Here is a 112,578-nt window from a genome sequence, read left to right as displayed (position 1 = left end):
GCTTTGCCCGCGCGCTTGCCGGGCTGATCAAGCCCGACGACATGATCTGGATCCATGATTACCACCTGATCCCGCTGGCGGCGGAACTGCGCCGGCGCGGCGTCACCAACCGCATCGGCTATTTCCACCATATCCCCTGGCCGGCGGCCGAGATCATGGGCGTCTTGCCGTTCAGCGCGACGCTGATCCGCACCATGGCAGCTTACGACCTTGTCGGGATGCAGACCGAGGTCGATGCGCGCAACCTGATCGACGGACTCGTCTCCCTTTGCGGCGCCCGCTCCGACGGCAGGCGCGTGCGGCTGGGCCCGCGCGAGACCACGGTGCGGGCCTTCCCGATCGGGATCGATGTGGAGGGCTTCCGCCGGCTCGCCGCCGCCTCCGCCCGCCAGGCGACGACGCCGCTGCGCGCCACGCGTGAATCCCTCGGTCAGCGCAAGCTCGTCATCGGGGTCGACCGGCTCGACTACTCCAAGGGCATCGTCCAGCGGCTGGAGGCGTTCGGCGAGTTCCTGCGCGACCATCCGGAGGAGCGCGGGCGGGTCAGCCTGCTGCAGATTGCCCCGCCCTCGCGCAGCGACGTGCCCGAATATGCGGATCTGGATCGCCAGTCCGACGAAGTTGCCGGCCGTCTCAACGCCCAGCTCGGCGAATTCGACTGGACGCCGATCCGTGTGGTCAAGAAGGCCTATTCGCGCAAGGCGCTGGCCGGCTTCTACCGCCGCGCCCAGGTCGGCCTGGTCACGCCGATGCGCGACGGCATGAATCTCGTCGCCAAGGAATATATCGCGGCGCAGGACCCGGCCGATCCGGGCGTGCTCGTGCTCTCGCGCTTCGCCGGCGCGGCCCAGCAGATGAGCGAGGCGCTGATCGTCAATCCCTTCGATTCCCATGAGGTGGCGGAAGCGATCCGTACCGCGCTCGCCATGCCGAAGACCGAGCGCATCCGCCGCTTCGAGAAGCTCTACGCCATCATCGCGGCTACCGATATCGACTGGTGGACGCGGCAATACCTGCTGGCCCTGTCCGGTGAGGCCGGGGCGGCCGAGGCATTGGCCGTGGGTAAAGAGCGCAAGGAACCACGTGCCGGTGCGCGGCGGACGGGCCGGGGCGAGACATCGGCCGCGGCATCGGCTGCCCCGGAAGCCGGTGTCCGCAAGATGTCGGCAGGATCGCGCCGGAAGCGGAGTGCCGCCGAGGCCTCTCATCTCGTTTTGGTGCGGCCCTGAGACTTGGGCCTCGAGCCCAAAAACGACGGAAATCTTGGGGTGATGCTACGGACCCTGTTCGCGGCCCTTGCCGAATAAGGTCTTTGGTCGCTAGAAGGCAGCATGACCGGAGTGGGCGACTCAGGTCTGGACAGGCATCGTATCGTCGATGGCTGAGGAGGCGGGCGGAGGGCTGAGATCGATGCGAGGCGCTCTCGGAGGACCGGGCGTTCTGTTGCGCCGTCTCCGCGAGGTCATGGCGGCATCGATCAGCCCGCAGGAGCGGCTGGACCGTCTCGTCGTCCTGATCGCTGGCAATCTCGTCGCCGAAGTCTGCTCCGTCTACGTCCTGCGCGAGGACGGCTCGCTTGAACTCTACGCGACCGAAGGCCTCAACCGCGAGGCGGTCCACCTCACCACCATGCGGGCGGGCGAGGGCCTCGTCGGCCTGATCGCGAGCGAGGCCGAGCCGCTGGCGCTGTCGGACGCGCAGGCTCACCCTTCCTTCTCCTACCGTCCGGAGACGGGCGAAGAGGTCTACCGCTCCTTCCTCGGCGTGCCGATTCTGCGCGGCGGCGCCGTGATGGGCGTGCTCGTCATCCAGAATCGGGCCTCGCGGCTCTATTCCGAGGACGAGATCGAGACCCTTCAGACCACCGCCATGCTGATGGCGGAGATGATCGCGGCCGGCGGCCTCAAGTCGCTGGCGGCGCCCGGCGCCTCGATTGGCCTCGATCGTCCGATCCATGGCGTCGGCGTGGCGCTGGCCGATGGCGTCGGCCTCGGCCATGTCGTGCTGCACGAGCCGCGCGTCGCGATCACCAATCTCATCGCCGAGAATCCGGCTGCCGAGGTCGGCCGGCTCGAAGCGGCAATCGGCGAGATGCGGGCCTCGATCGACGAACTGGTCGAGCGCGGCGACGTCGCCCATACCGGCGAGCATCGCGACGTTCTCGAGACCTTCCGCATGTTCGCCCATGACCAGGGCTGGCTGCGCCGCATGCGCGAGGTCGTGCTGACCGGACTCACAGCCGAGGCGGCGGTCGAGCGCGTCCAGTCCGACACCCGCGCCAAGATGCTGCGCCAGACAGACCCCTATCTGCGCGAGCGGCTGCACGATCTCGACGATCTCGCCAACCGGCTGCTGCGCACGCTGGTCGGCAAGGCGAACGGCGTCGCCCGCGAGAACCTGCCGGAGAATGCCATCCTCGTCGCCCGCTCGATGGGCCCGGCGGCGCTGCTGGACTACGATCGCGCCCATCTGCGCGGGCTCGTGCTGGAGGAGGGTGGGCCGACCAGCCATATCGCGATCGTCGCCCGCGCGCTCGGCATCCCCGCCGTCGGCGAGGTCGTCAATGCGACCGCGCTGGTCGAGGCGGGTGATGCCATCATCGTCGATGGTCAGGCGGGCGAGGTGCAGATCCGCCCGCAGCCCGACGTCGAGAACGCCTACAAGGACAAGGCGCGGCTGCGCGCCCGCAAGCAGAAGCAGTACCAGAAGCTCAAGGAGCTTCCGGCCGTCACCCGCGACGGGGTCGACATCACCCTGCAGATCAATGCCGGCCTGATCGTCGACATGCCGAACATCGAGGCGACGGCCGCCTCCGGCATCGGCCTGTTCCGCACCGAATTGCAGTTCATGGTGGCGCAGCACATGCCGACCACCGCCGAGCAGCAGGCGCTCTATGCGGCCGTGCTGGAGGCTGCGGCGGAATTGCCGGTCACCTTCCGCACCCTCGATATCGGCGGCGACAAGGTGCTGCCCTATATGGAGCGGGTCGAGGAGGAGAACCCGGCGCTCGGCTGGCGCGCGATCCGCATCGGCCTCGACAAGCCGCGGCTGCTCCGGGCGCAGGTGCGCGCGATGCTGCGGGCCGGGGCGGGGCGGGATCTCAAGATCATGCTGCCGATGGTCGCGACCACCGAGGAGTTCCGCCGCGCCCGCATGATCATCCGTCGCGAGCAGGCCATGCTGGAGAAGCAGGGCGTTGCCCCGCCGCGCGATCTCAGGGTCGGCGTCATGGTCGAGGTGCCGTCGCTGTTGTTCGAGCTGCGGGAGATCGCGCGCGAGGCGGATTTCCTGTCGATCGGCACCAACGACCTCATGCAGTTCCTCTTCGCTGCCGATCGTGAGAACAAGCGTGTCGCCGACCGCTTCGATCCGCTCGGCGTCGGCGCCCTCAGGGCTCTCAGGCGTATCATCGAGGCTGCTGCCGAGACCGGCTGCCCCGTCACCGTCTGTGGCGAGATGGGCGGCAAGCCGCTGGAAACCATGGCCCTGATCGGCCTGGGCTATCGCGGCTTCTCGATGTCGGCCGCCTCGATCGGACCGGTCAAGGCGATGTTGCGCGCGCTCGACGCCGGCAAACTGCGCGAGCGCATGGACTGGATGCTGGCCTCTCCGGAAGGCGCCACCAATCTGCGCCCGCAACTGGCCGCCTTCGCGACCGAGTTCAAGGTCCCGGTCTAGCGACGCTGCTTTTGCAGCCGCTGCCGCTTTTCCCTTTTGTTTCACGAGTTCATTTGATGTCCCTCCAGCTCCCTCAGGATCGTCTCGACGTCATCGTGGCGCGCCATGCCGCCGCGACCGACGAGATCAATCATGCCACCGAGGCGGCGCGCACCGTCGAGCTCGCGAAGGAACTGGCCGAGCTCGATCCCGTGGTCGCGGCGATCGCCTCCTGGCGGCAGGCGCAGATCTCGCTGGACGAGGCGGAGGCGCTGATCGCCGATCCCGCGACCGATTCCGAGTTCCGCGATCTCGCCTATGAGGAGCGCGACATCGCCCGCGCCGAGATCGAGGCGCGCGCCCGCGAGATCCTCGTCGCCCTGCTGCCGAAGGATGCCGCCGACGAGCGCGGCGTCATTCTCGAGATCAGGGCGGGCACCGGCGGCGACGAGGCCGCGCTCTTCGCCGGTGACCTCCTGCGCATGTATCAGCGCCACGCCGCCCAGAAGGGCTGGAGCCTCGATGTCCTCTCCGAGAGCGAGGGCACGGCCGGCGGTTACAAGGAGGTCATCGCCGAGATCAACGGCCGCGGCGTCTATGCCCGTCTCAAGTTCGAATCCGGCGTCCACCGCGTTCAGCGCGTGCCGGATACCGAGGCGAGCGGGCGCATCCACACCTCGGCTGCGACGGTGGCGACGCTGCCGCTCGCCACCGATGTCGATGTCACCCTCAACGAGACCGACATCCGCACCGACACGCTGCGCTCCGGCGGCGCCGGCGGCCAGCACGTCAACAAGACCGAATCGGCGGTGCGCCTGACCCATATCCCGACCAACACCGTCGTTCTGGTCCAGGACGAGCGCTCCCAGCACAAGAACAAGGCGCGGGCCTATGAATTGCTGCGCGCCAAGCTCTTCGACATGGAGCGCCTGCGCATCGATGCCGAGCGCTCGGCGGACCGACGTTCGCAGGTCGGTTCGGGCGATCGCTCGGAACGCATCCGCACCTATAATTTCCCGCAGGGGCGCGTGACCGACCACCGCATCAACCTGACGCTCTACAAGCTCGACGAGATGATGCAGGGGCTGGTGCTCGACGAGATCATCGATGCACTCACGGCCGAGCATCAGGCGAAGCTTCTCGCGGCCGAGGGCATGGCGTGAGGCCCGCGCGATGAAACCAAAGCGCCCGTCCCGCGTTGTTGATGCATCGACACCAGCAAAGGGGGGACCCTCTCATGATCAAGATGTTCTCGACGATAGCGGTGACCGGGCTGATGGCGCTGGCGATGAGCGGCGTCTCGCAGGCTCAGGAGCGCACCTTCCGCAAGATGACGTCGGGCCAGCCGGCGGCTCTGCAGGGCGCGATGACGCAGTCGCAGGCGCGCAAGGCGTGCCGGACGGAGATGCGCGGCACGCGCGAAAGCAAGGCCTCGCTGAACAAGAAGATGATAACCTGCGTCAATCTGAAGATGCAGGGCAACTGACCTCCATTCGGGGAGGTGCGGAACCCGAAGCGGGTTCTGCGGGAAGCGTTCGAGGGGAGGGCGCCGTGCCGACCGTCTGGGAGGCGCGGCGCCATCTTGCGCAGAGCCTCCTGCGCGCGGGCTCGGCGAGCCCCGGGCTCGATGCGCGGCTGCTGGTCGAAGGCAGCCTGGGCGCCGACAATGCCGATCCGGATACGCTCCTGCCGGCGGAAGCACGCGCGCGGCTTGACGATTTCGCGGTTCGTCGCCTCGCGGGGGAGCCGGTCTGGCGCATTCTCGGCGAGCGTGAGTTCTGGGGGCTGCCGTTCCGTCTGTCGCCGGCGACGCTGGAGCCGCGCCCGGATAGCGAGACGATCGTCGAGGCGGCACTCGCGCAGCTTGCCGGCCGGCGCGGCGAGGAGCTGGCGCTGCTCGATCTCGGAACCGGCACCGGTTGCCTGCTGATCGCCCTGCTCAGCGAGTTGCAACAGGCGCACGGCCTCGGCATTGACCTGTCCGAGGAGGCCTGCCGGACCGCGGCTGGCAATGCCGCGCTCAACGGCGTCGAAGGCCGCGCCGCGTTCCAGCAAGGCAGCTGGACCGAAGGTCTCGCTGGCAGCTTCGATCTCATCGTCTCGAACCCGCCCTATATTCCCTCGGGCGAGATTGCGACGCTCTCCGTTGAGGTGCGCGAGCACGATCCGCTGCTCGCTCTCGACGGGGGCGCAGACGGGCTTGGGCCCTATCGTCTCTTGGCTTCATCCCTGCCGCCCTTGCTCGCGCCCGGCGGCATCGTCGTTTTCGAGATCGGAGCCGGGCAGGGGCCGGATGTCGTTGCGCTGATGCGGGCCGGCGGGCTTGAATTCAGTGGCAGCCGGAACGATCTGGGAGGGCATGAGCGGGCGTTGATCTTCACGCTCGCTTGATAATGCACAGGCTTTTGGTCGATTTCGCTTGGAGAAGCAGCCAAAACGAGCTAAGCAGCATCCAGCCGAAGCTGGTGGCGTCAGAGCCGAGCCTCTGGGCAGTTCCCGATCGTACAGGATTTGCTCGAGTACGGCATCGTTTGAGGGCGTGTTCCCGCAGCGATGCAACTGACAAGCCGGATGGAGCCCCGAAGGCGCGTGGCGCCGATCGGCTCATGGGGTTGAAACCCCCTTTTTGGAAAAGAGCGCGTGAAGACCAGGAACGGCGGATCGCCCCTTCAGGTCACCTTCGTCCGACACAGCGTCGCAACCCGCTGTGCATCGCAACGCGCATGACGGCACCACGGTTGCTTTGAACACAGAAGCGCGAGACAGACGCGAATGAGACCAGGTCAGAACCGGCGTATGCGCGGCCGCAACAATAGCGGTGGCGGCAACAATAACGGCAATCGCAAATCTCCCAATCCGTTGCAGCGTAGCTACGAATCCAACGGACCGGACGTAAAGGTTCGCGGCACGGCGCAGAATGTCGCCGAGAAATATCTCCAGCTTGCGCGCGATGCCCAGTCTTCGGGCGATACCGTTGCTGCCGAGAGCTATTTCCAGTTCGCCGAGCATTACTACCGCATCCTGCTCGCGGCGCAGGAGCAGATGGCTCAGCAATTTGGCCATTCCTTCCCGCCGAATCGCGCCTTCGTCGAAGACGCGGACGAGGGCGAGGAAGAGGGCGACGATGAGAGCCAGTCCTTCCAGCCTGGCGCCGGCCCGCAGCCGGAGATGCGCTCGAACGGCTATGCCAACGCCAATGGCTATAACGGCCATGGCGGTGGCCAGCGCAATGAGGGCGAGGGCGGCGAGGGTCAGCAGCAGGGCGGCCAGCGTTTCGACCGCAACAACCGCCGCGAGCGTTTCAACAACGACCGCAATAACAGCAACAACAACGAGCGTCGCTTCGATCGTCCGGATCGCGGCGAGCGTCGTTTCGACCGCAATGCCGAAGGCCAGGGGGCTCCCGGCGGTTACGCCCCGCGTCCCGATGCGCCGCGTTCCGACATCCCGGTCAGCGAGGGCGGTGCCGTCGAGACTGCTTCCGAGCAGGCTCAGGGCGAACAGCGCCGTTTCGAGCGTCCCGAGCGGGCCGAGCGCCCTCAGCGGGAGCGTCGCCCGCGCCGCGAGCGCGAGGTCGAGGCCGATGCGGGTGATGATGTCGCCGCCGCGCTGCCGTCCTTCCTGACCACTCCGGTGCGTGTCCCCGCGCCGGAGCCGGTCGAGGCCCCGGCCGTCGAGCCCGCTGCCGCGCCGGCAGAACCGGCTGCGGATGAGGCTGCGCCCAAGCGCACTCGCCGCCGCCGTTCGCCGCGCGAGGTCATGGATGCGCTGGGTTCGGAGACGGATGGTTCGAGCGAGTAAGCTGCTCCGGCATCATCGATCGAATATGGAAAAGGGCCCGTTCGGGCCCTTTTTCTTGTCTGGAATCTGCCGATGTTCCGAGAATGACGGCAGGCGGTATCAGGCGATGCCGAGCCGCGCCGGTGCCTCCGCGACCACCAGCCCGTCTCCTTCGCCGAGCGCGCCATCGGCGAGGACGCGGCAATAGATGCCGCAATCGACATGGCCGTAATTCTTCATCAGCGCCTTCGGGATCTGCATGTCGCGCGCGCCGGTCTCTGGGTCGACATTGGTCGCGGCGCAGCGCTCGATCCGCTTGATCACCTGCAGGCGCAGCCCGCCGGGGCCAGTCAACTCGCGGTCGACGAGATCGTTCTCCGCCCAGGGTGCAAGCCCGCTGACCATCAGGTTGCCGCGGAAGCGCAAGGGGTCGACCGGCTGCCCGAGGCGCTGTTCCAGGTCGGCGACGCTGGCGAGGTTGATGATCGAGACGAAACCCGAGCGCGAATCGGTGAAGCGATAGGTCGGCGGCGCCGTCAGCAGCTTCGGCTCGCCGCGCAGTTCCTCGGGCATGAAGCCGGAGAAGAAGCGGGCGATCGCGGCGTGGCCCTCGCCATTGGCGGTCGCCGCGCGCAGCACCTCCTGCCCGCCCTCGTGGATGACGAGATCGCCGCTGGCATCGTCGTAGCGAGTCTTCAGCCGGGCGAGCGACTCGTTACGCATCAGCATCAGGTACTTGATCTTGGGCTGGTGCACGGGCTCGGCCGCATCGAAGCCGGAAGGGCCGTTCTCGATGGCGAAGAGCCGGTCGCCGGGGAAATACCCGCCGGCCGAGAGCGCGGCGCGCTTGAGTCGTTCAGGCGAGAGGCCCTTCACGGGATAGCGATAGAGCGTTTCGATGCGCATGGTCGGGTCCCGTTCAGGCAAGGTCGCGGACCATAGCCTCGTCGGCCGGCCCTGACAGATCAAATCTTGTATCCGTTTCGATCAGCCGCCTGCATCGGCACATGGCAGGGAGATCGCGTCATTCGTCCTCGCCCTCGCTGACCGAACGCAGGCAACCCCAGCCGGCAAGGACGGCGTCGGTCTCCTCGGCGACGAAGAAACGGGCGGCGTCGCGATCGTAGCCCTCGCCGAGCAGGCGTTCGTAGTCGGTGTGGACGTGGCGGACATGGCTGCCGAGGGCGAGCCAGAGCGCTGTCGAGGGCGGCAGGTCCTTCATGTGGCGCCGCTCCGCCAGCGTCACGACGGCCTCGGCATCCGACAGCGGAATGCCGGGCGCCAGCGCCCTCAAGGCTTTCCGAATCGCCTGCTGTCGCTTGGTCCCGGCCATGCCCGATCTGCGCCTGCCGCTTGCGCCAGGTCAATTCTGGTACGGGCCTCTTCCGTTGCGCCAATGTCACACTATCTTGGAGGGCGAGGGGCGGCCCATCGCGGCGCCCCATCCTGATGAAAGGGCAGCAGGTTCACGTCGCTACGGGGCGCGGCCTGCGGGCGGAGATAGCTGAATGAATATCGAGAAATATACGGATCGGGCGAAGGGTTTCCTCCAGGCGGCGCAGACGATCGCCCTGCGCGAGGGCAACCAGCAGTTCACGCCGGAGCATCTGCTGAAGGCGCTGCTTGACGATAACGAAGGCATGGCGGCTGGTCTGATCGACCGGGCCGGCGGCCAGTCGCGTGTCGCGCTGCAATCCGTCGATCAGGCCTTGGCCAAGCTGCCGAAGGTTTCGGGCGGCTCGGGCGGTCTCAACCTGACGCCGGGCCTCGCCCGCGTCTTCGATACCGCCGAGAAGGCAGCCGAGAAGGCCGGCGACTCGTTCGTCACAGTCGAGCGGCTCCTGCTCGCGCTGGCGATCGAGAAGGACAGCGATGCCGGCAAGGCCCTGTCGAAGGCAGGCGTGACGCCGCAGGCGCTCAACGCCGCGATCGAAGCCATCCGCAAGGGCCGCACCGCCGATTCCGCGTCGGCCGAGCAGGCCTATGACGCGCTGAAGAAATATGCCCGCGACCTCACCGCCGCGGCGCGCGAGGGCAAGCTCGACCCGGTGATCGGCCGCGACGAGGAGATCCGCCGCACCATTCAGGTGCTGTCGCGCCGGACCAAGAACAATCCCGTCCTGATCGGCGAGCCCGGCGTCGGCAAGACTGCCATCGCCGAGGGCCTCGCGCTGCGCATTGTCAATGGCGACGTGCCCGAGAGCCTGAAGGACAAGGAACTGCTCGCGCTCGACATGGGCTCGCTCATCGCCGGCGCGAAATATCGCGGTGAGTTCGAGGAGCGGCTGAAGGCCGTGCTGACCGAGGTCTCGTCCTCGGATGGCGGCGTCATCCTGTTCATCGACGAGATGCATACCCTCGTCGGCGCCGGCAAGACCGATGGCGCCATGGACGCGTCCAACCTGCTGAAGCCCGCTCTGGCGCGCGGCGAACTGCATTGCGTCGGCGCGACCACGCTCGACGAGTACCGCAAGTACGTCGAAAAGGATGCTGCCTTGGCGCGGCGTTTTCAGCCCGTCTTCGTCGACGAGCCGACGGTCGAGGACACCATCTCGATCCTGCGCGGCCTGAAGGAGAAATACGAGCAGCATCACCGTGTCCGCATCACGGATTCGGCGCTGGTCTCGGCTGCGACGCTGTCGAACCGCTACATCACCGACCGATTCCTGCCGGACAAGGCGATCGACTTGGTCGACGAGGCCGGAGCACGGTTGCGCATGCAGGTCGACTCCAAGCCGGAAGAGCTGGATTCGATCGATCGCGAGATCGTCCGTCTCAAGATCGAGCAGGAAGCGCTCAAGAAGGAGAGCGATGCCGGCTCGAAGGAGCGGCTGAAGCGGCTCGAATCCGAACTGGCTGATCTGGAGACGCGCTCCGACACCATCACCACCAGGTGGAAGGCGGAGAAGGACAAGCTCGGCCACGCCGCGGAGATCAAGACCAGGCTCGACAATGCTCGCAACGAGCTCGCCCAGGCGCAGCGCAAGGGCGAGTATCAGCGGGCCGGCGAGCTCGCCTATGGCGAGATTCCGCAGCTCGAGAAGACCTTGGCCGAGGTCGAGGAAAAGGGCGACGATGCCGGCATGGTCGAGGAGGCCGTGACGCCGGACCATGTCGCGCAGGTCGTCAGCCGCTGGACCGGCGTGCCGGTCGATCGGATGCTCGAAGGCGAGAAGGAGAAGCTGCTCCGCATGGAGGAGGTTCTCGGCGCACGCGTCGTCGGGCAGCGCGAGGCTGTGGAAGCGGTCTCGACCGCGGTCCGCCGCGCGCGCGCCGGTCTGCAGGACCCCAACCGCCCGATCGGTTCCTTCATGTTCCTCGGCCCCACCGGCGTCGGCAAGACCGAATTGACCAAGGCGCTGGCCTCGTTCCTGTTCGACGACGACACCGCGCTCGTGCGCATCGACATGTCCGAATACATGGAGAAGCACTCGGTCGCCCGGCTGATCGGCGCGCCTCCCGGCTATGTCGGCTACGAGGAGGGCGGCGCTCTGACGGAAGCGGTGCGCCGCCGGCCCTATCAGGTCGTGCTGTTCGACGAGGTCGAGAAGGCGCATCCGGACGTGTTCAACGTCCTGCTGCAGGTGCTCGACGACGGCCGCCTGACCGATGGCCAGGGCCGCACCGTCGACTTCCGCAACGTGCTGATCATCATGACCTCGAATCTCGGCTCGGAGTTCCTGGTGAACCAGCCGGAAGGCCAGGACAGCGACGCGGTTCGCGACGAGGTCATGGGCGTGGTCCGCCACGCCTTCCGGCCCGAGTTCCTGAACCGGATCGACGATATCATCCTGTTCCACCGCCTGCGGCGGCAGGACATGGGTGCGATCGTCGACATCCAGATGGCCCGGCTCGCGAAGCTGCTGACCGACCGCAAGATCACGCTCGAGCTCTCGAAGGAGGCGCGCGACTGGCTGGCGGAGAAGGGCTACGACCCGGCCTATGGCGCCCGCCCGCTGAAGCGCGTGATCCAGAAGTCGGTGCAGGACCCGTTGGCGGAAGCGATCCTCGCGGGCGAGATCGTCGACGGCGAGGATGTGCCGATCACCGTCGGGCCGGGCTCGCTGATGCTGGGTTCGGTCGCGGCCGTGAAGGAGAAGCGGCCGGCCGGCGTCGCGCTGAACTGATCTGGTGGAGCGTCGCCTTCGGGCGGCGCTCTTTCGTCATGGTCGGGCTTGTCCCGACCATCCACGTCTTCCTGCGGGCAATGCGATGTTCAAGACGTGGATGTTCGCCACAGGGGCGAGCATGACGGCTGCGCCCTTCAGCCCCGCTTCAGCAGGAACACGGCCTGTGCGCCGAACAGGTTCCAGAACCACCAGGGCGCGTTGACGCCGACCTTGCCGCCGGCGGCGTCGAGCGCGACGGCGCGCTCCTTCTTGGCGCCGATCTGGTCGCAGAGCGTGACGAAGTCGCGGATCGTGCAGAAATGGATGTTGGGCGTGTCCCACCAGGCATAGGGCAGGGAGTCGGTCACCGGCATCCGCCCCTGGAAGAACACTTGGCTGCGCATCCGCCAATGCCCGAAATTCGGGAAGGAGACGATGGCGTGCCGGCCGATGCGCAGCATCTGCTCCAGCACGAGGCGCGGATTGCGCGTCGCCTGGATCGTCTGGGAGAGGATGACATAGTCGAACGAGTCGTCCGGGTAGTCGCCGAGATCGGTATCGGCGTCGCCCTGGATCACCGAAAGCCCGCGCGCCACGCAACCGGCCACGCCCTCGCGCGATAATTCGATGCCGCGCGCATCGACCTGCCGGCTTTCGGCGAGCAGCGCGAGCAGGGCGCCGTCACCGCAACCGACATCGAGAACGCGCGTGCCGGACTGCACCATCTCGGCGACGAGCTTGAGGTCGATGCGGTTGGTCTGGTTCGTGTCGCTGAAGGCCATGGTCTAGAGTCCGCGTGCCCGCGCCGCCGCGCCGATGAAGCCGCGCGTCGTGGCGAAGAGATTGGGCTCTTCCAGCAGAAAGGCGTCGTGCCCCTTGTCGCTTTCCAGCTCGACGAAGGAGACCGAGGCGCCGGCCGCATTGAGCGCATGCACGATCGCGCGCGAATCCGCCGTCGGGAACAGCCAGTCCGAGGTGAAGGAGGCCACGCAGAAGCGCGTCTTCGTGCCCGTGAAGGCCCGTGCCAGCACGCCGTCATGGTCGGCGGCGAGGTCGAAATAATCCATCGCGCGCGTCACATAGAGATAGGAATTGGCGTCGAAGCGTTCGACGAAGCTGAGCCCCTGATGGCGCAGATAGCTCTCGACCTGGAAATCCGCGTCGAAGGAGAAAGTCGGCGCCTCCCGGTCCTGCAATTTGCGGCCGAACTTGCGGTGCAGCGCCTGTTCCGAGAGATAGGTGATATGCGCGCCCATCCGTGCGACCGAGAGCCCCTTGGCCGGGCGCGTGCCCTCTTCGAGATAGCGCCCGCGCCGCCATTCGGGATCGGCCATCACCGCCTGCCGGCCGACCTCGTGAAAGGCGATGTTCTGGGCGGAATGCTTGGCGCCGGTGGCGAGCGGCAGTGCCGCGAACACACGGTTCGGATAGCTCGCCGCCCATTGCAGAACCTGCATGCCGCCCATCGAGCCGCCGGCGACACAGAACAGCGTCTCGATGCCCAGCGAGTCGACGAGCGCGGCCTGCGCCCGCACCATGTCGCGGATGGTGACGACCGGGAAGGACAGGCCCCAGGGCTTGCCCGTTGCCGGGTCGGTTGAGGCCGGTCCAGTCGTGCCGGTGCAGCCGCCGATGACGTTGGCACAGATCACGAAGAAACGGTCGGTATCGATCGGTTTGCCCGGCCCGATCATCGCCGTCCACCAGCCGCCCTTGCCGGTGATCGGGTTGCGGCTCGCAACATATTGGTCGCCGGTCAGGGCGTGGCAGACGAGGATCGCGTTCGATTTCTCGGCATTCAACGTGCCGTAGGTCTGGTAGGCGATCTGCCAATGATCCAGCACGACCCCGCAATCCATCAAGAGCGGTGTGTCGGGCCCGAAGCGCGCGACCGGGCTGGAGGGCTCGTTCGCCTCCTTCTGCGGATCGGCCAGGCTGGGGGAGAGGTCGCTCATGTCGTCCGCTTCGGCAGTAGGATTTGTCTTGCCGGTCCAGGCGTTCGGAAAATCGAACTCTAGCGATGCCGCGCCAAAGCGGTTCTGTCAACGCGGGACTGCGTGGCCGGCTTTGCCAAGGCGCGGCGGGAGCGCTAAGGAGCGAGGCCTTGCCGGAAAGCGCGTTGCCATGACCGAAGCCGCTCCTACGTCCCTCGCCGATCTCCGCGGTGAAATCGATCGCATCGACAGCGCGATGCATGCGCTGCTGATGGAGCGCTCGCAGGTCATCGAGACGCTGATCTCGATCAAGAAGACGCAGGCCTCCGGCTCCGCCTTCCGTCCCGGCCGCGAGGCCGACATCATGAAGCGGCTCGCGCTCAGCCATAAGGGACTGCTCCCGCTCGACACGGTCGAGAGCGTCTGGCGCATCATCATCGCGACCTTCACCTATGTGCAGGCAAACTACTCCGTTCATGCCGACATCTCCGGTGGCGATGCGGCGATGCGCGATTCCGCCCGCTTCCATTTCGGCTTCACCGTGCCGTTCATCACGCATGAGGATGCGCGCTCCGTCATCCGCGCTGTCGCTGAATCGGCGGGCGATCTCGGCATCTTCCGCATGGACCAGGGCGCCAGCGCCGGCATCTGGTGGAGCGACCTGATCGGGGCGGATGCGCCGAAGATCATCGCGCGGTTGCCCTTCGTCGAGCGGCCGAACCATCCCGCGGGAACGCCGGTCTATTGCATCGCCAAGCCATTGGCGGATGCCGCCGTGCGCGAGATCGTGCTCTATGCTGCTCGCGTCGAGCGCTGGTCTGAAAGCTTGCGACATGGCCTCGCCGAGCATCTGGCCGAAGTCTCGGCCTCGGCCGCCGACGGCTCGCATCTGTCGCTGCTCGTCGCTGCGTCCGGCGAGGTCGATCAGGCGGCGATCCGCCAGGCCCTCGTGCCGGCAGGCTTGAGCGACTTCGCCGAGATCGGCAGCCACGCCGCCCGCTTCTCCGTCAAATCCGCCCGCTGAACGGGCTGGCTTCCTGCTGCAAGGTCAATCGTCATGGCGACCCGTCCCACCCCGCGTCCCGGCGTCCTCGATATCGAGGCCTATGTCCCCGGCAAATCCGCCGCGCCCGCCGGCGTGAAGCTGCACAAGCTCTCCTCCAACGAAACCCCGCTCGGCCCGAGCCCGAAGGCGATCGCCGCCTTCGAGGGCCTCGCTGCCAAGCTGGAGCTCTATCCCGACGGCACCTCAACCAAGCTCAAGCAGGCGATTGCCGGCCGCTACGGCCTCGACCCCCAGCGGATCATCTGCGGCAACGGCTCGGATGAACTGCTGGAGCTCGTCACCAAGGCCTATCTCGGCGCGGGCGACGAGGGCATCTACAGCCAGTACGGCTTCCTGGTTTACCGCATCGCCATCCTTGCGATGGGCGGCAAGCCGGTCATCGTGCCCGAGAAGAACTATACGGCCGATGTCGACGGCATCCTCGCGGCGGTGACGCCGAAGACGAAGATCGTCTTCCTCGCCAACCCCAACAACCCGACCGGCACCTATCTGCCCTTCGACGAGGTCAAGCGCCTGCAGGCCGGCCTGCCGCCGCATGTCCTGCTCGTGCTCGACGCGGCCTATGCCGAATATGTCCGCCGCAACGACTACGCCTCCGGCATCGAACTCGTCGCCGAGAGCGAGAATGTCGTGATGACCCGCACCTTCTCGAAGATCTACGGTCTCGCCAATCTGCGCATCGGCTGGATGTACGCGCCGGCACACATCATCGACGCGCTCGAGCGTATCCGCGGGCCGTTCAACGTGAACGGCGCCGCAATCGAGGCCGGTGCCGCCGCTGTCGCGGACGAGGCGCATGTCTCCGCCGCCCTTGAACACAACGAGACATGGCTCGCCTGGACGACGGCAGAGCTGGAGAAGCTCGGCCTGACCGTCACGCCTTCAGTCGGCAATTTCGTGCTGATCCATTTCACGAAGACGGCCGGCAAGACCGCCAAGGACGCCGACGCCTTCCTGACCCAGCGCGGCCTCATCCTGCGCGCGGTCGGCGGCTATGGCCTGCCGGACGCGCTGCGCATGACCATCGGCTCCGAGGAGGCCAACCGCCTCGTCGTCGCCGCGCTCGCCGATTTCATCAAGGCGTGACCGAGATGGCGGAAAGCTTCGCGCCGCGCCGCTCCGAGCCGGTCTTCGCCCGCCTCGCCATCATCGGCATCGGGCTGATCGGCTCTTCGATCGCGCGCGCCGCGAAGGAATTGAACGTCGCCGGCACGATCGTGCTGGCCGATCGCGACGAGGCCGTCCGCAAGCGGGCGCGCGAACTTGGCCTCGGCCATATGGTGGCGGAGACGGCGGCGGAAGCGGCTCGCGATGCCGATCATATCATCTTCTGCGTGCCGGTCGGCGCCTGCGGGCCGGTCGCGGCCGAGATCGCATCCTCGCTGAAGCAGGGTGCGATCGTCTCCGATGTCGGCTCGGTCAAGGGCTCGGTCGTCGACGCCGTCTCGCCGCATCTGCCCGAGGGCGTCGCCTTCGTACCGGCCCATCCGGTCGCGGGCACTGAGAATTCCGGCCCCGATGCCGGCTTCCCGAGCCTCTTCCTCAACCGCTGGTGCATCCTGACGCCGCCCGAGGGTACGGACGCGGCGGCCATCGCGAAAACCCGCCAGTTCTGGGAAGGCATGGGCGCGCTGGTCGAGGTGATGAGCGCCCATCATCATGACCTCGTGCTGGCCGTCACCAGCCACCTGCCGCATCTGATCGCCTACAACATCGTCGGCACCGCCGAGGATCTGGAGGCGGTGACGCAGTCCGAGGTGATCAAGTTCTCGGCCGGCGGCTTCCGCGACTTCACCCGCATCGCGGCTTCCGACCCGACGATGTGGCGCGACGTCTTCCTGCACAACAAGGAAGCGGTGCTGGAAATGCTCGGCCGCTTCAACGAGGACCTCGCGCTGCTGACCCGCGCCATCCGCTATGGCGATGGCGAGACGCTGCACAAGCACTTCACCCGTACCCGCACGATCCGCCGCGGCATCGTCGCGCTCGGCCAGGAGAAGCCAGAGACGGAGAAGCTGCGTAAGGATTGACGGCTGCCGCACAGCGCCGTGTCAGGGTGATGTGCATGACGTCGAGATTGGCTTGCCAAGCCCGGCGCCTGCTGGTACAGCGCCACCCGTTGCCGCAATAGCTCAGCTGGTAGAGCACCTCATTCGTAATGAGGGGGTCGGGGGTTCGAATCCCTCTTGCGGCACCACTCTCCCCGACATCGCAGCGCGTCATCGCCATCGCTTCTGGTGGATGCCCGTCTCCGCACGCAGCCGAAGCGATGCGGCGCGCGCCGCCACAGCCGAACTCACTTCAATTGGCTGTCCTTGCTGCCGCGCCGGTTATAGCTGGATTGCGCCGCCGAACGATCCTGCCCGGACTGGCAGGAGACGCAGAGCCGGGCGCCTGGCATGGCGAGGCGCCGCGCTTCGGGAATCTCCTCGCCGCATTCCTGGCAGTAGATCTCGCCTGGGCCGTTTGGCAGCCGCGAGCGCGCCAGGCGAACTGCGTCCGTGATCGAGCCGTCGATCTGGTCCTGAACCGCTCCGTCCGGAGCCCATCCGCTTGCCATCACGCAACCTCCATCGCCACAAGATGGCCTTGGATGGCGGGAATTCCAAGAGTTGGGGGCGGGCTCAGGCGAAGCGCTTCGCCCCGGCAACGCAGAGCACGACCACGGCGGTCGCGGCGATCATCGTCCAGGCGATCGGCTCGCCGAGCAGCCAACCTGCGAGCATCAGCCCGAAGAACGGCTGCAAGAGCTGGAGCTGGCCGACGCTGGCGATGCCGCCGAGCGCGAGGCCGCGATACCAGAAGACGAAGCCGACGAGCATGCTGAAGACCGAGACGTAAGCAAGGCCGATCCAGGCCGGCGTGCCGATGCCTTGCCAGCTCGACGGCCAGAACAGCAGGGCGAGCACGGCCATCGCCGGTAGCGACAGCAGCAGCGCCCAGGAGATCACCTGCCAGCCGCCCAGACGGCGCGAGAGCGTCGCGCCTTCGGCATAGCCAAGCCCGCAGAGCAGGACGGCGCCGATCATCAGCAGATCGCCCGCCAGCGAGCCGCTGTCGCTGTTGGCAAGTGCGAAGCCTGCGACGGTCGCGCTGCCGATCCCCGAGAACAGCCAGAATACCGGCTTCGGCCGCTCGCCGCCGCGCAGCACGCCGAACAGCGCGGTCGCGAGCGGCAGCAGGCCGATGAAGACGATCGAGCGCGCCGAGGGGATATGCTGCAGGGCGAGTGCCGTCAGCAGCGGAAAGCCAAGGACGACGCCGAGCGCGACGATCGCGAGCGGGCGGATATCCGCGCGGCTAGGCCATTTCTGGCGCAAAAGCATCAGGCAGATCGCGCCCAGCAGGGCCGCGATCGCGGCGCGGGCTCCGGTCAGGAACAGCGGCGAGAAGCCCGCCACCGCGACGCGCGTCGCCGGCAGCGAACCGCTGAAGATCACCACGCCGATGAGCCCGCTGCCCCAACCCTTGCCACCCCAATCCCTGAACATCTGATCCGCTCTGCTGCTGTGCCGGAAGCCGTGCTCTATGCGTCCGCCCTCCAGAGCACCAGCGACAGACCGATACATTCATGGCAAACTGTATGGCTATGGATGGCCATACAATCAGCAAGGACGAAGACGGGGCGACTCGCACGGCAGTCGTGATGGCGGCGATCCGGAGCCGGCTGGCTGCACGGACTCTGGCGCCGGGCGACCGCTTGCCCTCGATCCGGCGCTTTGCCGCGACGATGAAGGTTTCACCCTCCACCGTCGTCGAGGCCTATGATCGCCTCGCGGCGGAAGGCCTGATCCGCGCAAGGCAGGGTTCCGGTTTCTATGTGACAGGCGGCGGCCTGCCGCCCCTGGCGCTGACGCAGGCCGCCTCGCCGCAGGAGCTTGTGGTCGATCCGTTCTGGGTCTCGCGCCAGTCGCTTGATGCCGAACCGGGTGCGTTGAAGCCGGGCTGCGGCTGGCTGCCGGCCGACTGGATGCCGGATGAGGCTCTGCGCCGCGGCTTCCGGGCTTTGGCGCGGGCCGATGGCGCCATCCTCACCGACTACGGCGGCACGCGCGGCGCCTCCGTCCTGCGCCGGCTCCTGCTCGGGCGCTTCGCCGAGGCCGGGCTTGCGGTCTCGGCCGAGCAGCTGACGCTGACCGGCTCCGGCACGCAGGCGCTCGACCTGATCTGCCGCTTCCTGCTGCGGCCGGGCGATGCGGTCCTCGTCGACGACCCCTGCTATTTCAACTTCCAGGCGCTGCTGCGGGCGCATCAGGTGCGGATCCTGAGCGTGCCCTATACCCCGTCGGGGCCGGATATTGCGGCGTTTGAGGCGGTCGTCGCGGCCGAACGCCCGCGCCTCTACCTGACCAATTCCGGCCTGCACAATCCGACTGGCGCCAGCCTGTCGCCGCAGGCCGCCTATCGCGTGCTGAGCGCTGCCACAGCCAACGACATGATCATCGTCGAGGACGACATCTTCGCCGATTTCGAACCGGAACCATCGGCACGGCTGGCTGCGCTCGACGGGCTGGAGCGCGTCATCCGGATCGGCAGCTTTTCGAAGACGCTCTCGGCCGCGGTCCGCTGCGGCTATATCGCCGCGCGGGCGGATTGGATCGACGGGCTCGTCGATCTGCAGGTCGCGACCAGTTTCGGAGGCCCCGGCCCGGTCTCGACGGAGCTGCTGGCGGGTGTCCTCGCCGGTGGCAGCTACCGCAAGCATATGGAGGAGCTGCACAGGCGCCTGGCTCAGGCGCGGCGCGAGGTTGCAGCCCGCCTGGAGCCGCTCGGGATTCGGCCCTGGCTGATGCCACGCGGCGGCTTCTATCTCTGGTGCCGTTTGCCGGAGGACGTGGATTCCGCCGAGCTTGCCCGCCTTGCCGTGATGCAGGGCGTCGTGCTGGCGCCGGGCAATGTCTTCAGCGTCGCCCAGATGGCCGGCAACTTCATGCGTTTCAACGTCGCCCAGTCGCGCGATCCGCGCGTGATCGAGGAGCTTGGGCAGGCGATGGCCGCCATGCGGCAGCAGGGCGGGGCTGCCGCCCACGATTGATCCAGAGCAGTATGGGCATGTGCCGCACTCGTCAGCCCGGCGCCCCCCTGATATAGACCGCGGCAATAACCGGCCCGGCCGGACAGGACCGAAAGTTTTGAGATCATGCATCTGAGGATCGGCACGCGCCGCAGCCCGTTGGCGATGGCCCAGACCAACCACGTCATGGGCCTGATCCGGGAGAAATTCCCGCAAGCGGAATTCACCCTCTGCCAGATCGCCACCATCGCCGACCGCGACCGCGTCTCCGAGTTCCACCAGTTCGGCATGGTCGGCGTCTTCGCCGTCGAGCATGAGCAGCAACTTGTGAAGCGCGAGGTCGATTTCGTCGTCCATTCGCTGAAGGACCTGCCGACCACCTTGCATGAAGGCCTCGTTCTCGCCTCGGTGCCGCCGCGTGAGGACCCGCGCGATGCGCTCTGCGGCGCGACCATGGCCACGCTGCGCCAGGGCGCTCGCGTCGGCACGGGCTCGCTTCGCCGCCGCGCCCAGATCCTGAACCTCCGGCCTGACGTCACCGTCGTGCCGATCCGCGGCAATGTCGGCCCTCGCCTGGCCAAGATCGGCGGCGAGGATGCGCTCGACGCGGTCATCCTGGCGCAAGCCGGACTGCGCCGGCTGGGCATGGACGAAGCCTCTTCGGAGGCGCTTGCGCCGTCCCTGTTCCCCTATGCGGTCGGCCAGGGCGCGCTCGGGCTCGAGGCCCGCGCCGAGGATGCGGCGGTGATCGAGGTGCTGAAGGCGATCGAGTGTCCGCAGGCCCGTGCCGAGGCCGAGGCCGAGCGCGAGATGATGCATGCGCTCGGGGCCGGCTGCAGCCTGCCGGTCGGCGCCTGCGTGACATGGCAGGACGGCCGCCTGACGCTGCATGCGCAGGTGACTTCGATCGAAGGCACGGAGCGCGTCGTCGCCGATCAGAGCGCGGCACCGGAACAGGCACGGGAACTCGGCCTCGCTGTTGCGCAGATCCTGAAGGAGCGGGGCGGCGTCGCGATCCTCGAGAAGAGCTACCGCGGGCACTATCCGAGCTTCAAGTCGTTGTAGGCGCCGCTATCCTGAGCGTGGCACCTCGGTTCGAGGGGCTCGCTAGATTGGATCGCGCGGGTCGTCGACGCTGGGCTTGCCCAGCATCGCCTCCCCAGGGCCGCGCGAGCGCGCCCAGAAGGTTGCAAGGACAATCCCGATCGGCACGGCGATCAGGACAATCCAGATGAGAAAGCTCCAATCGCCGGTCATGGGTTTGTCCTCCCCGGCTCAGGCCTTGGGCGGAAGCGAGCCGCGATCGAAGACCGGGATCGCCTCGGTCTTGCCGCGTAGCGGCCTGCCGACGGGCACGTCCTCCGCCGCCTGCCGCACGGCCTCTTCCGCTTCCGTCAGCCCATCCGGCGTGTCGTTGGCATCGCTCCCCGCATCATGGATGTTGGTGCGGTCGCTGACACGCTGGCTCTCGCTGGGGTCGGTCTCGGCGGCGGCCTGACCGGCGTTCGCGGGCTTGCGTTCGTCCTCGAGCAGGGCGGGATTCTCGCGCTTCCTGTCGGGCTGGGCCATGGCGGTCTCCTCTGAAAAGGCTTTCAGGACCAAGCTCTGAAGGGTGGCATTGTTCCCCCGAGCTTCAGGCGGCGAGCAGCCCCAGAGCGCGTTCGATCCGCGAGCAGCCGGCCTTGGCGCGCGCCTTCGCGTAGCTCTTCTGCAAGCGGCCGCTGGCATAGGCATCGATGACGATCGCGTGGACATAGCTCTTGCGCACGACCGCCGGCGTGTTGACCAGCTTCTCCGAGATGGCGCGCATGATGTCCGCGAGCTGGCGCTTGCGGCCAGCCTCGCTCGCCACCGCCTCACCAGCCAAGAGAAGTTCGGCCGCGGCGGCATTGGCGGCGAGCATGCGCAGATCCTTGCTGCTGACGGGCAGGCCGCAGGCGCGCTTGAGATAGGTGTTGATCTCGGCCGCGTGGATCGATGCGACGGAGCCGTCTTCGCCGCGATACTGCAGCAGCCGGCGGCCGGGCAGGGTGGTGATCCGGGTGATTGCGCGGGCCAGTGGCGCATCGTCGATGGCGCAGGAGATGTCCTTGCCGCTCTTGCCACGGAAATGCAGCGCGACCCGAGTGCCCGTCAGCGTGACGTGTCGCTTGAGCAGCGTCGATGTGCCGTGGCTGCCGTTTTCCTTGGCGTAGGTCTCGTTACCGACGCGCAGATGGCAGCGATCGATGATCGCGGCCGCGCAGGCCAGTGCCTTGTCGCGCGACAGAGTCCGCGCCTTGACATCGGTTGCGATGCGCGCCCGCAGCTTCGGCAGCGCCTCGATCAGCCGGGCGAGCCGCTTGAGCTTGCGCCGTTCCCGCACCTTCTCCCAGTCCGGATGGTAGCGATGCTGGATGCGGCCGGCCTCGTCATGGCCGATCGCCTGGAGATGGGCGCGCGGATCGGCCGCGATGCGGACATCCTCATAAGCCGGGGGAATGGCCAGTGAGCGGATGCGGGCGAGGGTGGCCTCGTCGCTGACCTTGCCGCCCTCCGCGTCCCGGTAGCCGAAGGAGCGGCCGTGGCGAACGCGACGGATCGTGAGTTCATCTGACGAAACGCGCCGCAGTCGTGTCACGGCGGAAAGGCGTTTAGCCTGCGGGGAAACCGGCATGGGCGGGCGCTCGCGGGGGGCCGCTGCGAAAACGGCGCCATTGGCCAGTTGGTTCCGCTCAGTCGAGCATATTCACCACATTTCGACAAGCGCGCAGGTTTCTGGGGATGCATGCGCGAAAAACAGTGGCAAATCCCGAGTTGGCTCGCCAAGACTGTCAAAAAAATTGAACGATATGTTTGGGGAGATGACGGTGCCGCGCGTTTTGATCGCCGAGTTCATGCATGAGACGAACACCTTCAGTGTTCAGCTCACGGACGAAGCCACCTTCAGGGCGCATGGCGCCTATCGCGACAATGAAATCCCGGGCGCCTTCCGCGGCACACGCACTTCGATGGGCGCGGCCTTCGAGGCGGCCGACAAGTTCGGCTGGAGCCTGGTCCACCCGCTGGTGACCGGCGCCAATCCATCCGGCCGCGTCACCGATGCCGCCTTCGATCTGTTCGCCGGCCAGATCTGCGATGCCGCTCCGGGCGTTGACGGCGTGCTGCTGCATCTGCACGGCGCGATGTCGACCGAAAGCTCGGATGACGGCGAGGGCGAGTTGCTGGCGCGGCTGCGCAAGCGCATCGGCCCGGACATTCCGGTCGTCGCCGTGCTCGACCTGCATGCGACGGTGACGCAAGCTATGGCCGACAACGCCAATGCGCTGATCTCCTACCGCACCTATCCGCATATCGACCAATACGAGCGGACCTGGCAGGCGGCGGAGCTGCTGCAGCGCGCGCTGAAGGGCAAGATCAAGCCCAAGGTCGCGCTCGCCCGGCGTCCGATCCTTTACGCGCTCGACGGCGGGCGCACTACTTCGCCGCCTTTCCTCGAACTGCTGCGCCGTGGCGACGCGCTGGAAGCCTCGGGCGATGCGCTCGTCGTCAGCGTCCAGGCCGGCTTCTCCTCGGCGGATGTCCACGATATCGGCCCCTCGATCGCGGTCACGGCCGATGATCGCGGCAAGGCGCAAACCATCGCCGAAGAATTGATGGATTACGCCTGGGAGCAGCGCCGCTTCTCCTCGATCCATTTCACGCCCTTGGCCGAGGCCATGGCCCGCGCCAAGGCCGGCGAGGCCGATACCGGAAAGCCCGGCTACAAGCCTGTGGTGATCTCGGATTACTCGGACAATCCCGGCTCCGGCGCCTATGGCGACGCCACCAACCTGCTGCGCGCGGTCCTCGATGCCGGGCTGAAGAATGTCGGCTTCCATGCGATCAACGACCCCGAGGCTGTGCTCGCCGCCCAGGCGATCGGCGTCGGCAAGCGCGGCCGGATCAAGCTCGGCGGCAAGGTCGATCCGACCATGGGCGGCGCGCCGCTCGATCTCGACGCTCACGTGGTCGCGATCACCGACGGCTATTTCCTCTGCCATGGCCCGATGGCCGGCGGCGTCTGGCGTAATTACGGGCTCTCGGCCCTGCTGCGCGTCGACGATGTCGAGATCATCGTCATCACCCATAACGGCCAGGCGACCGATCTCGCGCAGTTCACCTCGCTCGGCGTCGATCCGACCCGGAAATCGACGGTGATCGTCAAGTCGATGCAGCATTTCCGCGCCGCCTTCCAGCCGATCGCGCGCGAAGTGCTGGAGGTCGATACCGGCGCACTCTCGACGCGCAACTTCAAGGAGCGGCCCTACAAGAAGGTCCGCCGTCCGATCTTCCCGCTCGACGATATCTGACCGCCGCGCGCAGGCGTCGGCGACGACTTGATTTGAGGAGAACACCATGGCGATTCAGGCCGATATCGTATTGCGCAACGGGCCGATCTGGTGCGGGCGCGAGGAAGGCGTCGTCGAGGCGCTGGCGATCTTCCGCGACAAGGTCCTGGCCGCCGGCAGCGATGCCGAGATCAAGCCGCTGATCGGGCCGAAGACCCGCGTCATCGACCTTAAGGGCCGGCTCGCGACGCCGGGTCTGAACGACTCGCACCTGCATCTGGTCTCGCTCGGCATGACCATGGGCTGGGTCGATTCCAAGCCGGAGAGCGCGCCGACGCTCGATGCCCTTCTCGGCGCCATCGCGGCCCGTGCCGCACAGTCGAAGCCCGGCGAATGGATCCTCTCGCGCGGCTATGACCAGACCAAGCTCGACACCGGCCGTCACCCCTATCGCGAAGAACTCGACCGCGCCGCGCCGAACAATCCGGTGATGCTGGTGCGCGCCTGCGGCCATATCGCGATCTGCAACTCGGAAGCGCTGCGCCTCGGCGGCATCGACGAGACGTCGCCGACGCCGCAGGGCGGCCTGATCGAGCAGCAGAACGGCCGCCTGACCGGCCTGCTCGCCGAGAACGCCCGCGCTCCGGTCCAGGCCGCGATTCCGGCAGCCACCGAAGAGGACATCATCGCCGGTATCGAGCGCGGCGGGCAGTATCTGCTCTCGCTCGGCATCACCAGCTGCATGGATGCCGCCGTCGGCCAGAAGGGCGGCTTCCGCGAGATCGCGGCCTATCACCGCGCCAAGCGCGACGGCCGCCTGCCGGTCCGCACCTGGCTGACCCTGCTCGGCGATGACGGCCGCTCGATCGTGCCTGATTGCTACGACGCCGGGCTGATCTCCGGGACCGGCGACGAGATGCTGATGATCGGCGCGGTCAAGCTCTTCCTCGACGGTTCGGCCGGCGGCCGCACCGCCTGGATGACCGAGCCCTATCTCGGCGAGGACAAGACCACCGGCGTCTGGATGTGGGAGGATGCCGAGCTCGAACGCATGGTGCTCGATGCCCACAAGAAGGGTTACCAGCTCGCCTGCCACGCCATCGGCGATGCCGCGATCGAGCAGCTCATCACCGCCTATGAGAAGGCGCTCGCCGCCTACCCCGACCCGGACCGTCGCCACCGTATCGAGCATTGCGGCTTCTCGACCCCCGAGCAGCACGAGCGCATGGTCAAGGCCGGCATCTATCCCTGTCCGCAGCAGGTCTTCATCCATGATTTCGGCGATGCCTATGTGAAGGTGCTCGGGCCGGAGCGGGCGCTGCCGAGCTATCCCTTCCGGACCTGGTTCGATCTCGGCCTGAAGCCGGCGACGGGCAGCGACGCGCCGGTCTGCGACCCCAACCCCTTCCCGAATTTCCACACCATGCTGACCCGCCAGACCTGGAAGGGCACGGTGATGGACGAGCGTCAGCGCGTGTCGATCGAGGAGGCCTTGCAGGCCTATACCGAGTTTGGCGCCTTCTCGCAGAAGCAGGAGAACGTGAAGGGTCGTCTCGCGCCGGGTTTCCTGGCCGATGTCGCGGTGTTCTCGCGCGATCTGCTGACAGCCGATCCGGCCGCTATCCTGGGCGACACGCGCTGCGATCTCACCATTCTCGGCGGCGAGGTCGTCTACGAGCGTTGAGCGCATTTTCGAGCGAAAAGGACCGGTTCGCGAGAAGAAAATGCGAAAGAGAATCCCGAAAAGCCCCGCGACACCGTGAATCGCGGAGCTGTTCGGGGAATTTGACCGCGCGGGGGAAGACAAGCGCGGCAAAGCCGTTATGGTTCCACTTGAAACAAACAACTCCGGATCAGCCGGAGCAGATGGGAAACGGGAGGAAAAATCGTGTTGTTGAAGAAATTTGCCTTCGCCACCGCGCTGACGCTGGCAGCCTTTACGATCTCGGCGCAGGCTCAGGAGCCGCGCCGCGGCGGAACGATTCGCTTCACGGCGCCCTATGGCGCCTCCTTCGTCAGCAATGACAGCCATGTCTCGAACCAGATCCAGGACGAGATCTACGGCTACGCCCTGCACAGCATGCTGTTCCGCTGGGATTCGAAGGCCGGCAAGCCCGAGCCCGAGCTCGTCAAGAGCATGACCACCTCGGCGGACGGGCTGACGCATACGCTGAAGCTGCGCGACGACGCGTTCTTCCACAATGGCCGCAAGATGACGGCCGACGATGTGATCTGGTCGTTCACGCGTCTTGTCGATGGTTCCAAGAACTATCCGGGTGCGAGCCGCGTCGTGCGCATCAAGGGCGCCGAGGCCGTCCGCAAGGGCGAGGCCAAGGAGATTTCCGGCCTCAAGAAGATCGATGATTTCACCATCGAGATGACGCTGACCGATCCGGCCGATCCCAGCTTCCTGTTCTATGCTGCCACCACGGCGATCATGCCGGCCAAGGAAGCGCAGCAGCCGGACTTCTTCAACAAGCCGATCGGCCTCGGCCCGTTCAAGTTCGTCGAGCATGTGCCCGGTTCGCGCATGGTCTTCGAGCGCTGGGAGAAATACTACAAGCCCGGCAAGCCCTATGCCGACAAGCTGGTGATCTCGCCGATGGGCGAGGCGGCTGCGCGCGACGTCGCCTTCCGCAACAAGGAGATCGACGTCTCGATCCTCGGCTCGACCCAATACGTTGCCTACAAGGCCGATCCGAACCTTTCAAAGGGCATCCTGGAAGTTGCGGAGGTCTTCACCCGCAACATGGGCATGAACCCGGAGTTCAAGCCGTTCTCCGACAAGCGGGTGCGCCAGGCGATCAACTACGCGATCGACAGCGACCTGATCATCAAGCGCCTCGTTCGCGACAAGGCCTATCGCGCGGTGAGCTGGCTGCCGAGCTCGGTCCCGGCCTTCGACAAGAACGCCAAGCCTTATGCCTTTGACCCGGAGAAGGCCAAGAAGCTCCTGGCCGAGGCCGGTTATCCCGATGGCTTCGAGTTCGAATGGACGGCGACGCCGAACGAGAGCTGGGGCATTCCGATCGTCGAGGCGACGATTCCCATGCTCGCCAAGGTCGGCATCAAGGTGAAGGTCAAGCCGGTCGAGACCTCGGCGCTCGGTGGCGTCATCGCGAAGGGCGACTTCCAGGCCTATATCTGGTCGAACACCTCCGGCCCCGATCCGTTGACCGCGCTGAAGTGCTTCCACTCGGCGACGCCGCGCTCGTCGTGCAACTACACCACCTTCAAGAGCGCCGCTTTTGACAAGTTGTTCGAGGAGGCCGCGGCCGAGAGGGACGCCGGCAAGAAAATCGAGCTCATGAAGAAGGCCAATGCGCTGCTGCAGGACGAGGCTCCCGTCTGGTTCTTCAACTACAACAAGGCGGTGATGGCCTATCAGCCCTGGCTGCATGGCCTGCAGGCGAACGCTACGGAGCTCGCGCTCCAGCGTTACGAGGATCTCTGGGTCGACGCGTCTTCGCCCGCAGCGAAGTAAGCGCGCCTCCGCGGAGGTTTCCGCCAGCTCGAAGACATCCGTCATCCCGGATCGGTGCGGCCATGCCGCCCGTCCGGGGTGACGGAGACATTCGGGCCTTGACCTGAGTCCGCCCTGCGGCGGCGATCAGGAGTTGACCATGCTGCCCTATGTCTTCCGCCGTCTGCTGCAGGCCATCCCGATCCTGCTTGCGGTCGCTGGGCTCGTCTTCGTGATGTTCAGCGTCATTCCCGGCGACTTCGCCTCGACCCAGATGTCGGATGGCCGCTCGGTTGTCGATGCCGAGCAGGTCGCGCGCATGAACAAGCAGTTCGGCCTCGACGAGCCCGTCTATGTGCGCTTCGTGAAATATGCCGGGAAGCTTGCGACGCTCGATCTCGGCACCTCGTTCCGCACCCGCCAGCCGGTGATCAATTCCCTGCTTGAGCGGATCTGGCCCAGTCTTCAGCTGGCCATCGCCGCGATGGCCTTCGCCATCGCGCTGGGCATTCCGCTTGGCTTCCTGGCCGCGCTGAAGCCGGGTGGCTGGCTCGACATGCAATCGATGTTTGTTGCCGTGTCGGGCCTGTCCCTGCCGCAGTTCTGGCTTGGGCTGATGCTGATGTATGCCTTCGCGCTGGTTCTCGGCTGGTTTCCGAGCTTCGGCTATGGCGACGGCAATCCGCGCTACATCGTACTGCCGGCGGTCGCACTCGGCGTGGCGCCGCTCGCATTGCTGGCCCGCACGACGCGCGCTGCCGTGCTCGAGGTCATGAACGCGGACTTCGTTCGCACCGCTCGCGCCAAGGGCAACAGCGAGGTCCGGGTGATGCGCTGGCATGTGGCGCGCAACGCCATGGTCATCGTGCTGACGACGCTGGGGCTGCAATTCGGCTCGATCATGGGCGGCGCTGTCGTGATCGAGAAGCTTTTCGCCTGGCCGGGCATCGGCTCGCTCTTGGTCGACAGTGTGTCGCTGCGCGACATTCCCGTCGTCCAGGCCTGCATCCTGCTGCTCGTGCTCTTCTTCCTCGTCGTGAACATCATCGTGGACGTGCTCTGCGCTCTGATCGATCCGCGCATCAAATACACCTAGGGGCGGGGCAGCAGATGAAATTCCGGGCTAATCTCTGGATCGGCGGCGCGCTCTTCGCTGCCGTCGTGATCGGCGGGACGCTGGCACCCTGGCTGGCACATACCGACCCCGTCATGGACGCCAATCTGATGAATGCCGAGGTTCCGCCCGGCGCCGAGTTCTGGTTCGGCACGGATGCGCAGGGCCGCGACATCTACAGCCGGGTGCTCTACGGCGCGCGCATCTCGCTGACGGTCGGCATCGTCTCGCAGCTGATCAACACCGTGATCGGCGTGGCGCTGGGCATGTCGGCGGGGTATTTCGGCGGCTGGTGGGACGATTTCGTCAACGGCCTGACCAACCTCATGCTGTCGATCCCCTCGCTGGTCTTTGCGCTCGCCATCATGGCGATTCTCCAGCCGGGCCTGACCAGCCTGCTGATCGCGCTCGGCCTGACCAACTGGTCCTATACCTGCCGGCTGTCGCGCGCCGCGACGCTGTCGATCAAGCAGCAGGGCTATGTCGAGGCGGCGCTCTCCTTCGGCTCGAGCAATCTGCGCATCATGCTGCTGCAGATCCTGCCGAACATCGCGGGCCCGATCATCGTCATCGGCACGCTCGGCATGGGCGGCGCGGTGCTGGCGGAGGCGGCGCTCTCCTTCCTGGGTCTCGGCATCCGCCCGCCCTTCCCGAGCTGGGGCTCGATGCTCTCCGACGCGCGCGACCAGATCACCACCGCGCCCTGGATCTCGATCTTCCCGGGCCTCGCCATCTTCATGACCGTGCTCGGCCTCAACCTGCTGGGTGACGGCCTGCGCGACATCCTCGACCCCCACTCACAGCTACGCAAAGCCTGACAGTAGAGCCTATGACCACGCCAGACCTGATCGACCCGCCGCTCGAGACCATCCGCTTCCATGGGCTGAAGGCGGGGCCGAAACTCCTCGTCTTCGGCGCCGTCCACGGCAACGAGACCTGCGGGCCGAATGCCATTGCCCGCGTGATCGAGGATTGTCGCGCCGGCCGGGTCGCGATCCAGCGCGGCGAGGTCACCTTCCTGCCCGTCGCCAATCCGAAGGCTTATCGGCAGAACACCCGCGAGGGCGACCGCAACCTCAACCGCGACCTGCGCGAGCGGCCACAGCCCGATGACAACGAGGACCGGATCGGCAACCGCCTCTCCGCCATCCTGCGCCAGCACGACATGCTGCTCGACGTCCATTCCTTCACCGGGGAGGGCGTCCCGTTCGTCTTCTTCGGGCCGGACGACAATCGCGGCGCGCTCGAACCCTTCCGCCATGGTGCGGCCGAGGCTGCCTTCGCCGCCTGCCTCGGCGTCGACCTGATGATTCATGGCTGGCTCGACATCTATGTCCGGCTGATCGCGGCGCGCGAGCGCCTGAACCTGCCGCGCCTCGCTGTCACCGAGGGCTTCGGCACGACGGAGTTCATGCGCTTCGCCGGTGGCTATGGCGTCACGCTCGAATGCGGGCGTCACGACGACCCGGCTTCGGTCGATGTCGGCTACAAGGCGATCCGCAACGTACTCGTCCATCTCGGCCTGACCGACGAGGCGCCGCCGGTTCGAGCCGAGCGCACCGTCGTTCACATGGACGATCTTGTCATCTGCGAGGCCGAGGGCGACCGGGTCGAAGGTTCGTGGAAGACCGGTGACCGCGTCGCCAAGGGCACGCCGATCGCCCGCCGCGCAGACGGCACCGTCGTGACGATGCCGCGCGACGGCTTCATCATCTTCCCCAACCCCAAGGCCAAGCCCGGCGAGGGCATCTGCTATCTCGGGACGGAGAGCCGGCGCCGGCCCTGAACGTGGCCGGCGCGGCTTTACTGCACGATGCCGCGCTTGCTGCCGAAGCCGGGGATGCTGCAGCCGCAGCTTGAGCCATAGGGCAGGGGTGGCGTCGGGCAATCGCCCCGGCTGGTCACGCACATATTCCCATAGCGCGGCTGCCTGTAATATGGGCGCTCATAGCCGTAATCGCGACGGTCATAGCGCCGCCGCGGACGATCATCGTCATCGTCGTCATCATCGTTATAGGACGGTCCGCCGCGATAAGGCCCGCCGTAATACTGGGCCTGGGTCGGGATTGCGCTGAGCAGGACGGCGCAGGCGAGGGCCGAAACCGTGAGCTGGCGACGCAGCATGGTTCTTCCTTTCCGTTTCCTCGCCGGCGAGTGGGCCTGGCGAGACGTTTCACTGTCTCCTAGCGGGTTCATGATGAACGCAGGCTGAGGCGGCCAGGAGGCAAGGGAAAGGAACGGCGAAGCTGGTCGATGGATCCCGCTACGCGCCCGGTGTGACAGTGCTGGCTTTGTGAAAGGCAGCGACCCTACCCGTCGCTCTTGTCCGTCTTGCCACTGCGGCCGAGGTCGATCTGCTTTTGCAGGCCGAGCATCACGCTGAACGAGGTCACGGGGGTGAGGCCGGTCTCCTTGGTCTTGCGCCAGGCGCCGGTAACGGTGCCGATCAAGCCCTTGCCCAGGTTGTGCTGGTAGTCGATGCCGACACCCTTCTGGTCCGAGCGGGCATCGAGGCCGACATAATCGTCGGTCTTGCGCCGGGCCGACAGGCTGACGGCATTGTCGTCGTCGATCCGGGCCGTCAGTTTCGCCTCATGCGCCGTCACCAGGTTGATGACGGAGAAGGGCAGGGTGGTGTCTTCCACTGTGCGCAGCGAGCCGAGGTCGAGCGTGAACCGCTCATAGGGCAGGCGCAGCTTCGCCGTATAGAGCAGGCTCTCGACCGCATCGAACTCCTTCTCCGGGAAATAGGCGCGGAACGGCGAGAGCGAGGCCTCGATCGCGGCACCCTTCAGCTCCGTCGAGAAGAACAGGTTGGGTTGCAGCCGGTTATGGTCGCGTCGGAACCCGAGATAGTCGACGCCCTCGATATAATGGATGCGTGCGGCGCTGAAGGAGAGGCCGATTTCGGTCTCGCCCGATCGCCAGGCAGCACCCGTCGTCAGCCCCAGCGTGCCGAAATTCTCGTCGCGCGGCAGGAAATCGCCGAGATTGAAGACGTTGCGCTCGTTCAGCGCCGTCATCCGCGCTTCCCCGCTGGCGAAGAGGCGGAAAGCGCCGATGCTGTGATCGAGCCGCTCGCGCCAGGACAGGCTGCTTTTCCGGCGTGACCAGCTCTGTTCGCTGCTTGCCGTCAGGGAGGATTGCAGCGCGCTGGCCTCGCCAAGGCTGAAGCCGTGCTTCAGCGTCAGCGAATGGGCGCGGGCGGAAGCGAGCGCCCGCGGATCGTAATGCGTCTCGACGAGCGACAGGTTCAGCCCATAGCCGTCCTGCACTGTGCCGTGCAGGTAATCCCAGGTTGCATAGGTTGTGGCGACAGGAGTGCCGTTCGCACCCTGGACACCAGCGGGATTGCTGTCGAAGCCGCCCCGAAGCCCGATAACGGCGATCGAACTTTCCTTATCTTCGGCCGGCTTCTCAGTTGCGAGCGCAAGGGAAGCGTGAAAGACCAATGCGAGAATGATGATTTTCTGCATCGACGTCGCCGTGATCTGAAAATTTATTTCGCAATCATGGTTTATAACGGTTAATTGATCGTAAATTATACCGGTTTTGCTCTTATATGTATTCGGATAGATTTAGATATAGCGCGAATGATTTGAGGTTTAGTTTCAAAGTGTACCTTCCGGTTGTAAATTAACTTTACTCGGTATGGTTAATTTTGAGAGAAGGTTGCTTGAAGAGGTTGTTGCAACCTATACGTGTTTCGTCGCTTCCGGCCCGGAGGCGAAACAGGGAGAAGCAAGATGAAATACGCGTTTGTTCTCGCTACGGTTGCAGCTTTCGCCGTGTCCCCCGCTATGGCCGGTGGGCGAGGCGGTTCGCTTCTCGGCGGCATCATCGCCCCGGTGACGACGGCCGTGTCGGGCGTCAAGATCAATGCGCTCAACAATGTCAGCGTGCTCAGCGGCAACGGCATCGCCAACGGCAACAAGGTCGGCGTCGTCGCCCCGGTGAAGGCGATCGTCTCCCGCAACGGACTCGTCGGCGGCCTGCTCGGGGGCTTCGGTCACGGCTGCGGCTGCAACTGATCGCAGCGTCCGCCCTCCGATGCGGAGCCTGGAACGGGGCTGGCATCTGCCAGCCCCTTTTCGTTTCTGCCCGATATCGAGCAAGCGATGCGATCCCTAAAATGCCCGGGATCGGGCTGACGGGTTCTTAGAGCCTCGCGCGTAGAGGCATCGCCATGCATCTGCTGATGAGGCCCCGTAGACGCGCCGCGCAGCTTCCCGCGGATATCGAGATCGAGATCATCTCGCGTCTCTTCGCGGCCCTGCCTCAGATCCTCTGCATTGCGGCCGGGCTGATCGTCGGCTCTGCGATCATGGCCGTGCAGACCGGCGAGACGATCTTCTGGTGGCTGACGGCAGCAGGCGTCGTGACGACCCTGCGGCGCATCGCCAACATCGTCAGCTTCAAGCGGCGCGATCCGGCGCGCAAGCTATCCCTGGCGGAAGCGCGGCGCTGGGAGGCAGGCTACGCCTATTCCGCCTTCGCCTTCACGCTCGTCATCGCGGCATTGACGCTGGCCGCCGCCGCGACCGACCATGCCGGCGGCTTCGTGCTCAGCCTCGGGCTCACCATGGCGCTGACGGCAGGGTCCTACTTGCGTACGCTCCGCTACTGGATCTGCGCCGTGCTCTCGACCATCGCGATCGGCACGCTGGTCGTCGCCTTCCTGGCTTCCGGCGATCCGCTCTATCAGGCGCTGAGTGTGCTGCTCCTCGTCTATCTCTATTCGATCTATGAGAGTTCGGATTACATCATCGGCCAGTTCGAGGAATTGCTGATGGTGCGCCGCGAACTCGACTTCGCCGCCAGTCACGACTCCCTGACCGGGCTCATGAATCGCCGCGGGCTCGATCGTGTGCTGCGCGAGGCCGGCGAAAGCGGCGAGGCGCTCGGCCTGCTGCTGCTCGATCTCGACGGATTCAAGCTGATCAACGACCGCCACGGCCATCACGCCGGCGACGATCTGCTCAAGCAGGTCGCGATGCGCCTGAAGGGTGTCGTCCGGCCGGGTGACAGCGTGGCGCGGCTGGGCGGCGACGAATTCGCCCTCGTCGTGCGCAGCGTCGAGGATGCGGCTGCGCTGTCCGAGATCGCCGACCGGGCCGTGTCGGTCGTCATGGCGCCGTTCATGCTGATGGGGCAGCTTGTCACCGTCGGCGCGAGCGTCGGGGTATCCGTCAAGTCGGAGCAGGATACCACGCCCTGGACGGCCGAGGTCCTGACGCGTGCGGCCGATCAGGCCCTTTACGGCGCCAAGCGCGCCGGCAAGGGCCGCAGCATGGTCGCCCACTGGGACGACGTCGCCTGACATCGCCATAGAGGGAAGGTAGCTTGATCTCGGCGCGGTGTTCACCTACCGTCCGGCAGGTAGCTCGCTGGTGGCGCTGCAGAAAACGGGAGAAGGCGATGTCGGCTGTCGGGAAGCCTGCTGTGGAGGGCGCTCGCCGCTCGCCTTACTTCACGGAAGAACATGAGGCGTTGCGCGACCAGGTCCGCCGCTTCGTCGAGGCCGAGATCAAGCCGCATGCCCTGCAATGGGAGGAGGACGGCTTCGTCCCGCGTGCGGTGCTGCGCAAGATGGGCGAGCTCGGCTTCTTCGGCATCCGCTATCCCGGCGAGTATGGCGGCTCCGAGATGGACACGATGGCGACCGTGGTTCTGGCCGAGGAACTGGGGCGCTCGACCTTCTCCGGCGTCGCCATCACCGCGCTGGTCCATACCGACATGGCCTCGGTCCATATCGCCAATGCCGGCAGCCCGGCGCAGAAGGACAAGTATCTGCCCGGCATCATCGCCGGCGAAAAGATCGTCGCGGTCGCCGTGACCGAGCCCGATGCCGGCTCCGACGTGAAGGGCATCCGCACCACGGCGCGGCGCGAGGGCGACCATTACGTCCTCAACGGCGCCAAGATGTTCATCACCAACGGCGTCCATGCCGATCTCTATTGCGTCGCCGCCAAGACGGACCCGCAAGCGCGGCCGTCGCAATCGGTCTCGATCTTCCTCGTCGAGAAGGGCACGCCGGGCTTCTCCGTCTCGCGCGCCCTCGACAAGCATGGCTGGCGCTCGTCCGACACTGCCGAGCTCTCCTTCGTCGATTGCAAGGTGCCGGCCGAGAACCTGCTCGGGCAGGAGGGCCGCGGCTTCTACGCGATCATGAGCAATTTCCAGAACGAGCGCACCGTGATCGGTGCCATGGCGATGGGCGAGGCGCAGGCCGCCATCGACCTGACACTGGACTACGTGAAGACGCGAAAAGCCTTCGGCGCACCGCTTTGGGAGAAGCAGGCGATCCGCCAGCGCCTGGCCGAGCTCGCGGGCAAGGTCGAGGCCGGGCGCCAGCTCGTCTACCACGCCGCCTGGCTTGACGCGCAGGGCTTCGATGCCACCCGCGAGGTCTCGATGGCGAAGGCCTATTGCGGCGAGCTGGTCAACGAAGTGATGTACGATTGCCTGCAGTTCCATGGCGGCATGGGCTACATGCGCGAAAGCGCGATCGAGCGCATGACCCGTGATGCCCGCGTCCAGGCGATCGGCGGCGGCGCGACCGAAGTCATGCTCGAGGAAGTGGCGAAGCGGCTGTGAGGGCTGAGCGTCATCCCGCACGCGCCGCAGCACTGCGCGCGCAGCGCACATGGGATGACACCCTATGAGTGAAGCCGCGCACACCCGGCCGCCGACCGAAGGCGGCTCGCGCCGGCTGATCCTTGACCATGCAGCGCGCCTGCTGCGTGGCGGCGGCTACCATCAGACCACCTTGCGCGAGATCGCCGAGGCTGTCGGCATCCGCAAGGCCAGCCTCTATTACCATTTCGGCTCGAAGGAGGAGATCGTCGAGGCGGTCGTCAATGACGGCGTGCACTTCGTCCATGAGGCGGTCGTCGCGGCGCTCGCGGCGGAGGAGGGGGCCTCGCCGCGCGTGCGGCTGGAGGCTGCAGTCCGGGCGCATCTCGCTGCCCTGCACGGTCATGGCGACTATACCTCAGCCAGCATCAAGGTCTTCACCTTCGGCGCGGCGGCTGTGCCCGAGAGCGTACGCGCGGTACGCCGCGCCTACGAGGATGTCTGGCGGGGGCTGATCGCCGAATGGCAGCAGGCCGGCGGCATGCCCGCAGGCAACTCGCCTGACGTGCTGCGCCTGTTCCTGCTGGGCGCGCTCAACGGCTCGACCGATTGGTATCGGCCGGAGCGCCATGCGATCGACGCCTTGGCACGTGAGTTCGTGGCGTTGCTCTCGCCGCATTGAGTGGCTGCCCCGCCTCCCATGCAGGGGCGGGCGGCATCGTCATGGCTGACCAAGGCGTCGGCGGTTGCTAGCATCCCCATGCGGGGCCGTCGGTCGCCTCGCGATCTGACGAGGATTCTTCGCCTGATGCGCGCCTTCTATCACCCCGACCAAGCCCTCCACGATCCCCAGCAATATATGCGCTTCGGCAAGGTCGTGGCTCCCAAGGACCTGCCGGAACGGACGGAGCGCCTGCTCGGCGCGCTCAGGAAACATGGCATCACGCCGGAGAAGCCCGCAGCGCATGGCACGGACCCGGTCCTCGCGATCCATGATGCCGGCTTCGTCAAGTTCCTGGAGACCGCCTGGGCGCGCTGGCAGGACCTGCCCGCCGAACGCGGCCCGGAAGTCTGGCCGAGCACCTTCCCCTATTGGAGCGGCCGCCCGGACGAGGATGTCCGCCCGCCCTGCCGCCCGACCGGTTTCATCGGCCAGCTCGGCTGGTATCTCGGCGATCTCTCGGTGCCGATCGGCGAGCATTGCTGGCATTCGACGCTGCGCTCATCCGAGACCGCGGTGTCCGCCGCCGATGCGATCCTCGCCGGCGAGCGCGCCGTCTATTCGCTCTGCCGCCCGTCCGGCCACCATGCCCGTGCCGACCGCGCCACCGGTTTCTGCTATCTCAACAACACCGCGATCGCGGCCCAGCGCCTGCGCTCGAAATTCGGCAAGGTCGCGATCCTCGATGTCGACGCCCATCACGGCGACGGCACGCAGCAGATCTTCTATCGCCGCAACGATGTGCTGACGATTTCGGTCCATGCCGATCCGACAAACTACTACCCCTTCTTCACCGGCTATGCCGACGAGCGCGGCAACGGCCCGGGCGAGGGCTTCAACCTCAACCTGCCGCTGGCGCATGGTGCGGGCGGGGCCGCGATGGAGGCTGCGGTTGAGCAGGCCGGCAAGGCGATCCGCGATTTCGGCGCGGAGGTCGTGGTGATCGCGCTCGGCTACGACGCCCATAAGGACGATCCGATCGGCGTGCTGAAGCTGGAAGCCAGTGATTTCGGCACGATCGGCCGGCAGGTGAAGGGTTTCGGCCTGCCGACGCTGGTGGTGCAGGAGGGCGGCTACGCCATCGAGGCGATCGGCGACTGCCTCGACGCGTTCCTGGGCGGGTTCAAGTAGCGCCTGTCTTCGTAGCCACACGTGTCATCCCGTGCGCGCTGCAGCGTGTAACGCTGCTGTGCAGACACGGGACCGCGTGACGAGAAGGTGCCTCTTCTTGAGAACGATCCCGCCTCTGCGCCGCAGCACTGACGTGCCGCAGCGCGTGCGGGATGACACTCTTCAGTGCCGCCTGAAACGCCTCAGATCGCCGCCTCGATCAGGAACGGCCCCTTGCGGCTGAGCGCGGCCTTGAACAGGCTCGTGAACTCCTCGGCCGTCGTGGCCCGCGCCGCTTCGACGCCCATGCCCTTGGCCATCATCACCCAGTCCAGCGCCGGCTCGTCGATGTTCAGCATCAGCGTGGCGTTGCGGCCGAAATCATTGACGCCGACGGCGCGCATCTCGCCATGCAGGATCTGGTAGGTCCGGTTGGCGAAGACGACGGTGACGATGTCGAGATTCTCGCGCGCCTGCGTCCACAACCCCTGCACCGTGTACATGCCCGAGCCGTCGGCCTGCATCCCGATGACCTTGCGGTCAGGGCAGGCGACGGCCGCGCCGACAGCGAGCGGGATGCCCTCGCCGATCGCGCCGCCGGTGAGCTGGATATAGTCGTGCTGCGGCGCGCTGTGGCAGTCGTAATAGAAGCTGCGGCCGGACGAGACCGACTCGTCGCAGACGATGCAGTTCTCCGGCAGCAGCGCCGAGACGATGGCGCAGGCCTTGTCGGCATCGAGCTTGCCGGTCGGCAGGCCGGGCTGCTCCTTGCGCGGCGGGGCGATGTAGAGCGGGGCCGTCTTGGTCGCGCCCATCTCCTCGGCGAGCCCGGTGATCGCCGCCGGCAGGTCGTCGCCGGGGATCGCGAGCTTGGCGACCTCGCAGCCGTCATGGATCAGGCGGCCGGGCTTGCCGGGATAGGCGAAGAAGCCGACCGGGACCTGCGCGCCGACGAGCACGAGATAGTCGACATCCTTGAGCTGATCGAGCGCCTTGTCGATCGGGTAGAACACCTTGGGCATGGCGACGCGGCCAGCACCGCGCTGGATGCGCCCGTTCGACATCTGGCTGAAGATCTGGGCGCCGGTCACCGCGCAGATGCGCGCGGCCATCTCCATCGGCTTCTCGCGGAGCGCGAGGCCCGTCAGCATGATCGCGGCGCGCTTGCCATGCTTGCGCAGGCCGGCCGCGACCTCGCGGATCGTCGCGTCATCGACGCTCTTCAGCGCCGGCAGCTCGGTCGGCTTCAGAGTGGCGGGTTCGACGCTGCCCCAGGCGCAATCAGCCGGCAGGATCACGGTGGTGACGCCGGGCAGCGTCAGCGAGGCGACATAGGCTTCCCCGATCGCCGGGCCGACATCCTCCGGCGTCGCGATGCGGCGGACGAAATGCGACATCGGCTCGGCCAGGCTCTCGATATCGCTGGTCAGCGGCGCGTCGTGCTGGAGATGGTAGGTCGCATGGTCGCCGACGACGTTGATCATCGGCGTGCGGGCGCGCCTCGCGTTGTGCATGTTGGCGAGCGCGTTGGCCATGCCCGGCCCGCAATGCAGCAGCGTCGCCGCCGGCTTGTCGGCCATGCGGGCATAGCCGTCGGCCGCACCGGTCACCACGCCCTCGAACAGGCCGAGCACGCAGCGCATTTCCGGCTTGCGGTCGAGCGCCGCGACGAAATGCATCTCGGAGGTGCCGGGATTGGCGAAGCAGGTATCGACGCCGTTGATCAGAAGCGTGTCGCAAAGGCGGTCGGCGCCGTTCATTGGGAAACCTCGACTCACAGAAAATAAGGGCGCCCCTCGCGCCGGCGGGCGGAAGAGGAGGAAATTCCCTCTGCCCTGTCAAACGAGAGAATGTCATGACTTCCCCAAGCGGCGCTGATCGGCGGCTTGACCTGTTTGCATATGCAATTAGGCTGTTTTGGAACGAAGGTTGCTTTGCGCCGCAAATGACGCTCCACGCGTCAGCGTGGTGCATCGGCCGAAAAACCGGGGAAGGGTTTCAATCATGGCAGTTTTCAAGCGCATCGGTGCGACTGTCGGCTTCGGCCTCGCGGCGCTTCTCGCGGCGGGTGGCGCCCAGGCACAGACCAAGGTCAGTATCGGCATTTCCGGCTGGACTGGCTTCGCGCCGCTCGTGCTCGCCAAGGAGGCCGGCATCTTCGCGAAGAACGGCCTCGACGTCACCATCAAGAAGATCCCGCAGAAGGACCGCCACCTCGCCATCGCCTCCGGCGACATCCAGTGCGCCGCGACCACGGTCGAGACCTGGATCGTCTGGGATGCGGCCGGCATCAAGACCAAGCAGATCTTCCAGCTCGACAAGAGCTACGGCGCCGACGGCATGGCCGTGCGCAAGGATGTCGCCGCGATCAAGGATTTGAAGGGCAAGACGGTCGCGGCTTCCGCGCCCGGTACCTCGCCTTATTTCGCGCTGGCTTGGATGCTCAAGGAGAACGGCCTCTCGGTGAAGGACGTCAAGGTCGTCAACATGGAGCCCGGCCCCGCCGCTCAGGCCTTCATCGCCGGCCAGAACGACGCCGCCATGACCTATGAGCCCTATCTCTCCACCGTCCGTGACAAGCCCGATGCCGGCAAGATCATCGCCACCACCCTCGACTATCCGATGGTGATGGACACCTTCGGCTGCACGCCCGCCTTCCTCGTCAACGACAAGGCCGCGGCCGCGCTGACCCAGAGCTATTTCGAGGCCCTGGAGATGATCAAGAAGGACCAGGCCAAGGCCTATGAGATCATGGGCGCCGACGTGAAGCAGACCGGCGAGCAGTTCGGCAAATCGGCGGCGTTCCTGCGCTGGTCGGATGCCGAGGGCAACAAGAAATTCTTCGCGGGCGACTGGCAGGCCTTCTCGGCCAAGGCCGCCGACCTGCTGCTCGAGATCGGCCTGCTCAAGGCGAAGCCCGATCTCGCCTCGCTGGTCGATACGCGGTTCGTCGCCGGCAAGTAACCGTCGGCGCATGACCGGCGACATCCTTCCGGATATTCTGGAACCCGGCCTGCGTGTCGTCTTCTGCGGTACGCAGGCCGGCGCCGTCTCGGCCAGGCGCGGCGCCTATTATGCCGGGCCAGGCAACAAGTTCTGGCCGGTGCTTCATGAGATCGGGCTCGTCCCGATGAGGCTCCAGCCGGAGGAATTCGCGACCCTGCCACGCTACGGCATCGGCCTGACCGATGTCGCCAAGCGCAGCTCGGGTCCGGATTCCGCGCTGCGCGGCGGCCATTTCGACGTGGCCGGCTTCACGGCGCGGATCGCTGCGAACCGGCCCCGCATCCTCGCTTTCAACGGCAAGCGCGCGGCCCAAGTCGCCCTCGGGATCAGGGAGGGCGGGCTCGCCTACGGGCCGCAGACGCACAGACTGGCCGATGCCGAAACCTACATCCTCCCTTCGACCTCCGGCGCCGCCGCCGGCTTCTGGTCGATCGAACCCTGGAAGCAACTGGCCATGGCCGTGACCGGAACCCAATCGCGATGAGACCTTTGCAACCCGTCTCGGCCCCGGCCCGCATCGGCTACGGCCTGGCCTTCTTCGCGCTTTTCGTCGCGCTCTGGTCGGTCGCGACCTTCGGCGGCTATGTCCAGCGCCTGTTCCTCGCCGATCCGCTGACCATGGTCGGCGAGGGCTACAACCTGATGGTCCGCTACGGCTTCGGCTTCGACATCATGATGACGATCTGGCGCGTCCTCGGCGGCTTCATCCTCGCCGTCATCGTCGCCTTGCCGATCGGCATTCTGATGGGCGCCTACAAGCCGATCGAGGCTTTCCTCGAACCTTTCGTCTCCTTCGCGCGCTATCTGCCGGCCTCGGCCTTCATCCCGCTCCTGATCCTCTGGGCCGGCATCGGGGAGACGCAGAAGCTATTGGTCATCTTCATCGGCTCGGTCTTCCAGCTCATCCTGATGATCGCGGTTTCGGTCGGTTCGATCCGGCGCGATCTCGTCGATGCCGCCTATACGCTGGGCGCGACCGACCGCTCGGTGGTGCGCCGCGTCATGCTGCCCAATGCCGCGCCGGAGATCGCCGAGATCTTCCGGCTCGTGCTGGGCTGGGCCTGGACCTATGTCATCGTCGCCGAGCTGATCGGTTCCTCTTCCGGCATCGGCCACATGATCACCGACAGCCAGGCCTTGCTGAATACCGGGCAGATCATCTTCGGCATCATCGTGATCGGCCTGATCGGCCTCATCTCGGATTTCCTCTTCAAGGCGATCAACCAGCGCCTGTTCCCGTGGGCGCGCGCATGAGCAAGCTTGTCATCGAGAATCTCGGCAAGGTCTTCGCCGGCCAGCGTGGGGCCGAGCCGACCCGCGCCCTGATGCCGACCTCGCTCAGCGTCGCCGACAACGACTTCATCACCATCCTCGGCCCCTCCGGCTGCGGCAAGTCGACCTTGCTGCGCATCATCGGCGGGCTGGAGACGGCGAGCGAGGGCCGCGTCCTGCTCGACGGCTCAGCCGTTTCCGGGCCGGGTGCCGATCGCGGCTTCGTCTTCCAGAGCTATACGCTCTTTCCCTGGCTGAGCGTGCAGCAGAACATCGCCTTCGGCCTCCGGGAAAAAGGCATGCCGGAAGCCGAGCGCCTGAAGATCGCCCGTGACTGGGCGGTGCGCGTCGGGCTCGGCCAGTTCGTCGACCATTTCCCGAAACAGCTCTCCGGCGGCATGCAGCAGCGAACGGCGATTGCCCGCGCGCTTGCCAACGACCCGAAGATCCTGCTGCTCGACGAGCCCTTCGGCGCGCTCGACAACCAGACCCGCGCCCTGATGCAGGAAATGCTGCTCGGCATCTGGGAGCGCGAGCAGAAGACCGTGCTCTTCGTCACCCATGATATCGAGGAGGCGATCTTCGTCGGCTCCCGCGTCGTGGTGATGAGTGCGCGCCCGGGGCGGATCAAGGCCGATATCGCGGTCGATCTGCCGCATCCGCGGCCCTACACCATCAAGACGACCCCGGAATTCGTCGCCCTGAAGGAGCGGCTGGTCGAGGAGATCCGCGCAGAGGTCATCGCGGCGGATCATTAGCCGGCAGGTCGGCTATGCTTCCCTAGCGGAACCGAACGGTCTCACCTGCGTTGTCATGTCGCAGGCGTGGGACTGCCTTGCACCAAAGGGCGGTTACGGCGGTGCTCCGAATTGCCATCTTCAGCGAAAGGGGCGCTGCCGAAGGTGGGGCCAATGCACTCGCTGATTGCCAGAATGTTGTCTCGGCTCGCGATCGAGCCACGTATCGATGTCGTTTTCCCCGATGGCACGTTGCAGTCGATCGGGCAGGGCACTGCGCCGCGATTGCGCATGCGCATCGTCGATTCCCCGACGGAACTGAAACTCGCGCTCAATCCCGAGCTCGCCTTGGGCGAAGCCGTGATGGATGGGCGTGTCGTGGTCGAGCAGGGCTCGCTCTACGACCTGCTCGATGCGCTGGTCGCTGCCGTGCATCGCGCACGCCCCAAGGGCTGGGGCAAGGTCCTGGAGGGTCTGCGCACGGCGGTGCGGCGCTTCCATCAGCACAACACGCCGGCGCTCGCCCGGCGCAATGTGGCGCATCACTACGACCTCAAAAGCGACTTCTTCCGGCTCTTCCTCGATCCGGACATGCAGTATTCCTGCGCCTATTTCGCTGAGCCCGGCATGACGCTGGCGCAGGCGCAGTTGGCCAAGAAGCGTCACATCATGGGCAAGCTCGATCTCAAGCCCGGCCAGCGTGTGCTCGATATCGGCTGCGGCTGGGGCGGCATGGCGTTGTCCATTGCCGGAGGGACGGGTGCCTCGGTGACGGGCATCACGCTCTCCGAGGAGCAACTCGCCATCGCGCAGCAGCGCGGCGCCGAATCCGGCCTGCCGGTCGAGTTCCGGCTGCAGGACTATCGCCATCTCGCCGAGCCGTTCGACCGCATCGTCTCGGTCGGCATGTTCGAGCATGTCGGCGTCGGCTATTACCGCGACTATTTCCGCAAGATCCGCGAATTGCTGAGTGATGACGGCGTGGCACTCGTCCACACCATCGGCCGCTCGACGCCGCCCGGCGCGACCAATCCCTTCATCGCCAAGTACATCTTCCCCGGCGGCTATATCCCCGCCATGTCGGAGGTGGCGGCAGCGGTCGAGCAGGAGGGGCTGATCATCACCGATGTCGAGGTGCTGCGCCTGCACTATGCCGAGACGCTGAAGGTCTGGCGCGAGAACTTCCTCGCCCGGCGCGACGAGGCGGTGGCGATGTACGACGAGCGCTTCGCCCGGATGTGGGAGTTCTATCTCGCCGCCTGCGAGGCGAGCTTCCGGCATGATGATCTCGTGGTGTTCCAGTTCCAGCTCGCCAAGAAGCTCGACGGCCTGCCGATCACGCGCGGCTATATCGAAGAGCGCGAGGGCGAGCTTGCGGGGAAGTCGACGCCGATGAAGGTTACCGAGCCGGCCTAGGCTGGCTCCGGCCCGACATAGCGGGCGCGAGGCCGGATCAGGCGTCCGGTCTCGCCCTGCTCCAGCGCATGCGCGATCCAGCCGGCGCAGCGCGCGGCGGCAAAAATCTGGAACGAGATATCCGGCGCCAACCCGAGTTCGCTTACGATCGCCGTCAGCACGAAATCGATATTCGGCTCCTCGCCGGTCAACGCGGTGACGGCCCGGCGCGTCGCCGCATAGGCTGGCGGCAGCGTGAATGCAGTGAGCAGCGCGCGAGCCCGCGGATCGCCATCCGGATAGAGCGGATGGCCGAAGCCGGGCAGGGGCATGCCCGTCGCAAGCCGCGCCGGGACCGCCACCTCGACGCCCTCGCTTGCGATCTCGCGCATCAGCCCGAGCACACGCGGCGTCATCCCGCCATGCAGCGGCCCCGACAATGTCGCGAGCCCGGCCAGGATGCAGGCGGCGAGCGAGGCGCGCGTCGAGGCTGCCACCCGGACCGCGAAGGTCGAGGCGTTGAGCTCATGATCGGCCAACAGCACCAGCGCGCGGCGGATCAGGTCGGCTCCATCAGCGTCGCAGCCCCAGGCCTGCGCCAGCCGGTGGTGGATCGGCCCCTGGCCCGGCCGCCCGGCGATGGCATCGACGAGCGAGTCGATGACGGAGGCCGCTTCCAGATAGAGCGCCTTCTTGGTGCGGCCGGCCATGGCGGGATCGCTGGCGGCGCGCGCGGCGATCACCGCGAACATCCGCTGCCGGGCCGGCGCCTCCGGCACGATCGTGAACAACGGCGGGAAGCGCTGCGAGCCGCAATCCCAGAGCAGCCTTGCGACATCCTCCAGCTTCGCCGTCTCGGAAAGCTTTTCGGCATCCTGTCCGCGATACCAGAGCTTGCCGCGCTGGATCGTGGCGATGCCCGAGGCCAGGATCGGCTCGCCGAAGGCGATCGCATCCTCGGCGATGGCGGCGGGCTTGCGCCCCCGTGCCTTGCGATGCTCCAGCCGCGCCACGTCCTCGGCCCGGTAGAGTCGCCGCCGCGAGTCGTCCGCGTCGCCGCGCGCCTCGATCAGCCCGCGGCTGACATAGGCGTAGAGCGTCTGCGGCTTCAGCCCGAGCCGCTGCATCACCTGTTGCGCCGTCAGCCAGTCGGTCATGGGAAAATACATTGATTATATTGTTCAAGATTGATTCTACTGATGAAGCTATCAATCTTCAAGGCCTCAGATGTTGAGGAGAACAGCCATGTCCGATGGCCTTGAAGATGTCGTTGCCGCCCATACCGTGCTCTCCGAAGTCGATGGAGCGGCCGGGCGGCTGGTGATGCGCGGCCACAGCCTCGATGAGCTCGCGGGCCATACCTCCTTCGAGGAGATGGCCGCATTGATGCTCGACGGCTTCGTGCCGGACCTGCCGGCCATGAAGGATTTGCCGGCGGCGCTCGGCGCGGCGCGACAGGAGTTGTTCGAGACGGTGGTCAGGAAGGCCGTTATCCCCGTGACGCTCGGGCCGGTCGAGATGATCCGCGCGATGACGGCGTTGATCCCGGATGGCGAGGATGCCGGCACGGTGCTGCGGCTTCTGGCGGCGCCGGCCGTCTTCACCGCCGCCTCGCTGCGCCTGCGTCAGGGCCTCGCGCCGGTCGCGCCCGATGCATCCCTGTCGCAGGCGGCCGACACGCTGCGCATGCTGACCGGCAAGGCGCCGACGAAGCAGCAGGCCGCCGCGCTCGACACCTATCTTGTCACGGTGGCCGATCACGGCCTTAACGCCTCGACCTTTGCGTCGCGCGTCGTCGCTTCGACCCGCGCCGGATTGGTTTCGGCCGTGCTCGCCGGTATCGGTGCGTTGAAAGGACCGCTCCACGGCGGCGCACCCGGCCCGGTCATCGAGATGCTCGATGCGATCGGTGCGCCCACCAATGCCCGCGCCTGGCTGGAGACCGCGCTCGATCGTGGCGACCGACTGATGGGCTTCGGCCACCGCATCTATCGCGTGCGCGATCCGCGCGCCGATGCGCTGAAGGGCGCGATCCGCCGGCTCGGCGCCGATAGCGGGCGCCTCGCCTTGGCCGAGGCGGTCGAGCAGGCGGCGCTCGCCATCCTGCGCGAGCGCAAGCCCAACCGCACGCTGGAGACCAATGTCGAGTTCTACACGGCGCTGCTGCTGGAGGCGCTCGGCTTCACGCCGGATTCCTTCACCTGCGTCTTTGCGCTGGGGCGGACGACGGGCTGGCTCGCCCATGCCAAGGAGCAGATCGCCGGCGGCCGCCTGATCCGCCCGCAATCGGTCTATGTCGGCCCGCAGCCGCGTCAGGCGGCTTGAGGTGGCACAACAGGCGTCATGCTCGGGCTTGACCCGAGCATCTCGGAAACCAGTGCCTTCTAGTCATGAGGTTCTCGGGTCGGAGCTGCGCTCCGCCCGAGAATGACGGCAGCTCAGACCGGTTGCAGCCGGATCGCGAACAGCTCGCCGCCATCCCCGGTGGCGAGTTTTGCTGTGATGGGGGCTTCGAGCACGGCGCTGTCCCCGGCGGCGAGCGTCGTGCCGTTCGCCTGCCAATCGCCCCGGCGCGCGACTAGAACCAGCAATCCACGCTCGGCTGCGATCTCATGCGATCCGCCGGTCAGCCGCTCGACGCTGTGGCTCCAAGCCCCGCGCCGGCTCATCACGTTGAGGTCGTCGATCGCCCCGTCGACCAGCACGCCTGCCACCGCCCGGTCGGCGGCGAAGAAGAACGGTGCGGTCGCGCGGTCGAGCGCGACCGTCTCGCCGTCGCCGAAAGCGAGGCGGATGCCGTTTCCGGTCAGCACCGACAGCGTCCGGTCGATGCCAGGGAAGGACGAGAACGGCCCGTTTGTGCCTACATGGGCCATCGAGATGCGCCAGTCGAAATCGCCGAGCGAGGCGCCTTCCGGCGCCACCGCGATTTCGGTCGTGGTGCCGCCGCCGTTCTTCCACGGCATGACCTTGCAATCAGCGGCGCGGATGATGCGCATGGAAGGCTCCTTCGAGTTCATAACCAGTCATTCCGGGTTCACCCTTCGGGCGTTCCCGGAATGACAGTAGAACGGCTCAGCCCAGGATACCCGGCAGGTTAAGTCCCTTCTCGCGGGCGCAGTCCAGCGCGATGTCGTAGCCGGCATCGGCATGGCGCATCACGCCGGTGGCCGGGTCGTTCCAGAGCACGCGCGACAGGCGGGCGGCCGCGTCATCCGTGCCATCGGCGCAGATCACGACGCCCGAATGCTGCGAGAAGCCCATGCCGACGCCGCCGCCATGATGCAGCGAGACCCAGGTCGCGCCCGACGCCGTGTTGAGCAGGGCATTGAGCAGCGGCCAGTCGGAGACTGCGTCCGAGCCGTCCTTCATCGCTTCCGTCTCGCGGTTCGGCGAGGCGACCGAGCCGGAATCGAGATGGTCGCGGCCGATCACGACCGGCGCCTTGAGCTCGCCGTTCCGGACCATCTCGTTGAAGGCGAGGCCGAGGCGGTGGCGGTCGCCGAGGCCGACCCAGCAGATGCGCGCCGGCACGCCCTGGAACGCGATGCGCTCGCGCGCCATGTCGAGCCAGTTATGCAGATGCGTGTTGCCGGGCGTGAGTTCCTTTACTTTGGCGTCGGTCTTGTAGATATCCTCCGGATCGCCCGAGAGGGCGGCCCAGCGGAACGGGCCGATGCCGCGGCAGAACAGCGGGCGGATATAGGCCGGCACGAAGCCCGGGAAGGCGAAGGCGTTCTCCAGCCCCTCGTCCTTGGCGACCTGGCGGATGTTGTTGCCGTAGTCGAAGGTCGGGATGCCCATGTCCTGGAAGGCGATCATCGCCTCGACATGCTCGCGCATCGAGGCGCGGGCCGCGGTCTCGACCGACTTCGGGTTGGCTTCGCGCGCCTGCTTCCACTGGCCCATGGTCCAGCCCTTCGGCAGGTAGCCGTTGATCGGGTCATGCGCCGAGGTCTGGTCGGTGACCATGTCGGGGCGGATACCGCGGCGGACCATCTCGGGCAGGATCTCGGCGCAGTTGCCGAGCAGGCCGACCGACTTCGCCTCGCCGTTCTTCGTCCAGCGGGCGATCATCTCCAGCGCCTCGTCGAGCGTCTCCGCCTTCTCGTCGAGATAGCGGGTGCGCAGGCGGAAATCGATCGAGTCGGGATTGCACTCGACGGCAAGGCAGGAAGCGCCGGCCATCACCGCGGCCAGCGGCTGGGCGCCGCCCATGCCGCCGAGGCCGCCGGTCAGGACCCATTTGCCCTTGAGGTTGCCGCCATAATGCTGGCGTCCGGCCTCGACGAAGGTCTCGTAGGTGCCCTGCACGATGCCTTGCGTGCCGATATAGATCCAGGAACCGGCCGTCATCTGGCCGTACATCGCGAGCCCCTTCTTATCGAGCTCGTTGAAATGGTCCCAGTTCGCCCAGTGCGGCACGAGGTTGGAGTTCGCGATCAGAACGCGCGGCGCATCCTTGTGCGTGCGGAACACGCCGACCGGCTTGCCGGACTGGACGAGCAGGGTCTCGTCGGCCTCGAGCTGGCGCAGCGCCGCGACGATGCGGTCGAAATCCTCCCAGGAGCGGGCGGCGCGGCCGATGCCGCCATAGACCACGAGTTCCTGCGGGTTCTCGGCGACGTCCGGATGCAGGTTGTTCATCAGCATGCGCAGCGGCGCCTCGGTCAGCCAGCTCTTGGCGCTGAGCTCGGTGCCGGTGGCGGGGCGGATGACGCGGGTGTTGTCCAGGCGGGTCATGAGCTGCTCCGTTCGAGGGTCCTGGCCGCGTCGAGGGCGGCGGCGATGATGGCGGACAAGGCGGTTTGCAAGGCAGCGGCCTTCGTCGCGTCGAAGGTCCAGGGCGCGGTCTCCTCGGAGAGATAGGCCGAGAGCGCGATCTCCATCTGGAGCGCGTGCACGCTCTCGGAGGGGCGCCCGTAATGGCGCGTGATCCAGCCGCCCTTGAAGCGGCCATTGGCGATCTGGGTGACCGGCTGGCCGGCCATCGCGGTGACGGCGGCGGCCTCGACGCTCGCAGCGCAGCTCTGGCCGGAATTGGTGCCGAGATTGAGCGTCGGCAGCGTGCCCTCGAACAGGCGCGGGATCACCGACTTGATCGAGTGGCAATCCCACAGCACGCAATAGCCGTGCTCGGCCTTCACCCGTTCGATCTCGGCAGCGAGCGCCGTGTGATAGGGCTGGAAATAGGCCGCCTTGCGCCGCTCGATTTCGTTCGCGTCCGGCGCGGTTTGCCAGATCGGCGCGCCGTCGAAGGTCGTGGTCGGCACGAGTTCCGTCGTCGCCTGGCCCGGATAGAGCGAGACGCCGGCCGGATCGCGGTTGAGGTCGATCACGAAGCGCGAGAGCTGCGCTTCGACGATGCTCGGCGCGAACGGCGAGGCGAAGCTGTAGAGCTGGCGCATATGCCAGTCGGTATCCTCGACCAGCTTTCCACGCTCGTTGAGCTGCGCCGCGACTTCCGTCGGAACGCCGGTGCCAGGATGCGGCATGGAGAGGATCAGCGGGGAGGAACCCCGCGTGACCGTAACGATCTCGGCGCTCATGCGCTGCACTCGGCGAAGCTGTCGAGGCCCGCCGCCTTGCCGACGGCGCCGGAGAGCACGAACTCGGTCGCGGCCGCGAGATCGGGGGCGAGATAGCGGTCCTCGGTCAGCGGAGTGATCTTGCTGCGCAGCAGGGCGAGCACGGGCTCCAGTCGCGCGCTGGTCTTGAGCGGGCGGTGATGCTCGATCGCCTCCGCCGCCGCCATCAGTTCGACGCCGATGATGCTGGCGGCATTCTTCGCCATGTCGATCAGGCGGAAGGCGCCATGCGTCGCCATCGAGACGTGGTCTTCCTGGTTAGCCGAGGTCGGGATGGTGTCGACCGAAGCCGGATAGGCCTTCTGCTTGTTCTCGGAAGCGAGCGCGGCGGCCGTGACCTGCGCGATCATGAAGCCGGAGTTCAGGCCGGCATCGCGGGCGAGGAAGGGCGGCAGGCCGCTCATGACGGGATCGACCAGCAGCGCCATGCGGCGCTCGGAGAGGTTGCCGATCTCGCAGACGGCCATCGCCAGGATGTCGGCGGCGAAGGCGACCGGCTCGGCGTGGAAATTGCCGCCCGAGACGATCTCGCCGGGGCCGAGCACCAGCGGGTTGTCAGTGACGGCATTGGCCTCGATCGAGAGCGTCGCGGCGACATTCGCCAGCAACCCATGAACCGCACCCATCACCTGCGGCTGGCAGCGCAGCGAATAGGGGTCCTGCACCTTGCTGTCGCCATGGCGGTGGCTCTCGCGGATGGCGCTGCCGGCGATCAGGTCGAGCAGGATTTTCGCGACCTTGATCTGGCCGGGCTGGCCGCGCAGCGTCTGGATGCGCGGATCAAACGGGGTGTCGGAACCCTTGAGCGCATCGACCGAGAGCGCGCCGGCGACAAGCGCGGCGTCGAAGACGCGGGCGATGGCGGCAAGGCCGGTCAGCGCCAGCGTGGTCGAGACCTGCGTGCCGTTGATCAGCGCGAGGCCTTCCTTGGCACCCAGCGCGAGGGTGCTGAGGCCGGCGCGCTTCAGCGCCTCGGCCGCCGGCAAGGTCTCGCCTTTCAGGCGGATCTCGCCGAAGCCCATCAGGGCGGCGGTCATATGGGCGAGAGGGGCGAGGTCACCGGACGCACCGACCGAGCCCTTGGCCGGGATCACCGGCAGGGCGTCGGCCTTGAGCGCGTTGGTCAGGGCCTCGATCACGACGGGGCGCACGCCGGAGGCGCCTCGCGCCAGGCTCGCGGCCTTCATCGCCAGCAGCAGGCGGACCACGCCGTCGGGCAGGGCAGGGCCGGTGCCGACCGCATGCGAGACGATCAGGTTGCTCTGGAGCTTGGCGAGATCGGCATCGGCGATGCGCACGCTGGCGAGCTTGCCGAAGCCGGTATTGACGCCATAGGTCACCTTGCCGGCAGCGACGATCTCCTCGACGATCTTCTGACCGGAAGCGATATTCTTGGCGCTCTCGCCGCCAAGAGAAGCGGCGGCGCCGTCGAGGATCGCGCGCCAGTCGGTGAGATGGGCTGCGCCCGGGTTCAGCGAAACCGTGGTCATTGTCCGTTCCAGATGCGGGTGTGAAGGGGATTGAAGCCGATGCGGTAGGCGAGCTCAGCCGGGCGCTCGATCTCCCAGATGGCGAGATCGCAGCGCTTGCCGGATTCGAGCGTGCCGACCTCGTCCTGAAGTCCGAGGGCCTTGGCGGCGTGGCGGGTGAGCCCGGCCAGCGCCTCTTCCGGCGTCATCCGGAAGAGCGTGCAGGCCATGTTGAGCACGAGCAGAGGCGAGGTCAGCGGCGAGGAGCCGGGATTGGCGTCGGTCGCCAGCGCGATCGCCGCACCATGCTTGCGCATCAGCTCTATCGGCGGCTTCTGCGTCTCGCGCAGGAAGTAGAAGGCGCCGGGCAGCACGACCGCGACCGTGCCGGCCTTGGCCATGGCGATGACGCCGTCCTCGTCGAGGTATTCGAGATGGTCGGCGGAGAGCGCCCCCATTTCGGCGGCGAGCTTGGCGCCATGCAGGTTGGAGAGCTGCTCGGCATGGACCTTGATCGCCAGGCCCTTGGCCTTGGCGGCCTCGAACACGGCTTTCGTCTCGTCCGGCGAGAAGGCGATGCCCTCGCAGAAGACGTCGACCGCATCGGCCAGACCCTCAGCCGCGACGGCGTCGAGCAGCGGCCCGGCGACCTTAGCGGTGTAGTCACTGGAGCGGCCCTTGTATTCGGGCGGCACGGCATGCGCCCCGAGGAAGGTGGTGCGCACGGTGACGGGGCGCTCGCGGCCGATGCGGCGGGCGACGCGCAATTGCTTGAGTTCCGCCTGCTGCTCCAGCCCGTAGCCGGACTTGATCTCGACGGTGGTGACACCTTCGGCCATCAGCGCGGAGAGGCGCCGGTCGGCGGAGGCGAAGAGCGTATCCTCGCTCGCCTCGCGCGTCGCCTTGACGGTGGAGAGGATGCCGCCGCCGGCCCGCGCGATCTCCTCATAGGTCGCGCCCTGCAGGCGCAATTCGAATTCATGCGCCCGGTCGCCGCCATAGACGAGATGGGTGTGGCAATCGATCAGGCCCGGCGTGATCCAGCGGCCTTCGCAATCGATGGTCTCGGCGGCTTGGAAGGCAGGAGCCTCGCTGCGCGGGCCGACGAAGACGATGCGCCCGTCGCGGGCGGCGATCACGCCGTCCTCGATCGCGCCATAGGGCGTATCGACCCCTGCCGACATCGTTGCCAGCCGCGCATTCGTCCAGAGCTTGTCGCAGACAATCGTCTCACCAGGCGCTTTCGCCACCGTGCGTCCTCCCGCTACTCTTTGAATTGAAGTCATGCTATCCAATTGCATATGCAATTGGCAAGTGTTAATTGCATATGCAATTGAGCGCCAGCGAGCGACGGAGCGAAACGGTGACCGAGACCCTGCATCTGGCCGAGGCGCTTTTGCCCGAAGGTTTTGCCAGCGATGTGAAGCTGACCGTCGCCAACGGCACGATCACGTCCGTCGAGGCAGGGGTGAAGCCGGCAGGGGGTAAGAGCAGCTTCGCGGGCATCGCGCTGCCGGGCATGCCGAACCTGCACAGCCATGCCTTTCAGCGCGGGATGGCAGGTTTGTCCGAGCGCCGCGGCGCGCCGGAGGATTCCTTCTGGACCTGGCGCGAGGTGATGTATCGCTTCCTCGATCGGCTCGATCCCGATGATGTGCAGGCCATCGCCGCGCAGGCCTTCGTCGAGATGCTGGAGGGCGGCTTCACCGCGCTCGCCGAGTTCCACTATCTCCACCACGACAAGGACGGCCGCGCCTACGCGAACATCGCGACGATGGGGCAGGCGATCGCCTCCGCCGCGCAGGAGACCGGGCTCGGCCTCACGCTTCTCCCGGTGCTCTATCGCTTCGGCAATTTCGGCCAGGCGCCTTCGGTCCATGGCCAGCGCCGCTTCGTCAACGAGCGCGACGCCTATCAGCGCCTGCTGGAGGGCAGCGCCATCGCGATCCGCGATCTGCCGGATGCGCGCCTCGGCGTCGCCCCGCATTCTTTGCGCGCGGTCGCGCTCGACGATCTCGGCTGGGTCTCGTCGCTGCGCCCGAACGACCCCGTCCATATCCATGTCGCCGAGCAGGTGCCGGAGGTCGAGGCCAGCCTGAAGATCACCGGCAAGCGCCCGGTCGAACTACTGATGGACACGATCCCGCTCGACAGGCGCTGGTGCCTGATCCACGCCACACACCTGACCGATACGGAGCGCGACGGCATTGCCCGCAGCGGTGCGGTCGCCGGTCTCTGCCCGATCACCGAATCCAGCCTCGGCGACGGCATCTTCGACGGCATCCGCTACGCGCAGGCGGGCGGCGCCTATGGCGTCGGCAGCGATTCCAACATCCAGATCGATGCCGGCTCGGAACTGCGCCAGCTCGAATATTCGCAGCGCCTGCGCGATCGCCGCCGCGCGCTCTTCGCGGAGGAGACGGCTTCGACCGGCCTCGCGCTCTGGCAGGCTGCCTGCGCCGGCGGTGCGCGCGCCTGCGGCCGTGCCATCGGCGCCATCGCGCCGGGCCACCGCGCCGATTTCATCACGCTCGACACCGATCACCCGGCCCTCGTCGGCAGGTCGGGCGCCGAGGCTGTCGATAGCGCGATCTTCGCCGCCAATGCCATGCCTTTGCGCGATGTCGTCGTCGGTGGCAGGACGGTGGTGGCCGAGGGGCGGCATGTCGCCCGCGATTCGGTGCGCACGCGCTTTGCCGGCGTGATGCGGCGCCTGCTCGCAGTGGAGTAATCAGGGACGACGATGACGGAGACCCGGCTCGACGCGGTGAAACTGGACGGCGCGGGGCCGGTCTATGACCAGATTCGGCGGGCGATCCGCGATCTCGTCGTCAGCGGAGAATGGCAGCCGGGCACGAGCGTGCCGCCCGAGCATGCCCTGATGGAGCAGCTCGGTGCCTCGCGCATGACGGTGCATCGCGCGCTTGTGCAGCTCGCCCGTGAAGGTCTGATCATTCGCCGCCGCCGCTCCGGCACCGTGGTCGCGACGCCCCCGGCAAGCCACGCCATGCTCGACATCCTCTCGATCCCGGAGGAGGTGCGCCAGCTCGGTCAGGCTTATGCCTATGAGGTGCTGGCCCGCACCGATGGCCGGCCTTCGCCGGAGGTCGCCGAGCTGTTCGGCCTGAAGCGCTCCGACAAGGTGGCACACCTGCTTGTCGTGCATCGCGCTGACGGCAAGCCGCATGTGCTGGAGGAGCGCGTCATCCATGTTGCCGGCGTGACCGGGCTGTCGGACGAGGATTTCGCCGGGACCCCGCCGGGCGACTGGCTCTTGCAGCACAGCCTGTGGTCGCAGGCCGAGCATGCGATCAGCGCGATCGGGGCTGGCGAAGAGCAGGCCGCCTTGCTCGACATTGCGGTCGGCGAGCCCTGCCTCTTGGTCGAGCGGCGGACCTGGAACCAGTTGCAGCCGGTGACGGCGGTGCGTCTGCTCTATCCCGGCTTCCGCCACCGCTTTGTCGGGCGCTTTGGGCCGTACGGCGCCGCCTGAGGGCAGGGAGGGCACGTCACCCCCGCAAAAGATAAAGGCCCGCCGGTCGGGCGGGCCTTCGTTGGGATGGGATGCTGTCTCAGCAATCGTAGACGTAGCGGCGGCCCCATTCGTCCCGCCCGTAGCAGCTTTGACGCGTCGCCGCGCCACCGATGATCGCGCCACTCGCGCCGCCGATCGCTGCACCGGCCAATGCGCCGCCGGCGCGTCCCGTGGCCGCGCCGCCGATGATGGCGCCGGCGCCCGCGCCGATCAGCGCGCCCGTGCCGGCATTCTGCTCGCGGGGCGTACAGGCGCCCAGCGCGGCGCCGATGGCTGCGACAAGCAGCAGCTTCTTGATGATCATGATCTCTCCTCCTCCGTGAGATGACGGGTCGCTCGAAGCACCCAACAGTGTCGGGCGACGAAGGTTCCGCCTGGCGGCAAACCGCTATCGCCTTCTTCCATCGGTCTTCAGTCTTGGAGAGGGATTTCGTGTCCGCACGAAGGCCGCGAATTTTCCCGGTCGCGCCGGAACCTATCGTCCCAGCGTCGGTTGGTGAGGCAAGTCCCGCCGGAGGGCGCTTTCTCCGGCATCCCATCGCGAAACAAGGGGGAAGACCATGACCGATGTTCCCATGACCGCCACTGCGACCGCCAATCCGCTCATTGCGGGTGCCCGCGTTGCCGGCACGGATGTCTACAACGCGGCCGGCGACCATCTCGGCGAAATCTACGACGTGATGCTCGACAAGCTGACCGGGAAGGTCGCCTACGCCATCATGTCCTTCGGCGGTTTCCTCGGGCTGGGCGAGAAATACCATCCGATCCCGTGGAGCGTTCTCGACTACGACACGCAGCGCGGCGGCTATGTCGTGCCGCTGACCAAGGAACAGCTCGAGGCGGCGCCGATGTATGACAGCGAAGGCGAGCCGGACTGGGACGACAAGGCTTACGGCAAGCGTGTCCACGACTACTACGGCACGATGCCTTACTGGATGATGTGACCGCAGGGCGATTTCGCCTGAAGGTGACCCGCCAAGTTATAGTTTGAATCGGTCGCGTTTCAAGGAATGCGGAGCCGATCAGGGCGCAGGTCGCGGCGGTTGCTATCCCCCCAGCCGAACCGTCGTGGCGGCGGGATGCGGGCCGAAAGGCCCGCATCTTCTTGTTTGGAGTGCTTTGCCGAAACCTGCCAAATTCGTGGCGGATCGGCGTTTTTTGGAGAGTTTTGGGAACAGTCGGGCCCCTTCGCGCGTCTAGCCGACGGGGGATTACGACGCCCGAAGATCCGCAGCAGCCCAAGCGCGAAGCGGTCCCGGCCCTCACATCAGGAGAAGGCGAGATGCGCATCCGTTACGGCTATCGGATCGAGCTGATCTGTGCCCATGACATGCCCTTGATCACCTTGCTGGACGTGCATCCGTCGCGCCGGCACGATCTGACGACGCCTGACGAGATGAGGCTGACCTCGCTCGCTGATCCCTCCCGGCCGATTGCGATGACGCAGGATCTCGATGCCTTCGGCAATATCCGTCGGCGCATGATCGCGCCGCCCGGCGGCATCCGTCTGGAATCGGAGGGGATCGTCCACGATTCCGGCGAACCCGATATCGTGAATCCGGTCGCCCGCGAGGTTTCTCCGTCGCGTCTCCCGGACTCGGCTCTCGTCTATCTCCTGGGCAGCCGCTATTGCGAGACCGACAAGCTCTACGACCAGGCCTGGAGCCTGTTCGGGCAGGTCCAGGCGGGTTGGCCGCGGGTGCAGGCGATCGTCGACTTCGTCCATAATCACCTGAGCTTCGGCTACCATTTCGCCCGCAACACCCGCACCGCCGCCGAGGCTTTCGAGGAGCGGATCGGCGTCTGCCGCGACTTCGCGCACCTCGCCGTCGCGCTCTGCCGCTGCATGAATATCCCGGCGCGCTACTGCAACGGCTATCTCGGCGATATCGGCGTGGCGCCCAATCCCGCCCCGATGGATTTCAATGCCTGGTTCGAGGTCTTCCTCGGCGGGCGCTGGTACACGTTCGATGCCCGCCATAACGAACCGCGCATCGGCCGCGTCGTCATCGCGCGCGGCCGCGACGCGACCGATGTCGCGATGATCAGCTCCTTCGGAACCCATACCCTGCAGCGCTTCGAGGTCGTCACCGAAGAGATCGAGGAGGTGCCGATGCCGTTGATGCCATCGATGCCGGAACAGTTCGACGCGCGCCCGGCCGCCGCGTAACCGCTCTTGCGCGTGATCGGGCGCCACCCATCTACCCCAGCACCATGCGCTACACCGTCATCGTCAATGCCCGCGCCGGAACGGTTCTTGAAGCCGGCGCGGATGCTTTCGCCACGCGGCTGGAGGCTGCCTTCGCGGCCCATGGTTGCGGCGCTGACGTACACCTCGTGCCCCCGCGCGAGATCGACGATGCGCTCTCCCTCGCGATCGAGGACCGCCACGCGATGCCGGTCCTCGCCGGTGGCGACGGTACGATCAACGGCGCCTTGCCGGTCCTGATCCAGGCCGACCGCCCGGTCGGCATCTTGCCGATGGGCACCGTGAACGTGCTCGGCCGCGATCTCGGGCTCGCCGGCCCGCTGGAGCAGCAGGTCGGGGCGCTCTGCCGGGGCGAGCCGGTGGAGATGGATGTCGGCCGGGTCAATGACCGGCTGTTCCATTCGCTGTCCGGCATGGGCTTCTTCAGCCTGATGGCGCGCGAGCGCGAATATGCGCGCCGGCGCTTTCCTTTCAGCCGCGCGGCGGCCTTCGGCATCGCCGCGACGCGCTCGATCCTGTTCACGCGCCCGGTCATGCTCGACATCACCATCGGCAGCGACCATCGCCTCGTCGAGGCCGATGCGGTGCTCGTCACGGTGAACTGCTTCGAGGGCGCGGACTGGCGTCGTCCACGGCTCGACGATGGCGTCTTCGAGGTGCATGTCCTGAATGCCGGCGGGCTCTATTCACGTGGCAAGGCGGCCTTGTCGGTCGTGTCCGGTCATTGGCGTGATTCGCATAATCTGGCCTCCTTCACCGGCGATGCGGTGACGTTGACGCGGCGCGACAAGGGGCGCGGGCACATCACTTTCGACGGGGAGGTCGAGCGCAAGGCCGGCCCCTTGCGTTACGGTCTCCTGCCGAAGGCGCTCAGCGTAATCGCCGCCCGCCCGGCGAGCGCGTGACGAAGCCCGCGAGTCACGGGCGGCGGAACGTCGCCTGTTCGACCCCGGTGCCCTCCGGTAATCTCCTGTCCCAGACCCTTCGGAGATCGCGCTTCTTGCCCCAGCCACGCATCCTTGTTCCCGCCGTGGCCGGCCTGGTCTTTCTCGGGCTGGCGTTGCTGATTGTTTCCGGGCGCAGCTTCTCCCTCGATACCACGCTGATCATGCTGTTCCGCGATGCCGCCAACCCCGCGGTTCCGCTCGGGCCGGCCTGGTTCCACGAAGCGGTGCGCGACATGACCGCGCTCGGCAGCTTCGTCGGACTGTTCTTCATGGCGTTGACCGCGACGCTGGCGCTCTGGCTCTGCGGCTACCGCCATCTCGCGATCGGGCTCGTCGTGAGCCTCGCTGCCGCTTTCCTGGCCAGCACGGGGCTGAAGATCGCGATCGCCCGCGAACGGCCGGATATCGTCGAGCACGCGGCATTGACCTTCACAGCCAGCTTTCCCAGCGGGCACGCCTTCCTTTCGGCAGTGACGCTGCTCACCATCGCCGGATTCGTCGGCATCGCCTCGCGGAAGGCCGATATCGCCCGCTTCTGCATGGTCATGGCGGTGGTCATGGTTGGCCTGATCGGCCTCAGCCGGATCTATCTCGGCGTGCATTGGCCGTCCGATGTCCTCGGCGGCTGGTCGCTCGGGATCGTCTGGTCGAGCGTTGCGAACGCATGGCTCGGCCGCAAAATGGCCGCTTCCGACCCGGCCTGAGGCCCTGGCGCCGGCTCAGCGCATGTCGATGGTGGCGTTGACGCCGAGATCGGGCGTGCGGCCGAGAATCTTGGCGGTTGCCAGCTTGAAGGCGACGAGCACGCTGCTCGACGGGCCGTCCCAGATCTCGGCGGAGGTCGGCGTGAGCGCCAGCAGCGTCGCGTCGGGATCATCAGGCCCGTTCGGGAACCAGGCGCTCGCCATCGGCGTCCAGACCTCGCGCAGCGTCTCGCGGCTCGGGACCTCGGAGGCCGAGCAGGAAATAGCGGCGTAGAAATTGCGGTCCTCATGGCTGATCGCCACGCTGACGGAGGGCGAGCGCAAGGCCGCGCCGATGATGCCGGTATGCCGGTGCGTGATGAAGAGCAGGCGGTGGTGGTCGCGGTCGAGATGGCCGGACATCGGCCTGGTCCTGATGTCGCCTTCGGCGACGAGCGAGACCATGTAGACCGGGTGGGCAGCTAGCGCAGCCCAGATGCGATCCTGCAGTTCGGTGTCGGCCATGGCAACCTCCTGCCGGTGCGATCCTGTCATGGCCAGCGTCGCTTGGGAACCGGCCTGTGCGCCATGCCAACGCTGCGCGAGAAGCAACGTTCCCGGCGGTGCAGCGGAACATCGCCGCCCGGCCCGCGTTGGGATCGGGCTTGCGGCTTGGCCGCCTCCAACAGGATTTCTCCATGCTCGCTTCGCGTCATCTTCTGGTTGTACTGGTCCTTGTTCTCGTCGCCGCTCTCGCCGTGACCGGCTATTCGCTCTACCAGGAGAAGAAGCAGCCGGACGGCGTGGAAATCTCGGTCGGCAAGAACGGGCTTTCGATCAAGGAAAAATAGCCTGTCGCCCTGGGCATTGGCCTTCCCGCTCCAAAGGCGCTAACACCCAGCCACGAGCCTGTTTCGTGGGAGAGAGAGATGAACGCGCCCTTCAAGAACCTCATTGCCGGCGAATGGGCCGGCGGAGCCAATGCCTCGCGCAACATCAACCCCTCGAACACCAACGACGTCGTCGGCGAGTACACGCAAGGGACGGTCGAGGACCTGAACAACGCGGTCGCCGCCGCCAAGGCCGCCTTCCCGGCATGGAGCCGCTCCACCCCGCAGGAGCGCTACGACATCCTGAAGAAGGCCTCCGACGAGATCCTCGCCCGCAAGGACGAACTCGGCCGCCTGCTCTCGCGTGAGGAGGGCAAGACCCTTGGCGAGGGCATCGGCGAGGCGACCCGCGCCGGCCAGGTCTTCGCCTTTTTCGCCGGTGAGTGCCTGCGCCTCGGCGGCGAGATGGTCCCGTCGGTGCGCCCGGGCGTCGGCGTCGAGATCACCCGCGAGGCGGTCGGCATCGTCGGCATGATCACGCCCTGGAACTTCCCGATCGCGATCCCCGCCTGGAAGATCGCCCCGGCGCTCGCCTGGGGCAATTGCGTCGTCCTGAAGCCCGCCGATCTCGTGCCGGGCTCGGCCTGGGCGCTGGTCGACATTCTGCAGCGCGCCGGTCTGCCCAAGGGCGCTCTCAACCTCGTCATGGGCCGCGGCTCGGTCGTCGGCCAGGCGCTGCTGGAGCACAAGGACGTGCATGCGATCTCCTTCACCGGTTCGGTCCCGACCGGCCGCAAGGTCGCGGCCGCCTGCATCGCCGGCAATCCGATGAAGAAGGTCCAGCTCGAGATGGGTGGCAAGAACCCGCTCGTCGTGCTGGATGACGCCGACCTGAAGGTCGCCGTCGAGGTCGCGGTCAACGGTGCCTTCTTCTCGACCGGCCAGCGCTGCACGGCCTCCTCGCGCCTGATCGTCCAGGCCGGCATCCACGACAAATTCGTCGAGGCCTGCATCGAGCGCCTGAAGACCGTCGTCGTCGACGATGCGCTGAAGGCCGGCACCCATATCGGCCCCGTGGTCGACCAGAGCCAGCTCGACCAGAACCTGAAATACATCCAGATCGCCAAGGACGAGGGCGGCAAGCTGGTCTTCGGCGGCGAGCTCCTGAAGCGCGAGACCCCCGGCTTCTACCTCCAGCCGGCGCTCTTCACCGAGACGACCAACGCCATGCGCATCTCGCGCGAGGAGGTCTTCGGACCGGTCGCCAACATCGTCCGCGTCAAGGATTACGAGGAGGCGCTCAGCCTCGCCAACGACACCGAGTTCGGCCTCTCCTCGGGCATCTGCACGACCTCGCTCAAGCATGCGACGCATTTCAAGCGCAACAGCGAGGCCGGCATGGTGATGGTCAACCTGCCGACGGCGGGCGTCGATTACCATGTGCCGTTCGGCGGCCGGAAGGGCTCCAGCTACGGCCCGCGCGAGCAGGGCGCCTACGCCAAGGAGTTCTACACCACGGTCAAGACGGCCTATACGCTGGCCTGACCGCCGGAACAGGGCGCCTGTCGCGGCGGTTGATCGGGATACCCCTCCCGATCGGAGCCGCGACATGCACCATCTCGACCCGAAGACGCGCAACGCAGCCGACCTCGCGCTCGACTGCTACAAGCACTGCCACGGCATGGCGATGACCCATTGCCTGAAGGTGGCGGCGCTCATGCCGAGCCCGACCATCTGCACCTGATGGCGGCTTGCGCCGAAATCTGCCGGACCACGGCGCATCTGCTGCTGATGGATTCGGTCCACGGCCGTCACATGGCCAGGGAATGCGCCGAGGTCTGCGAGGCCTGTGCCACTGACTGCGCACGGGTCGGCAACATGGATTCCTGCGTCGCCGCCTGCCGTGCCTGTGCGAAGGCATGCGCCGCACTCGCCGCCTGAGCGCGGGCCGGCCCGCAAGGCTCAGAAGCCTTCCAGCACGATTTTGCCCTTGGCGCGGTTGCTCTCGATCAGCGCATGCGCCCCCTTGAGATTGGTGGCGTTGATCGTGCCGAAATGCTCCGCCAACGTCGTGCGGATCTTGCCTTCGTCGACGAGTCGCGAAACTTCCGCCAGGAGCTTGCCCTGCTCGCCCATGTCGGCGGTCTGGAACAGCGAGCGGGTGAACATCAGCTCCCAGTGCAGCGACAGGCTCTTGCGCTTCAATGGATTGGCGTCGAGCGTCTTCGGATCGTCGATCAGGCCGAACCGGCCCTGCGGCGCCATCAGTTCGACGATGCCCTCCAGATGGGTGTCGGTATGGGTCGTCGAGAAGACGAAGGCCGGCGCGCCGATGCCGAGCGCCGCGATCTGAGCGGGCAGGGGCTTGGTATGGTCGATCACATGATGCGCGCCGAGTTCCTGCGCCCAGGCGCGGGTCTCGGGCCGCGAGGCGGTCGCGATCACCGTGACGTCGCTGAGCTGGCGCGCGAGCTGGATCGCGATGGAGCCGACGCCGCCCGCGCCCCCGATGATCAGCACGGCATGTGCCGCGCCCGGGACGGGCTTGCGGATATCGAGCCGGTCGAACAGCATTTCCCAGGCGGTGATGGCGGTGAGCGGCAGGGCAGCGGCTTCGGCGAAGCCGAGGCTCTTCGGCTTCGGCCCGACGATGCGCTCGTCGACGAGATGGAATTCCGCATTCGAGCCCGGCCGGTCGATCGCCCCGGCATAGAACACCGCGTCGCCCGGCTTGAACCCGGTCACCTCCGGCCCCACCGCCCTGACGATGCCGGCAGCATCCCACCCGAGCACATTCGCCTGGCCTTCCGCCGGCTGGCTGCGGATGCGAATCTTGGTGTCGACCGGGTTGATCGATACGGCCTGGACCTCAACCAGGAGATCTCGTCCGGCCGCCTTCGGCACGGGCAGATCGAGATCGATCAGGCTGGTCTCGGCGGCGATGGGTTGCGACTGGCGGTATCCGACGGCGCGCATGGCGTCTCTCCTGCATTGCGATGCAGCCGAGATGCGCATAACCTTCAAGAGGCGCAAGAACGCACAATTTCAGCCTATAGTGTCGAAAAGGATACTGTCATGCCGCCGCGCTTCAAGGAGCCCTATTGCTCGGCCGGCTGCCCCGTTGAGGCGGCGCTCGGCCTGATCGGCGGCAAGTGGAAGGGCATCGCGCTCTATCACCTGATGGGTGGTACCTTGCGCTTCAACGAAATCCGCCGGCGCATTCCCGGCGTCACCCAGCGCATGCTGACGACCCAGTTGCGCGAGCTGGAGGCGGACGGCCTGATCGTGCGCGTGGTCTACCCGGAAGTGCCGCCGCGGGTGGAATACAGCCTGTCAGCCAAGGGCCGGACGCTGGAGCCGGTCATCATGGCGCTGAAGGTTTGGGGCGAGACACATGCCCGCTCGCCGCAGCCTCAAGCCTCCGAGGCCGCTGCCTGAAAGCTCAGCCGACCGGGACGACGTCGACGGCGACGCCGACCTTCTGCGTGCCCGGCCCAATCACGACGCCGTCGAGCGGCGCGACATCGGCATAGTCGCGGCCGAAGGCGGTGACGATATGGTCGTCGGCGACGATCAGGTCATTGGTCGGGTCGAGCCCGATCCAGCCGGTCTCCGGCCCGCACCACAGCATCGCCCAGGCATGGCTGGCATCGGCGCCTTCGAGCCGCTTCTGGCCCGGCGGCGGGATGGTGCGGATATAGCCGGAGACATAGGCCGCCGGCAGGCCGAGGCCTCTGAGGCCCGCGATCATGATATGCGCGAAATCCTGGCAGACGCCGTGGCGCTGGTCGAAAGCCTCGGCCAATGGCGTCGTCACCTCGGTCGCCTCGGGATCGTAGGTGAAGTCGCGCCTGATCCTGGCCATCAGTTCGCAGGCCGCTTCCAGCACCGGTCGGCCGGCGTCGAAGCTCGACCGGGCATAGTCGATCACCGCGGGGACATGCGGCACGAGCCGACTGGGATAAAGGTGATGCGCTGGCGAATCCGGCGCGAGGCTCCGGGAATCGAGCGCCAGCGCCGCGACATCCTCCCAGTTCCGCGTCAGCCCGGTATGGGGCGGCGGCGGCCGGTCGACCTCGATCCGCGCCCGCATTTCGAGCTTCAGCTCGCGATGCGGCTTGGTGATCGTGATCGTGGTCATGCGGTTGCCGAAGAAGCAGAGCCCGTCATTGCGTTCGGCCGGGCGGGGCGCGATCAGCAACTCGCTCTTCAGCACGCGCTGGCCCGCCCCGTCGCGCGGCAAAAGCCGCAGGATGCAGCGGGAAAAAGGCACCGGCCGGCTATAGCCGTAGGTCGTGACGTGGCGCAGCTCGTAGATCACGCGATGCTCGTCATCCGCGAGCCTTCGGGGCCGCTGTTCTGCAGGAAATAGCGATCGGCGATCGCGCCCGAGAGCCCCATCAGCAACTGTTCGAACAGCAGGATGCTGGTGCGGTCGAGCCGGCTTGCCTCCATCGTCCGGCAATCGGCCGCCAGTCGCAGCACCAGCCGGCGCGGTGCCTCCAGCATGCCGTCATCGGCAAGCGTCGGCAGGGCGGCGATCTCGGCGTCGAGCCGCTCGACCTGAAAGGCGACCGAGCGCGGATTGTAGGGGTCGAGCATGACGAGGTCGAGCACGGGCTGCAGGCTGGCGCCAAGCAGATAGCGCGAGCGATAGGTGATCTGCGAGTCGGTCAGGTCGAGCAGCGCGTCGAGACTGTCACTGGAGGCGTTGCTGTCGGCGAACTGCCGGGCGAAGCGGCAGGTCGCGATGCCCCGTTCCAGCCGCCTGCCGATATCGAGGAAGCGCCAGCCGTTGCCGCGCACCATGTTTTCCTGGCCGAGGCCGGAGAAGGCGGCGAGCGATTTCAGCGCCCGGTCGGCGATCTCGTAGGCCTCGCCCTCGCTCGGCTTGCGCCCGTCCTCGGGATCGAGCTGGCGCTGGAGGTCGCCGAACAATCGCCAGGCATCGACGGAGAGGCGCTCGCGGATGCCCGAGGCGGTGCGCCGCGCCTCGCGCAGCGAAGCGGCGGCCGAGCCGTAATCGTCGAGGCTGTAGAGCGCGGCATAGGCCTGTGCCGCAGGCGCCCGGCGTTCCTGCCCGGTGGGCGCGGCGCCCCAGGCAACGAGCATGCCGGCGAGCTGGCGCACCGTGTCGTTGCGGCCGGGCGCCGGGTCGGGATCGATCAGGCGGCCGAGCAGAGCGCGCACCAGGCGCAGGATCGCCTCGCCGCGCTCCAGATAGCGTCCGAGCCAGAACAGGTTGTCGGCGGCCCGGCTCGGCAGCGTGCCGGTGACGCGGCGGATGCTGATGCGGTCCGGCGCCGGCAGCAGGGTGACCTGCGCGACTGGCTCATTCGAGGTGACCCAGACATCGCTGGAGCGCACGCCGTTGCGCATGCTGACCGCACGGGCATCGGGCTCGTCGGAGATCCGGCAGAAGCCACCGGGCATCACTTTCCAGCCGTCGGGCGTCGCTGCGGCGAAGACGCGCAGCGTCATCGGATGCGGTTCGAGCCGGCCGTTCTGGAAGACCGGCATGGTCGAGAGCCTGACGACCTCCTGCCCGACATAATCCATGCCATGCGCCTCGATGCGCTCGCGCAGCGCTGCGCGCTCCGCCTCCGGCAATTCCCCGGCCACGACCTGAGATGCGTCGGTGCCGTTGCCGCCGCCGCGGAAGGCCGGTGCGATGGTCATCTCGCCCAGCCTGTCGAGCACGGTCTGCCGCTCCTGCGGCTGCCCGCACCACCATGTCGCGATATTCGGCAGGATCAGGTCCTGGCCGAGCAGTTTCCGCGCCAGAGCTGGCAGGAAGCCCATCAGGGCGCGTGCCTCGACGACCCCGGAGCCGAGCCCGTTGGCGATGCGGACCTGACCTTGCCGGGCGGCCTCGACCAGCCCGGCGACACCGAGCGCCGAGCGGGAATTGAGCTCGAGCGGATCGGCGAAATCGCCGTCGATGCGTCGCCAGATCACGTCGGCGCGCTTCAGGCCGGCGATGGTGCGCACATGCACGCGGCCCTCGCGCATCAGCAGGTCGCCACCCTCGACCAGCAGGAAGCCGAGATAGCGCGCCAGATAGGCCTGCTCGAAATAGCTTTCGTTGAGCGGGCCGGGCGTCAGCAGGGCGATGCGCGGCTCGACACGCTTCGAGCTGGAAACCAGCCCCGCTCGAAAGCCCTGGAAGAAGGCCGCCAGCCGCTCGATGTTCATGTTGCGGAACATGTCGGGGAAGGCGCGCGCCAGCGCCAGCCGGTTCTCCAGCGCGTAGCCGGCGCCGGAGGGGGCCTGGGTCCGGTCTTGCAGCACCCACCAGCGTCCGTCCGGACCACGGCCGAGATCGGCCGCATAGAGCTGGAGCGTGCCGCCGCCTGCGATCCCGTGCATCGGGCGCAGGTAATCGGGGCTGCCGGTGACGACGGCAGCGGGCAGGAGGCCCTCCGCGATCAATTCGCCCGGCCCGTAGATGTCGTCGAGCAGGGTCGAGAGCAATTCGGCGCGCTGCGTCACGCCGGCGGCGATCGCCTGCCATTCCGCCTCGGGAATGACGAGCGGCACATGCGACAAGGGCCAGGCACGCTCGCCGACGCCGGGGTCGCGCTCGTCGATATCGCCATGGACGCGATAGGACACGCCGGTGTCGCGGACATGCCGGTCGGCCAACCCGAAGCGCTGGTTCAGCTCAGAGGGCGACAAGGCGCACCAGCCCGACAGGAACGGCTCCCAATGCGGGCGCACATTCCCGTTCTCGTCGATGAACTCGTCGCAGACGCCCGGCAAGGGACGATAGCCGGCAAGCAGCGATGCGCGCCGCTCGGCCCTGCTGCGTCCCGATCGGATGCGGCCCTGCACCGGCATTCTTCGCGTCAGATCCCTGTCGGGCGCCTCAGATCCAGCGTGAGCGGGAATTCGGCGCTGCGTTCCTCCGGCGGAATCGCCAGAGCGCCGGGACTATGACCGATCGCCTCGAAACGTGCGAGCCGTCTTGCCTCCGCCTCGTAGGAATTGACCGGAGGTGTCTCGTAATTGCGCCCCCCGGGATGGGCGACATGGTAGACGCAACCGCCGAGCGAGCGGCCGGACCAGAGATCGACGATGTCGAAGGTCAATGGCGCATGCACCGGGATCTTCGGATGCAGGCCAGATGCCGGCTGCCACGCCTTGAAGCGCACCGCTGCGACGGCCTCGCCCGAGACGCCGGTGTCCGTCAGCGGCAGGCGCCGGCCGTTGCAGGTGACGAGATGACGGCCCGGGACCAGTCCGGTCGCCTTGACCTGCAGACGCTCGATCGACGAGTCGACATAGCGCACCGTGCCGCCGATCGCGCCTTCTTCGCCCATGACATGCCAGGGTTCGAGCGCCTGCCGGATCTCGATCGCGACGCCGCCATGCGCGACCTTGCCGAAGAAGGGAAATCGGAACTCGGCCTGCGCCTCGAACCAGACGGGATCGAAGGCATAGCCGGCGCGCTTGAGGTCTGCGAGCACGTCCTTGAAATCCTGCCAGACCATCTCGGGCAGCATGAAACGGTCATGCAAGGTCGTGCCCCACCGAACCAGCTTACCGTCGAGCGGCTCCCGCCAGAACCAGGCGATGAGCGCGCGCAGCAGCAATTGCTGGGCGAGCGACATCCGTGCATCCGGCGGCATCTCGAAGCCGCGGAATTCGACCAGCCCGAGCCGCCCGGTCGGCCCATCAGGCGAATAGAGCTTGTCGATGCAGATCTCGGTGCGGTGCGTGTTGCCGGAGACGTCGACCAGCAGGTTGCGCAACAGCCGGTCGACCAGCCAGAGCGGGATCGGCTTTTCGCCGGGCCTGGGCACCTGCGCCAGTGCGATCTCCAGTTCGTAGAGCTGATCCTGCCTTGCCTCGTCGATGCGCGGCGCCTGGCTGGTCGGGCCGATGAACAGCCCCGAGAACAGGTAGGACAGCGACGGGTGCCGGTTCCAGTAGAGGATGATGCTCTTGAGCAGGTCCGGCCGGCGCAGGAAGGGCGAGTCGGCCGGCGTCACGCCACCGAGCACGACATGGTTGCCGCCGCCGGTGCCGGTATGGCGGCCGTCGACCATGAACTTCTCGGCGCAGAGCCGCGCCAGCCGCGCCTCCTCGTAGACGCCCTGCGTGATCGCCGCCGCCTCGCGCCAGTCCTTTGCCGGGTGGATATTGACCTCGATCACGCCGGGATCGGGCGTGACCTTGATGACGTCGAGACGCGGGTCGAAGGGCGGCGCATAGCCCTCGATATGCACGGGCTGGCCGAGCTCCTCCGCCACCGCCTCGACCGAGGCGACAAGGTCGAGATAATCCTCCAGCCGCTCGACCGGGGGCAGGAAGACGCAGAGCACATTGTCGCGGATCTCGAGGCTGAGCGCGGTGCGGACATGCTCGCCGCCGATCTCCTGCTCGCGCCGGTCCTGGACCGGACCCGCCGCCGCAGTTGCGCCGATGCTCATCTGTGCCGGACCGGGCCGTTCCTCCGTGGTGGCCGGCTCCGCAGGCCGCGCCTCGGGATGATCGGTCCAGCTCGCTCCGGCGGGGCCGGCCGCGGCCAGGGGCGGGCGCGACTCCATCGGGTCCTGCGGATGGATATGCGGGTATTCGGCCTTGGGCACGACCGGCAGCGAGCCCAATGGCAGCCGATAGCCGACCGGCGAGTCGCCGGGCACCAGGAAGAGCTTGCCGCGGCGCAGCTGCCATTTCTCCGAGCGCCAGCGGCGGTCGTTCGCGCCTGCCTGCCAGCGCTGCACCGGGATGACGTAGCCGCGCGGATTGCCGAGGCCGAGCTCGAAGACCCGCGCCATCCGCGAGCGCTCCTCCGGATCGGAAAGGCGCGAATCGAGCGGGTCGACATTGTCGGGCAGCTGCGCCTCCTTGAGCAGCCAGACACCGGTGTCCTCATAGGCCGGCATCACATGGTCGGCGCCGAGCCCGAGCCTCTCGGAAAGCCCCTGCGCCAGCGCCTCGGCGTCGCGGATCGTGGAGGCGATGTCGAGTTCGCGGTCGCCGCCGGTCTGCGCGCCGGGCTCGCGGGCGATGAGATCGGCATTGCGCCAGATCGGCTGGCCATCCCGGCGCCAGTAGAGCGCGAAGGCCCAGCGCGGCAGGGTCTCGCCCGGATACCATTTGCCCTGGCCGTAATGCAGCATCCCGCCGGGCGCGAAGCGCTGGCGCAGCCGGCGGATCAGCACGTCTGCGCGCTGGCGCTTGGTCGGCCCGACGGCGGCGATGTTCCATTCCTCGCCGGTCTGGTCGTCGATCGAGACGAAGGTCGGTTCGCCGCCCAAGGTGAGACGGACATCCTGCGCCTGCAGATCGGCCTCGACCTTGTCACCGAGCGCGTCGAGCTCGCCCCAGGACGCGTCGGAGAAGGGCAGCGTGATGCGCGGCACCTCGTGCACCCGCGTCACGCTCATCTGGAAGTCGAAGCTCGTCTCGGCATAGCTCGCAACGCCCGAGACCGGCGCGGCCGAGCGATAATGCGCCGTCGCCGCCAGCGGCAGATGGCCCTCGCCGGTGAGCAGCCCCGAGGTCGGGTCGAGCCCGACCCAGCCGGCGCCGGGGATATAGACCTCGGCCCAGGCGTGGAGGTCGGTGAAGTCCTTGTCGGTCCCGCGTGGGCCTTCGAGCGGATCGATATCCGCCTTCATCTGGATCAGATAGCCGGAGACGAAGCGCGCCGCGAGGCCGAGATGCCGGAGCGCCTGGACCAGCAGCCAGCTCGTGTCTCGGCAGGAGCCCGACCCGATCGACAGCGTATGCTCCGGCTCCTGCACGCCGGGCTCCATGCGGATGCCATAGGCGATGCGCCGCTGCAGGCGGGCATTGAGGTCGACGATGAAGTTGACGGTGTTCAGCGGCTCGCGCGGCAGCTCGGCGAGGAAGGCGCAGAGCAGCGGCCCGGCCGGCTCCGTGACCAGGTAAGGCGCAAGCTCCTCCGTCTGCTCTTGCGTGTAGGCGAAGGGGAAGGTCTCTGCCTGCGCTTCGACGAAGAAATCGAATGGATTGATGATCGACAGTTCGGTGACGACATCGACCTCGATCCGGAATTCCATCACGGGTTCCGGAAAAACAAATCGGGCCAGCCAGTTGCCGGCCGGGTCCTGCTGCCAGTTCACGAAATGTTGTGCCGGCGTCACCTTCAGCGAGTAGCTTTGGATTGCGGCCCGGCAATGCGGCGCCGGTCGCAGGCGCACGATCTGCGGCCCGAGCGTGACCGGCCGGTCGTAGCGGTAGTGCGTGACATGGTTCAGCGCGGCGATGATGGCCAAGTTTCGCCCCCTAGTCCCAGGCGAAAGCCGCCGGCGACGTCAGGTTAGCGGGGCGGTCGGCGCGCGCAAGGAGTCGCCAAGGCCGGAAAGCTCCCTGAGTGCCGGGTTGCTGCTCAAGAGATGTGCAAAATGCCCCGCCGAGCCCTTTCCATCGCCGTTCGTCGACTGGACAGCCGCTAGGGACTGGTTGCACATAGCGCCCAACGGGCGGCTAGCGCCCGCGCAACACGAACAATGGGGAAATCGATGCGTCACGTAGCCAAGTTGATGGCGGTTTCGGCCTTTGCGGCCCTGATGTCGACCACCGCCGCCTTCGCGCAGACGCCGAAGGACACGATCGTGATGGCCAAGCAGATCGACGACATCATCACACTCGATCCGGCCGAGGCCTTCGAGTTCTCGGGCGTCGAGGTCGGCGCGAATGTCTACGACAAGCTCATCAATATCGACATCGCCAAGAATAACGAGCTGATCCCGGATCTTGCCGAGAGCTGGACCGTCAGCCCCGACAACCTGACCTACACCTTCAAGCTGCGCAAAGGCGTGAAGTTCCACTCCGGCAACCCGATGACCGCCGCCGACGTGGTCTATTCCTTCCAGCGCGCGGTCACGCTCAACAAGTCGCCGGGCTTCATCCTGCGCCAGTTCGGCTTCGTCGCCGAGAACGTGCTCGACAAGGTCAAGGCCGTCGACGAGAACACCGTCCAGATCACGGTCTCGAAGCCTTTCGCCCCGACCTTCTTCTATAACTGCCTGACCTCCGGCGTCGCTGCCATCGTCGACTCCAAGCTGGTCAAGGCCAACGAGAAGGATGGCGACTGGGGCAATGGCTGGCTGAAGCTGAATTCGGCCGGCTCCGGCGCCTACAAGGTCCGCAGCTATCGCCCGAACGAGCAGTACACGCTCGACGCCAACGAGAGCTGGTGGAAGGGCGCCCCGAAGAGCAAGCGCATCGTCGTGCGCCATGTCGCGGAGCCGGCCTCGCAGCGCCTCCTCGTCGAGAAGGGCGACGTCGATATCGCCCGCAACCTCTCCAAGGACCAGCTCGCGGCGGTCAAGACCAACGACGCGATCAAGATCGTCCAGGGCGACAAGGGCTACATCCTTTATCTCGGCCTGAACCAGAAGAACCCGAACCTCGCCAAGCCCGAGGTCCGCGAGGCGCTCAAGCTCTTGGTCGACTACGCCTCGATCGAGAAGAACATCCTCGAGGGCACCTATAAGGGCCACGAATCCTTCCTGCCGCAGGGCTTCCTCGGCGCGATCACGGACAAGCCCTATTCGCTCAACGTCGCCAAGGCGAAGGAACTGCTGGCCAAGGCCGGGCTCCCCAACGGCTTCACCGTGACGATGGACACCCGTTCGGTCGCGCCGATCACCGACATCGCTCAGGCGATCCAGGCGACATGGGCCCAGGCCGGCGTCAAGCTGGAGATCATCCCCGGCGACGGCAAGCAGACGCTGACCAAGTACCGCGCCCGCACCCATGACATCTATATCGGCCAGTGGGGGCCGGACTATCTCGACCCGCACACCAATGCCGAGACCTTCGCCATCAACGAGGACAATGGCGAGGAGGCGAAGTCGAAGACGCTGGCCTGGCGCAATGCCTGGGATATCCCGCAGATGACCAAGACCACCCAGGCCGCCGTGCTGGAATCCGATGCGGCCAAGCGCAAGACCGCCTATGAGGGCCTGCAGCGCGAGCACCAGAAGGTTTCGCCCTTCGTCATCATGTTCCAGCAGATCGAGGTCTCGGCCGAGCGCAAGAACGTGAACGGCTGGGTCATCGGACCGAGCTCGGACACCAACCGCTACGCCCCCATCACCAAGAACTGAGCCCCCGGCTCAGGAGCCCGCCGCGATCCTGAAAGGTCGCGGCGGGTTTCCTTTCATGCCTCATCTCCGGATATGCCCCGGATGTCCGCGCAGCCTGGATTGCTCGCGGCCGGTTCCGGCATACCGACGAAAAACACAAGAAATGGAGGCGGGTCATGACAGCCGTGACGCAAGCTCCCACAGCCAAGGCCGCCGCGCCGGGAAGGCTTCGCCGCTGGGGCCGCGCCCTTTCGCGCGAGCTGACCACCGTGGTCATCACCATGTTCGGCCTGCTGCTGGTCACCTTCTTCATCGCCCGCGTCATTCCGATCGATCCCGTGCTCGCCGTCGTCGGCGACAACGCCCGACCCGAGACCTATGAGGCGGCGCGCATCGAGCTCGGCCTCGACAAGCCGCTCTGGCAGCAATTCGCGATCTATATCGGCAAGGTCTTCACCGGGAATCTCGGTACCTCCGTGCTGACCTCGAACCCGGTCGTCGAGGACATCAAGCGCGTCTTCCCGGCGACGCTGGAGCTCGCGACGCTCGGCACGCTGATCGGCGTCCTCATCGGCGTGCCGCTCGGCATCCTCGCCGCCGTCAACCAGGGCCGCTGGCAGGACCAGGTCGCCCGCGTCGTCGGCCTCGTCGGCTATTCCGTCCCGGTCTTCTGGATCGGCCTGATGGCGCTGCTGCTGTTCTACGCCAAGCTCGGCTGGGTCGCTGGTCCCGGGCGCATCTCGGTCGTCTGGCAGGACATCGTCACCACCCGCACCGGCGTCATCATGATCGATGCCGCGCTGGAGGGCGAATGGGAGGCGTTCTGGGACGCCTTCTCGCATCTGATCCTGCCGGCCTTGGTTCTCGGCCTGCTTTCGGTCGCCTATATCAGCCGCATGACGCGCAGCTTCATGATCACCGAGCTGCAGCAGCAATATGTCATCGCCGCCCGCGTGAAGGGCGTCTCCGAGACGGCCGTGATCTGGCGCCACGCGCTGCGCAACGCCGCCGTGCCGCTCTTCACCGTGATCGCGCTCTCCTACATGCATCTGCTGGAGGGCTCGGTGCTGACCGAGACGATCTTCGCCTGGCCGGGCCTCGGCCGCTATCTCACCAACGCCCTGCTCAATGCCGACATGAACGCGGTGCTCGGCGGCACGCTGGTGGTCGGCGTCGTCTTCATCGCGGTCAATCTCCTGACCGACATCATCGGCCGCCTCGCCGATCCGCGCGTGCGCTGAGGGGGCGGACACATGAGCGATACCTCCTCGACTGGCCTGCATGCCTGGCTGATCAGCGACAGCCCTGAGACGCGCCGCCAGGCCCGCCTCGGCCAGCTCTACCGGCAATGGCTTGCCTTCAAGCGCAACCCGATGGCGGTGGCGGGCCTCGTCATCATCGTCCTGCTGCTGCTGATCGCCGCCTTCGCGCCCCTGATCGCGCCCTTCGATCCGATCGCGCAGACGCTCGACAAGCGCCTGCTGCCGCCGTCGGCGACCAACTGGTTCGGCACCGACGCGCTCGGCCGTGACATCTTCAGCCGCATCGTCTACGGCACGCGCATCACGCTGGTGATCGTGCTGCTGGTCGTCGTCACGGTCGGCCCCTTCGGCCTGCTGATCGGCGCGATCTCCGGCTATTACGGCGGCTGGGTCGATCGTCTGCTGATGCGCATCACCGACGTCTTCCTCGCCTTCCCGCGCCTCGTTCTGGCGCTGGCCTTCGTCGCGGCGCTCGGCCCCGGCATCGTCAATGCCATCATCGCCATCGCGATCACGACCTGGCCGCCTTACGCTCGCGTCGCCCGCGCCGAGACCATGGTGATCCGCAACCAGGATTACATCGCCGCGATGCGCCTGCAGGGTGCCTCGCAGGGGCGCATCATCTGGAAGCATGTCGTGCCGATGTGCATGTCCTCGCTGATCGTGCGTACCACCTTCGACATGGCGGGCATCATCCTGACGGCCGCTGGCCTCGGCTTCCTCGGTCTCGGTGCCCAGCCGCCGATGCCAGAATGGGGCGCGATGATCTCCGCCGGCCGCGAGCAGATCTTCGACCAGTGGTGGGTCGCGACCTTCCCCGGCGTCGCCATCTGCATCGTCGCGCTCGGCTTCAACCTGCTCGGCGACGGGCTCCGCGACGTCATGGATGCGAGGTAAGCCGATGACGAGCGAGCAGCCTCTTCTCGAAGTCGACAATCTCAAGGTCGATTTCCACACACCGACCGGCATCGTCCACGCCGTGCGCGGCCTGTCCTTCACGCTCGGCCGCGAGCGGCTCGGCATCGTCGGCGAGTCCGGTTCCGGCAAGTCGATGACCGGCCGCGCCATCCTCGACCTGATCCCGCATCCCGGCGTCGTCAGCGCCGACCGCATGCGCTTCCGCGGCCAGGACCTGACGGCCATGGACAAGGGTATCAGGCGCAAGCTCCGCGGCCGCCACATCTCCATGGTGATGCAGGACCCGAAATTCTCGCTGAATCCGGTCGAGACCGTGGGCAGCCAGATCGCCGAGGCCTATCGCATCCACCGCAAGGCCGGCTCCCGCGAGGCGCGCGAGCGCAGCCTTGCCATGCTGGAGCAGGTGCAGATCCGCGAGCCCGCGCGCGTCTACGACCTTTACCCGCACGAGGTCTCGGGCGGCATGGGCCAGCGCGTCATGATCGCGATGATGCTGATCGCTGAGCCCGAGGTCCTGATCGCCGACGAACCGACCTCGGCGCTCGACGTCACCGTTCAACTCCAGATCCTGAAGATCCTCGACGATCTCGTCACCGAGCGCGGCATGGGGCTGATCTTCATCAGCCACGACCTGCATCTGGTGCAGTCCTTCTGCGACCGCGTCATCGTCATGTATGGCGGCAAGGTCATGGAGACGCTGCCGGCGGCGGAACTCGCGGACACGGCCGCGCGCAGCCGGCGCCACCCCTATACGCTCGGCCTGCTCGAATGCCTGCCGGACCTCGACCATCCTCGGGCGAAACTCGCCACCCTCAACCGTGACCCTGCGTGGCTGGCATGACGAACGCAGCGATCTCCGTCGACAAGCTCAACGTCTCCTTCGGCGACTCCCATGTCGTGAAGGACCTCTCCTTCGAAGTCCGCAAGGGCGAGAGCTACGGCCTCGTCGGCGAGTCCGGCTCGGGCAAGTCGACCGTCCTGCGGGTGCTTTCCGGTCTCAACCGCGAATGGAGCGGCAATGTCGCGATCGAGGGCGTTGTGCAGCCCAAGGCTCGCGACAAGGCTTTCTACCGCAACGTCCAGATGGTCTTCCAGGACCCCTATGGTTCGCTGCATCCCAAGAAGACGGTCGACGATACGCTGGCCGAACCGCTCGCGATCCATGGCCTCGACAATGCCGAGGCCCGGATCGGCAAGGCGCTCTCCGATGTTGGCCTGCCGGCCTCGTTCCGCTTCCGCTACCCGCACCAGCTCTCGGGCGGCCAGCGCCAGCGCGTCGCGATCGCGCGAGCGCTCGTGCTCGAACCCTCGATCCTGCTGCTGGACGAGCCGACCTCGGCGCTCGACGTCTCGATCCAGGCGGAGGTGCTGAACCTGCTCGCGGCGCTGCGGCAGGAACGCAAGCTGACCTATATCCTCGTCAGCCACGATCTCTCGGTCGTTGGCCACATGTGCGAGCGCCTGCTGGTCATGCAGTTCGGCCGTGCCGTCGAGGAAATGACGGTCGAGACCCTGGCCGCGCGCCAGCCGCAGACAGCCTATGCCCAGCAATTGCTGACCGCGAGCGCAGGCTTCCGGCGCGCGGGCTGAACGACGAGGGGATCGGCCCTGCGCCGTCCCCTCTTTGCAGCGCGGCAAATCCGTCTCACTCTGGTCGCAGCCTTGCGCTAGCTGCTTCGTGTCCGGTTCGGATTGCGACCGGCCTGCAAGGCCTTGCGCCGGCCCAGCGAACCGGCACCGCCTGACGGAGTTACAGGACTTATGGACGCAACCGTGGACAACGCGCTTCGGCCCGAGAGCATTCCCGAGCGGACACCGGTCCCGCCCTTCGATCTCGTGATCTTCGGGGCGGGCGGCGATCTCGCCCTGCGCAAGCTCTTCCCGGCGCTGGCCCAGCGCAACCGCGAGGGCGTCCTGCCCGAAGAGAGCCGCATCCTCGCCGTCGTCCGCAAGGAGGAGGATGTCGAGGGCCTGCCCAAGCAGATCGCCAGGCGCCTCGATGAAGAGGGCATCCCGAAGGATCAGGTCGAGCCCTTCCTGCGCCGCCTGACCATGGTGATGCTCGATGCGCTGAAACCGGAAACCTACAAGGCTTTGAAGAAGGCACTGGGCGACAGCGAGCGCGTCCGCTCCTTCTATCTCTCGACCCCGCCCGACCTGTTCATCCCGATCTGCGAGAACTTGGCCAAGGCCGACATCCTGACGCCGACCTCGCGTGTCATCCTGGAGAAGCCGCTTGGCCGCGACCTCGCCTCGGCGCGGGCGATCAACGATGCCGTCGCGCGCATCCTGCCGGAAAGCCGGACCTACCGGATCGACCATTATCTCGGCAAGGAGACGGTGCAGAACCTGCTCGTCCTGCGCTTCGCCAACACGCTGTTCGAGCGCTCCTGGTCGAGCCGCGACATCGACCATGTCCAGATCACCGTGGCCGAGACGGTCGGCCTGGAGCAGCGCGCCGGCTACTACGACAAGTCCGGGCATATGCGCGACATGGTGCAGAACCATCTCATGCAGTTGCTCACCCTCTTCGCCATCGAGCCGCCGAATATGCTGGAGGCCGGCGCCGTCCGCGACGAGAAGATCAAGGTCTTGAAGGCGCTGCGTCCGATCGTCGGACCGGACGTCCAGCGCTTTACCGTGCGGGGCCAGTACGGCGCCGGCCAGATCGATGGCCAGCGCGTCAAGGGCTATGCCGACGAACTCGGCCACGCCTCCAACACCGAGACCTTCGTCGCGATCCGTTGCGAGGTCGACAACTGGCGCTGGGCCGGCGTGCCGATCTATCTGCGTACGGGCAAGCGCATGGCGCAGCGCTATTCCGAGATCGCCGTCACCTTCAAGCCGGTGCCGCATTCGATCTTCGGCAATGGCGGCGGTGACAGGCTCGACGCCAACCGCCTCTTCATCCGCCTGCAGCCGAATGACGGCGTGCAGCTCCAGTTGATGATGAAGGTGCCCGGTTCCGGCCGGCTCAAGATCGTGCCGCGCCAGCTCGACCTGCGCTATTCCACGGCCTTCGACGAGCGCACCCCGGACGCCTATGAGCGCCTGCTGACCGACGTGATCCGCGGCGATCAGACGCTGTTCATGCATCGCGACGAGGTCGAGCAGGCCTGGAGCTGGGTCGATCCGATCATCGCCGGCTGGCAGGACTACTATCCCCACCCGCATCGCTATGCCGCCGGCTCCTGGGGGCCGTCGCAGGCGATCGGCCTGATCGAGCGCGACGGCCGCTCCTGGGCCGATCCGGATCTGGTCTGATGGCCGGCCCGCTCGCCTGGCACCGCTTCGCCACTCTGGCCGACGCCTCCGAGGCGCTGGCGGAGGCGGTTGCGATCCGGCTGAAGGATTTGCTTGCCGGGCAGGGCAGGGCGCTTCTCGCCGTGCCCGGCGGCACGACCCCGGCCGGCTTCCTCGCCGCGCTCGGCCAGCATGACCTGCCATGGGAACAGGTCACACTGCTGCCGACCGACGAACGCTTCGTCGCCGCCGATGATGCCGCTTCGAACGAGCGCATGATCCGGGCGCAATTCGCGCCGCTGGCGGAAGGGCGAGCCTCGTTCCTGTCCTTCCACGAGCACGGCAGCGACATCGAGGCCGCTGCTGCCGTGCTGTGCGCCAAACTTGCCGAACTGCCCCAGATCGACCTGCTCGTCAGCGGCATGGGCGCCGACGGGCATATCGCCTCGCTCTTTCCCGGCGCGGAGGCTGCCTTCAATGCGGTGCCGGACAGCGGCATCGTCGTCGCCCGCCCGCCGGGATTGCCGCCGCGGCTCTCGCTCTCGCCCGCTCGCCTGCTCGGGGCCGGCTGGGCGAGCCTGCTCGTCTCCGGCACTGCCAAGGAAGCTGTACTCAAGGCCGCTCCGGAGCGCGGGCAGCAGCCATTGCCTGTCGACCTTCTGCTCGGCAGCGCGCGAGGGCTCGACGTCTACTGGGCGAAGGAGTAGAGCCCGGTTGCCAGTTCAAATCGATTGAAAGACGAGACCATGGACGAGACTGCCGCGATTGCCCGGTTGAAGAATTGCGGCGTGATCCCCGTCGTGGTGATCGAGGACGCTTCGCGCGCCGTCGATCTCGCCCATGCGCTGGTCGCCGGCGGCATCGATGTCGTCGAGGTCACGTTGCGCCGCCCGGCCGCGATGGAAGCGCTCGCCGCCATCGCAAAATCGGTTCCGAAGGCGCTGGCGGTTGCTGGCACGGTCGTCACCCCGGCCCAGGCCCAGCAAGTCAAGGATGCCGGCGCGCAGGCCGTGGTCAGCCCGGGCTTCAGCGAGAGTGTCGACGAGGCGCTGCGCAAGGCGGGTCTGCCCTGGCTGCCGGGCGTCGCTACAGCGTCCGACTGCATGCGCGCCGTTGCCGCTGGCCGCACGACAGCGAAGTTCTTCCCGGCCGAGCAGGCCGGCGGCCCGCCGGCCCTGAAGGCGCTCTCCGGCCCGTTCCCGCAGATGACCTTCTGTCCGACCGGCGGCGTCGGCCTGAAGAACCTCGGAGATTATCTCGCCCTGCCGCAGGTGATCTGCGTGGGTGGCTCCTGGCTGGTCCCGGCCGATGCGATCGCTGCGGGTGACTGGAAGCGGATCGAAACGCTGGCGCGCGAGGCGAAGGAAGCGTTCCTGAAGGCGCGGGGGTAAGAGCAGCGCAACGCGCGATAAGATCGCGGGAAAAGAAGGCTGTCATCCCGTGCGCGCTGCAGCGTGAAACGCTGCGGCGCAGACACGGGACCGTTCTCAGGAAAAGGCGCCTTCTTGCCGCGCGGTCCCGCATCTGCGCAGCAGCACTTCGTGCCGCAGCGCGTGCGGGATGACACTCTACGACAGCTTCTCGCGCACCATCTCCGCGATCGCGAGCGAACTGGTCAGCCCCGGGCTCTCGATGCCGAGCAGATTGACCAGCCCTGCCACCCTATGCGTCTCCGGTCCGTCGACGCGGAAGTCCGGCATCGGCTGGCTCGGCCCGTGCAGCTTCGGCCGGATACCGGCATAATCCGCGACGAGCGCGCCGTCCGGCAGTGCCGGCCAATAGGTCCGGATGGCCGCGTAGAATTTCTCGGCGCGGGCCGGATCGACCACCAGATCCTGATCGCTCCCGACCCATTCGACATCGGGGCCGAACTTGACCCGCCCGCCCATGTCGATGGTGGCGTGGATGCCGAGCCCAGCCGCTTCAGGCACCGGATAGACCAGGTGGCTGAACGGCTGCTTGCCGGTCAGCGCGAAATAGTTGCCCTTGGCATAGTGCTGCACCGGCACGTGTTCAGACGGAAAGCCGTCGAGCAGGCCGAGCAGCTTCGGTGCGCCATGGCCGGCCGAATTGACCACCGTCCGCACCGTGTAGGTCGCAGGCTCCGCACCGCCGAAATCGACGCTGAAGCCTTCAGTCTCGCGCCGCCAGCCGGTGATCGGCGTGTTCAGCGCGAGCGATCCGCCGGCCGCCTCGCACTCGCCGAGCAGAGACAGCATTAGCGCATGACTGTCGACCACGCCGGTCTCTGGCGAGAGGAGCGCGATCTCGCAGCGCACCTCCGGCTCCATCGCCTTCGCCTCGGCGCCGGAGAGCCAGCGCAGCGTATCGACGCCCGAAGCCTTGGCGCGCGTCATGATCGTCTCCAGCGCCGGCTTCTGGGCTTCAGAGGTGGCGACGATCAGCTTGCCGCAGGCCTTGTGCGGCAGGCCGCGTTCTTGCAGGTAGCGATAGAGTTTGCTGCGGCCCGCGACGCAGACGCGGGCCTTCAGCGAGCCGGGCGGATAGTAGATCCCGGCATGGATGACCTCGGAATTGCGTGCCGAGGTCTGGGTGCCGATGCCCTCGGTAGCCTCAGCGATGACGACCTCGCGTCCGGCCAGCGCCAGTTCGCGGGCAACTGCGAGGCCGACGACGCCGGCCCCGATCACCAGACAATCGATGTCGCTCATCGCCCGGCCGTCAGGCCCGCTGCGGCATGGCGATCTCGATGAGGCTCGCCCAGTAGTTCACGCCGACCGGGATCGCCGCATCGTTGAACTCATAGGCCGGGTTGTGCAGGCCCGCCGAGTCACCGTTGCCGATGTTGATGAAGGCTCCGGGGCGCTCCTCCAGCATGTAGGAGAAATCCTCCGAGCCCATGGTCGGCGGCACTTCGGTGTTGATCGCGTCCGAGCCGAAGGCCTCCTTCGTCACGCTGGTGGCGAAATCGGTCTGGCCGGCATGGTTGAAGGTCACGGGATAGCCGAGATGGTACTCCAGCTCATACTTCATGCCGAAGGCCTTCATCACGCCCTCGACGATTTCGGTGATGCGCTTTTGCGCCAGCGCGCGCATCTCCGGCGTCAGCGTGCGGACCGAACCCTTGATCTCGGCGGTCTGGGGGATGACGTTGAACGCCTCGCCGGCATTCAGCGCCGTTACCGAGACCACGATGGAATCGAGCGGATCGGCATTGCGCGAGGACACCGTCTGCAGCGCGGTGACGAGCGCGCAGGAGGCGACGATCGGGTCGTTGACGCGGTGCGGCGCCGCCGCGTGCCCGCCAAGGCCCTCGATCTTGATGTGGATGCGGTCGGCTGCGGCCATCGCAGGACCCTTGCGGATCTCGAACTTGCCGACGGGCACGCCCGGCTTGTTGTGCATGCCGTAGACTTCCTGGATGCCGAAGCGGGTGATCAGCCCATCGTCGATCATCGCCTTGGCGCCGGCGCCGCCTTCTTCGGCCGGCTGGAAGATCAGCACGGCGGTGCCGTCGAAATCGCGGGTCTCGGTCAGGTACTTGGCGGCGCCGAGCAGCATGGCGGTGTGGCCGTCATGGCCGCAGGCATGCATCTTGCCGGGCACGGTCGAGCGGTGCGGGAGATTGGTCTCTTCATGGATCGGCAGCGCGTCCATGTCGGCGCGCATGGCGATGACCCGGCCGGAATTCTGGCCCTTGCCCTTGATGATGCCGACCACGCCGGTCTGGCCGACGCCAGTGGCGACTTCATCGACGCCCCATTCCTTGAGCTTGTCGGCGACGAGGCCGGCAGTCCGGTGAACGTCGTACATCAGTTCGGGGTGGCGGTGGATGTCGCGGCGGATCGCGGTGATTTCCGGGGTCAGCGCCGCGATGATGTCGGTCTTGGGCATCGTATCCTCTGAGATCGTATGGGGCGACCGCGCAGAAAGCGGGTGCCGTCGCGCAGGCTAGCCCAGCCGCGCCCCGCCTGTCCAAGCCGGTGGCGCGCAGGGGATGGGCCTTCGCGGAATGGCGGGTGCCATTCCCCGGGTCATCCCGTGCGCGCTGCGGCATGGAATGCCGCTGCGCAGACACGGGACCGTTCTCCGGAAAAGGAACATTCTCGTCATGCGGTCCCGTGTCTGCGGAGCACCGCTGCGCGCTGCACCGCGCACGGGGTGACAGCGCTTCGTCGGCGGCTTCGCTTGCGCATTCCCGTGATCGCCAATCGCTGGGTCATCGTCGCGTGACCAAGAGCCAGGAGCGTTCCGGATGAACGGCGTGAAATAATCTGGAAAGGTCTCAGCCATGATTTGGCCTTGCTTCACGATTAGCGGAGGCGGCATCCGCTCGGGCCATCGAGATTATCTGGCCTGATCCTTTCCAATCCCCCCTTACATGTTTGGTAGATGATGCGTCGCTTGTCGTTGCTTGCGTTACTGTGCGGCTTCTTGCCTGCTGCCGCCCTGGCTGATGTTACGCCCGAGAAAATCTCCTTTCAGCCGCAGGTCAAAGGCCTCGGCTGCCTCAAGCCCGAGACGAAGGCGATGATCGCCGATCTCGTCGCAAAGATCGGCCCGATTCAGATCACCTCGACCTGCGGCGGCCGTCATGCCCGCCACTCCCAGCACTACAGCGGCCGGGCGATCGATTTTCGGCCGATGGCGACGTCGTCGCGCAAGGCCGCCGCTGCGGCGCGCGCGATCGAAAACGTCGGCGGTGTCGGCACCTACTCGAACGGCCTGGTCCATGCCGATGTCGGCGCGCGCGAGATTTCCTGGCACGGCCACAAGCGCAGCCGCTACGCTTCCGCCGGCAAGCGCCGCCACTACACGCGGGTGGCGCGCAACAGCCGCTGATCGAGGTGTCTTAAATCCCGAAGCCCGAGCGCCAGCTCTCGATATCCGCGAGGGCGACGTTCGAGCCGCAGAGCACGAGACAGATGCGCTCGCCCGGCCGGAAGCTATCCTTCCGCTCCAGCGCCGCGGCGATCACGCAGGCGGCCGCCGGCTCCAGCAGGACGCGTTCGTTCTCCAGGGCCCAGACCAGCTCGCGGACTGCGGCGGCATCCGGCACGACGATGATGTCCTCCAGCAATTGCCGGGCGGCCGCCATCGTGCGCCTGGTCGCGAAGGGCGCGCCGAGCGTGCGGGCGATCGAGGTCGGGCGGATCGAGACCGGTTCGCCGGCCGCGAGTGCTTGTGTCATCGTCGTGGCGCCTTCGGTCTCGACGCCGTGCAGGCGTACGGCCGGATCGAGGCCTTTCAGGGCAGCGCCGACGCCGGCCGAAAAGCCCCCGCCGCCGACCGAGACGAAGACATGGTCGAGCCGCCCGCCGGCATCGGCAGCCAGTTCGAGGCCGAGCGTGCCATGGCCGGCGATGATCGCCGGGTCGTCATAGGAGTGGACATGGGTCATGCCCTGCGCGGCGTAAGTCTCGGCCTTGGCGAAGGCGGCGATGGAATCCTCGCAGAGCTCGACCTGCCCGCCGGCTTCCTCCGTCAGGCGGATATTGAGCGCCGGCGTCGCTTTCGGCATCAGCACCAGCGCCCGCGTGCCGACCGTGCGCGCGACGAGGGAGACGGCGATCGCATGATTGCCGCCGGACACAGTGACGACGCCGCGCCGGAGCTCCGCCTCGCTCAGGCCTGACAGCTTGTTGAAGCAGCCCCGCACTTTGAAGGAGCCGCCGAGCTGCAGGCTTTCCAGCTTGATCCAGGTCTCGACTCCCAGGCGCTCCGACAATCCGACGCTATGATAGGTCGGCGTGCGCCGGACCTTGCCGGCGATGCGGGCGGCCGCGGCCTGGACGTCGGCGAGGGTGACGTCGAACGGGGTGACGTCGAAGGTCATGGCGCTCTTGTCCTCTGCCGCAGCGATTCCGATCAGGCGGCACGAGAGCGCGGCAGATGCCGGCCCGTCAAGCGCCGGTCGTCCGGGCCGCTATGGGCGCGGCGGTTGGGAGGCTTTGGGGCGCGTATGGTTGGGGGCGCGTGTCGGCAGCGGCACGGCGGGGCGGTCGGTCCGGTACTGCCCCCGCGCGATGGCGCCGAAAAGGAGCATGACGGCCGTCAGGGTCATCAGCCACCAGGGCAGCAGCGGCGCGAAGCCGAAGACGCTGAGTGCGAAGGCGGTGGTGAAAGCGGCGACGCCGCCGGCGGCGAGCGCTCCGGTCATGCGCCCGGCGGCGCGGATCGCGAAATAGAGGCAGGCCGCCGCCGCCGCAGCACCGACCAGGCCAAGCTCGTACCAGGTCTCGAACAGCAGCGTCGCCGGAGCGGGCTGGGGCAGGGTGCCGCTCATCTGGCCGCGCAGGACGGTATCGAGACCGTGCCCGGTGATCACTTCGATCGGCGATTGCCGGATCACATCGGCCCAGATCGACAGCATCTGTGCGAAGTCGTCGGCGCTGTCCGGCAGGATCGAGACGAGCGGCGCCAGCAGGAAGGGCAGGATCGGCGCGAGCAGCATCAAGCCGGCGACGATCGTGGCGATGATCTGCGTCGCGCGCTCGCGGCTGGCGGTGACCGCGCCGAAGGCGACCGCACCGAAGATCATCGCCAGCGTCTCGCCGTCCTCGAACCGCGTCAGCGCCAGCAGCGCCACGACGAGCGCGAGCCCGAGTGCGCTCAAGCCTCGCTCGCGCGAGAGCAGCCAGGCCAGTGCCGGCCAGGCCATGATCAGGATGATCGAGACGCCACGCTCGACGGCGCCCGGCGGCGTCTCGGCATGGCGCAGCGCCGCGACCGCGATCAGGCCGAGCGCGAAGATGCCGGCGCTGCCGGTGCCGAGTGCGACGAGATTGAGGTTCGACGAGCGCATCCGCTCAGGCAGGGCGGAGAGGCCGACGAAGCCGAGAAGGGCCGCGAGCATGAGATTGCCGGCCTTCTCAACGGCTGCGCCCGGGAACGGACTCCAGACCAGCGACAGGAAGGCCCAGGCGATCAGGCCGATCAGGATCACGCCGGGGCGGCTCAGCAGCAAGGCCCGAAGGGTCGCCACGAATTTGCGGGGATCCTCGATCAGGCTCGCGATGATCAGCAGCGCGACACCGATCGGCACCAGCACGACGGCGGCCCGGCGCGACACCAGCGCGGCCAGCGGCAGGACGAGGGCCAGCGTGCCGAAGCCGATGCGCCGCAGCAGCAGCGCGGCGTCGGTAGCCGGGTCGAGCGGGGCTTGAGCGTTCTTTCGGATCATGCGTTCCGGCGGTCGTCACGGGGCCTCAGCCTGCCACCCTAGCGGGCGCAGGCGCGCCCGACTGTAGGTGCGGCGCAACACTGTCGCGGCATCTCTCCGGCGGGATTGCAGGGGCGCGGCGCTGCCGCCACTGGCGGAGCGGGAGCGTTCATGAGAGAAACCGGCATGACCATGCTGGCAGCCATCCCCTTTGCGAGCGGCTTCGCGATCGATGCCTTCATGCACGGCCTCGTCGACAGGCTGAAACGGCAGGGCCTGCGCCTCGGCGGCGTGGTCCAGCACAACGACGCGACCTGTGACGATCGCTGCATGGCGATGTCGCTGGAGGACGTTGCGAGCGGCCGGCGCTTTCCGATCAGCCAGGATCTCGGCGCCGGCGCTTCGGGCTGCCATCTCGACGCGGCCGGGCTTGCGGCGGCAGCCGCAGCCTTTTCCGATGCGCTGGCCGGGTGCGCCGATCTCGTGATCGTCAACCGCTTCGGCAAGCAGGAAGCCCTGGGCGAGGGGCTGCGCCAGGAGATCGCCGGCGCGCTGCTCGCGGGCCTGCCGCTGCTGATTGCCGTGCGCAGCGATTTCCTGCCGGCCTGGCGCGACTTCGCTGGCGACGACTGGCAGGAATTGCCCGTTGACGAAGAGGTCGTGGAGCGCTGGGTGCAGGCCGCCACGGCCGTCGCGGCCTGATCGAGCGGCATGGCGGAGACGCCCACGATCGGCCTGATTCTCGCGGGCGGCCTCGCCCGGCGGATGGGCGGCGGCGACAAGGCCCTGAAGCCGCTCGCCGGCCGGCCGATCCTCGCCCATGTCATCGAGCGTCTGCGCGGACAGTGCGACGACCTCCTGCTCAACGCCAATGGCGATCCCGCACGCCTGGCCGAATTCGGCCTACCGGTCGTCGCCGATACGGTTCCTGATTTCGCGGGTCCCCTCGCCGGCGTTCTGGCCGGCCTCGATTGGGTCGCCGAGCATCGGCCGCAAACCGAGTGGCTGCTCAGCGTGGCTGCCGATACGCCCTTCATCCCGGATGATCTCGCTGCGCGATTGCATCGCGCGCGCATTGCTGCCGGAACACCGCTTGCCTGCGCCGCCTCGGGTGGCCAGCAGCATCACGCCATCGGCCTCTGGCCGGTCTCGCTGCGTGAGGACCTACGTCAGGCATTGTTAGCAGGGGAACGCAGACTCGGCCGCTGGACGCAAGGCCATGGCGTCGCCGTCGCCGAGTGGTCAGCCGAGTCCGTCGATCCCTTCTTCAACGTCAACACGCTTGAGGACCTTGCCGAAGCCGAGCGTCTGGCGGCCACCATCTAAGCGCGTCTTATCGTTCCAGCAGCGCTTTCAGGGCCGCGAGGTCACGGCTGACCATGGCCGCATCCCGGGCCATCTCGTCGTCGGACATGCCGTCGCGCTGGAACAGCGTGAAGACCACTTCCGCCCCGTCGCCATTGGCGACGACGCGCATCGGATTGTGCATGGCCGGGCCGTGCTCGGGAATGACGGCGTGGTCGAGCACGCCGTGATTGTTCGGCTCGCTGAACAGGATGCGCATTGGCCCCATCGGCGTCTCGGCGCGCCAGGTCATGCCCTCGACTTGCACGAAGCTGTGGCCGAGCCCTTCGGCCCAGCGCGGGAAATTCACGGGGTCGGCGAGGAAGGCATAGACCTCCTCCACCGGTCGGTCGATGCCGATTCCGATATGGCGGGCGCGATGGACGGCCATGGTTTTCGTCCTTCTGAATATAGAACAAAAGAAGAACAGATTTCCAGGTTTGTCAAGCTGCCGGCATCGCGTGCTCGACCTTATTCGATGACGATCCGCGGCGCCGCCCGCACCGCGCCGCCTAGGCTGGCCTGCACCTGTCGCGCCAGCGCGACATAGGCCTTGGCATGGGCGCTCGACGGATCGCTCGCGACGATCGGTCGGCCGCCATCCGATGTCTCGCGGATCGGCATGGCCAGCGGGATTTCGCCGAGGAAGGGGATGGAGAGCCGCTCGGCTTCGTGCCGGGCGCCGCCATGGGCGAAGATGTCGGAGCGATGCCCGCAGGCCGGACAGGTGAAATAGCTCATGTTCTCGACCAGGCCGAGAATCGGCACCGCGACCTTCCTGAACATCGCGACGCCGCGGCGCGCGTCGAGCAAGGCGAGGTCCTGCGGCGTCGAGACGATGACGGCGCCCGCAAGCGGCACCTGCTGGGCCATGGTGAGCTGGGCGTCGCCGGTGCCGGGCGGCATGTCGACGACGAGCACGTCGAGATCGCCCCAGGCGACCTCGCGCAGCATCTGGGTGATCGCCGAGATCACCATCGGCCCGCGCCAGATCATCGGCGTCTCCTCATCGACGAGGAAGCCGATCGACATCACCTTGAGCCCATAGGCTTCCATCGGCGCCAGCGTCCGGCCCGAGACGATCTGCGGCTTGCCCTTGATGCCGAAGATCTTCGGCATGGACGGTCCGTAGATGTCGGAATCGAGCACGCCGACCTTGAGGCCCAGCGTCGAAAGCGCCACAGCGAGATTGGCCGCGGTCGTCGATTTGCCGACGCCGCCCTTGCCGCTGGCCACCGCGATGATCTGCTTCACGCCCGGCACGCCGGCGGGCTTCGGTGCGCCGCCCGGCCCGGGGCGCTGCGCCTGCTGGCGGGCCTGCATGCCGGCCGAGGGGCCGGCCTTGTCGGCGGTCAGCCCGACCAGAACCTGCGTCACGCCTGGCAGGCCGCCGACTGCGCTCTCGGCCGCCTTGCGCACCGGCTCCATCGCCGCCGCTTCGGTCGCGTCGATGCCGATCGCGAAGATCACCTTGCCGCCATCGACGAGGATATCGCCGATCCGGCCGGAGGCGGCGAGCGATTGCCCGCTCGCCGGCAGCTTCACCAGTTCGAGCGCCCGCAGGACATCGGCTTGGGAAAGGCTCACGTGGTTGAACTCCGTTCGCTCGCGGCCTCACGCCGCCTTGCGGATATGGAAGACGAGGGCGCCATCCGCATCCCCCAGTCGCTCAATGGTGTCGCCGGTCTCGCGGACGAGATTGGGCAGATCGATCGCCGCCATCGGGTCGGTGCATTCCACGACGAGCAGGCTGCCGGCCCGCGCCGCTATCAGCGCCTTGCGGACGCGCAGTACCGGGAGCGGGCATTTCAGGCCGCGCAGGTCGAGCGGAATGATATCGAGGGTCGCGCCCGCCGGGGCCATCGTCGTCATGCTGCTTCATAGGACGGCTGTTCGGGGCGCGGCAACCGCCGCCTTGACGCAGGTCACTTGACCCCTTCCGCCACGCCGACGATGAAGAGGCGAGCGATCGGGAGGAAGCGGGCGGCGATGTGTCCAGGCGGCCGAAGCAGGCGGGGACCGTGATGGTGCGACTGGGCGGCGGCAGATCCGATTCCGGGCTCCTCACGCTGGACGAAGCCGCGGCCGACGCCGTGTCGCGCGTCCATCCGGTTGCCGGCGCGCTGGTACTGCCTCTCGCCGAAGCCGATGGCCATGTGCTGGTGCAAGCGGTGGTTGCGCCGCGCGACTTGCCTCCCTTCGCGAATTCCGCGGTCGATGGCTATGCCGTCCGCTTCGCCGATCTCACGACCGGCGCGGCGACCAGTCTGCCGATCCTCGGCCGGACAATGGCCGGCGAAGCTGCTGCGGTGCTGGAGCATGGCGCCTGGCGCATCTTCACCGGCGCGCCGGTTCCCGAGGGTGCCGATACCATCGTGATGCAGGAGGACGCTGTCGCGAGCGACGGCGCGGTCGTGCTGCCGGCCGGCATTCGGCGCGGCGCCAATCTGCGATCGGCGGGCGAGGATGTCGCGCGCGGGCAGGCGATTCTGCCGGCGGGGCGGCGCCTGCGCCCGCAGGATCTGGGTCTGCTCGCAGCGTTGGGGCTGGCCGATGTCACCGTGCGCCGTCGCCCGCGCGTCGCCCTGTTCTCGACCGGTGACGAGCTGACCGAGCCGGGCCAGGCGCTCGCTCCGGCCGCGATCTACGACGCCAACCGGGCGATGCTGCGCGCCCTGTTGGCGCGGGCCGGTGCCGAAACCGTCGATCTCGGCATCCTGCGCGACGAAGCCGGGGGGCTGGAGCAACGGCTGCGCGAGGCGGCAGCCGATTGCGATCTTGTGCTTACCTCCGGCGGCGTCTCGGTCGGCGAAGCCGATCATGTCAGGGATGCGGTCATCGCTTGCGGCACGCTCGATCTCTGGCGCGTGGCGATCAAGCCGGGCAAGCCGATCGCAATCGGCCGCGTCGCCGGGACGCCCTTTATCGGACTACCCGGCAATCCAGTTGCGGTCTTCGTCGGCTTCGCCTTTGTCGCCCGTCCGCTCCTCGCGCGATTGGCGGGCGAGACTTATCTTCCGCCGTCAGCCCGGCTGGTCAGGTTGGGCTTCTCGCATGCCAAGAAGCCGGGTCGGCGCGAATTCCTGCGGGTATCTCTGGAGAAGGATGGCGAAGGTGTGACCAGCGCGCGCAGGCATTCAGGCGAGGGGGCGGGCTCGCTCGCCTCGCTCGCGCAGTCGGACGGGCTCGTCGTGCTCGCCGAGGAGATCGCGCGGGTCGAGGCGGGGGAGGCTGCACCCTTCCTGCCCTATGCCGATCTCTTCTAGTCGCGCCGGAAGATCACGCTCGCGCCCCAGCCCAGGAACAGTGCCAGAAGCACGGTGACGAGGCCGTAGAGCAGGGCCCAGTCATAGGCGCCCAGCGCCAGGCGCTGCTCGATGCCGGTCTTGATCACCTCGAAATTGGTCTGCTGCCGCGCCAGCGGCACACCGCCCGAATAAAGCACGATGTCCACGGTGTAGGAGCCGGTCGGCGCCGTCGCGGGGATGTCGACCGGGGCGCTGAACAGCGCGTTCGACAGGAAGGTGACGCCGCGCTCCTCGTAGCCGTAGAGGTCCTTGCCCTGCATGATCCGGACAAGGCTTTCGCGGAAGCGCCGCGCGCCGGGATCGAGATCGACCCAGCTGCCGGAGGGCCGCTCGGCATTGACGAGGCCGATGCGGTCGCGCTGCGCCGTCTCGTTGGACATCATCTCCGCGATCGGGCGGTTGCTGGCGACATGCAGGAAGACCGGGTTGTCGGGAAAGCGCCGCTGCGTCCGGTTGATCCAGATCGGGCCGAGCCGCTCCTTCTCGCGTACCAGCAGCATGCGCTTCGGCCCGCGTACCGTGACGATGATGTCGTAGGGATCGCCGCGCGCGACCGTGCGGCCGTCGCGCTCGACCAGCCCGAACACCGTGAGCTGGCTGCCGGTATAGTTCGATGTGATCTGGATCTGGTGGCTCGACATCGCCGCGATCAGCGTCTCGGCGCGGGCTGTGCCGACCGTGAACCCGATCGAGAGGGCGGCGAGGATTGCGGCGAGCCACCTCATCGCCCGCTCTCCGGAACGACGACCGAGAAGGGCTCGCTCGGCGGGATGAAGAGCTCGATGGCGAAGCGCAGGCCGACGGAGAGGATCAGCAGCGCCAGCAGCAGGCGGAAGGATTCGACATTGAGGCTGCGCGCCGCACGGCCGCCGAACTGCGCGCCGATCACTCCGCCGAGCAGCAGCAGCACGGCCAGCACGATGTCGACCGACTGGTTGGTGACGGCGTGCAGCACGGTGGCGCCGGTCATCGTCACCAGGATCTGGAACAGCGAGGTGCCGACCACCACCGCCGGCGGAATGCGGAAGAAATAGATCAGGCCGGGCACCAGGATGAAGCCACCGCCGACGCCGAGCACGGCGCCGATGAAGCCGATGATCACCGCGAGCAGCGCGATGGGAATGACGCTGCAATAAAGGCCGGACCGGTAGAAGCGCTGGCGGAAGGGCAGGCCCATCCACCACGGATGCATGCCGCCGCGTCGCTTCAGGCGCGCCGGCTTGCCGGCCCGGACGCGCAGCATCGCCCGCAGCGCATCGTAGAGCATCAGCCCGCCGATGATCGAGAACAGCGTGACATAGGACAGCGTGATCACGAGATCGAGCTGTCCGAGCCGCTTCATCGTGTTGAAGAACAGCACGCCGAGCACCGTGCCGAGGATGCCGCCGCTGACCAGCACGCCGCCGAGCTTGAGGTCGAGCGCCTTGCGCCGGAGATAGGTCAGCACGCCGGTCATCGAGGAGCCCGCGACCTGTGCCGCGACCGTGGCGACGGCAACCGCCGGCGGGATGTCGAGGAAGATCAGCAGGGGAGTCAGCAGGAAGCCGCCGCCGACGCCGAACAGGCCGGAGATGAAGCCCACCGCGCCACTCAGGCCGAGAACCATCAGCACGCTGATCGGCAGCTCGGCGATCGGCAGGTAGATCTGCACGCTTACCCCTCGCAAGGCTGGCGCATGGACGTTTGCATGCGCCTGATGGGCCCCAGACTAGAGCGCCCGGGTTAAGACAAGTTCCTGAAAGGAAAAGGCGGGCCGCTTCCGGCCCGCCCTAGGAAACGATTGTTCTTCGTGCCGCGTCAACACGTCGAAAGCATGACGTCGCGCAAGGCGGCTCAGGTCCGGGACTGCTTGCCGGGCTTCGGCGCCGCCGCGGTCGGCTGGGGGTCCCAGCCCTTTGCGGGGGCGGCGACCTCGTTGGCGGCGGCGTCGAGCGTCTTCGGCTTCCAGCTCGCGGCGACCGCCTTGGCCGAGGTGAGGTCTTCCGCCTTCAGGCGCTGGGCCACCTCGTCGCGCTTGCGGCCGGCATCCTCGTCACCCTGGCCGGCAGCGACCGAGAACCAGACGAAGGACTGGGCGAGATCGGTCGGCGCGCCGAGGCCGCGCCCGAGCAGCACGGCGAGATTGTACTGGCTGTCGCGGACGCCGAGTTCGGCGGCGCGGCGGAACCACTCCGTCGCCATGGCGTAATCCGGCTTGCCGGCGGCGCCTTCGGCATGGAGCACGGCGAGGTTGTGCATCGCCTTGGCGTTGCCGCGTTCGGCGGCGCGCTGGTACCAGATCCGGGCGAGCGACAGGTCGCGCTGCGTGCCGATGCCCTTCTCGAACATGTTGCCGACGCGGAACTGGGCCGGGGCGAGGCCGGCGACAGCGGCGCGCTCGAACAGGCGCAACGCCAGCTTCGGGTCGCGCTGGTTGGCCGGGCCGTCGGCGGCCTTGCTCGCGAGCTCGTAGACCGCGCGCGCATCGCCGTCCTGGGCAGCCTTGCGCAAGCCTGCGCTGCCGAACCCGGCAGGCAGGTCGCCGATGCCAGTCACGGCCTGAACCTGTTCGACCGGAGCGGCGGTGGCCGCGGGTGCGGCTTCCGCGACGACCGGGGTTGCGGGCGCGGCCGCCGCGGTGGCGGACTGCTCGGGCGCGGCCTGGTTCGCGGCCGGTTGGGCAGGAACGTCCTGCGGGGTGGCGGGCAGCGCCGAAGACTGGTCCTTGGCGGGGGCCTGCGCCGGCGCGGCCGGCGCTTCCGGCTGGGCGGCGGGCGGCACGATCAGGCTGCGCGCTCCGCTGTTGGCGGTCTTGGCGCTGTCGCCACGCAGGGAATTCGTGACGAGATGGGCGGTGCCCATGGCGAGGATCAGCGCGGCGAGGCCGAGCAGCAGCGGGCGCTTGCGCTTCTCCAGGATGTCCTTGAGGCGGCCCGGGCTCTTCGCCGTCGGCTCCGCTGCGGGCGAAGGCGTGGATGCTGCTGCCTCGCTGGCGGCCTTGGCGGAGCGCCGCGCGGCGGCGATCAGGCTCTGGCGGACCGATTGCGGGTCCAGGCCTGCGCCGATCGCGGTCTCGGGGCGCGGGCGCCCGGAGCCGGGTTCCAGCGGAATGTCGAAAGCGGTGCTCGCCGGCAGGGTCGGCTCGCTGCGCGCGGGTTCGCCGGCCGGCATGGCAAAGCGGTCCTGCGCTGCGGCGCCGACCGAGAGGTTCGTGCTGTCACGGGCCGGAGCGGGGTTGGTCCGGATGACGCCATCCCCGGCGCGCATCGCTGCGGCCAGTCCGTTCGCCGGCGGATGCCGCTCGCCTTGCAGCTCGGCTTCGAGGCTCGCGAGCCGCGACATGATCAACTCGAGCGAGCCATGAACGGCGCCGATTGCGTCGCGCGTCTGGCTGTCGGACGAGACATGGTTGTCGCGCAGGCCCGTCACCAGGCTCGACAGTTCGGCGATGCCCTTGCCGGAGGCGGCCGTGCTGGCGGCCTGGACGAGGGCGGCGCGTTCGGCTGCCGTTTCCTCGCGCATCGAACGCAGATGCACGACGAGGTCCTGCAGCGTGCGCTCCATGCCGTTTTCGGCCGAGCGGGTTGCGGACGCCTCGTCGAGGCGGCTGGCGATGCCGGAAATCTGCCGTTCGAGGGCATCGAAAGATTCGGCGTTCGCGCCGGGCGCGCCGGCTTCGTCGATCTTCTCGGCGAGATGGCGCAGCATCTGCTCGATCGGATTGAGATCGACCGCAGCCGCACCCTCTCCGACCATCCGCGTCAACTGGTTCGAGGCCGCAAGGCTTTCGATCCGGCTCGAGAGGGCCTCGATCTCGCGCGTGACGTTGGACGGTCCCTGCTCGACCAGGACGTCGATGCGCTGTTGCAGCGAGTCGATGCGGCTGGCGAGGTAATCGCTCTGCCGCGAAGCGCTGTTTTCGTCCAGCTTCTGGGTGGCGACCGCGTCGAACTTGCGCGACAGGGCGTCGACCTGGCTCGCAAGCGAGGTCAGCAGGCCTGCGCCGGGAAACTCGCCGCGCTGGGACAGCACTGCGCTGCGCACGTCGTCGATCGCGCTCGCCAGGCTGCGCAGCTCGCCCATGTCGGGGCGGACATCGCGCAACCGGCCGATCTCGAAGCCGAGCGTCGCGACCTGCTGGGAAAGATCGTCCAGCTTGTGGTCCTGCCCGCCGGCGCCGAGGAGATCCCTGAGCTCCGCGATGTCGCGCCTGACGGGATCGAGATTGGCGACCTGGCCGCCACGGGCGGCGAGCGCATCGACCTTGGCGGCGAGATGCGCGATCTCCAGCTGGAAGCGCTGGTAGCTCTCGCCGGCCCGGTCCTGCGACAGTCGCGAGACTTCCGCCTCGATCCGGGTCAGCGGCTTGAGCAGGGGCTCGAACTGGTCGCGCCGGTCGAACCGGTCGAGGCGCTCGGCCAGCAGGCCGATCTTGGCTTCGATGGCGCCGGTGTCGACGCGGACCGGAGCGGCCGGGCGTTGCGCCTGGGCCGGGCGGCGGCCCTCGTAGGAGAGCCGCGAGCCGAGTTCGCGCAGGTCCTCGCGCAGGGCTGAAATGCGCTCGGGCGCGACCGCGGCCGGTCGGGCCGCCTCGTCGGTATCGAGGACGCGCTGGCGGGTGCGGATGTCCGTGACGGCGGCGGCAAGGCCTTCGCGGCTGAAGGCGAGGCGGGGCGCCTGCTCGGCGCGGCTCTGCTGGGTCTCGACGCTGCGGCGCTCGATTTCTGCGATACGCTCGCCCATCGTCTTGATCGCATCGGCGATGACGTTGGTGGCGCGTTCCTGGCGTTCGGCCGAGCCGCGCTCGCTCGACGACAGGCGATCCTCGGTCTTCTCGATCCAGCGGGTGATCGAATCCAGCGCGCCGGCGGTCCGGGCATTGGCTTCGCGGGTCATGCTCTCGAGGGCGGCCGCCTGGCCGACGAGGCTGTCGATCGCCTCGCGCGACGGGTTCGGGGCCATCTGGCGTGGCGTGGTGTCGGTCCGGGCCTGCGAAAGGCGGGCGAGCCGCTCCGACAGGGCGGCGATATCGAGCTGCTCCGGAGCGGCTGGGGCCGTGCCCTCGTCGCTCTCGTCGCGGATCTTGTGGTCGAGCCATTCGCCCAGCGTCATTCCCAGACGGCGGGCCGCCGCCTTTGCCGCATCGCGCGTCCGGGGATCGACGCCCTTCACGCTCCAGGGCAAGCTGTTGGCCATGATCTCGCTCGCCTCAGGGGACCTTGTCTGCGACAGGCGAGGCCCCCTGGTGCCGTCGCCTCCCGCGCGAACCTTGGCAGGTCGTGAAGATATCGTTGACGAAGCCACGACGCCGATGCGCGCTCCCGACATTTGGCGGGCATGGTAAACAACGGGTTAATAACCGCCGTGCCGATCGTTAATTTTTTCCGAATGCCGCGTGGAATGGCTCCTTTGCGAGCCATGTAACGGTAACTTACCCTGCGGAGGGCGCGTATTACCTGACGCAGCGAGAGCGCCCACCCTATCACTGCGGTACCACTCGACGCCGCCATGGCCGGCGATTCGACACACTTGCAAGGATTGCAGCTTTCATGTCACGCCAAAGCTTAGCTATGGCGGGTTCCTCGATTCATGAAACCCGCTCCGCTACCGCCCCTGCCGATGCCGATCAGACCGGCGATTTCACCATCAGCGATCTTGCCCGTGATTTCGGCGTCACGCTGCGCACGCTCCGCTTCTACGAATCGCGGGGCCTGATCGCCCCGAGCCGTTCCGGCATGACCCGCATCTATTCGGCGCGCGACCGGGCGCGTCTCGCCCTGATCCTCAAGGGCAAGCAGCTCGGTTTCACGCTCGTCGAGATCCGCGCCATGCTGGCCAATGAGGACAAGAAGGGCGGGGCTGGCGATATGGCCGCTTCCGTCGGGGGCCTTCAGCTCAGCCGGGAGCAGATCGTGGAGCAGCTCGAACTGCTGCGCAGCCAGCGCACCGAGATCGAAAGCGCGATCACCGAGCTTGAAGCGTCGCTTGTCCGTATGCCGAAAGCCTGAGGCTCTCGGGTCGACAGTCAAAGCCCCGGCTTCGCCGGGGCTTTTTTTTATGGCCGCGTCACGTTCCCGCCATCCCGCGAGCGACAAATCGCGACGCTGCAGTTGCAACTTCGGCTAGATTGTTTATATATGAACTATCTTGCTGCGGCGACAGGAACCAGGCGCCGCCTTGCGACGAGAGGGAGGATCCGATGCCGGTCTACAAGGCACCCGTCGACGACACGCTTTTCCTGCTCAACGACGTCTTCGCCATCGAGCGCTACAACAACCTGCCGGGCTTCGCCGACGCGTCCTCCGACGTGATCGAAGCCGTGCTCGGCGAGGGCGCGAAGCTCTGCGAGGAAGTCCTCCAGCCGATCAACCATTCCGGCGACCAGGAGGGCTGCACCCGCCATCCTGACGGCCGCGTCACCACGCCGAAGGGTTTCAAGGCGGCCTATGAGGCCTATGCCGGCGGCGGCTGGATCGGCTTGGCCATGGACCCGGAATATGGCGGCCAGGGCCTGCCCTATACGCTCGGCGCGGTGATGAACGAATACGCCTCGGCCGCGAACATGGCCTTCGCCATGTATCCGGGCCTGACCATGGGCGCGATCGCCGCGCTCTATGTCCATGGCTCCGACGAGATCAAGCGCACCTATCTGCCGAAGATGATCGACGGCACCTGGTCGGGCACCATGAACCTGACCGAGCCGCATTGCGGCACCGACCTCGGCCTGCTCAAGACCAAGGCCGTGCCGAACGGCGACGGCTCCTACGCCATCACCGGCACCAAGATCTTCATCTCGGCCGGCGAGCAGGACATCACCGGGAACATCATCCATCTTGTGCTGGCCCGCATCGAGGGCGCGCCGGCCGGCGTGAAGGGCATTTCGCTCTTCGTCGTGCCGCGCAACAAGTTGGGCGAAGACGGCTCGGTCGGCGCCAATAACGGCGTGTCCTGCGGCTCGATCGAGCACAAGATGGGCATTCACGGCAACGCGACCTGCGTCATGAACTATGACGGCGCGCAGGGCTGGCTGGTCGGGACCGAGAACAAGGGCCTCAATGCCATGTTCGTGATGATGAACGAGGCCCGCCTCGGCGTCGCGATCCAGGGGCTCGCCCAGTCCGAGGTCGCCTACCAGAACGCCGTCGCCTATGCGAAGGAGCGCCTGCAGGGCCGTGCGCTCACCGGCGCCAAGGAGCCCGCCAAGCCGGCGGACCCGATCATCGTCCATCCCGACGTGCGCCGCACGCTGATGTCGATCAAGGCCTTCAATGAGGCGGCGCGCGCCTTCGTGCTCTGGAACGCGCTGAAATCCGACATCGCCCATCGTTCCGGCGACGCGGCCGAGCGCCAGGCGGCCGATGACCAGCTCGGCTTGATGACTCCGGTGCTCAAGGGCGTGCTCACCGATATCGGCTTCGACAATGCGGTGAAGGCGCAGCAGATGTTCGGCGGCCACGGCTACATCGCCGAGACCGGCGTCGAGCAGTTCGTCCGGGATGCCCGCATCGCCATGATCTACGAGGGCGCCAACGGCGTGCAGGCGATGGATCTCGTCGGCCGCAAGCTCGGCCGCGACGGTGGCCGCGGCATCATGGCCTTCTTCAACGAAGTCGGCGCCTTCCTCAAGGAGAATGCCGAGGACGAGGCGCTGAAGCCCTTGCTGGGGCCGCTCCAGGTTTCGCTCGGCCACCTCCAGCAGGCGGCGATGTGGTTCATGAACAACGCGCTCGCCAAGCCCGACAATGCCGGCGCCGGCGCAAACGACTTCATGCATCTGCTGGGTCTGGTCTCGCTCGGCTACATGTGGGTGAAGATGGCCAAGGCCGCGCAGGAGAAGCTCAAGGCCGGTGCCGACGAACGGATGAGCGCCAAGCTCGTCACGGCCCGCTTCTTCATGGAGCGCACCTTGCCGGAAACCGGCGCCCATCTGGCGCGTATCACCTCCGGCGCCGACACGACGATGGCGCTGAGCGCCGAGCAGTTCTGACGCGCAGAGCACTTAACGTCATGCCCGGGCTGGACCCGGGCATCTCTTGATGAGTTCGCTGGATGAGAAGATGGTCGGGTCAAGCCCGACCATGGCGTTCAGCAGGAAAACAAGCCGCCGGGTCGCGGCAGGCCAGGGAGCTCCCTCGATGGCAGACGCATTCATCTACGACCACGTCCGCACCCCGCGCGGCAAGGGCAAGGCCGACGGCTCGCTTCATGAAGTCACGGCGATCGAGCTCGGCACCCAGGCGCTGCGGGCCATCAAGGACCGCAACAATCTCGATCCGCTTCTCGTCGAGGACGTGGTGATGGGCTGCGTCGATCCGGTCGGCGAGGCCGGCGCCGATATCGCCCGCACGGTCGCACTCAAGGCCGGCTACGGCAAGGAAGTGCCGGGCGTGCAGATCAACCGCTTCTGCGCCTCGGGCCTCGATGCGGTGAACCTCGCCGCAGCGCAGGTCATGTCCGGCCAGAAGGAGATGGCGATCGGCGGCGGCGTCGAATCGATGTCGCGCATCGGCATGGGCGCTTCCGGCTTCGGCATCGCGGTCGATCCATCAGTCGCCATCGACACTTATTTCATGCCGCAGGGCGTCTCCGCCGACCTGATCGCGACCAAATACGGCTTCTCGCGCGACGACGTCGACGCCTTCGCCGTGCGCTCGCACCAGCGCGCCGCAAAGGCCTGGAGTGAAGGCCGCTTCAAAAACTCGGTGATCCCCGTCACCGACGTCAACGGCCTCGTCATCCTCGATCGCGACGAGACGATCCGGCCGGGCACCGACATGCAGACGCTCGCAGCGCTCAAGGCCTCTTTCGTCCAGATGGGCGAGATGGGTGGCTTCGATGCGGTCGCCACCGCCGCGCATCCGGATGTCGAGTTCATCAACCACGTCCATCATGCCGGCAATTCTTCCGGCATCGTCGATGGCGCGGCTGCCGTGCTCGTCGGTTCGAAGAAGGCCGGCAAGGCCGCGGGTTTGAAGCCCCGCGCCCGCATCAAGGCTTTCGCCACGGTCGGTTCCGATCTGGCGCTGATGCTGACCGGCCCGGTCGACGTTACCGAGCTCGTGCTGAAAAAGGCCGGCATGTCCAAGAAGGACATCGACCTCTTCGAGCTGAACGAGGCCTTTTCCTCCGTCGTGCTGCGCTACCAGCAGGCGCTCGACATCGATGACGAGGTCCTGAACGTCAATGGCGGCGCCATCGCCATGGGCCATCCGCTCGGCGCAACCGGGGCGATGGTGCTCGGCACCGTGCTCGACGAGCTGGAGCGGCAGGACAAGCAGACCGCGCTGGTGACGCTCTGCGTCGCCGTCGGCATGGGCGTCGCCACCATCATCGAGCGCGTCTGAGCGGAAGGGCAGGGAGAGAGATCATGAACCTCACCAATTTCCGCTTCGAGACCGATGCCGACGGCATCACTGTGGCAACCTGGGACATGCCGGGTCGCTCGATGAACGTCATCACTCCCGAGGTGATGGAAGAGCTGAACCAGATCGTCGACAAGGTCGCGGGCGACGAAGCCATCAAGGGCTGCGTCATCACCTCCGGCAAGGAGAGCTTCTCCGGTGGCGCCGACCTCACCATGCTCCAGGGCCTGCGCGATCTCTATGTGAAGCTCGCCAAGGAGAAGGGCGAGGCGGTCGCGATGCAGAGCTTCTTCGACGAGAGCCGCAAGCTCTCGCTGCTCTACCGCAAGCTCGAGACCTGCGGGAAGCCCTTCGCCGCCGCGATCCATGGCGTCTGCCTTGGCGGTGCCTTCGAGCTCTCGCTCTCCTGTCAGTACCGCGTCGTCTCGGACGATGCCTCGACCCGCGTCGGCCTGCCCGAGATCAAGGTCGGTCTTTTCCCCGGCGCTGGCGGCACCCAGCGCGTCGCGCGCCTGATGCAGACCGGTGACGCGCTCCAGATGATGTTCAAGGGCGAGCAGGTGAAGGCGCTGCCCGCGCGCAATTCCGGTCTTGTCCATGCGGTCACCCCGCGCGCCGACATCGTCCAGAACGCCAAGGACTGGCTCAAGGCCAATCCGCAGGCGACGCAGCCCTGGGATCAGAAGGGTTTCAAGCTGCCTTCCAACAAGGTGCATTCGCCGGCCGGCATGCAGATCTGGCCACCGGCCAACGCGATCTATCGCCGCGAGACCAACGATAACTATCCGGCCGCTCGCGCCATCCTCTGCGCGGTCTATGAGGGGCTGCAGCTCCCGATCGATCTCGGCCTCAAGGTCGAGAGCCGCTACTTCGCCAAGATCCTTCGGACGAAGGAGGCGGCCTCGATGATCCGCTCGCTCTTCGTCTCGATGCAGGAATTGAACAAGGGCGCCCGCCGCCCGGCCGATGTGCCGCCGTCCAAGCTCAAGAGGGTCGGCGTCATCGGCGCGGGCTTCATGGGTGCCGGCATCGCCTATGTCACCGCGCAGGCGGGCCTTGAGGTCGTGCTGGTCGACAAGGACATCGAGGCGGCCGAGAAGGGCAAGGCCTATTCGCACAAGCTGGTCTCCGACCAGATCATGAAGGGCCGTGCCAAGACCGCCGATCGCGACGCGCTGCTCGGCCGCATCAAGGCCTCGGCCGACTATGCCGATCTCAAGGGCTGCGACCTGATCGTCGAGGCCGTCTTCGAGGACCCGAAGGTCAAGGCCGAGGTCATCGCCAAGGTCGAGGCCGTGGTCGGCCCGCGCACGATCTTCGGCTCCAACACCTCGACGCTGCCGATCACGGGGCTCGCCCAGACCAGCCAGCGCCCGAAAAACTTCATCGGCATCCATTTCTTCTCGCCGGTCGAGAAGATGCTGCTGGTCGAGGTCATCATGGCCAAGAAGACCGGCAAGAAGGCGCTCGCCATGGCGCTGGACTTCGTCCGCGCCATCAAGAAGACGCCGATCGTCGTCAATGACACCCGCGGCTTCTACGCCAATCGCTGCGTCGGCAACTATATCCGCGAAGGCCATCTGATGCTGATGGAAGGCGTGCCGCCCGCGATGATCGAGGCGGCCGGCAAGCAGGCCGGCATGCCGGTCGGCCCGCTCTCGCTCAATGACGAGGTCGCGGTCGATCTCGCCTACAAGGTGCTGAAGGCGACCAAGGCCCAGCTCGGCGAAGGCGCGGTCGATCCGGCGCAGGAGAAGCTGCTCGCCGACATGGTCGAAAAGCACGGTCGCCTCGGCCGCAAGAACCGCAACGGCTTCTACGATTATCCGGAAGCCGGGCCGAAGCGGCTCTGGCCGGGCCTCGCCGATCTCGCAGGCTCGCGTCTCGATCCCGAGAGCGTCGACATGGAGGAGCTGAAGCACCGTCTCCTGGTGACGCAGGCTCTCGAAGCCGCCAAGACCTATGAGGAAGGCGTCGTCACCGATCCGCGCGAGGCCGATGTCGGCTCGATCATCGGCTTCGGTTTCGCGCCTTATTCGGGCGGCACGCTCTCCTATATCGACAACATGGGCGCGGCTGCCTTCGTGAAGCTTTGCGAGAAGCTGGCCAAGGCCCATGGCGAACGCTTCAAGCCGAACCGCCTGCTGAAGCGCATGGCCAAGACCGGCGAGAGCTTCTACGGCGCGGCCGAGAAGAAGGTGGCCTGAGCCTCCCGGTTCAAGCAGCCAGCCGCGTGCGCAGCAGCGCCACGAGCCAGTCCGCGAAGACCTGCAGCCGGCGCGACAGGTGCCGGCGGTGGGGATAGAGCAAGGTCATCGGCATCGCCGCCGCGTGGTGCCGTGGCATGACCTCGACGAGCTCGCCCGCCGCGAGATGCTCGGCCACGTCATAGGCCGGAATCTGGATCAGGCCGAGCCCGGCAAGGCAGCAGGCGATATAGGCCTCCGCGCTGTTGACGGTGACGCGACCGGGCAGGGCGCGGCCGTGAAGCGTTCCGTCCTCCAGCCATTCCCAGGGCTCGATCCGCCCCGTCGTCGGCGAAGCGTAGTTGACCGCCCTGTGCCCGTCGAGCTCGCCGGGATGCGTTGGCACGCCATGCGCTGCGAGATAGTCGGGGCTGGCGACATTGATCAGCGGCAATTCCCCGACCGAACGGGCGATCAATCCTGAATCGTTCAGGGGGCCGACACGCAGTACGCAGTCGATGCCGTCCTCGATCAGGTTCGCTGCCCGGTCGGTGACACTGAGATCGATTTCGATCTCGGGATAGCGGGCGAGGAAGTCGGGCAGGGCCGGCGCGATGATCAGGCGCCCGATCCGGCCTGGCACGTCGATCCTGAGCCGCCCGGCGGGGCTCGCGGTGCTGTGGCGGAACAGTGCCTCGGTTTCCTCGACATCGGCGACGAGCCGCGCGCAATGCTCATAGAAGGCCGCGCCATCCGGCGTCGCCGAGACTCTCCGCGTCGTGCGATGCAGCAGCCGCGTACCGATCCGCTGCTCCAGTGCTGCGACCGCCGCCGAGACCGAGGACCGCGGCAGCCCGAGCGCCTTGGCGGCCTGGGTGAAGCTCTCGCATTCGACGACGCGGGCATAGATGCGGAAGAGGTCGATGCGGTCCAAATCGGCACTCCGGATTGTTCGTGATCTCTGACCAGTGATGTCCTGATCAAAATCTTTATAGCCGATTTTGGGACGGTATCTTGTGGCCATCGATTGCGAGTGAACAGGAGCATGCGATGGCCGATCACGGCATCAAGGGTAAGACGGTTCTGATCGCCGGCGGCGCCAAGAATCTCGGCGGTCTGCTGGCGAAGGACCTCGCCGCGCAGGGCGCGAAAGCCGTCGCCATTCACTACAACAGCACGTCGGCCAAGGCCGAGGCCGAGAAGACCCTCGCGGCGATCAAGGCAGCCGGTGCGGAAGCCTATGCGTTTCAGGCCGACCTGACCTCGTCTGCCGCCATGGAAAAGCTCTTCACTGACGCCAAGGCGGCGATGGGCTCGATCGACATCGCCGTGAACACGGTCGGCAAGGTCCTGAAGAAGCCGATGGTCGAAATCAGCGAGGCCGAGTTCGACGAGATGAGCGCGGTCAACTCCAAGACGGCGTTCTTCTTCCTCAAGGAGGCCGGCAAGCAGGTCGGCGACAACGGCAAGGTCTGCACGCTGGTGACCTCGCTGCTCGGCGCCTTCACGCCGTTCTATGCGAGCTATGCCGGCACCAAGGCGCCGGTCGAGCACTACACCCGCGCAGCCTCGAAGGAATTCGGTGCCCGCGGCATCTCGGTCACCGCGATCGGGCCGGGCCCGATGGACACGCCGTTCTTCTATCCGGCAGAAGGCGCCGATGCGGTCGCCTATCACAAGACGGCGGCCGCGCTCTCGCCCTTCTCGAAAACGGGCCTGACCGACATCCAGGATATCGTCCCCTGGATCCGCTTCCTGGTCTCGGACGGCTGGTGGATGACGGGGCAAACCATTCTCGTGAATGGTGGCTACACGACGAAGTGAAGATGTCCCTGCTGGGGTCAGGACCCGCGATCCGCTAGGGAAGCGGGGCCTGAACCGGGATAGCGAAGACCGAGCCTACGCATGCCTCCACGCCCGATCCTGAGTTTTCCCGATCCGCGCCTGCGCGTGGCGGCGGCACCCGTCACGCGCTTCGATGCCGATCTGCGTGAGCTTGCGGCCGATCTGCTCGATACGATGCGCGCGGCGCCCGGCATCGGCATCACCGCGCCGCATGTCGGCGTGTCCCAGCGATTGGTGGTGCTGGAGCTGACGCCCGGCGACGTCCGGACCTATGCCAATCCGGTGCTGGACGGGGTCTCACGCGAGACCATCCGCCATGTCGAGGGCAGCGTCTCGATGCCCGGCGTGACCGACGAACTCGAACGCCATGCCCATGTCCGGGTGCGCTATCACGATCTCGACGGGGTGGAGCAGAGCGAAGAGGCGGACGGCCTGCTGGCCGTCTGCCATCAGCACGAGATCGACCAGCTCGACGGCATCTTCTGGATCGACCGCCTGTCGCGACTCAAGCGCGACAGGCTGATCGCCCGCTACAACAAGCTGCGGCGCGTCTGAACGGCGCGTCGGCTACGAGGCCAGGGCGCCGAAGACGAACTCCCTGGCGACGCGGAGCGGCAGCCGCGAATTGCCGGGCTGGTTGTAGTTTCCTGCCGTGACGGCGATGACGATCTCCTGCTTGGGTGCGACGATGAGGCGCTGCCCGCCATTGCCTTCGGCGCCGTACCAGGGATCACCGGCGCGGTCGCGGCCGAGATACCACTGATAGCCGTAGCGGAGCCCGTCCGACCGCTGCGAGCGCTCGGTGAGAGCCTGCTCCACCCAGTCTGCCGGGATGATCTGCCGTCCGCCATAATGGCCCTTGTCCAGCAGAAGCTGGCCGATCGCGGCAAGATCGCGTGGGCGCAGGCGCAGACCCGAGGCCGCGGCTTCTTCACCGTTCATGCCGTTCGTCCAGGTAAAGCGCTCGATCCCGAGCGGCGCGAACAGGCGGCTCGAAGCATACGTGCCGAGGCGCTGGCCGGAACCCCTGGCGACGAGATGGCCCAGCAGGGCCGTGGCGCCGCCGCTATAGGTCCAGGCTTCGCCGGGCGGGCGGGTGATCGGCTGCTCGAGGATGAAGCGGTAGCGGTCGGCTGCCCGCTCCATCGCGATCTCGCTGTTGCGCGGGTCGGTATAGGGCAGGCTCTCGTCCCAGGCGAGGCCCATGCTCATGGTCAGCACATGCTCGATCTTGATGCGCTGCCGGTCGGCATCCGCAGCGAGATCGCGATAATCCGGGAAGCTCGCCAGAACCGGAGCGGCCGGTTTCGGGACTAGGCCTTCGCCGAGCGCGATGCCGTAGATCAGACCGACGATGCTCTTCGACACGGAACGGAGGTCGTGGAGCTCGTCGGCATTGAAGGCGACGGTGCCGCGACTGTCGCCCCAGATCTCGTCCGCGCCGCTGAAATAGTGCTCCATCGCGATTTTGCCGTGCCGGAGCACGACGAGGCCATGGAGCCCTTTCAGTTCGCCGGCGGCGAAAGCCTTCTCGATGCGCTCGCTCGCATCGGGTTTGAAACCCGCCTCGGTGAGAGACTGGGATTGCCATTGGCGGGCCGGCGCTTGCGCCGCGGCCTGGCGCGCCACAAGGGCTGCGCTCGCCGCGGTGAGAAAAGTGCGCCGATCCATCTCAATCAGCTCCCTGTCGAACGCTGCTTCAGTTCGCAACCGCCCGGATCACCCGGCGCAGCTTCTCGATCAGCTCGTCAACCTGGCTCTCCGTGATGATCAGCGGCGGCGAGAAGGCGATCGTATCGGCGGCCGTCCGCACCATCAGCCCTTCCTCGCGGAAGAGACGGTCCATCGCTTCGAAGGCCCGCTTGCCGACGCCGTCGGCGCGGGGCGCAAGGTCGACGGCGCCGACGATGCCGAGCGTGCGGATGTCGACGACGTTCGGTTCGCCCTTCAGGCTCATCACCGCATCGGCCCAGGCGCCTTCCATCGCGCGTGCCCGTTCGAACAGGCCTTCGTCGCGGTAGATGTCGAGCGACGCCAGGCAGGCCGCCGCCGCCAGCGGATGGCCCGAATAGGTGTAGCCGTGGAACAGCTCGATGACGTTGTCCGGGCCGCCCATGAAGGCATCGTAGATGTGCTTGCGCACGATCACGCCGCCCATCGGCACGGTGCCGGAGGTCACGCCCTTGGCGAAGGTGATCATGTCGGGGATCACGCCGTAGCGCTCGGCGGCGAAGGCGAAGCCCAGTCGCCCGAAGCCGGTGATGACCTCGTCGAAGATCAAGAGAATGTTGTGCTTGTCGCAGATCTCGCGCAGGCGCTTGAGATAGCCCTTCGGCGGCGGCAGGGCGCCGGTCGAGCCGGCCATCGGCTCGACGATCACGGCGGCGATGGTCGAGGCGTCGTGCAGCGCGACGATGCGTTCCAGATCGTCGGCGAAATGCGCGCCGTATTCCGGCTCGCCCTTGCTGAAGGCCTGCTTTTCGCGGTCATAGGTATGGGCGAGATGGTCGACGCCGGTGAGCAGCGAGCCGAAGAACTTGCGGTTGTTCGACATGCCGCCGACCGAGATGCCGCCGAAGCCGACGCCGTGATAGCCGCGCTCGCGGCCGATCAGGCGGGTCTTGGCGGCTTTGCCGGAGATGTTCCAGTAGGCCAGCGCGATCTTGAGCGCCGAATCGCCTGCTTCCGAGCCGGAGCCGGCGAAGAAGACATGGTCGAGATCGCCCGGCGCCAGTGCCGCGATGCGGGCGGCGGCGGCGAAGACCTTCGGGTGGCCGTACTGGAAGGAGGGGGCGTAGTCGAGGTCGCGCGCCTGGGCCTGGATCGCCTGGATGATCGGCTCGCGGGCATGGCCGGCATTGCAGCACCACAGACCGGCGGTGCCGTCCATGACCGGCTTGTTGTCGGGCGTGTAGTAGAACATGCCCTCGGCCCGCGCGACCATGCGCGGGTTCTTCTTGAACGACCGGTTGGCCGTGAACGGCATCCAGTAGGCTTCGAGGTCGTTCGGTGCGGCGATGGCGGAGGATGCTGACGTCATTCGAGGGCCCCTGTGGATTAACCTTGGTTAAAGCTAGCAGGAGCCAGCGGCCTGTAAATCGCCATCATGGCGCCCCAAGGCTGCGTCCGGCGGATGACGGCTCCAAGCCGGCTGCGGGTGACGTTAGGTCGCCAATGGCGTAAGCTTCCCTGGTGGGGGCGACAAACTGAACGGACCCCGATGACGGAAGGCGCAGATGATCCTGGACGGCTGGATGTCCGAGCCGCGGCGATCATTCGCGCGGGTCTCGACCGCGTCCTCGTCTCCGACACCTTTCGCGCCGCTCCCCAGCTTTCGGCGTTTCTGAGCTTCATCGTCGAGCGTACGGTCGAAGGGCGCGCAGCCGAGCTGAAAGGCTACACGATTGCGGTCGAGGGCCTTGGCCGGCCAGCGGACTTCAATCCGCAGATCGATCCGATCGTCCGCGTCGAGGCCGGGCGGCTGAGGCGGTCGCTGGCGCAATATTATGCCGGGGACGGCCGCGATGACCCCGTGCAGATTTCGATGCCGGTGGGCGGCTATGTCCCGGTCTTCACCTGGTTCGGCGGCGAGGGGAGCCGGGTTGCCGCCGACGGATTCGAAGATGCGCCCGAGCCGGATCGCCGCACGGCCCGCCGCTGGGCCGGTCTGACCCTCGCCGCGTTGGCGTTCGGCCTGCTCGCGCTCGGCTGGTGGTATCTGGCGCCGCCGCGCGGATCGGTCGTATCCGAGGCCTCGAAATCGGCTGCGGTCGGGCAGGCCGTCGACGTGCTGCCCGAGGCGGCAGCGGCGCCGCGCCTCGTGCGTGTCGCGATCACGATTCCCAATCCGCCTTCCGATCCCAGGCTCGCGGATATCCTGCGCCGCTTCTCGGCGCTGCTCGTCGATGCGATGGCGCGCTTCGACGATCTCGTGACGATCAAGACGCCGTCGCCTGGCTCCGCCCTTTCGGATGAGATCGACTATGTGTTCGAGATGGACGCGCAGGGCGTCAATGGTGGGGCCGAGGGACTTGGCCGCCTGCGCTTCGTCCGGGACGGGCGCATCGTCTGGACGACCTCGTCGAACCGCCTCTCGCTTGCGGTGCTGCAGGAAAGCGATCTGGCCGAGATGGCGCGGCGGCTGGCGACGCGGCTGACAGAGCCCTTCGGCATCATTCTGGCGGATGCGCGCCAGTTCCCGCCGTCTCCCGCCATCCGCTGCATCCTGAAGGCCTTCGACGCGCGCCGCGCCATGCTGCCCGAGATGCACCAGGCTGCCAGGCTCTGCCTGGCCCAATTGGTCGAGCAGGACCCGGGTTTCTATCCGGCCTGGGCCCATCTCGCGATCATGACGCTCGGCGAACGCGGCCTGGCTCCGGCCTCGCCGGGCACGGACCCGCAGGATGACACAGGCGATGCGCGATCTCCGCTCGACCGCTCTCTCGCGGCGGCCCTGACGGCGATCCGCCTCGCCCCGTCCGGAGCGCGGGCCTACCAGGCGATGATGAAGGTGCTGCTGCTGCGCGGCGCCACCGAAGAGGCGATCCAGATGGGCCGCGAGGCGCAGACCCGCAACCCCTATGATCCGGAGATCCTGGCTGACATGGGGGCGCTCTACGTGCGGCTCGATCGCTCGCCCGAAGGGTTGCCGCTGCTGGAACGCGCGACCGCGCTCAGCGTCGCCCGTCCGCCGCGATATGATTTCTACGCATTCCTGGGCGCTTACCTGATCGGCGCCGGCAAAGCGTCGGAGAGCCATGCCGGGATGCTGGTCGCGGACACGAGCCAGCTCAGCCTGCTCGGCCAGGCGCTCAAGGCCGCTGCCGACAATGATCCGGAGAAACAGGCGAAGGCGCTCGCCCAGTTGGCCGAGAAATCCCCGCTTTTCGCGCAGAGCCCCCGCGCCTTTCTCGAAAGGCGGGCCTTTTCCCGGTCGGTAATCGACAGGATTCTGACCGCGCTCGGGCTGAACAAGCCATAAGTCAGGGTCGGCAAGCCCGGCTGTGGCGGAAATGAGGCGGATCGCTCGCTTAACCTCGCCGGGAAGGTTAATCTGCGCTCTGAGGCCGTGATTCGGTCCCCAATCCGATTCCTCGACGTGGCGCGAACGCTGCCGTGGCACCTGCCCGCCTGAAAGCCCTGCACCCTCTTGCTGGCGCCGTAACCGGCCTGTCGGCCGGCGCTGCCGTCGCGATCCTGCTGCCGGGCGGGCTCGGTGCGGCGCTGGGCCTTCTGGCTTCCGGAGCCGGCTTCATGCTGGCGATGCGGGCCTTCGAGCGGCGCGGCGTTGCCCGGCACGAACAGGCTATGGCGGGGCTTGGCGAGGTCAAGGTCCGTCTCGCCACCAACGCCATCCGCCTCGATGCCCTGTCGCAACGCGTCGAGCAGATGCCGATGCGCGATGCCGATGCCGCGCCGGCGCGTGCCGCGATCCATGAATTGACGGCCGAGGTCGGGCTGCTCGGCGACCTGATCCATCAGGTGGCGACGACGCTCGCCGATCACGAGAACGTTCTGGCTCGCCTGCCGGACCCTGTTGTCTCTGCGGCTGCCGCGCCAGTGCCCGAGGTGGTGCTCGACCCGGAAGCAATGCGCCGGGAACGAGCCGAGAAGCTTGCCGCCGAACGGACCGCCGCCGCTGCTGCGGCGCGCGAGGAGGCCGAGGCCGAACGGGCCGCCCTGATCGGCAAGGCTCTGGGAGAAGGCCGGCTCGAGATCCATCTGCAGCCGATCGTCTCCCTGCCGCAGCGCCGGACCTGCGGCTACGAGGCGCTGGCGCGCCTGCGGCTCGACGAGAACACGCTGCTGCTGCCCCATGAGTTCCTCGAGACCGTCGAGGCGCGCGGCTTCGGGCCGACGCTGGACGCGCTTGTCCTGACGCGGGCGCTGGCGATCGCCCGCCATCTCGGCTCGAAGGAAGGGAGCATCTTCGTCTCCTGCAATTTCAGCAACGCGACCTGGACGTCGTCGCGGGCGCTGGCCACCCTGACCCGCATCCTCGACAAGTATCGCGAGCATACCGGGCATCTGGTCATCGAGATGCCGCAGGCGGTCTTCCGCGAGCTCGACCCGACCAGCCTCGGCCTGCTCGGCGCGATGTCGGCGAACGGGGTTCGTTTCGCGCTCGATCAACTCGCGGACCTGCGCCTCGACCCGCGCGCCCTGTTCGATCGGGGCATCCGCTATGTGAAGGCGCCGGCCGCGCTGCTCCAGGCGCATGTCGAAGGCCGGATCCAGAGCGACATCGCGGCCGGCGACCTCGCCGCCTTGCTGGCCCGCGTCGCGATCACCCTCGTCGCAGACCAGGTCGAGGACAATCCCGCCGCCGCCGGCATGATCGAGCTTGGCGCCACGATGGGGCAGGGTCTGGCCTTTTCGCCGCCGCGTCCGGTCAAGCCCGAGGTCTTCGCCGAGCCGGAGCCCAGGCCTGTGGCGCCGCCTGCTCCCGCGCCTGCCGAGGCCGAGCGCCCCCCGCCGCAGAGCATTGCCGAGCGCCTGTTGGGCCAGGACAAGGGTTCGCCGGCACCGCTGCCTTTCCCTGGCGCCGCTGCACAGGAAGCGCCGCCGGAGCGGCTGCCCTTCCGGGCCGTGCTGCGCCGCGCCAGCGCCTGACGCGCGGCCGCCCGCCGCGGTCTCCGGTTCCGCTTCCGGCGAATCCCGTCTAGATCAGGCCTTGTCGAGGGGCGAAGCTCGCCTTTCATTGATGCAGCCGCCGGAGATCGAGACAGTGTCGCCATCGGGGATCGCTTCCACCCTTCCGCTTTCGGGCTTTTCCGAGGTCGCGGATCGTTTCGATCTCTGCCTGTGCGACGTCTGGGGCGTGGTCCATAACGGCGTCGCCGCCTATCGCGATGCGGTCGCGGCCCTGATGCGGATGCGCGAGCGCGGTATCAGCGTCGTCCTCGTCACCAATGCGCCGCGGCCGGCCGAGGTCATCGTCGGTCAGCTCGACAATTTCGCCGTGCCGCGCGAGGCCTGGGATGCCATCGTCACCTCCGGCGACGTCTGCCGCTCGCTGATCCGCGAGCGGGCGGGCGAGCCGATGTTCCGCCTCGGCCCCGATCGGGACCTGCCGCTGGTCGCCGGGCTCGACGTGCGCGAGACCGGGCCGAATGAGGCGGCCTATGTGCTCTGCACCGGCCTGTTCGACGACGAGAACGACACGGCGGCAACCTATGCCGACCTGCTTGCCGGTTTCGCCGCGCGCGGCCTGCCGCTGATCTGCGCCAATCCCGATCTCGTGGTCGAGCGCGGCGGGCGCATCATTCCCTGCGCCGGCTCGGTCGCGCTGGCCTATGAGGAGATCGGTGGACGGGTGGTCTATGCCGGCAAGCCGCATCGGCCGATTTACGAGGCGGCGGTGGCTGCCGCTGAAAAGGCGCGGGGAAGCGCGATCGCCCGCGACAGGATCTGCGCCGTGGGTGATGCGATCCGCACCGACATCGCCGGCGCCGACGCCTTCGGCGCAGCCGGCATCATGGTGCTGGCCGGCATCCACGCCCAGGATCTGATGGAAGCGTCATGGGATGAGCGTCACGGCTGGCTCGGCCGGCAGACGCATCGTCCGGCCTATGCGATGCCGCATCTGGTCTGGTGAGGTGCCCTAAAGCATTTTCGAGCGAAGTGGATGCCGGTTCGCGTGAAGAAAATGCAATAGAACAAGGAGATAGAGCATTTCGCGGTTCGAAGAACGCAGAAATGCTCTATGCGGCGACGCAGACCGATTCGATCTTGGTCTTCAGCGTCTGCGCGTTGAACGGCTTGACGATGTAGTTGCTGACGCCGGCCTTCTTCGCCGCGACGACGTTCTCGGTCTTCGATTCGGCGGTGACGATGATGAACGGCGTTTCCGACAGCGCGGTCTCCTCGCGGACTTTCTGGAGCAGCTCGAAGCCGCTCATCGGCTCCATGTTCCAGTCGGAGATCACAAGGCCGTATTTCTTGTCGCGCATCTTCGAGATCGCGGCCGAGCCGTCCGAGGCATCGTCGACATTTTCGAAGCCGAGCTGCTTCAGCAGGTTGCGGATGATGCGGACCATCGTCTGGTAATCGTCGACGACGAGGATCGGCATGGACGGGTCGAGAGCCATTGCGATGCTCCAGGCATGACGGTCGCGGTGCCGGGACATACCAGCGCCGTGCCGCTCGTCCGAGTTGATAGCCGCAGCGCCTTGCGAACCGGTTAATTCGATGCCGAAGTGACGCAAGGGCAGAAGCGTGCGCTGCACCAAAGTTCAATTGCGTTCATGTTGCGGTTGCGAGATGCTTGGTCGGATCGCAGACAGGAGGGCGCAGGTCCGCGGGCCGCGCGTGATCCATGACCGTTCAGCCGATGCCCGGCGGGCTCTACACCGTCCACGCCTTCGAGGATCTGGCCATCGGCCAGAGCGAAAGCCTGATGCGGACCGTGATGGAGCGGGACGTCGCGCTCTTCGCCGAATTGTCCGGCGATGCCAATCCAATCCATCTCTGCGACCATTTCGCCGCCAACACCAAGTTCGGCCAGCGCATCGCCCATGGCATGCTGACCGCGAGCCTGATTTCCGCCTTGCTCGGCACGCGTTTGCCGGGGCCGGGTGCGGTCTATCTCTCGCAGACGCTGACCTTCCTGGCGCCGGTCAAGATCGGCGACGTGGTCACGGCCCGCGTCGAGGTCGTCGAACTGGTGGCAGAGCGCCGCCGGGCACGCTTCTTCTGCGAATGCCTCGTCGACGGCAAGGCCGTGATGGAAGGCGAGGCCTGGGTCGCGATGCCGCCGAAGCCGCGAGCCTGAGATCTTCCGTCCGCGCGCGGCCTTGACGCCTCGCCGGCCTTCGCCGCAAAGACGGTCATCGCCCGCGTTTCAGGGCAGGTGGACGTGGACGTTCCCGATTGATGCCATTCCAAGCCGATGCGCCTGACCGCCCCGAGCCGACGGCCGTGGTCCTCGACCTCGACAAGCCCACTCCCGAAGCCTTCCGCGGTGCCGTCCTGGCACTGGGCAATTTCGACGGCGTCCATCGCGGCCATGCCGAGCTTTCCCGCGTGGCCGGCGCGATGGCGCAGGATCTCGGCACGAAGCCGGCCGCCTTCACCTTCGAGCCGCATCCGCGCAGCGTCTTTCGCCCGGAAGAGCCGGTCTTCCGGTTGACCTCGCCGCAGCTCAAGCTCGAAGGGCTGACGCAGGCGGGCTTTGCCCAGGTCTTCGTCCTGCCTTTCGATCGCGAGATCGCGGCGATCCCCGCCGAGCGCTTCGTCGACGACCTGCTCGTCGGTCAGCTGGGCGCCGCCGGCCTGGTCTGCGGCTATGATTTCCATTTCGGCAAGGGCCGCACCGGATCGCCCGAGATGTTGCAGGCCCATGGCCTCGCCGCCGGCATTCCGGTTGCGGTCGTGCCGCCCTATTCCTGGCAGGGCGAGCCGGTCTCCTCGACGCTGATCCGCACGGCACTGGAGGCCGGGGATGTCGGGCGTGCCGCGACCTTCCTTGGTCGGCCCTGGCTGGTGCGCGGGCTCATTGCCCATGGCGACAAGCGCGGGCGCGAGCTCGGCTATCCCACCGCCAACATGCAGCTCGCCCGCGATTGCCGGCTGCGCCACGGCATCTATGCGGTCCGGATGAAGATCGACGGCGTCTGGCATGACGGCGTCGCGAGCTTCGGCCGCCGCCCGACCTTCGATGACGGCGCGCCGCGGCTGGAAACCTTCGTCTTCGATTTCTCCGGCGATCTCTATGGCGAGCGCGTCGATGTCGCCTTCGTCGACTGGCTTCGCGGCGAGGAGAAGTTCGACACGCTGGAAGCCCTGATCGTGCAAATGGACGCCGACAGCGCCCGTGCGCGCGACATTCTGGCGAATACGCCGCCCTTCCTTCCTTGAGCGCTGCCTGCTAGAAGCCCTCCATGCTCGCCAATCGCGCCTTGTCGATCGATCTTTCCCGGCGAATTACGGGCCCGGCTGCCGCCTCGCGCTAGATTAGGCGCGGGCGCTTGCGCAGTCCGGGTTGAAGACCGCTTTTCCCGTTTCAAGAGTGGACGCCCGAGGCCCATCGACCGGCCTGACGTCCCGACTGCCCGAGCCGGATGATGACCGACAAGACCAATACTGCCAAAGCCGCCGAGACCGCTGCCGACGGCGTCGATTATTCCCAGACGCTGTTCCTGCCGCAAACCGAGTTCCCGATGCGGGCCGGCCTGCCGCAGCGCGAGCCAGAGCTGCTCGCCCGCTGGGCCAAAATCGACCTTTATCGCAAGCTGCGCGAGGCCGGGCAGGGGCGGGACCGTTTCGTCCTGCATGACGGCCCTCCCTATGCCAATGGCAACATCCATATCGGCCACGCGCTGAACAAGGTGCTGAAGGACCTCGTCACGCGCTCGCAGCAGATGCTCGGCTATGATTCCAACTACGTGCCGGGCTGGGACTGCCACGGCCTGCCGATCGAGTGGAAAATCGAGGAGCAGTACCGAGCCAAGGGCCTGAACAAGGACGACGTCCCGGTCGTCGAGTTCCGCAAGGAATGCCGCTCCTTCGCCGAGCACTGGGTCGATGTCCAGCGCGAGGAGTTCAAGCGCCTGGGCGTCGAGGGCGACTGGGCCAACCCCTATCTGACCATGGCCTATCCGGCCGAGGCGCAGATTGCCCGCGAGATCATGAAATTCGCCGAGACCGGCCAGCTCTATCGCGGCTCCAAGCCGGTGATGTGGTCCGTGGTCGAGAAGACCGCGCTGGCCGAGGCCGAGGTCGAGTACGAGGAGCATGTCAGCGACACGATCTATGTGCCGTTCCCGGTGTTGAACGGTCCCGCCGCGCTCGCTGGCGCAGGCGTCGTGATCTGGACGACAACGCCCTGGACGATCCCGGGCAACCGCGCGATCTCGTTCCATAACAAGGTCGCCTATGGCCTCTATAAGGTCACGGCTGCGCCCGAGAACAACTGGGCGAAGACCGGCGCGACTTATATCCTCGCCAAGAATCTCGCCGAGAGCGTCTTCAAGGCGGCGAAGGTCGAGGCCTTCGAACTCGTCGCGGATGTCTCCGCCGATGATCTCGCCACGCTGACCACGGCCCATCCCCTGCGCGGCCGCGGCTACGATTTCGTCGTTCCTCTGCTCGACGGCGACCATGTCACCGATGATGCCGGTACCGGCTTCGTCCACACCGCGCCCAGCCACGGCCGCGAGGACTTCGACGTCTGGATGGCCAATGGCCGCCAGCTCACCGAGCGCGGCATCGAGACCCGCATCCCCTACACCGTCGATGCCGATGGCCGCTTCACCAAGGAGGCGCCGGGCTTCGAGGGCGCGCAGGTCATCACCGACAAGGGCGACAAGGGCAATGCCAACGACGTCGTCATCAAGGCGCTGGTCGAGGCCGGCAACATCATCGCGCGTGGCCGTCTGAAGCATCAGTATCCGCATTCGTGGCGCTCGAAGAAGC

The 112,578-nt window shown here is 67.1% G+C and carries 102 protein-coding genes and 1 tRNA gene (2 of these 103 cut by a window edge); 65 read left to right on the top strand and 38 right to left on the bottom strand.

Annotation, left to right across the window (positions count from 1 at the left end):
• The 6 genes from BLQ70_RS04880 to BLQ70_RS04860 all read left to right on the top strand — a co-directional run.
• Window positions 1-1,229 carry the 3' portion of an alpha,alpha-trehalose-phosphate synthase (UDP-forming) gene (locus BLQ70_RS04880; RefSeq protein WP_091856007.1) on the top strand. Its footprint begins 337 nt before the window's first position, so only the last 1,229 of its 1,566 coding nucleotides appear in the window; its start codon lies off the left edge, out of view; its stop codon occupies window positions 1,227-1,229.
• A gap of 181 nt (window positions 1,230-1,410) precedes the next feature.
• The gene (gene ptsP, locus BLQ70_RS04875) at window positions 1,411-3,678 is read left to right on the top strand and encodes a phosphoenolpyruvate--protein phosphotransferase (protein WP_061965175.1); all 2,268 of its coding nucleotides are present in this window, start codon (window positions 1,411-1,413) and stop codon (window positions 3,676-3,678) included.
• A 56-nt stretch (window positions 3,679-3,734) separates the two neighbouring features.
• Window positions 3,735-4,820, top strand: coding sequence for a peptide chain release factor 1 (gene prfA, locus BLQ70_RS04870; RefSeq protein ID WP_091856006.1), 1,086 nt, complete (start codon window positions 3,735-3,737; stop codon window positions 4,818-4,820).
• 74 nt (window positions 4,821-4,894) lie between these two features.
• On the top strand, window positions 4,895-5,143 hold the full coding sequence (locus BLQ70_RS25920) for a hypothetical protein (RefSeq protein ID WP_061965171.1): 249 nt from the start codon (window positions 4,895-4,897) through the stop codon (window positions 5,141-5,143).
• Window positions 5,144-5,208: 65 nt separating this feature from the next.
• A complete protein-coding gene (prmC, locus tag BLQ70_RS04865; protein ID WP_244511900.1) occupies window positions 5,209-6,048 on the top strand; it encodes a peptide chain release factor N(5)-glutamine methyltransferase in 840 nt (279 codons plus the stop codon).
• 381 nt (window positions 6,049-6,429) lie between these two features.
• On the top strand, window positions 6,430-7,458 hold the full coding sequence (locus BLQ70_RS04860; protein ID WP_091856004.1) for a DUF4167 domain-containing protein: 1,029 nt from the start codon (window positions 6,430-6,432) through the stop codon (window positions 7,456-7,458).
• Window positions 7,459-7,557: 99 nt separating this feature from the next.
• Here the strand turns inward: BLQ70_RS04860 and BLQ70_RS04855 are convergent, their stop codons facing one another.
• The gene (locus tag BLQ70_RS04855; protein WP_091856003.1) at window positions 7,558-8,343 is read right to left on the bottom strand and encodes an MOSC domain-containing protein; all 786 of its coding nucleotides are present in this window, start codon (window positions 8,341-8,343) and stop codon (window positions 7,558-7,560) included.
• 118 nt (window positions 8,344-8,461) lie between these two features.
• Entirely contained in the window at window positions 8,462-8,770 is a 309-nt protein-coding gene (locus BLQ70_RS04850; RefSeq protein ID WP_091856002.1) for a DUF2293 domain-containing protein, read from the bottom strand.
• A gap of 175 nt (window positions 8,771-8,945) precedes the next feature.
• On the opposite strand from BLQ70_RS04850, the gene clpB reads away from it, so the two are divergent.
• The gene (clpB, locus tag BLQ70_RS04845) at window positions 8,946-11,564 is read left to right on the top strand and encodes an ATP-dependent chaperone ClpB (protein ID WP_091856001.1); all 2,619 of its coding nucleotides are present in this window, start codon (window positions 8,946-8,948) and stop codon (window positions 11,562-11,564) included.
• Window positions 11,565-11,701: 137 nt separating this feature from the next.
• Here the strand turns inward: clpB and metW are convergent, their stop codons facing one another.
• Window positions 11,702-12,328, bottom strand: coding sequence for a methionine biosynthesis protein MetW (metW, locus tag BLQ70_RS04840; RefSeq protein WP_091856000.1), 627 nt, complete (start codon window positions 12,326-12,328; stop codon window positions 11,702-11,704).
• Window positions 12,329-12,331: 3 nt separating this feature from the next.
• Window positions 12,332-13,501 (bottom strand): homoserine O-acetyltransferase MetX, encoded by a 1,170-nt coding sequence (gene metX / locus BLQ70_RS04835; RefSeq protein ID WP_091855999.1) that lies wholly within the window; start codon window positions 13,499-13,501, stop codon window positions 12,332-12,334.
• 169 nt (window positions 13,502-13,670) lie between these two features.
• Between metX and BLQ70_RS04830 the strand changes: the two genes are divergently transcribed.
• The 4 genes from BLQ70_RS04830 (at window position 13,671) to BLQ70_RS04815 (ending at window position 16,743) form a co-directional block, all read left to right on the top strand.
• Window positions 13,671-14,504 (top strand): chorismate mutase, encoded by an 834-nt coding sequence (locus tag BLQ70_RS04830; protein WP_091855998.1) that lies wholly within the window; start codon window positions 13,671-13,673, stop codon window positions 14,502-14,504.
• A 27-nt stretch (window positions 14,505-14,531) separates the two neighbouring features.
• Window positions 14,532-15,632 carry a histidinol-phosphate transaminase gene (gene hisC, locus BLQ70_RS04825; protein WP_091855997.1) on the top strand — a complete coding sequence of 367 codons (1,101 nt, stop codon included), beginning with the start codon at window positions 14,532-14,534 and terminating at the stop codon, window positions 15,630-15,632.
• 5 nt (window positions 15,633-15,637) lie between these two features.
• Window positions 15,638-16,576 (top strand): prephenate/arogenate dehydrogenase family protein, encoded by a 939-nt coding sequence (locus BLQ70_RS04820; RefSeq protein WP_091856181.1) that lies wholly within the window; start codon window positions 15,638-15,640, stop codon window positions 16,574-16,576.
• Between the two features lie 91 nt (window positions 16,577-16,667).
• Window positions 16,668-16,743: transfer RNA gene (locus BLQ70_RS04815), tRNA-Thr, on the top strand.
• Window positions 16,744-16,842: 99 nt separating this feature from the next.
• On the opposite strand, the gene BLQ70_RS04810 is transcribed toward BLQ70_RS04815, so the two are convergent.
• Window positions 16,843-17,106: a DksA/TraR family C4-type zinc finger protein gene (locus BLQ70_RS04810; RefSeq protein WP_091855996.1), complete on the bottom strand. Its 264-nt coding sequence runs from the start codon at window positions 17,104-17,106 to the stop codon at window positions 16,843-16,845.
• A 64-nt stretch (window positions 17,107-17,170) separates the two neighbouring features.
• Window positions 17,171-18,037 (bottom strand): DMT family transporter, encoded by an 867-nt coding sequence (locus tag BLQ70_RS04805; protein WP_091855995.1) that lies wholly within the window; start codon window positions 18,035-18,037, stop codon window positions 17,171-17,173.
• 155 nt (window positions 18,038-18,192) lie between these two features.
• On the opposite strand from BLQ70_RS04805, the gene BLQ70_RS04800 reads away from it, so the two are divergent.
• Both BLQ70_RS04800 and hemC read left to right on the top strand, forming a co-directional pair.
• Window positions 18,193-19,581 carry an aminotransferase-like domain-containing protein gene (locus tag BLQ70_RS04800; protein ID WP_091856180.1) on the top strand — a complete coding sequence of 463 codons (1,389 nt, stop codon included), beginning with the start codon at window positions 18,193-18,195 and terminating at the stop codon, window positions 19,579-19,581.
• Between the two features lie 105 nt (window positions 19,582-19,686).
• Window positions 19,687-20,625: a hydroxymethylbilane synthase gene (gene hemC, locus BLQ70_RS04795; RefSeq protein ID WP_091855994.1), complete on the top strand. Its 939-nt coding sequence runs from the start codon at window positions 19,687-19,689 to the stop codon at window positions 20,623-20,625.
• A 42-nt stretch (window positions 20,626-20,667) separates the two neighbouring features.
• Here the strand turns inward: hemC and BLQ70_RS25555 are convergent, their stop codons facing one another.
• The 3 genes from BLQ70_RS25555 to BLQ70_RS04785 all read right to left on the bottom strand — a co-directional run bounded on the left by BLQ70_RS25555 (window position 20,668) and on the right by BLQ70_RS04785 (window position 22,180).
• A complete protein-coding gene (locus tag BLQ70_RS25555) occupies window positions 20,668-20,817 on the bottom strand; it encodes a hypothetical protein (protein WP_170843311.1) in 150 nt (49 codons plus the stop codon).
• A gap of 18 nt (window positions 20,818-20,835) precedes the next feature.
• The gene (locus BLQ70_RS04790; protein ID WP_091855993.1) at window positions 20,836-21,129 is read right to left on the bottom strand and encodes a hypothetical protein; all 294 of its coding nucleotides are present in this window, start codon (window positions 21,127-21,129) and stop codon (window positions 20,836-20,838) included.
• 64 nt (window positions 21,130-21,193) lie between these two features.
• Window positions 21,194-22,180, bottom strand: coding sequence for a DNA topoisomerase IB (locus BLQ70_RS04785; protein ID WP_244511899.1), 987 nt, complete (start codon window positions 22,178-22,180; stop codon window positions 21,194-21,196).
• Between the two features lie 229 nt (window positions 22,181-22,409).
• On the opposite strand from BLQ70_RS04785, the gene BLQ70_RS04780 reads away from it, so the two are divergent.
• The 6 genes from BLQ70_RS04780 (at window position 22,410) to BLQ70_RS04755 (ending at window position 30,233) form a co-directional block, all read left to right on the top strand.
• Entirely contained in the window at window positions 22,410-23,891 is a 1,482-nt protein-coding gene (locus BLQ70_RS04780; protein WP_170843310.1) for a M81 family metallopeptidase, read from the top strand.
• A gap of 46 nt (window positions 23,892-23,937) precedes the next feature.
• Window positions 23,938-25,554 carry an amidohydrolase gene (locus BLQ70_RS04775; protein ID WP_091855990.1) on the top strand — a complete coding sequence of 539 codons (1,617 nt, stop codon included), beginning with the start codon at window positions 23,938-23,940 and terminating at the stop codon, window positions 25,552-25,554.
• Between the two features lie 210 nt (window positions 25,555-25,764).
• Window positions 25,765-27,354, top strand: a complete 1,590-nt coding sequence (locus BLQ70_RS04770) for an ABC transporter substrate-binding protein (RefSeq protein WP_061965097.1) — start codon at window positions 25,765-25,767, stop codon at window positions 27,352-27,354.
• Window positions 27,355-27,493: 139 nt separating this feature from the next.
• Complete coding sequence (locus BLQ70_RS04765) at window positions 27,494-28,429, top strand: ABC transporter permease (protein ID WP_091855989.1); 936 nt, start codon at window positions 27,494-27,496, stop codon at window positions 28,427-28,429.
• 14 nt (window positions 28,430-28,443) lie between these two features.
• On the top strand, window positions 28,444-29,265 hold the full coding sequence (locus BLQ70_RS04760; protein WP_061965093.1) for an ABC transporter permease: 822 nt from the start codon (window positions 28,444-28,446) through the stop codon (window positions 29,263-29,265).
• An 11-nt stretch (window positions 29,266-29,276) separates the two neighbouring features.
• Window positions 29,277-30,233, top strand: coding sequence for a succinylglutamate desuccinylase/aspartoacylase family protein (locus tag BLQ70_RS04755; RefSeq protein WP_091855988.1), 957 nt, complete (start codon window positions 29,277-29,279; stop codon window positions 30,231-30,233).
• Between the two features lie 17 nt (window positions 30,234-30,250).
• Here the strand turns inward: BLQ70_RS04755 and BLQ70_RS04750 are convergent, their stop codons facing one another.
• Both BLQ70_RS04750 and BLQ70_RS04745 read right to left on the bottom strand, forming a co-directional pair.
• Complete coding sequence (locus BLQ70_RS04750; protein WP_091855987.1) at window positions 30,251-30,571, bottom strand: hypothetical protein; 321 nt, start codon at window positions 30,569-30,571, stop codon at window positions 30,251-30,253.
• A 185-nt stretch (window positions 30,572-30,756) separates the two neighbouring features.
• Window positions 30,757-31,923 (bottom strand): hypothetical protein, encoded by a 1,167-nt coding sequence (locus BLQ70_RS04745; RefSeq protein ID WP_091855986.1) that lies wholly within the window; start codon window positions 31,921-31,923, stop codon window positions 30,757-30,759.
• A gap of 270 nt (window positions 31,924-32,193) precedes the next feature.
• Between BLQ70_RS04745 and BLQ70_RS04740 the strand changes: the two genes are divergently transcribed.
• From BLQ70_RS04740 to BLQ70_RS04720, 5 genes are all read left to right on the top strand, one after another.
• Window positions 32,194-32,478 (top strand): hypothetical protein, encoded by a 285-nt coding sequence (locus tag BLQ70_RS04740; protein WP_139163486.1) that lies wholly within the window; start codon window positions 32,194-32,196, stop codon window positions 32,476-32,478.
• Between the two features lie 167 nt (window positions 32,479-32,645).
• Window positions 32,646-33,767 (top strand): GGDEF domain-containing protein, encoded by a 1,122-nt coding sequence (locus BLQ70_RS04735; RefSeq protein ID WP_170843309.1) that lies wholly within the window; start codon window positions 32,646-32,648, stop codon window positions 33,765-33,767.
• A 98-nt stretch (window positions 33,768-33,865) separates the two neighbouring features.
• Complete coding sequence (locus BLQ70_RS04730; RefSeq protein ID WP_091855984.1) at window positions 33,866-35,044, top strand: acyl-CoA dehydrogenase family protein; 1,179 nt, start codon at window positions 33,866-33,868, stop codon at window positions 35,042-35,044.
• Between the two features lie 64 nt (window positions 35,045-35,108).
• A complete protein-coding gene (locus tag BLQ70_RS04725; protein ID WP_091855983.1) occupies window positions 35,109-35,705 on the top strand; it encodes a TetR/AcrR family transcriptional regulator in 597 nt (198 codons plus the stop codon).
• Between the two features lie 126 nt (window positions 35,706-35,831).
• Window positions 35,832-36,875: a histone deacetylase family protein gene (locus BLQ70_RS04720; protein WP_091855982.1), complete on the top strand. Its 1,044-nt coding sequence runs from the start codon at window positions 35,832-35,834 to the stop codon at window positions 36,873-36,875.
• 182 nt (window positions 36,876-37,057) lie between these two features.
• Here BLQ70_RS04720 and BLQ70_RS04715 read toward each other — a convergent pair whose 3' ends face one another.
• Complete coding sequence (locus tag BLQ70_RS04715; protein WP_091855981.1) at window positions 37,058-38,614, bottom strand: acetolactate synthase large subunit; 1,557 nt, start codon at window positions 38,612-38,614, stop codon at window positions 37,058-37,060.
• Window positions 38,615-38,858: 244 nt separating this feature from the next.
• Here BLQ70_RS04715 and BLQ70_RS04710 point away from each other — a divergent pair, with 244 nt between their 5' ends.
• The 5 genes from BLQ70_RS04710 (at window position 38,859) to BLQ70_RS04690 (ending at window position 43,285) form a co-directional block, all read left to right on the top strand.
• Window positions 38,859-39,818, top strand: coding sequence for an ABC transporter substrate-binding protein (locus BLQ70_RS04710; RefSeq protein ID WP_091855980.1), 960 nt, complete (start codon window positions 38,859-38,861; stop codon window positions 39,816-39,818).
• A gap of 10 nt (window positions 39,819-39,828) precedes the next feature.
• Entirely contained in the window at window positions 39,829-40,344 is a 516-nt protein-coding gene (locus BLQ70_RS04705) for a mismatch-specific DNA-glycosylase (RefSeq protein WP_091855979.1), read from the top strand.
• Window positions 40,341-41,114, top strand: coding sequence for an ABC transporter permease (locus BLQ70_RS04700; protein WP_061965069.1), 774 nt, complete (start codon window positions 40,341-40,343; stop codon window positions 41,112-41,114). Before BLQ70_RS04705 ends, BLQ70_RS04700 begins: the two co-directional genes overlap by 4 nt.
• Window positions 41,111-41,890 (top strand): ABC transporter ATP-binding protein, encoded by a 780-nt coding sequence (locus tag BLQ70_RS04695; protein WP_091856179.1) that lies wholly within the window; start codon window positions 41,111-41,113, stop codon window positions 41,888-41,890. The genes BLQ70_RS04700 and BLQ70_RS04695 overlap by 4 nt, the downstream gene beginning before the upstream one ends.
• A 174-nt stretch (window positions 41,891-42,064) precedes the next feature.
• Window positions 42,065-43,285, top strand: a complete 1,221-nt coding sequence (locus BLQ70_RS04690; RefSeq protein WP_244511898.1) for an SAM-dependent methyltransferase — start codon at window positions 42,065-42,067, stop codon at window positions 43,283-43,285.
• On the opposite strand, the gene BLQ70_RS04685 is transcribed toward BLQ70_RS04690, so the two are convergent.
• Window positions 43,282-44,421, bottom strand: a complete 1,140-nt coding sequence (locus BLQ70_RS04685) for a citrate/2-methylcitrate synthase (protein WP_091856178.1) — start codon at window positions 44,419-44,421, stop codon at window positions 43,282-43,284. The two genes, BLQ70_RS04690 and BLQ70_RS04685, sit on opposite strands and share 4 nt — an antisense overlap.
• Before the next feature lie 88 nt (window positions 44,422-44,509).
• Between BLQ70_RS04685 and BLQ70_RS04680 the strand changes: the two genes are divergently transcribed.
• Window positions 44,510-45,589, top strand: coding sequence for a citrate synthase/methylcitrate synthase (locus tag BLQ70_RS04680; protein ID WP_091855977.1), 1,080 nt, complete (start codon window positions 44,510-44,512; stop codon window positions 45,587-45,589).
• Between the two features lie 113 nt (window positions 45,590-45,702).
• On the opposite strand, the gene BLQ70_RS04675 is transcribed toward BLQ70_RS04680, so the two are convergent.
• The 5 genes from BLQ70_RS04675 to hutI form a co-directional block, all read right to left on the bottom strand.
• Complete coding sequence (locus BLQ70_RS04675; RefSeq protein WP_091856177.1) at window positions 45,703-46,263, bottom strand: HutD/Ves family protein; 561 nt, start codon at window positions 46,261-46,263, stop codon at window positions 45,703-45,705.
• 76 nt (window positions 46,264-46,339) lie between these two features.
• Complete coding sequence (hutU, locus tag BLQ70_RS04670; RefSeq protein WP_091855976.1) at window positions 46,340-48,007, bottom strand: urocanate hydratase; 1,668 nt, start codon at window positions 48,005-48,007, stop codon at window positions 46,340-46,342.
• Window positions 48,004-48,813 carry an N-formylglutamate deformylase gene (gene hutG / locus BLQ70_RS04665; RefSeq protein ID WP_091855975.1) on the bottom strand — a complete coding sequence of 270 codons (810 nt, stop codon included), beginning with the start codon at window positions 48,811-48,813 and terminating at the stop codon, window positions 48,004-48,006. The genes hutU and hutG overlap by 4 nt, the downstream gene beginning before the upstream one ends.
• Window positions 48,810-50,342, bottom strand: a complete 1,533-nt coding sequence (hutH, locus tag BLQ70_RS04660; protein ID WP_091855974.1) for a histidine ammonia-lyase — start codon at window positions 50,340-50,342, stop codon at window positions 48,810-48,812. Before hutH ends, hutG begins: the two co-directional genes overlap by 4 nt.
• Window positions 50,339-51,505: an imidazolonepropionase gene (gene hutI, locus BLQ70_RS04655; RefSeq protein WP_244511920.1), complete on the bottom strand. Its 1,167-nt coding sequence runs from the start codon at window positions 51,503-51,505 to the stop codon at window positions 50,339-50,341. The genes hutH and hutI overlap by 4 nt, the downstream gene beginning before the upstream one ends.
• Before the next feature lie 179 nt (window positions 51,506-51,684).
• Here hutI and BLQ70_RS04650 point away from each other — a divergent pair, with 179 nt between their 5' ends.
• Together BLQ70_RS04650 and BLQ70_RS04645 are read left to right on the top strand one after the other, a co-directional pair.
• Complete coding sequence (locus tag BLQ70_RS04650) at window positions 51,685-53,052, top strand: formimidoylglutamate deiminase (RefSeq protein WP_244511897.1); 1,368 nt, start codon at window positions 51,685-51,687, stop codon at window positions 53,050-53,052.
• Window positions 53,053-53,064: 12 nt separating this feature from the next.
• Complete coding sequence (locus BLQ70_RS04645; protein ID WP_091855971.1) at window positions 53,065-53,814, top strand: UTRA domain-containing protein; 750 nt, start codon at window positions 53,065-53,067, stop codon at window positions 53,812-53,814.
• 79 nt (window positions 53,815-53,893) lie between these two features.
• Here BLQ70_RS04645 and BLQ70_RS04640 read toward each other — a convergent pair whose 3' ends face one another.
• Window positions 53,894-54,160 carry a glycine zipper domain-containing protein gene (locus BLQ70_RS04640; protein WP_425284551.1) on the bottom strand — a complete coding sequence of 89 codons (267 nt, stop codon included), beginning with the start codon at window positions 54,158-54,160 and terminating at the stop codon, window positions 53,894-53,896.
• 256 nt (window positions 54,161-54,416) lie between these two features.
• Here BLQ70_RS04640 and BLQ70_RS04635 point away from each other — a divergent pair, with 256 nt between their 5' ends.
• From BLQ70_RS04635 to BLQ70_RS04620, 4 genes are all read left to right on the top strand, one after another.
• Complete coding sequence (locus BLQ70_RS04635; protein WP_061965051.1) at window positions 54,417-54,800, top strand: PRC-barrel domain-containing protein; 384 nt, start codon at window positions 54,417-54,419, stop codon at window positions 54,798-54,800.
• A gap of 338 nt (window positions 54,801-55,138) precedes the next feature.
• Window positions 55,139-56,026, top strand: a complete 888-nt coding sequence (locus tag BLQ70_RS04630; RefSeq protein WP_091855970.1) for a transglutaminase-like domain-containing protein — start codon at window positions 55,139-55,141, stop codon at window positions 56,024-56,026.
• A 44-nt stretch (window positions 56,027-56,070) separates the two neighbouring features.
• Window positions 56,071-56,970, top strand: a complete 900-nt coding sequence (locus BLQ70_RS04625) for a diacylglycerol/lipid kinase family protein (protein WP_061965048.1) — start codon at window positions 56,071-56,073, stop codon at window positions 56,968-56,970.
• Window positions 56,971-57,065: 95 nt separating this feature from the next.
• Entirely contained in the window at window positions 57,066-57,716 is a 651-nt protein-coding gene (locus BLQ70_RS04620) for a phosphatase PAP2 family protein (RefSeq protein ID WP_113585268.1), read from the top strand.
• A 15-nt stretch (window positions 57,717-57,731) separates the two neighbouring features.
• Here the strand turns inward: BLQ70_RS04620 and BLQ70_RS04615 are convergent, their stop codons facing one another.
• Window positions 57,732-58,220, bottom strand: a complete 489-nt coding sequence (locus BLQ70_RS04615; protein ID WP_170843307.1) for a pyridoxamine 5'-phosphate oxidase family protein — start codon at window positions 58,218-58,220, stop codon at window positions 57,732-57,734.
• 173 nt (window positions 58,221-58,393) lie between these two features.
• On the opposite strand from BLQ70_RS04615, the gene BLQ70_RS25550 reads away from it, so the two are divergent.
• The 4 genes from BLQ70_RS25550 (at window position 58,394) to BLQ70_RS26295 (ending at window position 60,466) form a co-directional block, all read left to right on the top strand.
• Entirely contained in the window at window positions 58,394-58,546 is a 153-nt protein-coding gene (locus tag BLQ70_RS25550) for a hypothetical protein (protein WP_170843306.1), read from the top strand.
• Window positions 58,547-58,624: 78 nt separating this feature from the next.
• Window positions 58,625-60,070: an aldehyde dehydrogenase family protein gene (locus BLQ70_RS04605; protein ID WP_091855966.1), complete on the top strand. Its 1,446-nt coding sequence runs from the start codon at window positions 58,625-58,627 to the stop codon at window positions 60,068-60,070.
• 64 nt (window positions 60,071-60,134) lie between these two features.
• Entirely contained in the window at window positions 60,135-60,269 is a 135-nt protein-coding gene (locus BLQ70_RS26225; protein ID WP_425284550.1) for a hypothetical protein, read from the top strand.
• Window positions 60,269-60,466: a four-helix bundle copper-binding protein gene (locus BLQ70_RS26295; RefSeq protein ID WP_483062266.1), complete on the top strand. Its 198-nt coding sequence runs from the start codon at window positions 60,269-60,271 to the stop codon at window positions 60,464-60,466. Before BLQ70_RS26225 ends, BLQ70_RS26295 begins: the two co-directional genes overlap by 1 nt.
• A 21-nt stretch (window positions 60,467-60,487) precedes the next feature.
• Here the strand turns inward: BLQ70_RS26295 and BLQ70_RS04595 are convergent, their stop codons facing one another.
• A complete protein-coding gene (locus BLQ70_RS04595; protein ID WP_091855965.1) occupies window positions 60,488-61,501 on the bottom strand; it encodes a zinc-binding alcohol dehydrogenase family protein in 1,014 nt (337 codons plus the stop codon).
• A gap of 99 nt (window positions 61,502-61,600) precedes the next feature.
• Here BLQ70_RS04595 and BLQ70_RS04590 point away from each other — a divergent pair, with 99 nt between their 5' ends.
• Complete coding sequence (locus tag BLQ70_RS04590; RefSeq protein ID WP_091855964.1) at window positions 61,601-61,963, top strand: winged helix-turn-helix transcriptional regulator; 363 nt, start codon at window positions 61,601-61,603, stop codon at window positions 61,961-61,963.
• Between the two features lie 4 nt (window positions 61,964-61,967).
• On the opposite strand, the gene BLQ70_RS04585 is transcribed toward BLQ70_RS04590, so the two are convergent.
• From BLQ70_RS04585 to BLQ70_RS04575, 3 genes are read right to left on the bottom strand one after another with little or no spacing between them, the layout of a single operon-like run.
• On the bottom strand, window positions 61,968-62,846 hold the full coding sequence (locus BLQ70_RS04585; RefSeq protein ID WP_091855963.1) for a transglutaminase family protein: 879 nt from the start codon (window positions 62,844-62,846) through the stop codon (window positions 61,968-61,970).
• Entirely contained in the window at window positions 62,843-65,365 is a 2,523-nt protein-coding gene (locus BLQ70_RS04580) for a circularly permuted type 2 ATP-grasp protein (RefSeq protein ID WP_091855962.1), read from the bottom strand. The genes BLQ70_RS04585 and BLQ70_RS04580 overlap by 4 nt, the downstream gene beginning before the upstream one ends.
• Window positions 65,366-65,373: 8 nt before the next feature.
• Window positions 65,374-68,775 (bottom strand): transglutaminase family protein, encoded by a 3,402-nt coding sequence (locus BLQ70_RS04575; protein ID WP_091855961.1) that lies wholly within the window; start codon window positions 68,773-68,775, stop codon window positions 65,374-65,376.
• A gap of 234 nt (window positions 68,776-69,009) precedes the next feature.
• On the opposite strand from BLQ70_RS04575, the gene BLQ70_RS04570 reads away from it, so the two are divergent.
• From BLQ70_RS04570 to eda, 8 genes are all read left to right on the top strand, one after another.
• On the top strand, window positions 69,010-70,614 hold the full coding sequence (locus BLQ70_RS04570) for an ABC transporter substrate-binding protein (RefSeq protein ID WP_091855960.1): 1,605 nt from the start codon (window positions 69,010-69,012) through the stop codon (window positions 70,612-70,614).
• A 155-nt stretch (window positions 70,615-70,769) separates the two neighbouring features.
• On the top strand, window positions 70,770-71,834 hold the full coding sequence (locus BLQ70_RS04565; protein ID WP_091855959.1) for an ABC transporter permease: 1,065 nt from the start codon (window positions 70,770-70,772) through the stop codon (window positions 71,832-71,834).
• A gap of 12 nt (window positions 71,835-71,846) precedes the next feature.
• On the top strand, window positions 71,847-72,752 hold the full coding sequence (nikC, locus tag BLQ70_RS04560; protein WP_091855958.1) for a nickel transporter permease: 906 nt from the start codon (window positions 71,847-71,849) through the stop codon (window positions 72,750-72,752).
• 4 nt (window positions 72,753-72,756) lie between these two features.
• Window positions 72,757-73,614 carry an ABC transporter ATP-binding protein gene (locus tag BLQ70_RS04555; RefSeq protein ID WP_091855957.1) on the top strand — a complete coding sequence of 286 codons (858 nt, stop codon included), beginning with the start codon at window positions 72,757-72,759 and terminating at the stop codon, window positions 73,612-73,614.
• Entirely contained in the window at window positions 73,611-74,363 is a 753-nt protein-coding gene (locus BLQ70_RS04550; RefSeq protein WP_091855956.1) for an ABC transporter ATP-binding protein, read from the top strand. The genes BLQ70_RS04555 and BLQ70_RS04550 overlap by 4 nt, the downstream gene beginning before the upstream one ends.
• 171 nt (window positions 74,364-74,534) lie before the next feature.
• Complete coding sequence (gene zwf, locus BLQ70_RS04545; protein ID WP_091855955.1) at window positions 74,535-76,037, top strand: glucose-6-phosphate dehydrogenase; 1,503 nt, start codon at window positions 74,535-74,537, stop codon at window positions 76,035-76,037.
• Entirely contained in the window at window positions 76,037-76,723 is a 687-nt protein-coding gene (pgl, locus tag BLQ70_RS04540) for a 6-phosphogluconolactonase (protein ID WP_091855954.1), read from the top strand. Before zwf ends, pgl begins: the two co-directional genes overlap by 1 nt.
• Before the next feature lie 39 nt (window positions 76,724-76,762).
• The gene (gene eda, locus BLQ70_RS04535; RefSeq protein ID WP_091855953.1) at window positions 76,763-77,407 is read left to right on the top strand and encodes a bifunctional 4-hydroxy-2-oxoglutarate aldolase/2-dehydro-3-deoxy-phosphogluconate aldolase; all 645 of its coding nucleotides are present in this window, start codon (window positions 76,763-76,765) and stop codon (window positions 77,405-77,407) included.
• A 177-nt stretch (window positions 77,408-77,584) separates the two neighbouring features.
• Here the strand turns inward: eda and BLQ70_RS04530 are convergent, their stop codons facing one another.
• Complete coding sequence (locus BLQ70_RS04530) at window positions 77,585-78,688, bottom strand: NAD(P)/FAD-dependent oxidoreductase (RefSeq protein ID WP_091855952.1); 1,104 nt, start codon at window positions 78,686-78,688, stop codon at window positions 77,585-77,587.
• 10 nt (window positions 78,689-78,698) lie between these two features.
• Entirely contained in the window at window positions 78,699-79,871 is a 1,173-nt protein-coding gene (locus BLQ70_RS04525) for a M20 aminoacylase family protein (RefSeq protein ID WP_091855951.1), read from the bottom strand.
• Between the two features lie 636 nt (window positions 79,872-80,507).
• Between BLQ70_RS04525 and BLQ70_RS04520 the strand changes: the two genes are divergently transcribed.
• Window positions 80,508-80,819 carry a DUF882 domain-containing protein gene (locus BLQ70_RS04520; protein WP_170843305.1) on the top strand — a complete coding sequence of 104 codons (312 nt, stop codon included), beginning with the start codon at window positions 80,508-80,510 and terminating at the stop codon, window positions 80,817-80,819.
• Window positions 80,820-80,829: 10 nt separating this feature from the next.
• Here the strand turns inward: BLQ70_RS04520 and BLQ70_RS04515 are convergent, their stop codons facing one another.
• Window positions 80,830-81,813, bottom strand: a complete 984-nt coding sequence (locus BLQ70_RS04515; protein ID WP_091855950.1) for a threonine ammonia-lyase — start codon at window positions 81,811-81,813, stop codon at window positions 80,830-80,832.
• Window positions 81,814-81,903: 90 nt separating this feature from the next.
• Window positions 81,904-83,160 carry a hypothetical protein gene (locus BLQ70_RS04510; protein ID WP_091855949.1) on the bottom strand — a complete coding sequence of 419 codons (1,257 nt, stop codon included), beginning with the start codon at window positions 83,158-83,160 and terminating at the stop codon, window positions 81,904-81,906.
• Between the two features lie 165 nt (window positions 83,161-83,325).
• Here BLQ70_RS04510 and BLQ70_RS04505 point away from each other — a divergent pair, with 165 nt between their 5' ends.
• Complete coding sequence (locus BLQ70_RS04505) at window positions 83,326-83,841, top strand: DUF2478 domain-containing protein (RefSeq protein WP_170843304.1); 516 nt, start codon at window positions 83,326-83,328, stop codon at window positions 83,839-83,841.
• 9 nt (window positions 83,842-83,850) lie between these two features.
• Window positions 83,851-84,465, top strand: a complete 615-nt coding sequence (gene mobA / locus BLQ70_RS04500; protein WP_091855947.1) for a molybdenum cofactor guanylyltransferase MobA — start codon at window positions 83,851-83,853, stop codon at window positions 84,463-84,465.
• 7 nt (window positions 84,466-84,472) lie between these two features.
• On the opposite strand, the gene BLQ70_RS04495 is transcribed toward mobA, so the two are convergent.
• The 3 genes from BLQ70_RS04495 to BLQ70_RS04485 form a co-directional block, all read right to left on the bottom strand.
• The gene (locus tag BLQ70_RS04495; RefSeq protein ID WP_061964999.1) at window positions 84,473-84,874 is read right to left on the bottom strand and encodes an SRPBCC family protein; all 402 of its coding nucleotides are present in this window, start codon (window positions 84,872-84,874) and stop codon (window positions 84,473-84,475) included.
• Window positions 84,875-84,954: 80 nt separating this feature from the next.
• Window positions 84,955-86,070, bottom strand: coding sequence for an Mrp/NBP35 family ATP-binding protein (locus BLQ70_RS04490; protein ID WP_091855946.1), 1,116 nt, complete (start codon window positions 86,068-86,070; stop codon window positions 84,955-84,957).
• Between the two features lie 27 nt (window positions 86,071-86,097).
• Window positions 86,098-86,355 carry a sulfurtransferase TusA family protein gene (locus BLQ70_RS04485; protein WP_425284549.1) on the bottom strand — a complete coding sequence of 86 codons (258 nt, stop codon included), beginning with the start codon at window positions 86,353-86,355 and terminating at the stop codon, window positions 86,098-86,100.
• Window positions 86,356-86,507: 152 nt separating this feature from the next.
• Between BLQ70_RS04485 and BLQ70_RS04480 the strand changes: the two genes are divergently transcribed.
• Window positions 86,508-87,749 (top strand): molybdopterin molybdotransferase MoeA, encoded by a 1,242-nt coding sequence (locus BLQ70_RS04480; RefSeq protein ID WP_091855945.1) that lies wholly within the window; start codon window positions 86,508-86,510, stop codon window positions 87,747-87,749.
• On the opposite strand, the gene BLQ70_RS04475 is transcribed toward BLQ70_RS04480, so the two are convergent.
• The 3 genes from BLQ70_RS04475 to BLQ70_RS04465 all read right to left on the bottom strand — a co-directional run bounded on the left by BLQ70_RS04475 (window position 87,746) and on the right by BLQ70_RS04465 (window position 92,966).
• A complete protein-coding gene (locus tag BLQ70_RS04475; RefSeq protein WP_091855944.1) occupies window positions 87,746-88,516 on the bottom strand; it encodes a TIGR02186 family protein in 771 nt (256 codons plus the stop codon). The genes BLQ70_RS04480 and BLQ70_RS04475 overlap by 4 nt on opposite strands.
• Window positions 88,513-89,442: a sulfite exporter TauE/SafE family protein gene (locus BLQ70_RS04470; RefSeq protein WP_091855943.1), complete on the bottom strand. Its 930-nt coding sequence runs from the start codon at window positions 89,440-89,442 to the stop codon at window positions 88,513-88,515. The genes BLQ70_RS04475 and BLQ70_RS04470 overlap by 4 nt, the downstream gene beginning before the upstream one ends.
• Before the next feature lie 182 nt (window positions 89,443-89,624).
• Entirely contained in the window at window positions 89,625-92,966 is a 3,342-nt protein-coding gene (locus BLQ70_RS04465) for an SEL1-like repeat protein (RefSeq protein WP_091855942.1), read from the bottom strand.
• A gap of 353 nt (window positions 92,967-93,319) precedes the next feature.
• Here BLQ70_RS04465 and BLQ70_RS04460 point away from each other — a divergent pair, with 353 nt between their 5' ends.
• From BLQ70_RS04460 to BLQ70_RS04445, 4 genes are all read left to right on the top strand, one after another.
• On the top strand, window positions 93,320-93,778 hold the full coding sequence (locus BLQ70_RS04460) for a MerR family transcriptional regulator (RefSeq protein WP_244511896.1): 459 nt from the start codon (window positions 93,320-93,322) through the stop codon (window positions 93,776-93,778).
• Window positions 93,779-93,969: 191 nt separating this feature from the next.
• A complete protein-coding gene (locus BLQ70_RS04455; RefSeq protein WP_091855941.1) occupies window positions 93,970-95,757 on the top strand; it encodes an acyl-CoA dehydrogenase C-terminal domain-containing protein in 1,788 nt (595 codons plus the stop codon).
• Between the two features lie 148 nt (window positions 95,758-95,905).
• Window positions 95,906-97,114: an acetyl-CoA C-acetyltransferase gene (locus tag BLQ70_RS04450; RefSeq protein ID WP_091855940.1), complete on the top strand. Its 1,209-nt coding sequence runs from the start codon at window positions 95,906-95,908 to the stop codon at window positions 97,112-97,114.
• Between the two features lie 23 nt (window positions 97,115-97,137).
• A complete protein-coding gene (locus BLQ70_RS04445; RefSeq protein ID WP_091855939.1) occupies window positions 97,138-99,339 on the top strand; it encodes an FAD-dependent oxidoreductase in 2,202 nt (733 codons plus the stop codon).
• Window positions 99,340-99,349: 10 nt separating this feature from the next.
• On the opposite strand, the gene BLQ70_RS04440 is transcribed toward BLQ70_RS04445, so the two are convergent.
• Entirely contained in the window at window positions 99,350-100,252 is a 903-nt protein-coding gene (locus BLQ70_RS04440; RefSeq protein ID WP_091855938.1) for a LysR family transcriptional regulator, read from the bottom strand.
• A 116-nt stretch (window positions 100,253-100,368) separates the two neighbouring features.
• Between BLQ70_RS04440 and BLQ70_RS04435 the strand changes: the two genes are divergently transcribed.
• Complete coding sequence (locus BLQ70_RS04435) at window positions 100,369-101,142, top strand: SDR family oxidoreductase (RefSeq protein WP_091855937.1); 774 nt, start codon at window positions 100,369-100,371, stop codon at window positions 101,140-101,142.
• Between the two features lie 81 nt (window positions 101,143-101,223).
• Window positions 101,224-101,718 (top strand): peptide deformylase, encoded by a 495-nt coding sequence (locus BLQ70_RS04430; RefSeq protein WP_091855936.1) that lies wholly within the window; start codon window positions 101,224-101,226, stop codon window positions 101,716-101,718.
• A gap of 12 nt (window positions 101,719-101,730) precedes the next feature.
• Here the strand turns inward: BLQ70_RS04430 and BLQ70_RS04425 are convergent, their stop codons facing one another.
• Window positions 101,731-102,834: a serine hydrolase domain-containing protein gene (locus BLQ70_RS04425; RefSeq protein WP_091855935.1), complete on the bottom strand. Its 1,104-nt coding sequence runs from the start codon at window positions 102,832-102,834 to the stop codon at window positions 101,731-101,733.
• Between the two features lie 28 nt (window positions 102,835-102,862).
• Window positions 102,863-104,203: an omega-aminotransferase AptA gene (aptA, locus tag BLQ70_RS04420; RefSeq protein ID WP_091855934.1), complete on the bottom strand. Its 1,341-nt coding sequence runs from the start codon at window positions 104,201-104,203 to the stop codon at window positions 102,863-102,865.
• Window positions 104,204-104,383: 180 nt separating this feature from the next.
• On the opposite strand from aptA, the gene BLQ70_RS04415 reads away from it, so the two are divergent.
• From BLQ70_RS04415 to BLQ70_RS04405, 3 genes are all read left to right on the top strand, one after another.
• Window positions 104,384-106,144 carry a tetratricopeptide repeat protein gene (locus tag BLQ70_RS04415; RefSeq protein WP_091855933.1) on the top strand — a complete coding sequence of 587 codons (1,761 nt, stop codon included), beginning with the start codon at window positions 104,384-104,386 and terminating at the stop codon, window positions 106,142-106,144.
• 134 nt (window positions 106,145-106,278) lie between these two features.
• Entirely contained in the window at window positions 106,279-107,775 is a 1,497-nt protein-coding gene (locus BLQ70_RS04410) for an EAL domain-containing protein (RefSeq protein WP_091855932.1), read from the top strand.
• Window positions 107,776-107,890: 115 nt separating this feature from the next.
• Window positions 107,891-108,760 (top strand): TIGR01459 family HAD-type hydrolase, encoded by an 870-nt coding sequence (locus BLQ70_RS04405; RefSeq protein WP_244511895.1) that lies wholly within the window; start codon window positions 107,891-107,893, stop codon window positions 108,758-108,760.
• A 106-nt stretch (window positions 108,761-108,866) separates the two neighbouring features.
• Here BLQ70_RS04405 and BLQ70_RS04400 read toward each other — a convergent pair whose 3' ends face one another.
• Entirely contained in the window at window positions 108,867-109,253 is a 387-nt protein-coding gene (locus tag BLQ70_RS04400; protein WP_061964967.1) for a response regulator, read from the bottom strand.
• 227 nt (window positions 109,254-109,480) lie between these two features.
• Here BLQ70_RS04400 and BLQ70_RS04395 point away from each other — a divergent pair, with 227 nt between their 5' ends.
• From BLQ70_RS04395 to ileS, 3 genes are all read left to right on the top strand, one after another.
• Window positions 109,481-109,936: a MaoC family dehydratase gene (locus BLQ70_RS04395; RefSeq protein WP_244511894.1), complete on the top strand. Its 456-nt coding sequence runs from the start codon at window positions 109,481-109,483 to the stop codon at window positions 109,934-109,936.
• 101 nt (window positions 109,937-110,037) lie between these two features.
• Window positions 110,038-111,021, top strand: a complete 984-nt coding sequence (locus BLQ70_RS04390) for a bifunctional riboflavin kinase/FAD synthetase (protein WP_091855930.1) — start codon at window positions 110,038-110,040, stop codon at window positions 111,019-111,021.
• Between the two features lie 206 nt (window positions 111,022-111,227).
• Window positions 111,228-112,578, top strand: partial view of an isoleucine--tRNA ligase gene (gene ileS, locus BLQ70_RS04385; RefSeq protein ID WP_091856173.1) — the start only. It continues 1,664 nt past the right edge of the window; only the first 1,351 of its 3,015 coding nucleotides appear in the window; its start codon is at window positions 111,228-111,230; its stop codon lies beyond the right edge, outside the window.

The organism is Allobosea robiniae, assembly GCF_900102525.1.
Taxonomy (GTDB): Bacteria; Pseudomonadota; Alphaproteobacteria; order Rhizobiales; family Beijerinckiaceae; genus Allobosea; species Allobosea robiniae.
The sequence above is the reverse complement of the archived record's forward strand: the minus strand, read 5'-3'. Positions and strand labels throughout refer to the sequence as shown.

What these genes read in the sequence shown, in the direction of transcription:
- BLQ70_RS04725 (WP_091855983.1), top strand. Translation starts at nt 35,109, where the DNA reads ATGAGTGAAGCCGCGCACACCCGGCCGCCGACCGAAGGCGGCTCGCGC.
- BLQ70_RS04685 (WP_091856178.1), bottom strand. Translation starts at nt 44,421, where the DNA reads ATGACCGACTGGCTGACGGCGCAACAGGTGATGCAGCGGCTCGGGCTG.
- BLQ70_RS04855 (WP_091856003.1), bottom strand. Translation starts at nt 8,343, where the DNA reads ATGCGCATCGAAACGCTCTATCGCTATCCCGTGAAGGGCCTCTCGCCT.
- metX (WP_091855999.1), bottom strand. Translation starts at nt 13,501, where the DNA reads ATGAGCGACCTCTCCCCCAGCCTGGCCGATCCGCAGAAGGAGGCGAAC.
- BLQ70_RS04730 (WP_091855984.1), top strand. Translation starts at nt 33,866, where the DNA reads ATGTCGGCTGTCGGGAAGCCTGCTGTGGAGGGCGCTCGCCGCTCGCCT.
- BLQ70_RS04395 (WP_244511894.1), top strand. Translation starts at nt 109,481, where the DNA reads ATGACCGTTCAGCCGATGCCCGGCGGGCTCTACACCGTCCACGCCTTC.
- BLQ70_RS04700 (WP_061965069.1), top strand. Translation starts at nt 40,341, where the DNA reads ATGAGACCTTTGCAACCCGTCTCGGCCCCGGCCCGCATCGGCTACGGC.
- BLQ70_RS04555 (WP_091855957.1), top strand. Translation starts at nt 72,757, where the DNA reads ATGACGAGCGAGCAGCCTCTTCTCGAAGTCGACAATCTCAAGGTCGAT.
- BLQ70_RS04495 (WP_061964999.1), bottom strand. Translation starts at nt 84,874, where the DNA reads ATGGCCGTCCATCGCGCCCGCCATATCGGAATCGGCATCGACCGACCG.
- BLQ70_RS04400 (WP_061964967.1), bottom strand. Translation starts at nt 109,253, where the DNA reads ATGGCTCTCGACCCGTCCATGCCGATCCTCGTCGTCGACGATTACCAG.
- BLQ70_RS04630 (WP_091855970.1), top strand. Translation starts at nt 55,139, where the DNA reads ATGCGCATCCGTTACGGCTATCGGATCGAGCTGATCTGTGCCCATGAC.
- BLQ70_RS04740 (WP_139163486.1), top strand. Translation starts at nt 32,194, where the DNA reads ATGAAATACGCGTTTGTTCTCGCTACGGTTGCAGCTTTCGCCGTGTCC.
- BLQ70_RS04465 (WP_091855942.1), bottom strand. Translation starts at nt 92,966, where the DNA reads ATGGCCAACAGCTTGCCCTGGAGCGTGAAGGGCGTCGATCCCCGGACG.
- BLQ70_RS26295 (WP_483062266.1), top strand. Translation starts at nt 60,269, where the DNA reads ATGGCGGCTTGCGCCGAAATCTGCCGGACCACGGCGCATCTGCTGCTG.
- BLQ70_RS04810 (WP_091855996.1), bottom strand. Translation starts at nt 17,106, where the DNA reads ATGGCAAGCGGATGGGCTCCGGACGGAGCGGTTCAGGACCAGATCGAC.
- BLQ70_RS04755 (WP_091855988.1), top strand. Translation starts at nt 29,277, where the DNA reads ATGACCACGCCAGACCTGATCGACCCGCCGCTCGAGACCATCCGCTTC.
- mobA (WP_091855947.1), top strand. Translation starts at nt 83,851, where the DNA reads ATGGCGGAGACGCCCACGATCGGCCTGATTCTCGCGGGCGGCCTCGCC.
- BLQ70_RS04820 (WP_091856181.1), top strand. Translation starts at nt 15,638, where the DNA reads ATGGCGGAAAGCTTCGCGCCGCGCCGCTCCGAGCCGGTCTTCGCCCGC.
- BLQ70_RS04475 (WP_091855944.1), bottom strand. Translation starts at nt 88,516, where the DNA reads ATGAGGTGGCTCGCCGCAATCCTCGCCGCCCTCTCGATCGGGTTCACG.
- BLQ70_RS04750 (WP_091855987.1), bottom strand. Translation starts at nt 30,571, where the DNA reads ATGCTGCGTCGCCAGCTCACGGTTTCGGCCCTCGCCTGCGCCGTCCTG.
- BLQ70_RS04645 (WP_091855971.1), top strand. Translation starts at nt 53,065, where the DNA reads ATGACGGAGACCCGGCTCGACGCGGTGAAACTGGACGGCGCGGGGCCG.
- BLQ70_RS04775 (WP_091855990.1), top strand. Translation starts at nt 23,938, where the DNA reads ATGGCGATTCAGGCCGATATCGTATTGCGCAACGGGCCGATCTGGTGC.
- nikC (WP_091855958.1), top strand. Translation starts at nt 71,847, where the DNA reads ATGAGCGATACCTCCTCGACTGGCCTGCATGCCTGGCTGATCAGCGAC.
- BLQ70_RS04565 (WP_091855959.1), top strand. Translation starts at nt 70,770, where the DNA reads ATGACAGCCGTGACGCAAGCTCCCACAGCCAAGGCCGCCGCGCCGGGA.
- BLQ70_RS04705 (WP_091855979.1), top strand. Translation starts at nt 39,829, where the DNA reads ATGACCGGCGACATCCTTCCGGATATTCTGGAACCCGGCCTGCGTGTC.
- BLQ70_RS04715 (WP_091855981.1), bottom strand. Translation starts at nt 38,614, where the DNA reads ATGAACGGCGCCGACCGCCTTTGCGACACGCTTCTGATCAACGGCGTC.
- BLQ70_RS04550 (WP_091855956.1), top strand. Translation starts at nt 73,611, where the DNA reads ATGACGAACGCAGCGATCTCCGTCGACAAGCTCAACGTCTCCTTCGGC.
- hutH (WP_091855974.1), bottom strand. Translation starts at nt 50,342, where the DNA reads ATGACCACGGTTTCGCTGAACCCGGGCGCAGCCCATCTCACCGACTGG.
- hutG (WP_091855975.1), bottom strand. Translation starts at nt 48,813, where the DNA reads ATGAGCGCCGAGATCGTTACGGTCACGCGGGGTTCCTCCCCGCTGATC.
- BLQ70_RS04510 (WP_091855949.1), bottom strand. Translation starts at nt 83,160, where the DNA reads ATGATCCGAAAGAACGCTCAAGCCCCGCTCGACCCGGCTACCGACGCC.
- BLQ70_RS04530 (WP_091855952.1), bottom strand. Translation starts at nt 78,688, where the DNA reads ATGAGCGACATCGATTGTCTGGTGATCGGGGCCGGCGTCGTCGGCCTC.
- BLQ70_RS04635 (WP_061965051.1), top strand. Translation starts at nt 54,417, where the DNA reads ATGACCGATGTTCCCATGACCGCCACTGCGACCGCCAATCCGCTCATT.
- BLQ70_RS04765 (WP_091855989.1), top strand. Translation starts at nt 27,494, where the DNA reads ATGCTGCCCTATGTCTTCCGCCGTCTGCTGCAGGCCATCCCGATCCTG.
- metW (WP_091856000.1), bottom strand. Translation starts at nt 12,328, where the DNA reads ATGGCCTTCAGCGACACGAACCAGACCAACCGCATCGACCTCAAGCTC.
- BLQ70_RS04430 (WP_091855936.1), top strand. Translation starts at nt 101,224, where the DNA reads ATGCCTCCACGCCCGATCCTGAGTTTTCCCGATCCGCGCCTGCGCGTG.
- BLQ70_RS04830 (WP_091855998.1), top strand. Translation starts at nt 13,671, where the DNA reads ATGACCGAAGCCGCTCCTACGTCCCTCGCCGATCTCCGCGGTGAAATC.
- BLQ70_RS04480 (WP_091855945.1), top strand. Translation starts at nt 86,508, where the DNA reads ATGGTGCGACTGGGCGGCGGCAGATCCGATTCCGGGCTCCTCACGCTG.
- BLQ70_RS04640 (WP_425284551.1), bottom strand. Translation starts at nt 54,160, where the DNA reads ATGATCATCAAGAAGCTGCTGCTTGTCGCAGCCATCGGCGCCGCGCTG.
- eda (WP_091855953.1), top strand. Translation starts at nt 76,763, where the DNA reads ATGGACGAGACTGCCGCGATTGCCCGGTTGAAGAATTGCGGCGTGATC.
- ptsP (WP_061965175.1), top strand. Translation starts at nt 1,411, where the DNA reads ATGCGAGGCGCTCTCGGAGGACCGGGCGTTCTGTTGCGCCGTCTCCGC.
- BLQ70_RS04675 (WP_091856177.1), bottom strand. Translation starts at nt 46,263, where the DNA reads ATGCGCATCATCCGCGCCGCTGATTGCAAGGTCATGCCGTGGAAGAAC.
- BLQ70_RS04690 (WP_244511898.1), top strand. Translation starts at nt 42,065, where the DNA reads ATGTTGTCTCGGCTCGCGATCGAGCCACGTATCGATGTCGTTTTCCCC.
- prfA (WP_091856006.1), top strand. Translation starts at nt 3,735, where the DNA reads ATGTCCCTCCAGCTCCCTCAGGATCGTCTCGACGTCATCGTGGCGCGC.
- BLQ70_RS04425 (WP_091855935.1), bottom strand. Translation starts at nt 102,834, where the DNA reads ATGGATCGGCGCACTTTTCTCACCGCGGCGAGCGCAGCCCTTGTGGCG.
- BLQ70_RS04680 (WP_091855977.1), top strand. Translation starts at nt 44,510, where the DNA reads ATGTCCGATGGCCTTGAAGATGTCGTTGCCGCCCATACCGTGCTCTCC.
- BLQ70_RS25555 (WP_170843311.1), bottom strand. Translation starts at nt 20,817, where the DNA reads ATGACCGGCGATTGGAGCTTTCTCATCTGGATTGTCCTGATCGCCGTG.
- BLQ70_RS04805 (WP_091855995.1), bottom strand. Translation starts at nt 18,037, where the DNA reads ATGTTCAGGGATTGGGGTGGCAAGGGTTGGGGCAGCGGGCTCATCGGC.
- hemC (WP_091855994.1), top strand. Translation starts at nt 19,687, where the DNA reads ATGCATCTGAGGATCGGCACGCGCCGCAGCCCGTTGGCGATGGCCCAG.
- BLQ70_RS26225 (WP_425284550.1), top strand. Translation starts at nt 60,135, where the DNA reads ATGCACCATCTCGACCCGAAGACGCGCAACGCAGCCGACCTCGCGCTC.
- BLQ70_RS04485 (WP_425284549.1), bottom strand. Translation starts at nt 86,355, where the DNA reads ATGACGACGATGGCCCCGGCGGGCGCGACCCTCGATATCATTCCGCTC.
- BLQ70_RS04595 (WP_091855965.1), bottom strand. Translation starts at nt 61,501, where the DNA reads ATGCGCGCCGTCGGATACCGCCAGTCGCAACCCATCGCCGCCGAGACC.
- BLQ70_RS04445 (WP_091855939.1), top strand. Translation starts at nt 97,138, where the DNA reads ATGAACCTCACCAATTTCCGCTTCGAGACCGATGCCGACGGCATCACT.
- hutI (WP_244511920.1), bottom strand. Translation starts at nt 51,505, where the DNA reads ATGTCGGCAGGGGTCGATACGCCCTATGGCGCGATCGAGGACGGCGTG.
- aptA (WP_091855934.1), bottom strand. Translation starts at nt 104,203, where the DNA reads ATGACGTCAGCATCCTCCGCCATCGCCGCACCGAACGACCTCGAAGCC.
- BLQ70_RS04455 (WP_091855941.1), top strand. Translation starts at nt 93,970, where the DNA reads ATGCCGGTCTACAAGGCACCCGTCGACGACACGCTTTTCCTGCTCAAC.
- BLQ70_RS04735 (WP_170843309.1), top strand. Translation starts at nt 32,646, where the DNA reads ATGAGGCCCCGTAGACGCGCCGCGCAGCTTCCCGCGGATATCGAGATC.
- BLQ70_RS04505 (WP_170843304.1), top strand. Translation starts at nt 83,326, where the DNA reads ATGACCATGCTGGCAGCCATCCCCTTTGCGAGCGGCTTCGCGATCGAT.
- BLQ70_RS04580 (WP_091855962.1), bottom strand. Translation starts at nt 65,365, where the DNA reads ATGCCGGTGCAGGGCCGCATCCGATCGGGACGCAGCAGGGCCGAGCGG.
- BLQ70_RS04520 (WP_170843305.1), top strand. Translation starts at nt 80,508, where the DNA reads ATGATCGCCGATCTCGTCGCAAAGATCGGCCCGATTCAGATCACCTCG.
- BLQ70_RS04570 (WP_091855960.1), top strand. Translation starts at nt 69,010, where the DNA reads ATGGGGAAATCGATGCGTCACGTAGCCAAGTTGATGGCGGTTTCGGCC.
- BLQ70_RS25550 (WP_170843306.1), top strand. Translation starts at nt 58,394, where the DNA reads ATGCTCGCTTCGCGTCATCTTCTGGTTGTACTGGTCCTTGTTCTCGTC.
- BLQ70_RS04760 (WP_061965093.1), top strand. Translation starts at nt 28,444, where the DNA reads ATGAAATTCCGGGCTAATCTCTGGATCGGCGGCGCGCTCTTCGCTGCC.
- BLQ70_RS04525 (WP_091855951.1), bottom strand. Translation starts at nt 79,871, where the DNA reads ATGCCCAAGACCGACATCATCGCGGCGCTGACCCCGGAAATCACCGCG.
- hutU (WP_091855976.1), bottom strand. Translation starts at nt 48,007, where the DNA reads ATGACCCGCCTGGACAACACCCGCGTCATCCGCCCCGCCACCGGCACC.
- BLQ70_RS04415 (WP_091855933.1), top strand. Translation starts at nt 104,384, where the DNA reads ATGACGGAAGGCGCAGATGATCCTGGACGGCTGGATGTCCGAGCCGCG.
- BLQ70_RS04790 (WP_091855993.1), bottom strand. Translation starts at nt 21,129, where the DNA reads ATGGCCCAGCCCGACAGGAAGCGCGAGAATCCCGCCCTGCTCGAGGAC.
- BLQ70_RS04720 (WP_091855982.1), top strand. Translation starts at nt 35,832, where the DNA reads ATGCGCGCCTTCTATCACCCCGACCAAGCCCTCCACGATCCCCAGCAA.
- BLQ70_RS04605 (WP_091855966.1), top strand. Translation starts at nt 58,625, where the DNA reads ATGAACGCGCCCTTCAAGAACCTCATTGCCGGCGAATGGGCCGGCGGA.
- BLQ70_RS04860 (WP_091856004.1), top strand. Translation starts at nt 6,430, where the DNA reads ATGAGACCAGGTCAGAACCGGCGTATGCGCGGCCGCAACAATAGCGGT.
- BLQ70_RS04590 (WP_091855964.1), top strand. Translation starts at nt 61,601, where the DNA reads ATGCCGCCGCGCTTCAAGGAGCCCTATTGCTCGGCCGGCTGCCCCGTT.
- BLQ70_RS04435 (WP_091855937.1), top strand. Translation starts at nt 100,369, where the DNA reads ATGGCCGATCACGGCATCAAGGGTAAGACGGTTCTGATCGCCGGCGGC.
- BLQ70_RS04615 (WP_170843307.1), bottom strand. Translation starts at nt 58,220, where the DNA reads ATGGCCGACACCGAACTGCAGGATCGCATCTGGGCTGCGCTAGCTGCC.
- BLQ70_RS04625 (WP_061965048.1), top strand. Translation starts at nt 56,071, where the DNA reads ATGCGCTACACCGTCATCGTCAATGCCCGCGCCGGAACGGTTCTTGAA.
- BLQ70_RS04450 (WP_091855940.1), top strand. Translation starts at nt 95,906, where the DNA reads ATGGCAGACGCATTCATCTACGACCACGTCCGCACCCCGCGCGGCAAG.
- BLQ70_RS04710 (WP_091855980.1), top strand. Translation starts at nt 38,859, where the DNA reads ATGGCAGTTTTCAAGCGCATCGGTGCGACTGTCGGCTTCGGCCTCGCG.
- clpB (WP_091856001.1), top strand. Translation starts at nt 8,946, where the DNA reads ATGAATATCGAGAAATATACGGATCGGGCGAAGGGTTTCCTCCAGGCG.
- BLQ70_RS04460 (WP_244511896.1), top strand. Translation starts at nt 93,320, where the DNA reads ATGTCACGCCAAAGCTTAGCTATGGCGGGTTCCTCGATTCATGAAACC.
- zwf (WP_091855955.1), top strand. Translation starts at nt 74,535, where the DNA reads ATGGACGCAACCGTGGACAACGCGCTTCGGCCCGAGAGCATTCCCGAG.
- BLQ70_RS25920 (WP_061965171.1), top strand. Translation starts at nt 4,895, where the DNA reads ATGATCAAGATGTTCTCGACGATAGCGGTGACCGGGCTGATGGCGCTG.
- BLQ70_RS04800 (WP_091856180.1), top strand. Translation starts at nt 18,193, where the DNA reads ATGGCGGCGATCCGGAGCCGGCTGGCTGCACGGACTCTGGCGCCGGGC.
- BLQ70_RS04745 (WP_091855986.1), bottom strand. Translation starts at nt 31,923, where the DNA reads ATGCAGAAAATCATCATTCTCGCATTGGTCTTTCACGCTTCCCTTGCG.
- BLQ70_RS04850 (WP_091856002.1), bottom strand. Translation starts at nt 8,770, where the DNA reads ATGGCCGGGACCAAGCGACAGCAGGCGATTCGGAAAGCCTTGAGGGCG.
- BLQ70_RS04515 (WP_091855950.1), bottom strand. Translation starts at nt 81,813, where the DNA reads ATGACCTTCGACGTCACCCCGTTCGACGTCACCCTCGCCGACGTCCAG.
- BLQ70_RS04695 (WP_091856179.1), top strand. Translation starts at nt 41,111, where the DNA reads ATGAGCAAGCTTGTCATCGAGAATCTCGGCAAGGTCTTCGCCGGCCAG.
- pgl (WP_091855954.1), top strand. Translation starts at nt 76,037, where the DNA reads ATGGCCGGCCCGCTCGCCTGGCACCGCTTCGCCACTCTGGCCGACGCC.
- BLQ70_RS04390 (WP_091855930.1), top strand. Translation starts at nt 110,038, where the DNA reads ATGCCATTCCAAGCCGATGCGCCTGACCGCCCCGAGCCGACGGCCGTG.